Source organism: Rubrivivax rivuli, from assembly GCF_004016505.1.
Lineage (GTDB): Bacteria > Pseudomonadota > Gammaproteobacteria > Burkholderiales > Burkholderiaceae_C > Rubrivivax > Rubrivivax rivuli.
Genome location: NZ_SACR01000007.1, coordinates 113150 through 224875, shown reverse-complemented (window position 1 = coordinate 224875; position 111726 = coordinate 113150). Strand labels below are relative to the sequence as shown.

General features: G+C 68.5%; 108 protein-coding genes, 2 tRNA genes and 2 pseudogenes (2 of these 112 only partly in view). 47 read left to right on the top strand and 65 right to left on the bottom strand.

Annotated elements, in window-relative coordinates; translation table 11 throughout:
• The 8 genes in view from EOE66_RS21060 to EOE66_RS21025 are tightly spaced (at most 45 nt apart) and all read right to left on the bottom strand, a layout consistent with a single transcriptional unit that may run on beyond the window.
• Window positions 1-444, bottom strand: partial view of a DegT/DnrJ/EryC1/StrS family aminotransferase gene (locus EOE66_RS21060; RefSeq protein WP_128230714.1) — the 5' end (the start) only. 744 nt of this gene lie to the left of the window's left edge; 444 of the gene's 1188 nt are visible here — the first part of the coding sequence; its start codon is at window positions 442-444; its stop codon lies off the left edge, out of view.
• 45 nt (window positions 445-489) lie between these two features.
• Window positions 490-1200, bottom strand: coding sequence for a class I SAM-dependent methyltransferase (locus EOE66_RS21055; protein ID WP_128230713.1), 711 nt, complete (start codon window positions 1198-1200; stop codon window positions 490-492).
• Window positions 1197-2417, bottom strand: a complete 1221-nt coding sequence (locus EOE66_RS21050; RefSeq protein WP_128230712.1) for a glycosyltransferase family 4 protein — start codon at window positions 2415-2417, stop codon at window positions 1197-1199. The genes EOE66_RS21055 and EOE66_RS21050 overlap by 4 nt, the downstream gene beginning before the upstream one ends.
• A gap of 16 nt (window positions 2418-2433) precedes the next feature.
• On the bottom strand, window positions 2434-3600 hold the full coding sequence (locus EOE66_RS21045) for a glycosyltransferase (RefSeq protein ID WP_128230711.1): 1167 nt from the start codon (window positions 3598-3600) through the stop codon (window positions 2434-2436).
• Window positions 3597-5588, bottom strand: a complete 1992-nt coding sequence (gene asnB, locus EOE66_RS21040) for an asparagine synthase (glutamine-hydrolyzing) (RefSeq protein ID WP_128230710.1) — start codon at window positions 5586-5588, stop codon at window positions 3597-3599. Before asnB ends, EOE66_RS21045 begins: the two co-directional genes overlap by 4 nt.
• 9 nt (window positions 5589-5597) lie before the next feature.
• The gene (locus EOE66_RS21035; RefSeq protein WP_128230709.1) at window positions 5598-6890 is read right to left on the bottom strand and encodes an oligosaccharide flippase family protein; all 1293 of its coding nucleotides are present in this window, start codon (window positions 6888-6890) and stop codon (window positions 5598-5600) included.
• The gene (locus EOE66_RS21030) at window positions 6887-8122 is read right to left on the bottom strand and encodes a glycosyltransferase (RefSeq protein WP_164885208.1); all 1236 of its coding nucleotides are present in this window, start codon (window positions 8120-8122) and stop codon (window positions 6887-6889) included. Before EOE66_RS21030 ends, EOE66_RS21035 begins: the two co-directional genes overlap by 4 nt.
• Window positions 8123-8159: 37 nt before the next feature.
• Window positions 8160-9056: an FkbM family methyltransferase gene (locus tag EOE66_RS21025; protein WP_164885207.1), complete on the bottom strand. Its 897-nt coding sequence runs from the start codon at window positions 9054-9056 to the stop codon at window positions 8160-8162.
• 308 nt (window positions 9057-9364) lie between these two features.
• Here EOE66_RS21025 and lysS point away from each other — a divergent pair, with 308 nt between their 5' ends.
• Window positions 9365-10858: a lysine--tRNA ligase gene (lysS, locus tag EOE66_RS21020; protein ID WP_128230706.1), complete on the top strand. Its 1494-nt coding sequence runs from the start codon at window positions 9365-9367 to the stop codon at window positions 10856-10858.
• A 10-nt stretch (window positions 10859-10868) separates the two neighbouring features.
• Entirely contained in the window at window positions 10869-11444 is a 576-nt protein-coding gene (locus EOE66_RS21015) for a pyridoxamine 5'-phosphate oxidase family protein (RefSeq protein ID WP_128230705.1), read from the top strand.
• Between the two features lie 68 nt (window positions 11445-11512).
• Here EOE66_RS21015 and EOE66_RS21010 read toward each other — a convergent pair whose 3' ends face one another.
• A complete protein-coding gene (locus EOE66_RS21010; protein WP_128230704.1) occupies window positions 11513-11983 on the bottom strand; it encodes a hypothetical protein in 471 nt (156 codons plus the stop codon).
• Between the two features lie 201 nt (window positions 11984-12184).
• Entirely contained in the window at window positions 12185-12973 is a 789-nt protein-coding gene (locus EOE66_RS21005; protein WP_128230703.1) for an enoyl-CoA hydratase, read from the bottom strand.
• 170 nt (window positions 12974-13143) lie between these two features.
• Between EOE66_RS21005 and EOE66_RS21000 the strand changes: the two genes are divergently transcribed.
• Window positions 13144-13623: a hypothetical protein gene (locus EOE66_RS21000; protein WP_128230702.1), complete on the top strand. Its 480-nt coding sequence runs from the start codon at window positions 13144-13146 to the stop codon at window positions 13621-13623.
• 18 nt (window positions 13624-13641) lie between these two features.
• On the opposite strand, the gene EOE66_RS20995 is transcribed toward EOE66_RS21000, so the two are convergent.
• The 4 genes from EOE66_RS20995 to EOE66_RS20980 are packed head-to-tail and all read right to left on the bottom strand — an operon-like array spanning window position 13642 to window position 17159.
• On the bottom strand, window positions 13642-14805 hold the full coding sequence (locus tag EOE66_RS20995) for a DUF3108 domain-containing protein (RefSeq protein ID WP_128230701.1): 1164 nt from the start codon (window positions 14803-14805) through the stop codon (window positions 13642-13644).
• Complete coding sequence (locus EOE66_RS20990) at window positions 14775-15230, bottom strand: DUF3429 domain-containing protein (protein WP_128230700.1); 456 nt, start codon at window positions 15228-15230, stop codon at window positions 14775-14777. The genes EOE66_RS20995 and EOE66_RS20990 overlap by 31 nt, the downstream gene beginning before the upstream one ends.
• Before the next feature lie 7 nt (window positions 15231-15237).
• Window positions 15238-15981, bottom strand: a complete 744-nt coding sequence (locus tag EOE66_RS20985) for a DsbC family protein (RefSeq protein ID WP_128230699.1) — start codon at window positions 15979-15981, stop codon at window positions 15238-15240.
• Window positions 15982-16025: 44 nt separating this feature from the next.
• Window positions 16026-17159, bottom strand: a complete 1134-nt coding sequence (locus EOE66_RS20980) for an FAD-dependent monooxygenase (RefSeq protein WP_128230698.1) — start codon at window positions 17157-17159, stop codon at window positions 16026-16028.
• Window positions 17160-17233: 74 nt separating this feature from the next.
• On the opposite strand from EOE66_RS20980, the gene EOE66_RS20975 reads away from it, so the two are divergent.
• Complete coding sequence (locus EOE66_RS20975; protein ID WP_128230697.1) at window positions 17234-18094, top strand: MOSC domain-containing protein; 861 nt, start codon at window positions 17234-17236, stop codon at window positions 18092-18094.
• A gap of 12 nt (window positions 18095-18106) precedes the next feature.
• On the opposite strand, the gene EOE66_RS20970 is transcribed toward EOE66_RS20975, so the two are convergent.
• Complete coding sequence (locus EOE66_RS20970; RefSeq protein WP_128230696.1) at window positions 18107-18994, bottom strand: pirin family protein; 888 nt, start codon at window positions 18992-18994, stop codon at window positions 18107-18109.
• 52 nt (window positions 18995-19046) lie between these two features.
• Between EOE66_RS20970 and ychF the strand changes: the two genes are divergently transcribed.
• On the top strand, window positions 19047-20141 hold the full coding sequence (ychF, locus tag EOE66_RS20965) for a redox-regulated ATPase YchF (protein ID WP_128230695.1): 1095 nt from the start codon (window positions 19047-19049) through the stop codon (window positions 20139-20141).
• A gap of 50 nt (window positions 20142-20191) precedes the next feature.
• Window positions 20192-23431 (top strand): ATP-binding protein, encoded by a 3240-nt coding sequence (locus EOE66_RS20960; RefSeq protein ID WP_128230694.1) that lies wholly within the window; start codon window positions 20192-20194, stop codon window positions 23429-23431.
• 22 nt (window positions 23432-23453) lie between these two features.
• Here EOE66_RS20960 and EOE66_RS20955 read toward each other — a convergent pair whose 3' ends face one another.
• On the bottom strand, window positions 23454-23807 hold the full coding sequence (locus EOE66_RS20955; RefSeq protein WP_164885206.1) for a DsrE family protein: 354 nt from the start codon (window positions 23805-23807) through the stop codon (window positions 23454-23456).
• 139 nt (window positions 23808-23946) lie between these two features.
• Here EOE66_RS20955 and EOE66_RS20950 point away from each other — a divergent pair, with 139 nt between their 5' ends.
• From EOE66_RS20950 to nadC, 3 genes are read left to right on the top strand one after another with little or no spacing between them, the layout of a single operon-like run.
• Window positions 23947-24504, top strand: coding sequence for a sigma-70 family RNA polymerase sigma factor (locus tag EOE66_RS20950; RefSeq protein WP_128230692.1), 558 nt, complete (start codon window positions 23947-23949; stop codon window positions 24502-24504).
• Window positions 24501-24728: a zf-HC2 domain-containing protein gene (locus tag EOE66_RS20945; RefSeq protein WP_128230691.1), complete on the top strand. Its 228-nt coding sequence runs from the start codon at window positions 24501-24503 to the stop codon at window positions 24726-24728. The genes EOE66_RS20950 and EOE66_RS20945 overlap by 4 nt, the downstream gene beginning before the upstream one ends.
• 6 nt (window positions 24729-24734) lie before the next feature.
• Entirely contained in the window at window positions 24735-25610 is an 876-nt protein-coding gene (gene nadC, locus EOE66_RS20940; protein WP_128230690.1) for a carboxylating nicotinate-nucleotide diphosphorylase, read from the top strand.
• Window positions 25611-25613: 3 nt separating this feature from the next.
• Here the strand turns inward: nadC and EOE66_RS20935 are convergent, their stop codons facing one another.
• Window positions 25614-26492 (bottom strand): DUF6279 family lipoprotein, encoded by an 879-nt coding sequence (locus EOE66_RS20935; RefSeq protein ID WP_128230689.1) that lies wholly within the window; start codon window positions 26490-26492, stop codon window positions 25614-25616.
• Here EOE66_RS20935 and glmU point away from each other — a divergent pair.
• On the top strand, window positions 26491-27858 hold the full coding sequence (glmU, locus tag EOE66_RS20930; protein ID WP_128230688.1) for a bifunctional UDP-N-acetylglucosamine diphosphorylase/glucosamine-1-phosphate N-acetyltransferase GlmU: 1368 nt from the start codon (window positions 26491-26493) through the stop codon (window positions 27856-27858). The two genes, EOE66_RS20935 and glmU, sit on opposite strands and share 2 nt — an antisense overlap.
• On the opposite strand, the gene EOE66_RS20925 is transcribed toward glmU, so the two are convergent.
• The 15 genes from EOE66_RS20925 to EOE66_RS20855 all read right to left on the bottom strand — a co-directional run bounded on the left by EOE66_RS20925 (window position 27855) and on the right by EOE66_RS20855 (window position 45341).
• Window positions 27855-28661, bottom strand: coding sequence for a uracil-DNA glycosylase (locus tag EOE66_RS20925; RefSeq protein ID WP_128230687.1), 807 nt, complete (start codon window positions 28659-28661; stop codon window positions 27855-27857). The two genes, glmU and EOE66_RS20925, sit on opposite strands and share 4 nt — an antisense overlap.
• A complete protein-coding gene (gene rimI / locus EOE66_RS20920) occupies window positions 28648-29154 on the bottom strand; it encodes a ribosomal protein S18-alanine N-acetyltransferase (RefSeq protein WP_128230686.1) in 507 nt (168 codons plus the stop codon). Before rimI ends, EOE66_RS20925 begins: the two co-directional genes overlap by 14 nt.
• Window positions 29151-29945: a tRNA (adenosine(37)-N6)-threonylcarbamoyltransferase complex dimerization subunit type 1 TsaB gene (gene tsaB / locus EOE66_RS20915; RefSeq protein ID WP_310733116.1), complete on the bottom strand. Its 795-nt coding sequence runs from the start codon at window positions 29943-29945 to the stop codon at window positions 29151-29153. The genes rimI and tsaB overlap by 4 nt, the downstream gene beginning before the upstream one ends.
• A 27-nt stretch (window positions 29946-29972) precedes the next feature.
• Window positions 29973-30938, bottom strand: coding sequence for an SGNH/GDSL hydrolase family protein (locus tag EOE66_RS20910; protein WP_128230685.1), 966 nt, complete (start codon window positions 30936-30938; stop codon window positions 29973-29975).
• A gap of 39 nt (window positions 30939-30977) precedes the next feature.
• Window positions 30978-31967, bottom strand: coding sequence for an L-threonylcarbamoyladenylate synthase (locus tag EOE66_RS20905; RefSeq protein ID WP_128230684.1), 990 nt, complete (start codon window positions 31965-31967; stop codon window positions 30978-30980).
• 17 nt (window positions 31968-31984) lie between these two features.
• On the bottom strand, window positions 31985-33178 hold the full coding sequence (locus EOE66_RS20900) for a 5-(carboxyamino)imidazole ribonucleotide synthase (RefSeq protein WP_128230683.1): 1194 nt from the start codon (window positions 33176-33178) through the stop codon (window positions 31985-31987).
• Window positions 33175-33663 carry a 5-(carboxyamino)imidazole ribonucleotide mutase gene (gene purE / locus EOE66_RS20895; RefSeq protein ID WP_128230682.1) on the bottom strand — a complete coding sequence of 163 codons (489 nt, stop codon included), beginning with the start codon at window positions 33661-33663 and terminating at the stop codon, window positions 33175-33177. The genes EOE66_RS20900 and purE overlap by 4 nt, the downstream gene beginning before the upstream one ends.
• Window positions 33664-33704: 41 nt before the next feature.
• A complete protein-coding gene (locus tag EOE66_RS20890; protein WP_128230681.1) occupies window positions 33705-34832 on the bottom strand; it encodes a hypothetical protein in 1128 nt (375 codons plus the stop codon).
• A 174-nt stretch (window positions 34833-35006) separates the two neighbouring features.
• Complete coding sequence (locus EOE66_RS22235; RefSeq protein WP_128230680.1) at window positions 35007-35459, bottom strand: histone; 453 nt, start codon at window positions 35457-35459, stop codon at window positions 35007-35009.
• Window positions 35460-35721: 262 nt separating this feature from the next.
• Complete coding sequence (locus EOE66_RS20880; RefSeq protein WP_128230679.1) at window positions 35722-37002, bottom strand: ribonucleotide-diphosphate reductase subunit beta; 1281 nt, start codon at window positions 37000-37002, stop codon at window positions 35722-35724.
• Window positions 37003-37154: 152 nt separating this feature from the next.
• Window positions 37155-40046, bottom strand: a complete 2892-nt coding sequence (locus EOE66_RS20875) for a ribonucleoside-diphosphate reductase subunit alpha (protein WP_128230678.1) — start codon at window positions 40044-40046, stop codon at window positions 37155-37157.
• A 641-nt stretch (window positions 40047-40687) separates the two neighbouring features.
• Complete coding sequence (locus EOE66_RS20870) at window positions 40688-42217, bottom strand: sigma-54-dependent transcriptional regulator (protein WP_128230677.1); 1530 nt, start codon at window positions 42215-42217, stop codon at window positions 40688-40690.
• A gap of 63 nt (window positions 42218-42280) precedes the next feature.
• The gene (locus EOE66_RS20865; RefSeq protein WP_128230676.1) at window positions 42281-44206 is read right to left on the bottom strand and encodes a sensor histidine kinase; all 1926 of its coding nucleotides are present in this window, start codon (window positions 44204-44206) and stop codon (window positions 42281-42283) included.
• Window positions 44207-44221: 15 nt separating this feature from the next.
• Window positions 44222-44470, bottom strand: a complete 249-nt coding sequence (locus tag EOE66_RS20860) for a PP0621 family protein (RefSeq protein ID WP_128230675.1) — start codon at window positions 44468-44470, stop codon at window positions 44222-44224.
• 31 nt (window positions 44471-44501) lie between these two features.
• Window positions 44502-45341 carry a cytochrome C assembly family protein gene (locus EOE66_RS20855; protein WP_128230674.1) on the bottom strand — a complete coding sequence of 280 codons (840 nt, stop codon included), beginning with the start codon at window positions 45339-45341 and terminating at the stop codon, window positions 44502-44504.
• A gap of 50 nt (window positions 45342-45391) precedes the next feature.
• Between EOE66_RS20855 and ffh the strand changes: the two genes are divergently transcribed.
• Both ffh and EOE66_RS20845 read left to right on the top strand, forming a co-directional pair.
• Entirely contained in the window at window positions 45392-46771 is a 1380-nt protein-coding gene (gene ffh / locus EOE66_RS20850; RefSeq protein ID WP_128230673.1) for a signal recognition particle protein, read from the top strand.
• A 178-nt stretch (window positions 46772-46949) separates the two neighbouring features.
• Window positions 46950-47666 carry a DUF2726 domain-containing protein gene (locus EOE66_RS20845; RefSeq protein WP_128230672.1) on the top strand — a complete coding sequence of 239 codons (717 nt, stop codon included), beginning with the start codon at window positions 46950-46952 and terminating at the stop codon, window positions 47664-47666.
• Window positions 47667-47689: 23 nt separating this feature from the next.
• Here EOE66_RS20845 and ftsY read toward each other — a convergent pair whose 3' ends face one another.
• Window positions 47690-48745, bottom strand: coding sequence for a signal recognition particle-docking protein FtsY (ftsY, locus tag EOE66_RS20840; RefSeq protein ID WP_128230671.1), 1056 nt, complete (start codon window positions 48743-48745; stop codon window positions 47690-47692).
• A 64-nt stretch (window positions 48746-48809) separates the two neighbouring features.
• On the opposite strand from ftsY, the gene EOE66_RS20835 reads away from it, so the two are divergent.
• From EOE66_RS20835 to EOE66_RS20800, 8 genes and pseudogenes are all read left to right on the top strand, one after another.
• A tRNA-Met gene (locus tag EOE66_RS20835) sits at window positions 48810-48886 on the top strand.
• A gap of 78 nt (window positions 48887-48964) precedes the next feature.
• Entirely contained in the window at window positions 48965-50791 is a 1827-nt protein-coding gene (locus EOE66_RS20830; protein ID WP_128230670.1) for a site-specific integrase, read from the top strand.
• Window positions 50792-50858: 67 nt separating this feature from the next.
• On the top strand, window positions 50859-51854 hold the full coding sequence (locus tag EOE66_RS20825) for a site-specific integrase (RefSeq protein ID WP_128230669.1): 996 nt from the start codon (window positions 50859-50861) through the stop codon (window positions 51852-51854).
• Between the two features lie 106 nt (window positions 51855-51960).
• The gene (locus EOE66_RS20820) at window positions 51961-52605 is read left to right on the top strand and encodes a nucleotide-binding protein (RefSeq protein WP_128230668.1); all 645 of its coding nucleotides are present in this window, start codon (window positions 51961-51963) and stop codon (window positions 52603-52605) included.
• Complete coding sequence (locus tag EOE66_RS20815; protein ID WP_128230667.1) at window positions 52581-52838, top strand: hypothetical protein; 258 nt, start codon at window positions 52581-52583, stop codon at window positions 52836-52838. Before EOE66_RS20820 ends, EOE66_RS20815 begins: the two co-directional genes overlap by 25 nt.
• A gap of 162 nt (window positions 52839-53000) precedes the next feature.
• A complete protein-coding gene (locus EOE66_RS20810) occupies window positions 53001-54260 on the top strand; it encodes a ParB/RepB/Spo0J family partition protein (protein WP_164885205.1) in 1260 nt (419 codons plus the stop codon).
• A gap of 352 nt (window positions 54261-54612) precedes the next feature.
• Window positions 54613-54831: a hypothetical protein gene (locus tag EOE66_RS20805; RefSeq protein ID WP_375137494.1), complete on the top strand. Its 219-nt coding sequence runs from the start codon at window positions 54613-54615 to the stop codon at window positions 54829-54831.
• Window positions 54832-55888, top strand: a pseudogene (locus EOE66_RS20800) (DMT family transporter). It abuts the gene before it with no gap.
• On the opposite strand, the gene EOE66_RS20795 reads toward EOE66_RS20800, so the two are convergent.
• Window positions 55882-56748: a sterol desaturase family protein gene (locus EOE66_RS20795; protein WP_128230665.1), complete on the bottom strand. Its 867-nt coding sequence runs from the start codon at window positions 56746-56748 to the stop codon at window positions 55882-55884. The pseudogene EOE66_RS20800 and the gene EOE66_RS20795 sit on opposite strands and share 7 nt — an antisense overlap.
• Before the next feature lie 161 nt (window positions 56749-56909).
• Between EOE66_RS20795 and EOE66_RS20790 the strand changes: the two genes are divergently transcribed.
• Window positions 56910-57509 (top strand): TetR/AcrR family transcriptional regulator, encoded by a 600-nt coding sequence (locus EOE66_RS20790; RefSeq protein WP_164885204.1) that lies wholly within the window; start codon window positions 56910-56912, stop codon window positions 57507-57509.
• Between the two features lie 17 nt (window positions 57510-57526).
• Here EOE66_RS20790 and EOE66_RS20785 read toward each other — a convergent pair.
• Together EOE66_RS20785 and EOE66_RS20780 are read right to left on the bottom strand one after the other, a co-directional pair.
• A pseudogene (locus EOE66_RS20785) lies at window positions 57527-58558 on the bottom strand (Cj0069 family protein).
• The gene (locus EOE66_RS20780; RefSeq protein ID WP_245479125.1) at window positions 58555-59037 is read right to left on the bottom strand and encodes a Fe-Mn family superoxide dismutase; all 483 of its coding nucleotides are present in this window, start codon (window positions 59035-59037) and stop codon (window positions 58555-58557) included. The pseudogene EOE66_RS20785 and the gene EOE66_RS20780 overlap by 4 nt, the downstream one beginning before the upstream one ends.
• 259 nt (window positions 59038-59296) lie before the next feature.
• On the opposite strand from EOE66_RS20780, the gene EOE66_RS20775 reads away from it, so the two are divergent.
• Genes EOE66_RS20775 through EOE66_RS20765 form a run of 3 tightly spaced genes read left to right on the top strand, consistent with a single transcriptional unit; the run spans window position 59297 to window position 62005 of the window.
• Window positions 59297-59959: an ArsR/SmtB family transcription factor gene (locus tag EOE66_RS20775; RefSeq protein WP_128230750.1), complete on the top strand. Its 663-nt coding sequence runs from the start codon at window positions 59297-59299 to the stop codon at window positions 59957-59959.
• Between the two features lie 4 nt (window positions 59960-59963).
• Window positions 59964-60719: an MBL fold metallo-hydrolase gene (locus tag EOE66_RS20770; RefSeq protein ID WP_128230662.1), complete on the top strand. Its 756-nt coding sequence runs from the start codon at window positions 59964-59966 to the stop codon at window positions 60717-60719.
• Between the two features lie 5 nt (window positions 60720-60724).
• Entirely contained in the window at window positions 60725-62005 is a 1281-nt protein-coding gene (locus EOE66_RS20765; protein WP_128230661.1) for an MFS transporter, read from the top strand.
• Window positions 62006-62047: 42 nt separating this feature from the next.
• On the opposite strand, the gene EOE66_RS20760 is transcribed toward EOE66_RS20765, so the two are convergent.
• Both EOE66_RS20760 and EOE66_RS20755 read right to left on the bottom strand, forming a co-directional pair.
• Complete coding sequence (locus tag EOE66_RS20760) at window positions 62048-62896, bottom strand: hypothetical protein (RefSeq protein ID WP_128230660.1); 849 nt, start codon at window positions 62894-62896, stop codon at window positions 62048-62050.
• Between the two features lie 36 nt (window positions 62897-62932).
• Window positions 62933-63199 (bottom strand): hypothetical protein, encoded by a 267-nt coding sequence (locus EOE66_RS20755; RefSeq protein ID WP_128230659.1) that lies wholly within the window; start codon window positions 63197-63199, stop codon window positions 62933-62935.
• Window positions 63200-63358: 159 nt separating this feature from the next.
• Here EOE66_RS20755 and EOE66_RS20750 point away from each other — a divergent pair, with 159 nt between their 5' ends.
• From EOE66_RS20750 to EOE66_RS20735, 4 genes are all read left to right on the top strand, one after another.
• A complete protein-coding gene (locus tag EOE66_RS20750; RefSeq protein WP_205702781.1) occupies window positions 63359-63610 on the top strand; it encodes a helix-turn-helix domain-containing protein in 252 nt (83 codons plus the stop codon).
• A gap of 206 nt (window positions 63611-63816) precedes the next feature.
• Window positions 63817-65385: a recombinase family protein gene (locus tag EOE66_RS20745; RefSeq protein WP_259376404.1), complete on the top strand. Its 1569-nt coding sequence runs from the start codon at window positions 63817-63819 to the stop codon at window positions 65383-65385.
• A complete protein-coding gene (locus EOE66_RS20740) occupies window positions 65382-66278 on the top strand; it encodes a plasmid partitioning protein RepB C-terminal domain-containing protein (protein ID WP_128230658.1) in 897 nt (298 codons plus the stop codon). Before EOE66_RS20745 ends, EOE66_RS20740 begins: the two co-directional genes overlap by 4 nt.
• Window positions 66275-67177, top strand: coding sequence for a plasmid partitioning protein RepB C-terminal domain-containing protein (locus EOE66_RS20735; RefSeq protein WP_128230657.1), 903 nt, complete (start codon window positions 66275-66277; stop codon window positions 67175-67177). Before EOE66_RS20740 ends, EOE66_RS20735 begins: the two co-directional genes overlap by 4 nt.
• A 17-nt stretch (window positions 67178-67194) precedes the next feature.
• Here EOE66_RS20735 and EOE66_RS20730 read toward each other — a convergent pair whose 3' ends face one another.
• From EOE66_RS20730 to EOE66_RS20670, 13 genes are all read right to left on the bottom strand, one after another.
• Window positions 67195-67947, bottom strand: a complete 753-nt coding sequence (locus EOE66_RS20730) for a M48 family metallopeptidase (protein WP_128230656.1) — start codon at window positions 67945-67947, stop codon at window positions 67195-67197.
• Window positions 67947-71243, bottom strand: a complete 3297-nt coding sequence (locus EOE66_RS20725) for a type I restriction endonuclease subunit R (RefSeq protein ID WP_128230655.1) — start codon at window positions 71241-71243, stop codon at window positions 67947-67949. Before EOE66_RS20725 ends, EOE66_RS20730 begins: the two co-directional genes overlap by 1 nt.
• A gap of 121 nt (window positions 71244-71364) precedes the next feature.
• Window positions 71365-72576: a restriction endonuclease subunit S gene (locus tag EOE66_RS20720; protein ID WP_128230654.1), complete on the bottom strand. Its 1212-nt coding sequence runs from the start codon at window positions 72574-72576 to the stop codon at window positions 71365-71367.
• Window positions 72566-73702, bottom strand: coding sequence for a virulence RhuM family protein (locus EOE66_RS20715; protein ID WP_128230653.1), 1137 nt, complete (start codon window positions 73700-73702; stop codon window positions 72566-72568). Before EOE66_RS20715 ends, EOE66_RS20720 begins: the two co-directional genes overlap by 11 nt.
• Complete coding sequence (locus EOE66_RS20710) at window positions 73695-75230, bottom strand: type I restriction-modification system subunit M (RefSeq protein ID WP_128230652.1); 1536 nt, start codon at window positions 75228-75230, stop codon at window positions 73695-73697. Before EOE66_RS20710 ends, EOE66_RS20715 begins: the two co-directional genes overlap by 8 nt.
• Window positions 75227-75844, bottom strand: a complete 618-nt coding sequence (locus EOE66_RS20705; protein ID WP_205702780.1) for a restriction endonuclease subunit S — start codon at window positions 75842-75844, stop codon at window positions 75227-75229. The genes EOE66_RS20710 and EOE66_RS20705 overlap by 4 nt, the downstream gene beginning before the upstream one ends.
• 132 nt (window positions 75845-75976) lie before the next feature.
• Entirely contained in the window at window positions 75977-77665 is a 1689-nt protein-coding gene (locus EOE66_RS20700) for an amino acid adenylation domain-containing protein (RefSeq protein WP_128230651.1), read from the bottom strand.
• A 226-nt stretch (window positions 77666-77891) separates the two neighbouring features.
• Window positions 77892-78563 (bottom strand): relaxase/mobilization nuclease domain-containing protein, encoded by a 672-nt coding sequence (locus EOE66_RS20695; protein WP_128230650.1) that lies wholly within the window; start codon window positions 78561-78563, stop codon window positions 77892-77894.
• Window positions 78554-78973, bottom strand: coding sequence for a ribbon-helix-helix protein, CopG family (locus EOE66_RS20690; RefSeq protein WP_128230649.1), 420 nt, complete (start codon window positions 78971-78973; stop codon window positions 78554-78556). Before EOE66_RS20690 ends, EOE66_RS20695 begins: the two co-directional genes overlap by 10 nt.
• A gap of 138 nt (window positions 78974-79111) precedes the next feature.
• Window positions 79112-79627 (bottom strand): hypothetical protein, encoded by a 516-nt coding sequence (locus tag EOE66_RS20685; RefSeq protein WP_128230648.1) that lies wholly within the window; start codon window positions 79625-79627, stop codon window positions 79112-79114.
• Window positions 79624-80766 (bottom strand): AAA family ATPase, encoded by a 1143-nt coding sequence (locus EOE66_RS20680; RefSeq protein ID WP_128230647.1) that lies wholly within the window; start codon window positions 80764-80766, stop codon window positions 79624-79626. Before EOE66_RS20680 ends, EOE66_RS20685 begins: the two co-directional genes overlap by 4 nt.
• Before the next feature lie 158 nt (window positions 80767-80924).
• Window positions 80925-81434, bottom strand: coding sequence for a hypothetical protein (locus tag EOE66_RS20675; protein ID WP_128230646.1), 510 nt, complete (start codon window positions 81432-81434; stop codon window positions 80925-80927).
• Window positions 81431-81982, bottom strand: coding sequence for a hypothetical protein (locus tag EOE66_RS20670; protein WP_128230645.1), 552 nt, complete (start codon window positions 81980-81982; stop codon window positions 81431-81433). Before EOE66_RS20670 ends, EOE66_RS20675 begins: the two co-directional genes overlap by 4 nt.
• A gap of 117 nt (window positions 81983-82099) precedes the next feature.
• On the opposite strand from EOE66_RS20670, the gene EOE66_RS20665 reads away from it, so the two are divergent.
• Window positions 82100-82423, top strand: coding sequence for a helix-turn-helix domain-containing protein (locus EOE66_RS20665; RefSeq protein ID WP_128230644.1), 324 nt, complete (start codon window positions 82100-82102; stop codon window positions 82421-82423).
• Window positions 82424-82455: 32 nt separating this feature from the next.
• Here the strand turns inward: EOE66_RS20665 and EOE66_RS20660 are convergent, their stop codons facing one another.
• Both EOE66_RS20660 and EOE66_RS20655 read right to left on the bottom strand, forming a co-directional pair.
• Window positions 82456-83676 carry an XRE family transcriptional regulator gene (locus EOE66_RS20660; protein ID WP_205702779.1) on the bottom strand — a complete coding sequence of 407 codons (1221 nt, stop codon included), beginning with the start codon at window positions 83674-83676 and terminating at the stop codon, window positions 82456-82458.
• Window positions 83663-84340 carry a hypothetical protein gene (locus tag EOE66_RS20655; RefSeq protein WP_128230642.1) on the bottom strand — a complete coding sequence of 226 codons (678 nt, stop codon included), beginning with the start codon at window positions 84338-84340 and terminating at the stop codon, window positions 83663-83665. Before EOE66_RS20655 ends, EOE66_RS20660 begins: the two co-directional genes overlap by 14 nt.
• Before the next feature lie 289 nt (window positions 84341-84629).
• On the opposite strand from EOE66_RS20655, the gene EOE66_RS20650 reads away from it, so the two are divergent.
• Entirely contained in the window at window positions 84630-85097 is a 468-nt protein-coding gene (locus tag EOE66_RS20650) for a helix-turn-helix domain-containing protein (RefSeq protein ID WP_128230641.1), read from the top strand.
• A 94-nt stretch (window positions 85098-85191) separates the two neighbouring features.
• Entirely contained in the window at window positions 85192-85296 is a 105-nt protein-coding gene (locus tag EOE66_RS22535) for a VapC50 family PIN domain-containing toxin (RefSeq protein ID WP_502573844.1), read from the top strand.
• 260 nt (window positions 85297-85556) lie between these two features.
• Here the strand turns inward: EOE66_RS22535 and EOE66_RS20645 are convergent, their stop codons facing one another.
• From EOE66_RS20645 to EOE66_RS20625, 5 genes are read right to left on the bottom strand one after another with little or no spacing between them, the layout of a single operon-like run.
• A complete protein-coding gene (locus EOE66_RS20645) occupies window positions 85557-85979 on the bottom strand; it encodes a response regulator (RefSeq protein WP_128230640.1) in 423 nt (140 codons plus the stop codon).
• Entirely contained in the window at window positions 85976-87322 is a 1347-nt protein-coding gene (nosR, locus tag EOE66_RS20640; protein ID WP_128230639.1) for a response regulator c-di-GMP phosphodiesterase, NosR family, read from the bottom strand. The genes EOE66_RS20645 and nosR overlap by 4 nt, the downstream gene beginning before the upstream one ends.
• Window positions 87319-88248 carry an ATP-binding protein gene (locus EOE66_RS20635; protein WP_128230638.1) on the bottom strand — a complete coding sequence of 310 codons (930 nt, stop codon included), beginning with the start codon at window positions 88246-88248 and terminating at the stop codon, window positions 87319-87321. The genes nosR and EOE66_RS20635 overlap by 4 nt, the downstream gene beginning before the upstream one ends.
• 9 nt (window positions 88249-88257) lie before the next feature.
• Entirely contained in the window at window positions 88258-89286 is a 1029-nt protein-coding gene (locus tag EOE66_RS20630; protein ID WP_128230637.1) for an HDOD domain-containing protein, read from the bottom strand.
• Window positions 89283-91886 (bottom strand): EAL domain-containing protein, encoded by a 2604-nt coding sequence (locus EOE66_RS20625; RefSeq protein ID WP_164885203.1) that lies wholly within the window; start codon window positions 91884-91886, stop codon window positions 89283-89285. The genes EOE66_RS20630 and EOE66_RS20625 overlap by 4 nt, the downstream gene beginning before the upstream one ends.
• A gap of 195 nt (window positions 91887-92081) precedes the next feature.
• Here EOE66_RS20625 and EOE66_RS20620 point away from each other — a divergent pair, with 195 nt between their 5' ends.
• A complete protein-coding gene (locus EOE66_RS20620; protein WP_128230635.1) occupies window positions 92082-92474 on the top strand; it encodes a hypothetical protein in 393 nt (130 codons plus the stop codon).
• A 56-nt stretch (window positions 92475-92530) separates the two neighbouring features.
• Complete coding sequence (gene miaB / locus EOE66_RS20615; protein ID WP_128230746.1) at window positions 92531-93907, top strand: tRNA (N6-isopentenyl adenosine(37)-C2)-methylthiotransferase MiaB; 1377 nt, start codon at window positions 92531-92533, stop codon at window positions 93905-93907.
• On the opposite strand, the gene EOE66_RS20610 is transcribed toward miaB, so the two are convergent.
• Window positions 93867-94148, bottom strand: coding sequence for a hypothetical protein (locus EOE66_RS20610; RefSeq protein ID WP_128230634.1), 282 nt, complete (start codon window positions 94146-94148; stop codon window positions 93867-93869). The genes miaB and EOE66_RS20610 overlap by 41 nt on opposite strands.
• 77 nt (window positions 94149-94225) lie before the next feature.
• On the opposite strand from EOE66_RS20610, the gene hemA reads away from it, so the two are divergent.
• From hemA to grxD, 5 genes are all read left to right on the top strand, one after another.
• A complete protein-coding gene (gene hemA / locus EOE66_RS20605; RefSeq protein ID WP_128230633.1) occupies window positions 94226-95542 on the top strand; it encodes a glutamyl-tRNA reductase in 1317 nt (438 codons plus the stop codon).
• A gap of 74 nt (window positions 95543-95616) precedes the next feature.
• A complete protein-coding gene (gene prfA / locus EOE66_RS20600) occupies window positions 95617-96711 on the top strand; it encodes a peptide chain release factor 1 (RefSeq protein ID WP_128230632.1) in 1095 nt (364 codons plus the stop codon).
• A 26-nt stretch (window positions 96712-96737) separates the two neighbouring features.
• On the top strand, window positions 96738-97577 hold the full coding sequence (gene prmC, locus EOE66_RS20595) for a peptide chain release factor N(5)-glutamine methyltransferase (RefSeq protein WP_128230631.1): 840 nt from the start codon (window positions 96738-96740) through the stop codon (window positions 97575-97577).
• Between the two features lie 163 nt (window positions 97578-97740).
• Complete coding sequence (locus EOE66_RS20590; protein ID WP_128230630.1) at window positions 97741-98307, top strand: hypothetical protein; 567 nt, start codon at window positions 97741-97743, stop codon at window positions 98305-98307.
• Between the two features lie 87 nt (window positions 98308-98394).
• Window positions 98395-98709: a Grx4 family monothiol glutaredoxin gene (grxD, locus tag EOE66_RS20585; protein ID WP_128230629.1), complete on the top strand. Its 315-nt coding sequence runs from the start codon at window positions 98395-98397 to the stop codon at window positions 98707-98709.
• A 19-nt stretch (window positions 98710-98728) separates the two neighbouring features.
• Here grxD and EOE66_RS20580 read toward each other — a convergent pair whose 3' ends face one another.
• Both EOE66_RS20580 and EOE66_RS20575 read right to left on the bottom strand, forming a co-directional pair.
• Window positions 98729-99352, bottom strand: a complete 624-nt coding sequence (locus tag EOE66_RS20580; RefSeq protein WP_128230628.1) for a lytic transglycosylase domain-containing protein — start codon at window positions 99350-99352, stop codon at window positions 98729-98731.
• Window positions 99349-101097 (bottom strand): proline--tRNA ligase, encoded by a 1749-nt coding sequence (locus tag EOE66_RS20575; RefSeq protein ID WP_128230627.1) that lies wholly within the window; start codon window positions 101095-101097, stop codon window positions 99349-99351. Before EOE66_RS20575 ends, EOE66_RS20580 begins: the two co-directional genes overlap by 4 nt.
• Before the next feature lie 149 nt (window positions 101098-101246).
• On the opposite strand from EOE66_RS20575, the gene EOE66_RS20570 reads away from it, so the two are divergent.
• A complete protein-coding gene (locus EOE66_RS20570) occupies window positions 101247-101897 on the top strand; it encodes an RNA pyrophosphohydrolase (RefSeq protein WP_245479124.1) in 651 nt (216 codons plus the stop codon).
• A gap of 30 nt (window positions 101898-101927) precedes the next feature.
• On the opposite strand, the gene proB is transcribed toward EOE66_RS20570, so the two are convergent.
• The 4 genes from proB to rplU all read right to left on the bottom strand — a co-directional run bounded on the left by proB (window position 101928) and on the right by rplU (window position 104804).
• Window positions 101928-103046: a glutamate 5-kinase gene (proB, locus tag EOE66_RS20565; protein WP_128230626.1), complete on the bottom strand. Its 1119-nt coding sequence runs from the start codon at window positions 103044-103046 to the stop codon at window positions 101928-101930.
• Window positions 103039-104124 carry a GTPase ObgE gene (obgE, locus tag EOE66_RS20560; protein WP_128230625.1) on the bottom strand — a complete coding sequence of 362 codons (1086 nt, stop codon included), beginning with the start codon at window positions 104122-104124 and terminating at the stop codon, window positions 103039-103041. The genes proB and obgE overlap by 8 nt, the downstream gene beginning before the upstream one ends.
• Window positions 104125-104216: 92 nt before the next feature.
• Window positions 104217-104480, bottom strand: coding sequence for a 50S ribosomal protein L27 (gene rpmA, locus EOE66_RS20555; protein ID WP_128230624.1), 264 nt, complete (start codon window positions 104478-104480; stop codon window positions 104217-104219).
• 12 nt (window positions 104481-104492) lie between these two features.
• Window positions 104493-104804, bottom strand: a complete 312-nt coding sequence (gene rplU / locus EOE66_RS20550) for a 50S ribosomal protein L21 (RefSeq protein ID WP_128230623.1) — start codon at window positions 104802-104804, stop codon at window positions 104493-104495.
• A 244-nt stretch (window positions 104805-105048) separates the two neighbouring features.
• Here rplU and EOE66_RS20545 point away from each other — a divergent pair, with 244 nt between their 5' ends.
• From EOE66_RS20545 to EOE66_RS20510, 8 genes are all read left to right on the top strand, one after another.
• Complete coding sequence (locus EOE66_RS20545; RefSeq protein ID WP_128230745.1) at window positions 105049-105978, top strand: polyprenyl synthetase family protein; 930 nt, start codon at window positions 105049-105051, stop codon at window positions 105976-105978.
• A gap of 66 nt (window positions 105979-106044) precedes the next feature.
• Window positions 106045-106121 (top strand) — tRNA-Pro (locus EOE66_RS20540).
• 127 nt (window positions 106122-106248) lie between these two features.
• Complete coding sequence (gene pilB, locus EOE66_RS20535; RefSeq protein WP_128230622.1) at window positions 106249-107973, top strand: type IV-A pilus assembly ATPase PilB; 1725 nt, start codon at window positions 106249-106251, stop codon at window positions 107971-107973.
• A gap of 40 nt (window positions 107974-108013) precedes the next feature.
• Window positions 108014-109234 carry a type II secretion system F family protein gene (locus EOE66_RS20530; protein ID WP_128230621.1) on the top strand — a complete coding sequence of 407 codons (1221 nt, stop codon included), beginning with the start codon at window positions 108014-108016 and terminating at the stop codon, window positions 109232-109234.
• Between the two features lie 34 nt (window positions 109235-109268).
• Window positions 109269-110180 carry a prepilin peptidase gene (locus tag EOE66_RS20525; protein ID WP_128230620.1) on the top strand — a complete coding sequence of 304 codons (912 nt, stop codon included), beginning with the start codon at window positions 109269-109271 and terminating at the stop codon, window positions 110178-110180.
• Entirely contained in the window at window positions 110162-110797 is a 636-nt protein-coding gene (coaE, locus tag EOE66_RS20520; RefSeq protein WP_128230619.1) for a dephospho-CoA kinase, read from the top strand. Before EOE66_RS20525 ends, coaE begins: the two co-directional genes overlap by 19 nt.
• A 115-nt stretch (window positions 110798-110912) precedes the next feature.
• Window positions 110913-111668, top strand: coding sequence for a cell division protein ZapD (gene zapD / locus EOE66_RS20515; protein WP_128230618.1), 756 nt, complete (start codon window positions 110913-110915; stop codon window positions 111666-111668).
• A 14-nt stretch (window positions 111669-111682) separates the two neighbouring features.
• On the top strand, window positions 111683-111726 hold the 5' end (the start) of the coding sequence (locus EOE66_RS20510; protein ID WP_128230617.1) for a DNA gyrase inhibitor YacG. 154 nt of this gene lie beyond the right edge of the window; only the first 44 of its 198 coding nucleotides appear in the window; the start codon lies at window positions 111683-111685; its stop codon lies beyond the right edge, outside the window.

The window sequence follows — 111726 nt, the reverse complement described above, 5'->3', positions numbered from 1 at the left end:
GGCCGCCAGGCCCGCGTAGTGCACCGGCATGATCGCTTTGGTGCGCGGCGTGATGGCGGCTTCCACGGCCTTCGGGCAGATGTTCAGCGTGGCCGGGTCGATGTCGACCAGCTTCACGTCGGCACCCAGGTAGCGCACCACCTCGGCGGTGGCGGTGAAGGTGTGGGTGGTGGTGATGACCTCGTCGCCGGGGCCGATACCCAGGGCCTCCAGCGCCAGGTGCAGGCCCGCGGTGGCGCTGTTGACGGCGATGCAGTGCACGCGCCCGCCGCGCGTCTCGTCGCCCAGGAAGGCGGCGAAATCGCCTTCGAACTGGCGTGTCTTGGGGCCGGTGGTCACCCAGCCGCTGCGCAGCGCATCGACGACTTCGGCAATCTCTTCTTCACCGATCTCGGGCAGCGCAAAAGGCAGAAATGGCAGGGCGGGCGAGGTCTCGGCGGGCATGGTGAATTATCAGGGCGGCGCAGGCAGCAGGCGGGCGCAGGCGGCTCAGGGCTTGTGCACCCAGGCCAGCAGGTGTGTGCGCAGCAGCGGCATGCTGTTGAAGAGCGTGTAGAGGGCCGGGTGCCAGCGGCACACCACCCGCGCCAGCGGCGGTGCGAGCGTCACCCGATGCGCTGTAACGCGGCCGTTCGGAAAGAGTTGACGCACGCGGCGCAGGGGCACGCCGCGCACGTCGGGGTTGCGGGGGTTGTTCACGGTGAAGTCGTACCAGAGCACCGCACCGCCAGGCTTGAGCCAGCCCCACATCGTGTCGGCCAGGCGCTGCTGGAAGTTGTCGTCGAGCAGGCTGCTGAAGACGGTGCTCTGCAGCACCACGTCCTGGCTGGCCGGGGCCAGCAAGGTGGCGGGCGCCTGCAGCGCATCACCCAGCCACACGGCGGTGGCCTCGGGCAGCGCGCGGCGCGCGGCGGCATGGCGTTCGGGCAGCAGTTCCAGGCCCGTGAGCCGCGCCGGGTCGGCGCCCAGGCGCAGCAGTTCCAGCAGGTTGCCGCCGCTGCCGCAGCCCACCTCGGTGAAACGCAGCGTGGCCAGGTCGGTGCAGCCACGCGCGGCAAAGCCGCGCAGCATCACGCGCTGGCGTTCCTGCAGACCTTGCCAGACTTCGGGGCGCAAGGGGCTGTAGAGGCCGTTCGCCGCGCGCCGCGCATAGCGTTGCGCCACGGCATCGGGCTCGTTGGGCTGGCGCGGGCCGTTCACGACACAGCCTCGATGAAGCGCCGCGCCAGCACCGGGTAGGTGTGGTGCGCCTGCACGAAGGCACGGCCACGTTCGCCCATCGCCGCGCGTTCCGCCGCGGGCAGCGATGCCAGCCGCTGCAGGCCGGCGGCCACGGCGGCCGGGTCTTGCGGTGGCACCGTCAGCCCGCAGCCGGCTTCGGCCACGGGGTCGTTGCCGGCCTCCACGCTGTGCAGCACCGGGCGCGCGGCCATCATGTAGTCCATCAGCTTGTTCGGCGCGATGCCGAAGCGGTAGAGCGAGACGCGCTGCCAGCCGATGTAGGCGATGTCCACCTGCGCCAGAAAGCTGCGCACCTGGGCCTTGGGAATGGGCGGCAGCAGGGTCACGTTCGTCAGGCCTTCGGCCGCCACGCGCGCGGCCAGCCGGGCCTGCTCGTGCCCGCTGCCCACCAGCACGAAGCGGAAAGGGGCCTCGCGCAGCAGCGCCGCGGCGTCCAGCAGCACGTCCAGCGCGTTGGGCTCGCCCATGCTGCCGGCGTAGCCCACCACGGTGCCTCCTTCCGTGTGCAAGCGTGCGGCGGCCAGGGCCTGCGCTGCGTCGCTGCGCAGCGCCTCGGGCTCGCCTGCCCATTCGTCCAGCGTGATGCCGTTGGGCACGATGTGCAGCTTCTTCAGATCGAGCCCTCGGCTGGCCATGTAGCCGTGCACCTTGGGCAGCATGCTCACCACGACATCGGCATCGCGGTAGGCCGCGTCTTCCGCCGCCTGGCACAGCACGATGAAGGGGTGGCGGCGCGACATGCCCGAGAGCTCGATCGGGCTCAGCGGCCACAGATCGTGCACCTCGTAGACCAGCTTCGCCCCCGCACGCCGCGCGATGCGCCGCGCCACCCAGATGTCCATCGGGTAGGTGCTGCTGGCGATCACCACGTCGGGCCTGGCTTCGGCCAGCAGGCGCGGCGTGTCGGCCCACAGCCGGCGCAGGAAGGCCCAGATGTTCTTCACACGACCCAGGCCGTTGCCCTGGTACGCCGGTGTGGCGTAGTAGCGGTAGCGGATGCCCTCGACCACGCTGTCGCCCGGCGGCGGCTGCACCGCGCGCACGTGCGAGTGGTCGGCCGCGACGATCTGCACGCGGTGGCCGGCGCGCACCCACTCGCGCGCCAGGTAGTAGGGGCGGAACTCCATGCCCAGCGCCGGGCTGCCGGCGTAATGGTTGACGAGCAGGATGTTCACGGCGGGCCCGCGATCTTCAAGGCAGCAGTTGCGCGTACAGCGCGAGCAGTTCGCGCTCGGCCGCGGGCCAGTGGTAGGTGTGCAGCACCGCGCGGCGGCCGGCACGGCCGGCGGCGAACACGCGCGCGGGGTGCTCCACGTAGTCCAGCACCGCGCGGCCGATGGCGCGCGGGTCCGCCGGGTCCACGCACAGGCCGCAGCCGGTGGTTTCGACGATGCCCTGCCACAGCGGGAAATTCGAGGCGATGACGGGCAGCTCGGCCGACATGTACTCGAACATCTTGATGGGCCATGCATCAAGGTAGCTCGGCATCGGCAGCAGCGTCACCAGCCCCGCACTGCAGCGCGCCAGCACGCTGCGCACGGTGGCGCGGTCCACCTGCCCCAGGTACTGCACCTGCGCCCAGCCGGGCTCGGCGCGCATCTCGGCCTCGAAGGCGGCGTCTTCGAAGCGGCCGCACAGCACCAGCGTCACGCCCGGCGCGTGCGGCATGGCGCGCACCATCTGCAGCAGGCCGCGGGTGCGCATCAGGCCGCCCACGTAGCAGACGGCGCGCTCGCGCGGCACCGCCTCGGCCGGCGGCGCCAGCTCGTCCGTGCGCGGGAAGTTGCTCACGTTCACCGCGCGCCGCGCCACGTTCGAGAAGCGCGCGGCGATGTGCGGCGTGGCCGCGGCCACGGCCGACAGGCGCGCCGCCTGCCGGTTCTCGTACCACTCGAAGGCGGCCGAAACCGCACCGCGCAGTGCCCCCGGGATCCACTGCTTGGTGAGGATCTGCCGCGGCACGTCTTCGTGCGCGTCGTACACCACCGGCAAGCCGCGCCGTGCGAGCTGCACGCCCAGCGGCAGCAGTTCGGGGTCGTGGAAGTGCACCAGCGCCGGCTGTGCGTCCAGCACCGCCGCCAGCGCCGCGCGCGGCTGCTGGCGCATGCGTGCCAGGCGGCCGGCCGGCCGCGGGCCGATGTCGACGATGCGCACGCCATCGACCTCGGCATCGCCTTGCCCATCGCCCACCACCTGCGTCACGCGATAGCCGGAGCGCGCCAGCGAAACACACTCCTTGCGGAAGATGCGGATGTCATCGCGCGGGTGCACGGTGGTCACGTGCACCACGTGCTGGCCGCGGCCGCGCGGCGGTGCCGCCTGTTGCTCGAAGTGTTCGGTCACGGCAGGCCCGTTCATGCAGTCACCTGCAAGGGCATGCCGCGGCCCAGCAGGCGGCCGGGGCGGCCCGCTTCCTCGAAGAAGAGGCGGTGCCACACCGCCAGGTTCAGCAGGCGCAGGCGCTGGGGCAGCGGCGCCTGGGCGATCGACAGACCGGCCGAGGCAGCCGCCTGCTGCGCGAAAGCACTGCCTTGCAGTTGCTGCTGCAGCCAGGTCCCCAGCGGCGATGGCGCGCCTTCGAACCACGCCGGCTCGGGCACGGCCCAGCCCATCTTGTCGCGCCGCCAGGCCACATCCCGCGGCAGGCGTGCGTCCAAAGCCTGCCTCGCCAGCCACTTGGTCCAGCCGCCGTGGATCTTGTAGGCCGGCGGCACGGTGGCCAAAAACTCCACCAGCCGCACGTCCATGAAGGGCATGCGCGATTCCACGCTCCAGGCCATGGCGGTCTTGTCGCCGTAGAGCAGCAGGGTCTGCAGGTGGGTGTGGAAGTCCTGCGCCAGCGCCTCGTCCACCGTGCGCGCCGGGTCGCCGCCCATGCGCAGGCGCGCGGCCAGCGCGGCCACCGCGCCGCGCCCGGCCACGCGGCGCAGCAGTTGCCCGCCCAGCCCGATGGCGATGGCACTGCCAAAGCCTTGCAGCTTCATGAATGCACGCACTTCACCCGGCAGCGCGGCCAGCGGTGCGTGCACGAGGCGGTTGCGCACGTAGCGGCTGTAGCCGGCGAGCTGTTCGTCGGCGCCCTGCCCGTCCAGCGTGACGACCACGCCGCGGCGCGCCACCAGCGCGAAGGTGTGCCAGCTGCTCATCAGCGTGCCGGCCGGCGGGGTGTCCAGCGCCCAGACCATGTGTTCGTGGGCGCGCGGCACCTCGCTGGCCACGGGCTCGACGAGGTTGCTGCGCACGCCCAGTTGCTGCACCACGCGCTCGACGAAGGTGCTCTCGTCGGCACTGCGTACCGTCGCGCCGCGGTAGACGCTGGAGAAGGTCTCCTGCTTCTCGTCGCGGCCGGCGGCACGCAGCTGGGTGTTGACCAAGGCCGCGATGCTGCTGCTGTCCAGCCCGCCCGAGAGCGCCGTGCCCAGGCGCACGTCGGCGCGCAGGCGCAAGCGCACGGCGTCTTCCAGCAGCTCGGCATAGCGCCCGCACAGGGCTTGCGCGCGCTGGGGCGAGAAGGGCTCGTCGGTGTTGGCGGCAGGCGGGCGGTGCCAGAAGGCTCGCGGCTGCAGCGCGCCAGGTGCATCGAGTGAGAACTCGGCGAAGTGCCCGGCCGGGAAGCGCGTGATGCCGGCGAACTCGGTCTCTTCACGCCAGGCCTGCGGGCCGCGTTGCAGGTAGGCGGCGCACGCAGCCGTTGATGGCGCACTGCGCACCGCCGGGTGCTGCAGCAGCGCCTTGATCTCGCTGGCCAGCAGCAGCGCCCCGCCCTCCCCGCGCCACACGTACAGCGGCTTGACTCCGAAGCGGTCGCGCGCAATCAGCACCGTGCGGCGCTCGGTGTCCAGCAGCGCGAAGGCCCACATGCCGTTGCAGCGCGCCAGCGCGGCCTGCGGGCCCCAGGTGGCGATGGCGGCCAGCAGCACCTCGGTGTCGCTGTGCGTGAGGAAACGCTGGCCCAGCGCTTCGAGCTCGGCGCGCAGCTCGATGTGGTTGTAGATCTCGCCGTTGTAGACCACGTGCCAGCGCCCGGCCCGCACCATGGGCTGGTGGCCCCAGGGCGAGAGGTCGACGATGGCCAGCCGACGGTGGCCCATGGCCAGCGGCGCGGCAAGGCGCGGCTGTTCTTCGAGCCGGCCTTGCGGCTGCCAGGGCGTGTGGGCCTGCTGCACGGTCGCGGGCGTGTCGGCGCCGGCCAGCAGGCGCGGCGGGCCGAAGGCGGCATCGTGCGGGTGCCAGAGCAGATGGCCTTCGTCATCGGGCCCGCGGTGGCGCAGCGCCCCGGCCATGGCGGCCAGCGTGGCGGCCGTGGTGGGTGCAGCGGGGGTGTAGGCGAAGACGATGCCGCACATGGCGAGAGGCTAGAAGGCAGGCCGGCGCAGGGTGCGCAGGATCAACAGGTTGTACAGCGCGATGGCGACGATCTCGCACAGCCCCCAGAGCAGCAGGCCCAGGGCCAGGCTGCCTTGCTGCGCGCCGATCCACAGCGCCAGCGGGCGGTAGGCCAGCATCGCCACGCCGAACACAGGCGACCACTTCTGCAGCCCCAGCACGATCAAGGCGCCCGAGGTGGGCGAGCTCACGAGCATGGCGCACAGCATCGGCGCCAGCACCGCGGCCAGCGCACCGGCGCCGCTCCACTCGGCACCGAAGGCCCAGGCGAAGAGCGGCTCGCCGAAGGCCAGCAACAGCAGCGCCGGCGGCAGGCCGATGAAGGCAAAAGTTCGCCAGGTGCGCAGCAGCAACGCACGCGCCGCCGCGCGGTCTTGCGCGGCCAGGCGCGCAAAGCGTTCGTAGAACACCGTGCCCGCTGCGCCGGCCACCATCATCACCGGCACGGCCAGCACGCGCCAGGCCAGGCTGAAGGGCCCGGCCTCGGCCGTGCTGAACCAGGCCACGGCCAGCAGCATCGGCAGCTGCTGCGTCACGGCGTCGAGCATCGCCGAAGGCCACAGGTAGCGCGGCGCCTGCGGGTGGCGGCGCGCAGCCTCCAGGGCACCGACGGCAGCGGTGTCAGGCGAGGACTCGCCGCTCGCAGCGCGGCGCCACGGCGCCAGCAGCAAGGCCAGCGCAGCCAGCCCCAGCACGCCGCCGATCAGCTGGGCCAGCAGCAGACCACCGGCCACACCCGCGGCGCCGAAAGCGGTGCCCGCCAACGCAGCCCCCGCCGCCAGCGCGATGCGCGCACCCGTGATGGGCGGGTAGGCGCGGCGCCGGTTGCCCCAGGCCAGCAGCGCGGCAAACGCCGCCGCCAGGGCACCGGCCTGCACCGCCAGCGGCAGCCAGCCCCCCAGCGGCTGCAGACCCAGCGCAGCCTGCCAGGGCACCGGCAAAGCCCATGCGACGAGCGCCAGCAGCCCGCCGCCGCCCAGCGACAGCCCCAGGCAAAGCCGCAGCAGCCCGCGCGCCTCGCCCTCGGTCTTGGCGATGACGATGCAGGTGTCGTAGCGCAGCAGCAGCGCCATGGACACAACGGCCACCACCGAGGCCCACACACCGAACGCCGCGAACTCGGCCGCGCCGAACTGGCGCGACCACAGCGGCATCACGCCCAGCGTGATGAGCTGCGCCGCACCCAGGCCCGAGGCGAGCACGAGCGTGTCGCGTGCGAAACCACGTTCGGCCGGCGCGGCGGCTGGTAATGGCGTGTTCAAGGGCCAGCCCCCAGGCCTTCCAGCAGCGCGGCCACGCGCTCGCCCACTGCGGCGCGGCCGTAGCGGGCCACGGCCCGCTCGCGCAGCGTGGCCGGGGTCTCAATGACCCGTTCGCCCCGCACGAGCGCCTGCATCACTTCGGCCAACGCCGGCGCATCGTCCACCGCCACGAGCGCGCCATCGCCTGGGCCCACGATGTCCGCCGGCCCCCCACAGCGTGTGGCCAGCACCGGGCGCCCGGCCATCAGCGCTTCCACCAGCACGACGCCGAAGCTTTCGTGCCGCGAGGCCAGCACGAAAGCGTGGCACGCGGCCAGCGCTGCGGGCACCGCCGCGGGCGCCAGCGCACCCAGCCAGCGCACGCGCGACTGCAAGCCCAGGCTCGCGGCCAGCGCCTGCAAGGCCTCGCGCTCGGGGCCGTCGCCGCCGATGTGCAGTTGCACCGGCAGCGAAGGCGGCAGCAGGGCCAGCGCCTGCAGCAGCAGGTCCATGCCCTTGGCCGGCACCAGGGTGCCCAGCGTGAGGAAGACGAAGGGATCGGCGGCCGTGCGGGCCGGCGGCGTTGGCACCGCGGCAAAGCGGGTGTCGTCGACGACGTTGGGCACGACGGCATCGCAGCGCAGCCCGTGGGCGTGCAGCGTCTGCGCCAGCGCCTCGCTGACGGCCACCGTCGCGTCGGCCTGCTCGAAAGCCGCGCGCAGCGCCGGCTGCAGACCGCCGGCCGGCCCCCGCAGCGCGGGGAAGGGGAAGGGCCCCATGTGCTCGGTCAGCAGCACGGGCAGGCGCCGGCCCTGGCCGCGGGCCTCGGCGGCGAGGCGTGTGGCGATCCAGCCGGCAGGAAAGCCCACATGCGCATGCAGCACGGCCATGCGCCCGAAACGCGCCTCGGCCGCCCGCAGGTTGGCACGGCTGGCCGAGAGCAGGCCGCGCACACCGCCACCGGCCAGCGCCAGTGTCCAGCTCAGGCGCGGCGTGAGGTGTTCGTGCAGCAGGGCACCGCCCACATCCACGTCGCGCCAGCCCGCACGCGCACGCCAGCGCCAGGCCAGCGCTCTTGCATTCGCACGCAGGTCGCGCAGCGAGAGCGCGCCGTCGAGATGCCCCCAGCCGCCCACCGCCACGCGCCAGCCAGGCCGCACGGCGGCCACGGCTGCCGCCTGGTCGTGCGCGAACAGGCCCGCCATGGGCTGGCGGGCGCTGGGGTACCACGAGGGCAGCACGAAGACGTTCATGCGCATGCGGCTGCAGCGGCGTCGAGCGCAACAGCGCTCAGGCCCCGGCGCCCGGCTCGGGCAGCGCCACCACCATCGAGTGGAAGCCCGGCGCCAGCGAATCACAAGGCACGAACTGCAGCGTCTCGCCGAAACACAGGCGGCGCAGCAGATTGCCGACGCGCGAGCGCCCTGCCGGTGTGTGCACCAGCGTCCAGAAGCGCCGGTAACCGGCCTCGCGCAGCACGTCCAGCGTGGCCGAGCCACCGTCGGTGCGCAACTCGCTGGCCAGCTGTTCGAAAACCACCACCGGGCGCTCGCGCCGCAGCAACTGCAGGCCACCGCGAAGCGCCGCGGCCTCGTGGCCTTCGACGTCGATCTTCACCAGCGCAACACGCTCTTGCACCACGCCGGGCAGATCGTCCAGCCGCTGCAGCGTGCAGGCCACGGCCTGGCCGGCCGCGCCAGGCTGCAGCGTGGCCATGCCGATGTTGTCGGCCGGCACGTGCAGCGTGGCCGTTCCGGGCTCGTCGCTCAAGCCCACCGGGAAGACGCGAACGTTGGGCGCCAGCGCGGCGTTCAGCGCCAGCAAGGCACCGGTGCGCGGGTTGGGCTCGAAGGCCCACACCTCGCGCGCCAGCGGTGCGAAGAAGAGCGCGTGGTTGCCGATGTTGGCGCCGATGTCCAGCACCACACCCGGGTGCGGCCCGGCGGCAGGCCACAGGCCCTCGGCACGCAGGGCTTGCAGCAGCAGTTCCAGTTCGTCGCGCTCGTAGCGGCCCCACACGGCCACCGTGCGGCCCACGTGCTCGAAGCCGAACACGGCCAGCTGCGGCAGCCCCTCGGCATGGAAGCGCTGCGCGCGGCGCGCCAGCCAGCGGCCCACCCAGGCCGCCAGCATGCGGGCTGTGGTGTCGCGGTGGTGCCGCTGGTGCGTGCGGCCGGTCGCAGTCATCCGGCCGTGGCGGGCGCGGCCTGCGCCGAAGGGTCGGTCAACTGCATGGTCATCGTGCGAATGGGCAACCGTTGAAGCAGGGGCGAGTTGGAGGCCGCCTGCACAGCCTGGACGGGCGACGAACCGGCCCGCTGTCGCTGGTTGCGGCAGGCCGGGCTGGGCATCGCCAAGTCCGTGCGCACCACCCAGGCTGCACGGGCAGACAGCAGGGCAGCGCCGCAGCAACGGCGAATCGCGCATTTTACGGGTGCGCCTAAAATTCAAGCGGCACGCCTCCCCCGAGCCCACCCCGAGCAAAGCAGCCTCGCATGTCCGAAGACAACCAACTCATCGCCGAACGGCGCGAAAAGCTGCAGGCGATCCGCGCCCATGCAGCGCAGAACGGCACGGCCGCTTTCCCGAACGATTTCAAGCCGAAACACCACGCCGCGCCGCTGCATCAGCGCCACGGCGAAGTGCCCAACGAAGAGCTCGAAGCCCAGGCCATCGGCGTTTCGGTGGCGGGCCGCATGATGCTCAAGCGCGTGATGGGCAAGGCCTGTTTCGCGACGCTGCAAGACACCAGCGGCCGCATCCAGCTCTACATCACGCAAGACGCGGTGGGCCCGGAACTGCTGGCTTCGTTCAAGCACTGGGACCTGGGCGACATCGTCGGCTGCGAAGGCACGCTCTTCCGCACCAAGACCGGCGAGCTCAGCGTCAAGGCCACCAGCATCCGCCTGCTCACCAAGAGCCTGCGGCCGCTGCCCGACAAGTTCCACGGCATGGCCGACCAGGAGCAGAAGTACCGCCAGCGCTACGTCGACCTCATCACCGACGAGCAAGCGCGCGCCCGCTTCATGGCGCGCAGCAAGGCGGTGTCCAGCATCCGCGGCTACATGGTCGAGCACGGTTTCCTGGAAGTGGAAACGCCGATGCTGCACCCCATCCCCGGCGGCGCGAACGCCAAGCCCTTCGTCACCCACCACAACGCGCTGGACCAGGAGATGTTCCTGCGCATCGCGCCCGAGCTCTACCTGAAGCGGCTGCTGGTGGGCGGCTTCGAGCGTGTGTTCGAGATCAACCGCAACTTCCGCAACGAAGGCATCTCGGTCCGCCACAACCCCGAGTTCACGATGATGGAGTTCTATGCGGCCTACTGGACGCACCATGATCTGATGGACTTCACCGAGAACCTGCTGCGCCACGCCGCGCGTGCGGCCACCGGCAGCGCCGAGATCAGCTACGCCGGCAAGCCCGTGGCGCTGCACGAGCCCTTCGCGCGCCTGAGCGTGCGGCAGTCGCTGATCGAACACGCAGGCCTGAGCGAAGCCGAGGCCGACGACGACGCCGTGTTGCGCGCGCGCATCCAGGCCGCCGGTGAAGACGTGCCGGCGCACTGGGGCCTGGCGCAGCTGCAGTTCGGCCTGTTCGAGGCCGTGGTGGAAGAGAAGCTCTGGCAGCCCACCTTCATCATCGATTACCCGGTGGAGGTGTCGCCGCTGGCGCGTGCTTCCGACAAGAACCCGGCCATCACCGAGCGCTTCGAGCTCTTCATCACCGGCCGCGAGTTCGGCAACGGCTTTTCCGAGCTGAACGACGCCGAAGACCAAGCCGCGCGTTTCCATGCCCAGGTGGCCAACAAGGACGCCGGCGACGAGGAGGCGATGTTCTTCGACGCCGACTTCATCCGCGCGCTGGAGTACGGCATGCCGCCGGCCGGCGGCTGCGGCATCGGCATCGACCGGCTGATGATGCTGATCACCGACAGCCCGAGCATCCGCGACGTGATCTTGTTCCCTGCCCTGCGCCGGGAAGCCTGAAGCCACGGCCTTGGACGACCCACGGCGCCCCACCGAACTCGGCGCCGTGCAGACGGCCCTGTGGCAGGAGCTCACGCGCGCTCCGCACGACAAGCACCACGAGTGGCGCACGCCCGTGCTGGCCACGGTGGACGAGGACGGCCAGGCCGCCGACGCGCGCACCGTCGTGCTGCGCGAAGTGGATGCGGCGGCGTCCACCTTGGTCCTGTTCAGCGACGCCCGCGCGGCCAAGCTGGCGCAGCTGCAGGCGCACCCGGTGGGCACGCTGGTGTTCTGGTCCAAGCGCCTGGGCTGGCAGCTGCGGCTGCGCGTGCGGCTGCAGGCCCAGACGGAAGGCCTGGCCGTCAGCTCGCGCTGGGCGCGGCTGAAGCTGTCGCCCGCCGCGCAGGACTACCTGTCGCCGCTGGCGCCGGGTGCAGCGCTCGACGCGCCGGCGGCACCTTCCAGAGCCCCCGGCGCCGTCGAGCGCGGCCACTTTGCGCTGCTGCTGGCGCAGGTGCAGTCCACCGACTGGCTGGAACTGCACCGCGACGGGCACCGGCGCGCCCGCTTCGACGCCACTGGCGCGCGCTGGCTGGTGCCCTGAGAAGGCCAGCCTGAAAAGCCGCAGCGGGCCCTGGGCCCGCTGCAATGCATCGGCCGAAGCCGAAGGGCTTACTGCTTGCTGCTGGCGCTGCGCTCGGCCACCACCACCACCGGCTGCGCCTTCTCGGCTTCCACCAGGCTGGCGTAGAAGAAGGGGCCGACCGGCTCGCCACCCACGTTGGGCAGGAAGGGCGTGTTGCGGTTGCCGGCACGCACTTCGGCCATCACCTCGGCGCGGGTGCGCAGCGACCGGGCTTGCGCGGCGGGGTTGTAGTCGTTGCTGGCGGTGTCCACCGCGGGCAGGCGCTCGCCACGGATGATCACGGGCTTGAGCAGCTTCACGCCGGCCGGGCGGGCGGCTTCGGCAACCACGGTGGTGGCGGAAGCAGCTTTGCCAGTGACAGCGGCAGGCAGGGCGTGCGTTTGTCCGCTGCTGATGAAGTCGAAGTCCGCGCCTTCGCCGGCGGCGTGCGCGAGGGTGGCCGAAGCGAGGGCGAAGGCGGCGACGGCGGGGTACACGAAGTATTGGAGCTTGCGCATGATCATTCCTTGAAAGCATCCGAAAGGGTTGTGGGACCGGCTTCGGTGGATGCAGTACCGGGGTCGTCCTTGGGAATGAACTGTAGATACTTACCCTAGGAAGACAAACCAGCAGTCTGCGAACGCAACGTTTCAGTAATCGGAATGATCACGCGGCGACAGTGACACGCGAGCGGGGCGCGGGGCCCTGCCGGAGCGGCGTCAGCCGCGCTGGAAGACGGGCGGGCGCTTGGCCATGAAGGCAGCCATGCCCTCGATCTGGTCTGGGGTTCCGAAGAGGCTGTGGAAGACCTGCCGCTCGTAGGCCACGCCGTCGGCCAGGCCGCTCTCGAAAGCGCGGTTGACACAGTCCTTCGCCAGCGCCACGCTGGCCGCGCCGAGGGCACAGATCACCTCGCCTGCGGCCTGCGCCTCGGCCAGCAGCTTGTCTGCCGGCACCACGCGGCTCACGAGCCCGGCGCGCTCGGCCTCGGCGGCGTCCATCATGCGGCCGGTGAGCACCAGGTCCATGGCCTTGCTCTTGCCCACGGCGCGCGGCAGGCGCTGCGTGCCGCCCGCACCCGGGATGGTGCCGAGCTTGATCTCAGGCTGGCCGAACTTGGCCGTCTCGGCCGCGATGATGAAGTCGCACATCATCGCCAGTTCACAGCCACCGCCCAGCGCAAAACCGGCCACGGCGGCGATGACGGGCTTGCGCACGCGGCGGATGGTCTCCCAGTTGCGCGTGACGAACTGCTGGCGCTGCGCCTCGACGAAGGTCTTGGTGGCCATCACGCCGATGTCGGCGCCGGCCGCGAAAGCCTTCTCGTTGCCGGTGATGACGATGCAGCCCACGCCGTCGTCGGCGTCGAAAGCCAGCAAGGCCGCGCCCAGCTGGTCCATCAGTTCGTCGTTGAGGGCGTTGTACTGCTTGGGACGGTTCAGCGTGATCAGGCCGACCCGGCGATCGGCTTCGCCGAGCAGTGAGGTGAGGATCAGGGCGTCTGCCATCTCTGGGCTCCAGGGGTTTGAACAAGACCGAAGGGGGAGGCCGGGTCGCGCGCAACGGAAACTGGGCGCCCGGAGCCCCACATTCTCAGTCGCTTACACGTTGCACTCGTAAGGGCAAGGTAAGCTGCGCGGCTTCACTCCAGCCGTCGCAGGCCTGCCTGCGGCTCCGCATGCCAACACGCTTCCGCAAGACAGCCAAGGGCCTGGCCGAGATCGAGACCCGCGCGCACCGCCTCTCCCCGCGGCTGCGGGCGCTGTTGATCATGGTCGACGGCAAACGCGACCTCGCCGCGCTCGAGGCCCTGATGCCACAGCAGGCCGAGGCCGCGCTGGCCGAACTGACGAGCCAGGGCTTCATCGAAGCCAGCGGCGAATCGGCCGCGGCCGCCCCCACGCCCGCCACCGTGCCGGCGCAGCCCGCACCGCCGCCGCCCTCGCCCGCGGCGGATTTCGAGAAGCTGCGCCGCGAGGCCGTCCGTGCGCTGAACGACCTCGCCGGCCCGGCCGCCGAGACCGTGGCCCTGCGCATGGAGAAGGCCCGCAACACCGACGAACTGCGCCCGCTCATCGCCCAGGCCGCGCAGACCGTGGCCAACATGCGGGGCCGGGCCGCCGCCGAGGCTTACGCCGCGCGCTTCGCGCAGGTCTGAGCCAGCGCCCAGGGCCGCTCAGGAACCCGGGCGCGTTGCGGGCGCTGCCTGCTGCGGCAGGCGTTCCAGCGCCAGGTCGATCCAGTTCTCGCTGTCCTGCCGCACCTTGATGCGAACCGGCAGGTTCTGCAGGCTCGGGGCTACCCACATCTCGGCCGTGAAATCGCCGGGCCGCGCGGGCCGGCGCGGGCGCACGTGCACGGCCTCCAGCACGCCGGCTTCGGTGTACAGCGTCTCGGTGCCCACCACGTCGTAGGTCCACGGCTCCACGCGGCGCGGCAGCGCCAGCGGCATGTCGATGCTGTGGCCCGGCGTCAGCAGGGCCGGCTGCAGCGTGAACAGCCAGGTCATGTGCACGAACTGGCTCACGGCGTCCTGCAACCCGGCAGGCCGCGGCAAGGTCTCGCCAGCGGGCAGACGCACCGTGTCGGCGCCCATCTCGATGCGGGTGCGTCGCGCCGGGCGCAGCACCACCTTCATCTCCATCTCGTAGTGGCGCGGGCTGAGGCCTTCGGGCGTGATTTCGCCCTCGCTGGTTTCGCGGCGCGTCATCAAGGGGGCGAAGGCGGGGCCGACGCTGGCTTCCATCACCACCTGGTAGCGGCTGCCCTGGCGCAGCCACTCCACGCGCGCCTGGCCCTCCACCGGCCCGCGGGCATGGCCGGTGAGGCGGTAGCTCAGCCGTGTGGAAGGTGGCCATTCGAAGGCTGGCTGCGCGGGCGCGGAAGCTGCCGTGGCCACGGGCGTGGGCGCCGATGCCACCGGCCCGATGAAGGCGGCCACGGGAGGCAGTGCCACGATCGACGGTGCAACGATGGCGGGGGCCAGGGGCTCGCCAGCCAGGCTGGGCGCCGGTTCGGGGGCTGCGGGGCTGGCAGGCGCCGAGGCCGCGGCCGCCGGCGCGGAGGCTGCCGCGGCAGGGGCAGGCGCTGGGCGCACCAGCGACCGGGGTTCGGGCGTGGCCGGCCTCGCTGCACCGGCCGGGGGCACAGCGGGCTGCAACTCGTTCACGAAGGCCACTTCGAAACGCGCCAGCCCGCCATCGGCAGCGCCTTCGCCCAGGCGCGAGGGCCCGTACGTGGCCACCAGCCACAGGTGCACGCCCAGCACGGCGGCGCCCAGCGCCACCAGCCGGCCCGCGCGCCGCGCCTTCAGGTGCCGGCCGCGCCGATGAAGCAGCACAGCGCAGCCACGGCGCTGAGGCGGAAGCGCAGCGTGAGCCAGCGCGCCACGCCCTCGGCGGGGTACAGGCGCCGGTCGACCGCGTAACACACCAGCAGCAGGGCGCCGTGGATGACCAGGCCCGACCACGCCGGCATCAGCACCGCCGGCCAGGCCACGAGCGAGGGCACCACACCCCAGACCAGCAGTGCCGTGGGAGGCTGCTCATGGCGAAAGGCCAGGCCCCAGTGGATGCCGCCGAGGAAGCTGAGGATCAGCGCCGCATAGGCCGAGAGCGCCGCGGCGACGAAGCCATGGGCTTCCGGATCACGCACCAGCCACACCAGCAAGGCGCCGACGACGAAGGGAATGAGCCCGGCAGCGCCCAGGCGCCGTGCTTGCACGGGCAGGTCTTGCGGCGCGGGGGCGAGGGTGGCGGCGTTCATGGGGCCTTCACTTCTTCGCCGCGGCGGCGGTGAGCAGGCGCTCCACCGAGTCGGCCGAGATCGCGCCCGGCCGGCGCGTGCCGTCGGTGAAGAACACCGCCGGGGTGCCGTTGACGCGCTGCTTGGTACCGAACTCCAGCGTGCGCTCGATGGCGCTGGTGTCGCAATTCACGGCCTTGGCGGGCAGCACGCCGTCCAGCATCCACGCGCGCCAGGCCACCGCGGGGTCTTTCGCGCAGAGGATGTCGCGCGATTTCGCCATCGAGTCGGCACCCAGGATGGGCAGCAGGAAGGTGTAGATCGTCACGTCCTTCACCGTCGTGAGGTCGCGCTCGAAACGCTTGCAGTAGCCGCAGTTCGGATCGACGAACACGGCCATCTTCCGCGCGCCGGTGCCCTGCTTGATGGCGATGGCGTCCTTCAGCGGCATCTGCGCCCAGTCGATGGCCAGCAGCTTCTCGATGCGCGCCTGCGTCAGGTCGGTGCGCGTCTTGGTGTCCACCAGCGAGCCGTTGGCGAAGACGAAGTCGCCCTTGGCATCGCTGTAGATGATCTCGGTGCCGCCGTAGCGCACCTCCCACAGCCCTTCCACCGGCGAGCGCGTGATCTCGTCGATCTTGGGCAGGTTGGGCAGGCGCTCGCTCAGTGCCTTCCGGATGGTGGCTTGCACGGCGGCGTCGTTCTGCGAGCAGGCCGTGCCCGCCAGGGCGAGCAGCAGGATCGCGAGGAAGGGGCGGAAACGCAGGTTCATGGCGGGGGCTGGGAGGCGGATCAGGGGTGGCGAGCGGCAGGAGTTCAGGCACCCAGCGCGCGGCCGGTGAGCAGGCGCTTGAGCGGCGTGAGGCGGTTGGCGAGCGTGAGGCCCTGGTTGCGCAGCAGCTTGAGCGCGGGCTGCTCGCTCGCGAAGAGGTGCAGCAGGCCGTCGGTGACCTGCGCCATCGCGCGCACCGGCCCCAGGCGGGCGCGGGCATAACGGGCCAGCAGGCGCTCGTCACCCAGCGGCCGCCAGGCCTCGCGAGCGGCCAGCACCTCGGCCAGCGCCAGCACGTCGCCCAGGCCCAGGTTCAGGCCCTGGCCGGCCAGCGGGTGCACCACGTGCGCGGCATCGCCCACCAGCACCCAGCCCGGGCCACTGAACTGCTCGGCCTGCGCCAGCATCAGCGGCCACTGCGCGCGCGGGCCGGCCAGCTGCAGCGTGCCGGCGGCACCGGCCGTGGCGTCGTTGAGCAGCGTGGTGAAGGCGGCATCGTCCAGCGCCATGTGGGCGTCGCTCAGCGCATCGGGCAGCGACCACACCAGGGCCAGGCCGTGGCCGGTGCGGCCTTCGAGCAACGGCCGGTCCATGGGCAGCAGCGCCAGCACGTCAGGGCTGCGGAACCACTGCCGCGCGAGGCCGGCATGCGGCCGGTCGGACAGCAGCCGCGCGGCGATGGCGCGCTGGCCGTAGAGCTGGCGCGGCATCTTCACGCCCAGGGCCGCACGCGCGGCCGAGGCCTTGCCTTCGGCCAGCACCTGCAGCGCGGCCGGCACCTCGGCCGCCACCGGCGTGATGTGCGGGGCGAAGCGCACGGCGGCGCGCAAAGCGCGTTCAAGCTCGGCGGTGTCGACGATCCAGGCCAGCTCGGGCAGCGCCTGCTGCCAGGCCGAGAAATCGATGGCGGCGCCGGGAGCGTCGCCCTGCACGTGCATCTCGTGCACGGCGGTTCGGGCATCGGCCGGCAGGGCGTCCCACACGCGCAGCGTCTGCAGCAGTTGCACCGAGGCGGCGTTCAGCGCGTAGGCGCGCACATCGCCCTCGGCCGGCTCGGCCAATGCGCCCAGCAGCGCCACGCGCAAGCCCTGGCGCGACAAGGCCAGCGCCGTGCACAGGCCCACGGCCCCGGTGCCGCGCACCAGCACGTCGTAGGCGGCTTGCTCCTGCTTTTGCATCCAAGGATTGTAGGCAGCGGCCTGCCGGCACAATGCCGCGCCACCAGAGCCCCTGCCGCCCGCCGAGAACACCCATGAGCACCGACCTGACCGCCCTGCGCATCGCCGCGCTGGCCCTGCACCCGATCAAGAGCTGCGGCGGCATCGCGCTGAACGAAGCCCTGCTGGCCGAAACCGGCCTGGAGTTCGACCGCGCCTGGATGGTGGTGGACGAACACGGCGAGATGCTCACCCAGCGCGAGCTGCCCCGCATGGCGCTGATCCAGCCCACGCTGCGCGGCAGCGACATCGTGCTGCGCGCGCCCGGCATGCTGGCGCTGCACCTGCGCTTCGACACCGTGGAAGCCCCCACCCGCGTGCGCGTGTGGGACGACGTGGTCAAGGCCTACGACATGGGCGGGCTGGCGGCCCAGTGGTTCAGCGATTTCCTCGGCCAGAAGCTGCGCCTGGCGCGCTTCGACCCCGAGGAAAAGCGCCTCTCCGACCCGAAATGGACGGGCGCCCTGCAGGCCGAGAACCAGTTCGCCGACGGCTATCCGCTGCTGGTGGCCAACCAGGCTTCGCTGGACGAGCTGAACGGCCGCCTGCAGGCCCAGGGCCATGCGCCGGTGACGATGCAGCGCTTCCGCCCCAACCTCGTGCTGGCGGGCCTGCAGCCCTGGGACGAAGACCACCTCGACGAGATCGACATCAGCACCGCCGAGGGCGCGGTGACGCTGCGTTTCGTCAAGCCCTGCTCGCGCTGCAGCATCCCCAACGTCGACCCCGCCACGGCCGAGACCGGCACCGAGCCCGGCCGCACGCTGGCCGGCTACCGCAGCGACCCGCGCCTGAACGGCGCCATCACCTTCGGCATGAACGCCGTCATCGTGCAGGGCCTGGAGCACACGCTGCGCGTGGGCCAGGCGGTGAGTGCGCGCTACAAGTTCGACTGAGCGCGCGGGCCCTCAGCCCGGCCGGTGTTCGGGCAGCGGGATGAACTCGGCCTCGCCCGGCACCATCGTCATGCGCCCGGCCGCCCAGTCGTCGGCGGCCTGCACGATGCGCTCTTTGCGCGACGAGACGAAGTTCCACCACATGTGGCGGTGGCCCAGCGGCGCGCCGCCGATCATCACCACACGCGCTTCGCCCTCGGCACCGAGCATGGGCTCTTCGCCCGGGGCCAGCACCAGCAGCCGGCCTGTCGGCAAGACCTCGCCGTCGACGTGCACGCTGCCTTCGATGACGTAGAGCGCACGCTCTTCGGCCAGAGGCAGCGGGAAGGCATCGCCAGCGGACATTTCGATGTCGAGGTAGAGCGTGGGCGAGCGCACCGCCACCGGCGACACGGCCCCGAAAGCCTCGCCCACCAGCACGCGCAGGCGGGCGCCGCCGACCTCCAGCGCCGGGATGTTGGCCGCCGGCGTGTGGGCGAAGGCCGGTGCCATTTCCTCGTCTTCAGCCGGCAGGGCCACCCACAGCTGCAGGCCGTGGCTGCGGCGCGCCACGCCGCGCAGATCCTCGGGCGTGCGCTCGCTGTGCACGATGCCGCGGCCGGCCGTCATCCAGTTGATGGCGCCGGGCTCGATGCGCTGCACCACGCCCAGTGAATCGCGGTGCTGCATCGCACCCTCGAAGAGGTAGGTCACGGTGGCCAGGCCGATGTGCGGGTGGGCGCGCACGTCGTGGTTGTCGTCGGGGCCGGCCTGCACGGGGCCGAAGTGGTCGAAAAACAGGAAGGGGCCCACCGACTGCCGCGCTGCCGCCGGCAGGTAGCGGCGAACGGTGAAACCGCCGCCGAGGTCTTTGCTGTGCGCGGGCAGCGACAGGCGCGTGGAGGCAGGTGGGGTGCTCATCGCCGCAGTGTAGGAAAATCGTCGGTTACCCGCTGATCCAGAAAGCCCCCCCATGAGCCTCAAGTGCGGCATCGTCGGCCTGCCCAACGTCGGCAAGTCGACCCTCTTCAACGCGCTGACGAAAGCCGGCATCGCGGCCGAGAACTACCCCTTCTGCACCATCGAGCCCAACGTCGGCGTGGTGGAACTGCCCGACCCGCGCCTGGCCGCGCTGTCGGCCATCGTCAAGCCCGAGAAGATCGTGCCGGCCATCGTCGAGTTCGTCGACATCGCGGGCCTGGTGGCCGGGGCCAGCAAGGGTGAAGGCCTGGGCAACCAGTTCCTCAGTCACATCCGCGAAACAGATGCCATCGTCAACGTGGTGCGCTGCTTCGAAGACGAGAACGTCATCCACGTGGCCGGCCGCGTGGACCCCATCGCCGACATCGAGGTCATCCAGACCGAGCTCTGCCTGGCCGACCTGTCCACGGTGGAAAAGAGCCTGCACCGCTACTTGAAGGCCGCGCGCAGCGGCAACGACAAGGAAGCCGCCGCGCTGGTGAAGGTGCTGGAGAAGTGCCAGGCCGCGCTGGACCAGGCGCAGCCCGTGCGCAGCATCGCCTTCAGCAAGGAAGAGCTGGTCATCCTGAAGCCCTTGTGCCTGATCACGGCCAAGCCGGCGATGTTCGTGGGCAACGTCAGCGAGACCGGCTTCGAGAACAACCCCTTCCTCGACCGCCTGCGCGAGTTCGCGGCCAAGCAGAACGCGCCCGTGGTGGCCATCTGCGCCAAGACAGAGGCCGAACTCGCCGACATGGAGGACGAAGACCGCGCGCTGTTCCTGCAGGAAATGGGGCAGGACGAGCCCGGCCTGAACCGCCTGATCCGCGCCGCCTTCAAGTTGCTGGGTCTGCAGACCTACTTCACCGCCGGCGTGAAGGAAGTGCGCGCCTGGACCATCCACATCGGCGACACCGCGCCGCAGGCGGCCGGCGTGATCCACACCGACTTCGAGCGCGGCTTCATCCGCGCGCAGACCATCGCCTTCGACGACTTCATCGCCTTCAAGGGCGAGCAGGGCGCCAAGGACGCCGGCAAGATGCGCGCCGAGGGCAAGGAGTACGTCGTCAAGGACGGTGACGTGATGAACTTCCTGTTCAACGTCTGACATCCACGTTGAAGGGACAGGGCCGGCCGCGCCGGCTTAGAGTGGGGCCCATGGCCGACCGCCACCCTGCCCCGCCCGCTGCAGCAGCCCCCGCGACGGCTTCCGTCGCAGCCCCGCTCGAAACTGCGGCCGGCCCGGCCGTGGTGCTGGGCACCTTCATCGCCTATGCCCTGGCCGGCGGGCTGGCGCTGATGCTGGCGGGGCCGCCGAGCTACGCTTCGCCGCTCTACCCTGCCGCCGGCATCGCGCTGGCCGCGGTGCTGATGCATGGCCGCGTGGCGCTGCTGGGTGTGATGCTCGGTGCACTGGCCGTCAATGGCGGCCTGGCCAGCCTGCGTGGTGCCCCGGGTGTGGCCAGCCTGGTGCTGCCGCTGGTGATCTCGGTGGGCGCCACGCTGCAGGCTGCGGCTGCGGCGGCGCTGGTGCGCCGCCACGTCAGCCAGCCCCTGGTGCTGGATGCGCCGCGCGACATCCTGCGCTTCTCGCTGCTGGGCGCACTCGTGGGCAGCTGCGTGAGCGCCAGCATCGCCACCACTGCCCTGGTGCTGCTGGGTGAAATGCCGCTGGCCGCTGCGGCCACGACCTGGGGCACCTGGTGGGTGGGCGATGCCTTCGGGGTGCTGATCGGCGCGCCGCTGGCGCTCACGCTCATCGGTCGCCCGCGCGAAGACTGGCGCCCCCGTGCACGCACCCTGGCCGTGCCGACACTGGCGGCTGTGGCGCTGCTGGCGGCCGCGATGTACGAGCTGTCCGAACTCGACCGCCAGCGGAACCTGGTGGCTTTCGAACGCGATGCCGACCGCCTGGTGGCCACCGCCGAGGCCAGGCTGGCCGTGCCGGTCTACGCGCTGCAGGCCCTGCACAGCGCCGCGCTCGTGCAGGGCAGGCTGGACGATGCCGCACTCACGAACGCCGCAGACTGGTGGATACAGCAGCGCAGTTCGCCCCTGCGTGCGCTGGGCTACAGCGAACGGGTCAAGCTCGCGGACCTGGCCGCCTACGAAATGGCAGCGCGGCGTGACCTGGGCCCCACCTTCCGCGTCTTCGACCGCGACACCGGACAGGCCCGGGCTGCCGACGGCGAGGTGGTGGTGCTGCGGCGCATCGCGCCCCTGGCCAGCAACCGCACCGCGCTGGGCGTGAACGTGCTGTCCATCCCCGCGGCGCGGCAGGCACTGCAGGCCAGCCTGCGGGGCAACGCGCCTGCGGCCACCGGCGGCTTTCGCCTCACGCAGGCCGAGGGCGACGAGACCGGCGTCGTGCTGTACCACGCGCTGTTCCGCGGCCCCAGCGGCAGCGAGGCCGAGCGCCGAGCCAACTTCAGCGGTGTGGTGTTCGTCACCGTCTCCACCGAGCAGGCCATGGCCGGCCTGGCCGCAGCCGCGCGCACGCCACTGCGCTGGTGCCTGGTGGACACCACACCGGGCGTGGCGCGGCCGCGCCTGGCTGGCGCCAGCGGCTGCGAGGCGGCGGTGCCCAGCAGCGACCGGCCGATGACGCGGCGGACGCTGGCGCTCGGCGGGCGCACGCTGGAACTGCAGATCGAACCCGCCCCTGGCGGGTCAGGCTCCGAGCATGCCGCCGCCTGGCTGCTGTCGATGGGCGGCCTGGCCGCGGCCTCGCTGCTGGGGGCCCTGCTGCTCACCGTGACGGGCCACACCCGGCGCACCGAACGTGCGGTGCAGGCCGGCACCTCCGAACTGCGCCGCGAGATCCGTGAACGGGCTGCTGCCGAGGCTGCGCTGCGCGAGAGCGAGGAAAGGCTGCGCAGCATCCTCGACCATGTGCCGCTGGGCGTGATCTTCCTCGACCCGCAGGGACTCGTGATCGAAGGCAACGCGCGCTTCGCGGCGATGGTGGGCCAGCCCCCCGCAGCGATGCGGGGCGTGGCGGTGGCCGCGATGGTGCACGCCGACGACATACCGCGCCTGATCGCGCTGCGGCGCACGCTGTTCGAGGGCCAGAGCTCGCAGGTGGTCGAACCCGTGCGGCTGCAGAAAGCCGGCGGCGGCGAACTGCAGGTGCGCGTGATCGCCAACGCCTTGCGCGGGCCTGACGGTCGCCTGCTGCGCATGGTGGGCGTGGTGGAGGACATCACCGAACACCTGCGCCTGCTGGCCAGCGAGAACGCGCTGCAGCGCGCCGAAGCGGCCAACCGTGCCAAGAGCGAATTCCTCTCGCGCATGAGCCACGAACTGCGCACGCCGCTGAACGCGATGATCGGCTTCGCGCAGCTGCTGGGCCTGGACCGCGAGCACGGCCTGGCCGAACACCAGCGCGAGTGGACGCAGCAGATCCAGCGGGCTGGCTGGCACCTGCTGGAGATGATCAACGAAACGCTGGACCTGGCCCGCATCGAAAGCGGTGCGGTGAAGCTGCAGCTCGCCCCGCTGGCGCTCGAGCCCCTGGTGACGGCCTGCAGCGCGATGGTGGCCACGCCCGCGGCCCAGCGCGGCATCCGCCTCGGCCATGCGCTCGACCCCGGCGCCCGCGCCGTGCTGGCCGACCCGATGCGGCTGCGCCAGGTGCTGACGAACCTGCTGTCCAACGCCGTGAAATACAACGCCGACGGCGGCACCGTCAGCATCACCGCACAGCGCCTGACCTTGCCGGGTGGCGACATGGTGGAGCTGGCCGTCGCCGACACCGGCCTGGGCATGACGGCCGAGCAGCTTGGCGCCCTCTTCCAGCCCTACAACCGCCTCGGGCGTGAAGGCAGCGGCATCGAGGGCACGGGCATCGGCCTGGTGATCAGCCGGCGCCTGGCCGAGCTGATGGGGGGCACCCTGACGGCCAGCAGCGAAGCCGGCCGGGGTTCGGTGTTCACGCTCAGGCTGCCGGCCGCCGATGCCGACGAGACACCGCGCCCTGCCTACAGCGACACCTTGCCCGCGCCCTACCAGCAGCGCCTGGTGCACTACGTCGAAGACAACGAGACCAACATCGAGGTCATGCGCGGGGTGCTGGCGCAGCGCACGCAGATCCGGCTGCAGACCTCGCAGCTGGGCCTGGACGGCCTGGCCGCCATCCGCGCCGAGCAGCCCGACCTGATCCTGCTGGACATGCAGCTGCCCGACATCAGCGGCCAGGAACTGCTGCGCCACCTGAAGCAGGACGACAACGTTGCGCACATCCCGGTGGTGGTGGTGTCGGCCGACGCGACCACGCACGCCGCCGCGCAGGCGCTGACAGCCGGCGCCGCCCATTACGTGACGAAGCCGCTGGACGTGGCGCAGTTCCTGCAGATCGTCGACACCCTGCTGGAGAACGCCGACACCCGCTGGGGATGAGGGCTGGGCGGGCCCCGGTGCCTCAGACGGTGACGATCTGGCGCCCTTCGTTCAGCAGGGCGCGCAGGCTGGCATGGCCGCGATCGTCGCCCAGCAGCGGCAGGGCCGCTGCCTCGATGGCCTCCAGCACGCCGTAGCTCTTGGCGCAGTAGCGGCACACGCCGCGCACCTGCGCGCGCACGCTCTCGAACAGCGGATGCAGCGGATTGCCCGGATCGGCCAACGCCGCTGCGGCCACGCTGCCCGCGCCATCGAAGACGATGCAGACGTCGTCGCCGGCGCGCTGCAGCTCCTGGGCGAACATCATCTGGCGGTAGATGGCCGAGCGGCCACTGCCTTCGAGCTGGCTGTAGATGACGAGGGCGACTTTGTGCATGGAGGTCTCCGGTGGCGGTGGGAGCGGCTTCGTCGCGCAGGTCGCGTCGCCATGTCGGCCTGGGCAGGCAAGTTTTTTTCGCGCTGCCGCTGACAACTTTGGCGGCCTGCGCCGACAGACTTCGATAACACTCCCGCCCATGTCCATCGAATCCGAACTCGCGGCGCTGCACCCCTACCTGCTGCGCTTCGCCCAGATGCAGCTTCGCCACGACAGCCTGGCCGAGGACGTGGTGAGCGAAACCCTGCTGGCCATCCTGGAGAAGCCCGAGAACTTCGAAGGCCGCAGCTCGCTGCGCACCTATGCCACCGGCATCCTCAAGTTCAAGGTCATCGACGTGTTGCGCAAGCGCGGCCGCGAGGTGCACGTGGAAGTGCAGGACGACCAGAGCCTCGATGAAGCCCTGGAAGCGCTGTTCCAGAAGGATGGCCATTGGAAGGACCCGCCGGCCGCCTGGCAGCAGCCCGAGAGCTCGCTGGAGCAGCGGCAGTTCTTCGAGCAGTTGCAGGCCTGCGTGGACAAGCTGCCGCCGCGCACGGGCCGTGTGTTCATGATGCGCGAATGGCTGGAGCAGGAGGTGGACGAGATCTGCCAGGAACTGGGCATCAGTGCCAACAACTGCGGCGTCATCCTCTACCGCGCGCGCATGCAGCTGCGCGATTGTCTCGAGCGGCACTGGTTCGCGGGGCAGCGATGAAACTCAGCTTCGATTGCCACAAGGTCTCGCGCCTGCTGAGTGACGGGCAAGACCGCCACCTGCCCACGACCGACCGCGCCCGCATGCGCCTGCACCTGGTGATGTGCCAGTCTTGCCGCAACGTCGACGAGCAGATGCGCTTCCTGCGCGTGGCGCTGCGCAGCCTGCACGGGCCGGCGGCCACGCGGGGCGATGATCACGCCCCTGACCGAGACCTGCCCTGAACAACGATGTTTGACGAGAACGAAAACCTGGAGCGCGCGCTGGCGCGCAACGTGCGCGATGCGCTGGCCGAAGACATCGGCCGCGGCGACTGGACGGCGATGTTGGTGCCTGCCGGCCGCCGCGCCACCGGCCGCGTGGTGGCCAAAGAGGCCGCGGTGCTCTGCGGCCAGCCCTGGTTCGAAGCCTGCGTGCGCGCGCTGGACGCCAGCGCCCAGCTCACCTGGCACGTGGCCGAAGGCGCCGCGGTGGCCGCCGGCACCGAGGTCTGCCGCATCGAGGCCGACGCGCGCGCACTGCTGAGCGCCGAACGCTCGGCGCTGAACTTCCTGCAGATGCTCTCGGCCGTGGCCAGCAGCACCCGCCAGTACGTGGAGGCCATTGCCGGCCTCAGCCCCAACCCGCGCGGCTGTGCCGTGCTGGACACGCGCAAGACCCAGCCCGGCCTGCGCCAAGCGCAGAAGTACGCGGTGCGCGTGGGTGGTGGCCAGAACCAGCGTCTGGCGCTGTGGGACGGCATCCTCATCAAGGAGAACCACATCGCCGCGGCCGGCGGCATTGCGCCGGCCCTGCAGGCGGCGTTTGCGCTGAACAGCTGCGTGTCGGTGCAGATCGAGGTGGAAAGCCTGGCTGAACTGCGCGAGGCCCTGGCCTGCGGCGCGCAGAACGTGCTGCTGGATGACTTCAGCCTCGCCGACATGCACGCGGCTTACGCGCTGAACGCCGCCAGCCCGCGGCCGGCGGTGCTGGAGGTTTCGGGTGGGGTCGACCTCGACAGCATCCGCGACATCGCGAAGACCGGCGTGGACCGCATCTCCATCGGCAAGCTCACGAAGGACGTGCGCGCGGTCGACCTGTCGCTGCGCATCGACGCCGCGGCTTGAAGCTCAGCCCGACGGTGCGGCCAGCGAACGCAGGTCTTCTTCCCAGCCCTTGATCGTTTCCAGCGCACGCTGGCGCTGCGCTGGCGTGGTGGCGTTGTGCAGCCGCGCCGCGAAGGCGCAGTTGTAGGCCCCCAGGCGCTGCTGGTAGGCGCGGTACAAGGGGTCGGGCGAGGTCTCGGTGTGGGCCAGCAGCGCGCGCATCGCCGCCAGGCGCTGGTCGGCGTCGGCCTTCTCGGCCGCCAGCCGGCGCAAGGTGGCCAGCACCTCGCGCTGGCGGCGTTCCCGCTCCTGCAGCCACAGCGCGGGGTCGAAGGGCGAAGCCGCCACACCCTCGCGGATGACGCGCCGCTGCGGCTCGGCCAGGCGGCCGTACAGGCGTTCGGCGCGTTCGATCGCCCGCTCCACCGACTTTTCCTGCCGCTCGGCCAGGTCGGGCTGCAGGAAGTCGTCGCGCATCTCGTCCATGCCCTTGGCGTAGCGTTCGGCCAGGTGGCGGAACTGCGCCTCGCCCAGGCCGGCGCTCTGCTCGGCAGCCAGGCGCAGCAGGCGCTGCAGCGTCGGTTCCAGCACCTCGCGCCCCTGCGCCTGCCAGCGGCAGGCTTGGTCCGCCGTGGTGGGGGACAGCACCTCGGCCTGCGCGTTGCCGAGCAGCGCCACGAAGCTGGGGAGCTGCGTGCTGCGGTGCCAGGCGAAGAAGTCCTGCAGCCCCTGCTTCACGCGCGGCGCCTGCTCGCGGCTGAAGTCGACATAGCCGTCCACCCACCACCACGCGAGCTGGGCGCCGTTGCCGTAGGCCAGGCGCACGCTGCTGCAACCGCCCAGCAAGCCGAGCAGCAGCACCAGCACACCGATAATCAGCGTTTTGTTGCGAGATGGACGCATGGCACTCAACGTCGTGATCATGGCCGCGGGCAAGGGCACCCGCATGAAGTCGGCCTTGCCCAAGGTGCTGCACCGCCTGGGGGGCACCAGCCTATTGCAGCATGTTCTGAACGCCGCTGCTGGCGTGGGTGCCGATCGGACCGTGGTGGTGACGGGCCACGGCGCCGACGAGGTGGAAACAGCCGTGGCCGCCAGTGGCGCCGTCTTCGTGCGCCAGATGCCGCAACTGGGCACGGGCCACGCGGTGCAGATGGCCGCGCCGGCGCTGGACGACGCGCAGGCCGTCACCCTCATCCTGTACGGCGACGTGCCCTTGATCCGCCCCGATACCGTGCAGGCCCTGGTGCAGGCCTGCGCTGGCGAGCAGTTGGCGCTGCTCAGCTTCCAGCCGCAAGACCCGGCGCGCTACGGGCGCATCGTGCGTGACGCGCGTGGCGGCGTGCAGCGCATCGTCGAATACAAGGACGCCACGCCCGAAGAGCGCGCTATTCGTGAGGTCTACAGCGGCATCATGGCCGCGCCCACCGCCCTGCTGAAGCGCTGGGTGGCCGCGCTGAAGAACGACAACGCCCAGCAGGAGTACTACCTCACCGACGTGGTGGCCATGGCCGTGGCCGAAGGCGTGCCGGTGCAGGCGCAGGTGGTGGCCGACGAGGCCGAGGTGGCCGGCATCAACGACGCGCTGCAGCTCGCCGAGCTGGAGCGTGTGCTGCAGCGCCGCCACGCCCACGCGCTGATGGAGCAAGGCGTGCGCCTGGCCGACCCGGCGCGCCTGGACGTGCGCGGCACGCTGCGCTGCGGGCGCGACGTGCAGATCGACATCAACGCCGTCTTCGAAGGCGAGGTCGAGCTGGGCGACGACGTGCAGATCGGCGCGAACTGCGTGCTGCGCAACGCGCGTATCGGCGCCGGCACCGTGGTGCACCCCTTCAGCCACATCGAAGGCGCGGTGGTGGGCGCGGGCGCACTCATCGGCCCCTTCGCCCGGCTGCGGCCCGGTGCGGAGCTCGCCGACGAGGTGCACATCGGCAACTTCGTCGAGGTGAAAAACAGCACCATGGCGCGCGGCGCCAAGGCCAACCACCTGGCCTACCTGGGTGATGCCACGGTGGGCGAGCGCGTGAACTACGGCGCCGGCGCCATCACCGCCAACTACGACGGCGCGAACAAGCACCGCACCGTGATCGGCAACGACGTGCACGTGGGCAGCAACTGCGTGCTCATCGCGCCGGTGACGCTGGGCGACGGCGCCACCATCGGCGGTGGCAGCACCATCGCGAAGGATGCTCCTGCCGGGCAGCTGACCGTGGCGCGCGCGAAGCAAGCCACCCTGGCCGGCTGGACAAGGCCCACGAAGAAGCGCTAGACGGCGGCGCTGCCCTCGACGGTCTCTGCCGCCAGGCAGAGATCGTCCCAGGCCTTGGCCTTCTCGGGCAGGCTGCGCAGCAGGTAGGCGGGGTGGTAGGTCACCACCAGCGGCACGCCCTGGTAGCGGTGCACACGGCCGCGCAGGCGGCCGATGGGCTCGTCGCTGCGCAGGAGCGTCTGCACCGCGAAGCGGCCCATCGCCAGGATGATGCGGGGCTGCAGCAGCTCGATCTGCCGCACCAGGAAAGGCTCGCACTGCGCCAGTTCTTCCGCGCTGGGGTTGCGGTTGCGCGGCGGACGGCACTTCAGCGTGTTGGCGATGTAGACGCTGCGCTCGGGCGGGCCGTCGGCCGCGCGCGAGAGCTGCAGCGCGGCCAGCATGCGGTCGAGCAACTGGCCGGCTGCGCCGACGAAGGGCTCGCCCTGCAGGTCTTCGTTCTCGCCCGGCGCTTCGCCCACCACCATCCAGTGCGCCTGCGGGTGGCCGACGCCGAAGACCGTTTGCGTGCGGCTGCTGCACAGGCTGCAGGCCTGGCAGCCGGCCACGGCGCTGCGCAAGGCGGGCCAGTCCAGCCCCGCCAGGGCCGACGCCACAGCCGGCGCAGCCGCACGGGCTGGCGGGCTCGACACCGGGCGCGCCCTTGCGGGTGGGGCGGCGGGCACCGGGGCCGCCGGCGGCGCGGGCTCGGATGCAGGAGGCAGCACCGACCCGGCTTCTGCCGCGGGCTCGCGGTCGGGCTCGGCCCAGACCCGCAGCCCCATGGCCTGCAGCAGGGCCTGCTGGCGCTCAGTCCACGGCATGCGGGGCTCCGTCAGCGGCGGGCGGCGAGAGCGCCAGGCTCATCACCACCGCGTCTTCGCGGCGCACGGCGGCCGGGTAGTAGCCGCGCCGCAGGCCCACCTGCGTGTAGCCCAGGCCGCGGTAAAGCGCCTGCGCGCGCAGGTTGCTGGCACGCACTTCGAGCCACAGCGTGGCCGCCCGCTGGGCCAGGGCGTGCGCACGCAGCGAAGCCATCATCCGGCGACCCAGGCCCCGGCCCTGCTGCTCAGGCACGACGGTGATGTTCAGCAGGTGCAGTTCGTCCACACCCGCCATCGCCACCAGGTAGCCCAGCACCTCGCCATCGGCTTCGTCGAACCAGAGCTCGGCCAGGTAGCCGGCGGCGAGCGAATCGGTGAAGTTGCCGCGGCTCCAGGGGTGGCTGTAGGCGCGCTGCTCGATGGCGACCACGGCATCCAGGTCGCGCACCGTCATCGGCCGGCACGCCGGGCGGGGCTGCAGCACGGCGCTCATGGCGATGGCGCCGGCACGCCAGCGGCGGCGCGCACCGCCTCGCGCTCGGCCGTGGTCTGTGCCACCTTGTCTCGCAGGTACAGCGGCAGGGCCTCGGCGGGGTCGCTGCCCTCGCCCCGCGCTGCCGCCTGCACTGCCAGCCGCAGGAGCGCCGCCGCACGGCTGCTCTCGTGCAGCCAGGCGTCGGTGCCCTCGGGGCGGCGCAGGCGCTCGCCGAAGGCCGCCCACGCCGAGCCTGCCACCGCCTGCACCGGCTGCGCCAGGCAAACGGCCTGCCACGCCGGCAAGGTGTAAAGCGCAGGCGCCCGCAGCACCTGCCAGCAGCCAGCCTGCCAGTGGTAGAGCGCGCCGTAGATCTCGTCCATGCGGGCGTCCATGGCCACAGCCACAGCCCAAGATTCATCAGCGACCACGTCGCTCTGCCCACGCGCGTCCTCGGCCACGATGAGCAGGCTGTCGATAGGCAGCAAGCGCAAGTGCAGGCCGTAGGCCAGGCCCTGCGCCACGGCACAGGCTGTGCGCAGCCCTGTGAAGGCCCCGGGGCCCTGGCCGTAGGCGATGTGCTGCAGGCCCTGCCAGCCCAGCCCGGCTTGCGCCAGCAAGCTCTTCACTTGGGGCAGGAGGGTCGCCGAAGCCGCCGCGCCGCCTTCGGCATCGAGATGCCAGGGCCCGCCCGGGGCCTGCAAGGCGACGGCGAGCCGTTCGGTGGCGGTGTCCAGCGCCAGCACGCAGGGCAGCAAGGACGGCGATGCAGGCAGCGGCATGCAATCGGCAGCGGCGGGCGTGATCACGGGCGCAGGGCCTCGCTGCGGCCGGCGCTAGAAGGGGTTGCGCTGCGCCCGGTCCACCGCCAGAGAGGCCAGCTGCGAGTGGCCGCCCGGCGCGAGGTTCAGATCGTCCGACCACAGGTAGGCCCCGGGCACACCGTCGGTGACGAGCGTGGCCGTGGTGCACGTGGGCGGCGGCGCGCTGCAGACCGCGTCGGTCACGTTGCTGAGGTTGAAGGCCGGCGGGAAACGGTCGATGGACTGGAAGCGCAGCTGAGACTGCATCAGACCGACGAAACGGCCGTCCAGCAGCACGTTGGTGCCCAGCTGCTCGTTGAAGGCCGTGGTCAGCCGCGAGAGCAGGGCGGCACGTCCGCTGTTGCCGGCCAGCGCGCTCTGGGCACGTGCGAACGGCGTGACGCCAAGGTCAGGCACATCGGAGACGATGACCTTGGCGCCCAGGTCGACCAGGCGGTTGACCACCTGCGCCAGGCGCTGCCCGCGCGCGCGGGCCTCGGCGACGAGGCTGTCCTCGGCCAGGGCCGGGAAACGTGCGTAGAGCTCGAGGATGTCGTTGCGGCCCGCCAGCACGGTGGCCAGGTCTTTGTCGCGGAAGCCGCCTGCGGCCACCTGCGCCTCGACCTGGGCCACCACGTCGGCGACCTTGGAGCCCGGCACGGCCAGCATGCGCGCTCGGGTGTCGGGCTCGAAGGTCGGGTTGCACTCGGCGAACACGAAGCCGTAGACGCTGGCCAGCTGCTGCACCCAGATCGGGTTGCCGTTGCAATTGGCAGTGCCGTTCTCGCCGAGGGCATTGACGCTGTAGCTGCGTCCGTTGGGGTCGAGGTAGCTGTTCTCGTCACCGAAAACCAGCAGCCGCTTGGGGACGAAGGGGTCGTACTGCGAGGTGCCACCACCACAGGCGGCGAGCAGCCCCAGCGAAAGCGCTGCGGCCATGGCGGCCCAGCGGCCGGCCGATGGGCGCCAGCGTGCGAGGGCCTTGCTGCTGAAGATCATCTTTGCTCCGAAAACGGGTGCCCCGCGAGGGCCGGGGCTTCAGGCGGCAGCGCGCTGCAGGCGGTCGCGAACGCCATCCCAGGCCGGCCCGGGCGGTGGCCGCTCGACCCAGATGGCAGCAACGCCCGCGGTGTCGAACTCGCGCAAGACCGCGAACAATTCATGCGCCACCGCCGCCGCCTGTGCCGGCATGGGCCGGTGCAAGCAAGCGGCCTCCGTCGGCGGGACGGCCCGGGAATATACCCCGAGCCCCCGGCCCTGCCGGGCCAGGGCCTGCCAGGCCGCCGGGTCGGCCCAAGGCGGCTGGCCGGGTTCGAAGAGCCTGACCGGCGCCGCCGGCGCGTAGTGCGAAGCCAAGGTGCCCGAGGCGCGTGGCGAAGCCGCGTCGGGTGCGGCCAGGGGCGCGCCCAGCACGGCCTCGATGCGCGCACGCCCGAGTTGACCCGGCCGCAGCAGCGCCGCCTGCGCGCGCGTGCAATCGATGATGGTGGATTCGATGCCGACATCGCAATCGCCGCCGTCCAGCACGGCCAGGGCGGGCCCGAACTCGTCGACCACATGGCTGGCCCGCGTGGGGCTCACGCGGCCGAAGCGGTTGGCACTGGGCGCGGCCACGCCCGGCACACCCAGGGCGGCGGCTTCACGCAAGAGCGCCAGAGCCACCGGGTGCGCCGGCAGCCGCAGGCCCACGCTGGACTGCCCGCCCGCGGCAGCAGCCGCCACACCGGGCCGGCGCGGCACGATGACCGTCAGCGGCCCCGGCCAGAACGCGGCCATCAGGCGCTGCGCGGCCGGGCTGAGTTCGGCCGCGAAGTGCGCCGCTGCGGCCGCATCGGCCACGTGCACGATCAGCGGGTGGCCGGCAGGCCGGCCCTTGGCGCTGTAGATGGCGCCGACGGCCGCGTCGTCGTCGGCGCGAGCGCCGAGGCCGTAGACGGTTTCGGTGGCGAAGGCGACCAGTTCGCCTGCGGCCAGGCGCGCGGCGGCCTCGCGAACCGCGGCCGGGTCTCGCCCGGGGAGGACAGGCATGGCGGCGCCGCCCGCGTTCAGAAGGCCTGAAGGCCGAGCACCGCCGCGGCCCGCAGCGCGTTGGCCCGGGCCGTGCCGGCATCGGCCGCAGTGAAGGTCAGGTGGCCCATCTTGCGCCCGCGCCTCGCCTCGGCCTTGCCGTACAGGTGCAGGTGCGCGCCTGGCAGCGACAGCACCGCAGCCCAGTCGGGCGTGACGGGAGCGGCGTCGGCCGCGTCCTGCGGGAACCACAGGTCGCCCAGCAGGTTGAGCATCACGGCCGCGGAATGCAGGCGCGGCGCCACCAGGGGCAGGCCGGCCAGTGCGCGCAGTTGCAGGTCGAACTGCGAGACATCGCAGGCGTCGATGCTGTAGTGGCCCGAGTTGTGCGGGCGCGGCGCCATCTCGTTGGCCACCAGGCGGCCGTCTTGCAGCACGAAGAACTCGACGCAGAGCACGCCGACGTAATCCAGCGCCTGCGCCAGACGCCCGGCCAGTGCAATGGCCTGCTCGGCCAGCGCCGGCGGCACATCGGGGGCCGGCACCTGCGTCACTGCCAGGATGCCGCCACGGTGCAGGTTCTGCTGCACAGGCAGGTGCACCACGGCACCATCGGCCCCGCGCGCGACGATGACACTGATCTCCAGCCGCAGCGGCAGGCGCTGCTCCAGCACGCAGGGCACACCGCCCAGCGCCTGCCACGCGGCCGGCAGGTCGGCCAGCGTCATCACTGTGGCCTGGCCCTTGCCGTCGTAGCCGAGGCTGGCCGTCTTGAGGATGCCGGGCAGCAAAGGCGCCAGGGCTGCCGAAGCAGCGGTCTCGGCGCTGTCGATCACGGCATGCGGCGCGCAGGGCACGCCAGCCGCTGCGAACGCGGCCTTCTCGCGTGCGCGGTGCTGGCACACCTGCACCGCATCGGCCGGGGGCGAAACGCGCCGACGGGCGGCGAGCATGCGCAGCGCTTCGGCCGGCACGTTCTCGAACTCGGTGGTGATGGCCACGCAGGCGGCAGCAAGTTCGGACAAGGCCGCAGGCTCGGCATAGGGCGCCCGCAAGTGAGCATCGGCCGCAGCCCCAGCGGGACTGGCCGCATCGGGTTCGAGCACCATCACGCGGTAGCCGTGGGTCTGCGCAGCATGCACGAACATGCGGCCGAGCTGGCCGCCGCCGAGCACGCCGAGCATGCCTTGGCCAGGCAGGGTGGCCGCCTCAGTGGTGGGTGAGGCGCTCAACGCAGTTCCTGCGTCATCGCGCGTGCGGCCTCGGTCTGGCGCGCGCGGAAATCTTGCAGCTTCTGGCGCAGCGCGGCATCCTCGTTGGCCAGCATCGCAATGGCGAAGAGCGCTGCGTTGGCGGCACCCGCTGGCCCGATGGCGAAGGTGGCCACGGGGATGCCCTTGGGCATCTGCACGATGGAATACAGCGAATCGACGCCCTGCAGGTGCTTGCTGGCGACGGGCACGCCGAGCACCGGCACCACGGTCTTGGCGGCGAGCATGCCTGGCAGGTGTGCAGCGCCCCCAGCGCCCGCGATGATGGCCTTCAGGCCCCGCGCGGCAGCCCCCTCGGCGAAGGCGAACATGTCGTCAGGCATGCGGTGGGCCGAGACCACGCACTTTTCATAGGCGACGCCGAAGTCGTCGAGCAGGACTGCTGCGTGCTGGAGGGTTTCCCAGTCGCTGGAGGAGCCCATGGCTAGGGCGAGGGGTGGATTCATGACTTTGATCTTATGGGCTGGCGGCGAGTGCGGCTCTGCTTTCAAGCGCTCTGGCCGGGGCGCATTGGTCGGAACTCTTGCAGCTGGGAGCCAAGTGACTCGCAAACGAGGCTGTGGTCGTGGCAAGCGCGATTCGCTCGCTCGTGCCAAACCTGCGCTTCGTCGGGGGCGCCAGTTAGTGCAAAAGCCAACGCAGCCGACCTTGCCATGACGGCGGCGTCATCCGAAGGAATAGGCAGATCATCAGCCTCCGGAGTCACAAACTGAAGGAGCGCACGATTGGCCTCTGCTGTCTTGCCGACGCTTGCCAAGGCGAGTGCCAGATCCGCCTGCAAAAGACGCCTTTGTGCTGACCTCGAAGTTACCGCTGGGGTACCCAATAAGGCCTCAATCACGGGCAGTGCGTCGGAGTACTTGTGCTGGTACACCAACTGGCTGGCCCTGGTCGTCGCCAACAGGTGCTCCAACGACTTAAGGCGAGCCGCAGACTGGTAGTTGACTGCCGTATCAACGTCTATTCGAAGTAGCGTGCGATCGATCCCGGAATCCAGCCCTGCAACATCTTCAAAGCGAGCCCGTGCCACCCGGAGAGCGGCTCGGTTGTAAGTCATGGCACCCACTCCAGCGTGGTCATTTATCGCAATGGCATCCAATCGCGCCGATTCGTACCACTCTTGCGAAGCCTGAACTCGACCGACGATGAGATTGGCATCGCCCAGCGTCAAGGCAATCCGGCATCGAACTGACTCGACCCCATCGCTGAGTTGAGCTAAGGCTTGAATAGCCGTGTGTAACTCTCTGACCGCTGAATCGAAGCGCGCTTGATTCAGGTCGACATGCGCCAGCCACGCCGAAGTAAGCGCAATCAAATCAAGCGCGTTAAAAGACTTGCTCAGAAGATTGGCTCGCAACAGTCGATCACGCGCTGCCGGATCCAATCTTCCGTAGTAAGCCTGCAAGGCCTCCAGCACCATTACAAGAATCGAGACACGCGGACTTCGAGCGTTCGCAAACTCGTGTCGCAATGCTTGACGCTCTTGCTCAGCGGAGTGTTCCTCTCCGACCCGCGCCCAATAGCATGCAAGCTCGACTCGGAGCAATGCGCGTGCCTCAGGGTCTCGCTCTGTTCCGAGTTTGTCCAGAATTCGTTGCTCAAACGGCGAAGGCATCAGTCTTCTCCCGAAGCAGGAACCCGATTGGGCTGGTCGCAGAAAACACGCGCTCATTGCAATGGCACAACCGCGCCATCGTACTTCCAAAGAAAAAGAGCCTGGCTAGATGCCAGGCTCACAACCTTCACCTCTAATGCCCCGAATGAACGAGGACAACAGAGCAAGTCGCGCTTAGGGCTTGTTGCCGGTCGGGAAAGGCCAAGCAGCAGCAGGATTCAGCGCAGTCTTCGCCGGGGCGGCAGCAGGCGCAGGCGCAGGCGCAGGCGCGGCAGGTGCCGCAGCCTTCTTCGCAGCCTTCTTTGCGGCGGGCTTCTTGGCCGTCGGCTTTTTGGCAGCAGCAGCCTTCGGAGCCGCAGCCTTCTTCGCCGGAGCGGCCTTCTTGGCAGGCGCAGCCTTCTTCGCCGGCGCAGCCTTCTTCGCCGGTGCCGCCTTCTTGGCCGGCGCAGCCTTCTTAGCCGGTGCCGCCTTCTTGGCCGGAGCGGCCTTCTTCGCCGGGGCGGCCTTCTTCGCGGCAGCCTTCTTGGCCGGGGCAGCCTTCTTCGCCGGGGCGGCGGCCTTCTTGGCCGGGGCTGCCTTCTTCGCGGGAGCCTTCTTGGCCGGAGCGGCCTTCTTTGCAGTTGCCATAACGATCTCCTTGATCAAGTTACAAATGGCTCCGCGCTGCTAAGGTCGCAGCGCAGAGATCCACCGCCCGGTGGTCTGCTGGAAGGTTTGCACCCCCAGCGGTTGCCCCAGTGCGGTGAACGGGGAAGCGAGCTCGGCCTTTGTCTGCCGGTCTGTGCCTGCCTGGGCTCGCAATGCTTGATCCTTCATGCACGAACACCGGCCACGTCTGTGCGTGGGCCGGTGCTCGCAGTTTGCGGTGCGTGAAGCATGGGCTCCTGGTTCAGTCCCACGCCAGCGCGCCGCCGGTCTGGTAATCGATGACGCGCGTCTCGAAGAAGTTGCGCTCCTTCTTCAGATCGATCATCTCGCTCATCCACGGGAAGGGGTTCTCCTCGTTGGGGAACAAGGCTTCCAGGCCGATCTGCGTGGCGCGGCGGTTCGCGATGTAGCGCAGGTAGCCCTTGAACATGCTGGCGTTCATGCCGAGCACGCCGCGCGGCATGGTGTCTTCGGCGTAGCGATATTCCAGTTCCACGGCCTTCTCGAACAGCGCCTTGATCTCGGCCTTGAAGGCCGGCGTCCAGAGGTGCGGGTTCTCGAGCTTGATCTGGTTGATGACATCGATGCCGAAGTTGCAGTGCATCGACTCGTCGCGCAGGATGTACTGGTACTGCTCGGCAGCGCCCGTCATCTTGTTCTGGCGGCCGAGCGCGAGGATCTGCGTGAAGCCGACGTAGAAGAACAGGCCTTCCATCAGGCAAGCGAAGACGATCAGGCTCTTCAGCAGCTTCTGGTCGTTCTCGGGCGTGCCGGTGTGGAAGTTGGGGTCCATGATCGCCTCGATGAAGGGGATCAGGAACTCGTCCTTGTCGCGGATCGACTCGACCTCGTGGTAGGCGTTGAAGATCTCGCTCTCGTCCAGGCCCAGGCTCTCGACGATGTACTGGTAGGCGTGCGTGTGGATCGCTTCTTCGAAGGCCTGGCGCAGCAGGAACTGGCGGCACTCAGGCGCCGTGATGTGGCGGTAGCTGCCCAGCACGATGTTATTGGCGGCCAGCGAATCGGCCGTGACGAAGAAGCCCAGATTGCGCTTGACGATGCGGCGCTCGTCTTCGGTCAGGCCGTTGGGGTCTTTCCAAGTCGCGATGTCGCGCGACATGTTCACCTCCTGCGGCATCCAGTGGTTGGCGCAGGTGGCGAGGTACTTCTCCCAAGCCCACTTGTACTTGAACGGCACCAGCTGGTTGACGTCGGTCTGACCATTGATGATGCGCTTGTCAGCGGCGTTCACGCGACGCTGACTCACCACCGCCTTCACGGCCGTACCGATGGCGGGCACGCCAGGCGGCAAGGTGGCGGCCAGTGCTTGCGCCGCCGTGAGAGCCGGCGCGGCTTTGGCAGGGGCGGTGGCAGCGACCACGGCGATGGGTGTTGCCGCTGCAGGCATCACGGCTGGCATGGCCGCGGAAGCGATGGGCTTGGGTTCGAACGCAGGCGTCGGCAGGGCCGCGCTGTGCGCTTGATTCGGTGTGCTCTGAACGTCGTCTTCCCAGACCAGCATGTTGTGTGTGCTTCCAGCTCAATGCGAATTATCGGAGTGTTGTGCGCGAACACCAAGCACTGCTTGACATCGCGCACCTCTCGTTGTTGCAGCAGCGCATCGACCGTGTCGTCATCCACGCTCGATGCGCCCGCCGCGCGTTCGATGCGGGCTTACTGGCAGGCCTCGCAATCGGGGTTGTCGATGGAGCAGAACTTGATGTCGCTCGCGGGTTCTGCAGGCAGCGCTGCGGCTTCAGGCGCAGCCGCGGCCACACCACCGCTGTCGCCCATCGTCACCGCGTTCAGCTTGCCTGCAGCCACCGTGCTCTTCTCGGTGTAGGTGGCGCTGGTGGTGCGCAGGTAGTAGGTGGTCTTGAGGCCCCGCAGCCACGCGAGCTTGTAGGTCTCGTCGAGCTTGCGGCCCGAAGCACCGGCCATGTAGATGTTCAGGCTCTGCGCCTGGTCGATCCACTTCTGGCGGCGCGAGCCGGCTTCCACCAGCCACTGCGGCTCCACTTCAAAGGCCGTGGCGTAGAGGCGCTTCAGCTCTTCCGGTACGCGGTCGATGGGGCGCAGCGAACCATCGAAGTGCTTGAGGTCCATGACCATCACGTCGTCCCACAGACCGAGCTTCTTCAGGTCGCGCACGAGGTACTCGTTGATCACCGTGAACTCGCCCGAGAGGTTGCTCTTCACCGAGAGATTGCCGAAGCTCGGCTCGATGGAGGCGTCCACGCCGATGATGTTGCTGATGGTGGCCGTGGGGGCGATGGCCACGCAGTTGCTGTTGCGCATGCCGTGCTGGGCGATGTGGGCGCGCAGGCTGTCCCAGTCGAGCGTGCTGCTGCTGTCGACTTCCAGGTGCCCACCGCGCGCTTCGCGCAGCAGGGCCAGGCTGTCCTGCGGCAGGATGCCGCGGTCCCACAGGCTGCCGCGGTAGCTGCTGTAGCGGCCGCGCTCGGCAGCCAGTTCGCTGCTGGCGCGGTAGGCGTAGTAGCAGACGGCTTCCATGCTGCGGTCAGCGAACTCCACCGCCTCGGCGCTGGCGTAGGGCAGGCGCAGCTGATACAGGCAGTCCTGGAAGCCCATGATGCCCAGGCCCACCGGGCGGTGCTTCAGGTTGCTGTCGCGCGCCTTCTTCACCGCGTAGTAGTTGATGTCGATCACGTTGTCGAGCATGCGCATCGCGGTGGCGGTGGTGCGCTGCAGCTTTTCTTGATCGATGGCACCGTCCTTCAGGTGCTGCGCCAGGTTCACGCTGCCCAGGTTGCACACCGCGATCTCGGTGTCGGAGGTGTTCAGCGTGATCTCGGTGCAGAGGTTGGAGCTGTGCACCACGCCCACGTGCTGCTGCGGGCTGCGCACGTTGCAGGCGTCCTTGAAGGTGATCCAGGGGTGGCCGGTCTCGAACAGCATCGAGAGCATCTTGCGCCACAGGTCTTTCGCCGGCATGCGCTTGAAGAGCTTGAGCTCGCCGCGGTCGACCTTGGCCTCATAAGCGGTGTAGGCCTCTTCGAACGCCTTGCCGAACTTGTCATGCAGGTCGGGGCAGGTGCTGGGGCTGAACAGCGTCCAGGGGCCGCCTTCCATCACACGGCGCATGAACAGATCGGGGATCCAGTTCGCCGTGTTCATGTCGTGCGTGCGGCGGCGGTCGTCACCGGTGTTCTTGCGCAGTTCCAGGAACTCTTCCAGGTCGAGGTGCCAGGTCTCCAGATAGGCGCAGACCGCGCCCTTGCGCTTGCCCCCCTGGTTCACGGCCACGGCCGTGTCGTTCACCACCTTCAGGAAAGGCACCACACCCTGGCTCTTGCCGTTGGTGCCCTTGATGTAGCTGCCCAGGGCGCGCACGTTGGTCCAGTCGTTGCCCAGGCCGCCGGCGAACTTGCTCAGCAGCGCGTTTTCCTTCAGCGCTTCGTAGATGCCGTCGAGATCATCCGCCACCGTGGTGAGGTAGCAGCTGCTCAGCTGGCTGCGGCGCGTGCCGCTGTTGAACAGCGTGGGCGTGCTGCTCATGAAGTCGAAGCTGGAGAGCACGTTGTAGAACTCGATGGCGCGCGTCTCGCGGTCGATCTCGTTCAGTGCCAGGCCCATGGCCACGCGCATGAAAAAGGCCTGCGGCATCTCGATGCGCACTTCGTCGATGTGCAGGAAATAGCGGTCGTACAGCGTCTGCAGGCCGAGGTAGTCGAACTGCAGGTCGCGGCTGGCGTCGAGCGCGGCGCCCAGCTTGGCGAGGTCGAACTGCAGCAGCTTCTCGTCCAGCAGTTCGGCCTGCACGCCCTTCTTGATGAACTGCGGGAAGTACTCGGCGTAGCGCGTGGCCATCTGGCCCTGCGTGACGTTCTCGCCCAGGATCTCGCGGCGGATGGTGTGCAGCAGCAGGCGCGCGGTGGCGCGGGTGTAGCTCGGCTCCTTCTCGATGAGGGTGCGCGCGGCCATGATGGCGGCCTTGAACACTTCGTCCAGCGGCACGCCGTCGTAGAGGTTGCGGCGCGTCTCGGCCATGATGGGCTCGGCCTTGACGTCGGCGCCCAGGCCGGCACAGGCCGCTTCCACCAGTTCACGCAGCGCGGGCATGTCCAGCGGCACACGCTGACCGCCTTCGGTGACGAAGAGTTCGGGCGCTTGCGCCACCGCCGGTGCACCCTGGCGCGCACGTTCCTGCGCGCGGCGCTCGCGGTAGAGCACGTAGGCCCGCGCCACCTCGTGGTGGCCGCTGCGCATCAGCGCCAGTTCCACGTGGTCTTGCACGTCTTCGATATGGAACGTGCCACCGCCCGGGCGGCTGCGCAGCAGCGCGCGCACCACGCCTTCGGTCAGGCGCTCCACCGTCTCGCGCACGCTGGCCGAGGCGGCACCCTGGGTGCCGTGCACGGCCAGGAAGGCCTTCATCAGCGCCACCGAGATCTTGTCGGGCGCGAAAGAGACCACGGCACCATTGCGCCGGATGATCTGGTAGCCGGCATAGGCGGCACTCGCCGGCGCTGCCTGGCCGGTAGCCACCGGTCGGGTGGCGGTGGTGGTGCTGGGCGGGTTGGCGGTGGTGGTAGCAGCTTGCATGCGATCCCCTCTGGTCTGCGGTTCGTGTTTGTCGGTTCGGCACTGCGCGGTGGCGGCAGCACTGCCCTGCGCGGGCCAGGGCACTGCGCAAGGCGAAAAGAGCTTGGGTGTGCGGGTGTCGGTGTGAAAGTGGGTGCGGGCCCGTGACCCCGGACCCGACGGGCTCAAGGTGGGCAGCAGGCCCAGAACCCAGCCCTGCATGGCCTGCACAAGGCCTTGCAGCAACCTGGCCGAGCCCGGCCGCTCAACAGCCCGACGCGTTCACGAGATTATCACGCGAAGGCACTATATCTGGGGTGCCATGGGCTGCCAAGCCACTACGGCTAGTGTCCCGGACAGTGGTTTCCCGGTGGCGAGAGCTCACACGCCGCGCCCCACTTTCGCACCTGCGACACCCCGCCGCAGCGGCACCTGCGGTGCAGGCCGCGCCGCGGCTGCGCGGGGACCGGAACCCGCAGGATCCATGCGGCCTCGCGCCCGGAAAGGTCCGGAAAGGCGCGCCGCTTCTGGCGGCCGTGCCGTTCGGCGCAGGCCTCTCGGCGCCTCGACGGTGCAGGCCTCCGGACTCCGCAGCGGGTCGCGCCGCCGCCACACTGCGCACACGGGCCCGGGGCCCAGCCTGCCCGCCCGCCGGCCCGCCTTCAGTCGGCGTCGTTGTCGGCGGCTCCGACGCCCAGGCGCGCCATGCGGTAGCGCATCTGTCGCAGCGACAGGCCCAGGCTGGCGCCCGCGGCAGTGCGGTTGTAGCGGTGGCGCTCAAGCGCACGCTCCAGGATGTCGCGCTCGATGCTGTCGAGGTGGGCCGCCAGATCGGTGGGCAGGGCGGGGCCGCCGGCCGGGGCCGGGGCGCGCACCGGGCCCGCCAGTGGCTGCAGCGGTGCAGGCACCGTGTTGCTGTCCGGCTCGACCCCATCGCCCAGCACGGCCTCGGGCAGGCCGAGATCGGCCTGCCCGATGCGTGTGCCGTCGGCCAGGGCCAGTGCGCGGTGCAGGAGGTTTTCGAGCTCTCGCACATTGCCGGGGAAACCGTAGCGCACCAGGTGCTGCAGCGCTTCGGGCGCCAGCGTCGGCACAGGGCTCACGCCCGCATCTCGGGCGATGCGCTGCAGCACGCTGCCGCACAAGGCCGGCAGATCGCCCAGGCGCTCGCGCAAGGGCGGCACGGTGATGCGGATGACATTGAGGCGGTAGAACAGGTCTTGCCGGAAGCGCCCGGCCTGCACCTCGGCCGCCAGGTCCTTGTGGGTGGCACTGACGATGCGCACGTTGAACGGTGTCTCTGCGGTGGCCCCGAGCGGGCGCACCGCGCGCTCCTGTATCACGCGCAGCAGCTTGCTCTGCATGGGCAGCGGCAGGTCGCCGATCTCGTCCAGGAAGAGCGTGCCGCCCTGCGCGGCTTGGAAGAAGCCGTCGCGGTCTTCGTTCGCGCCCGTGAAGGCACCCTTGCGGTAGCCGAAGAATTCGGCCTCCAGCAGGTTCTCGGGGATGGCGCCGCAGTTCACGGCCACGAAAGGCAATGCGCCGCGTGGAGAGACCTCGTGCACCGCACGCGCCACCAGTTCCTTGCCGGTGCCCGACTCGCCGCACACCAGCACCGGTGCCATGCTCTGCGCCACGCGCTCCACCAGGCCGCGCACCTGCTGGATCGACGGCGCCTCGCCCACGATGCGGCGCAACGCCGGATGGAGCGCAGCGGGCATGCCGGCAGGGCCGGTTGCCGACGCCGCCCCCACCGCAGCCGGCGCGCGCGCAGGCGATGCCGGCACGGGCATGCGCCCCAGCGCCGAAGCCACCACGGCACGGAACTGCCGCAGATCCACGGGCTTGGTGAGGTAGTCGTAGGCGCCCGCCTTCAGCGCCTCCACGGCATTCTCGGGTGAGCCATAGGCGGTGATGACGATGGCCTTTTCGCTGCGCCCGGCGTTGTCCAGCCGGCGCAGCAGGTCCAGGCCGTTGCCGTCGGGCAGCCGCATGTCGGTGATGACGAGTTGGTAGTGCCCCGGGCCCTGCTCCTGCAGTCGCAGCCAGGCTTCTTCAACCGAGCCGGCGCTCTCGACGTCGTAACCCTCGCGCACCAGCGTCAGTTCGTAGAGTGTGCGCAGGTCAGGCTCGTCATCGACGACAAGCAGCCGGGCGCTGGGGGCCGAAGCGGCCTGGGCTTGTGGGCTCATGGGCTGGGTTCGCTGCAGGGCTGCTGAGGCGGCGGGGTTGCTGAAACGCGAGCTGTGGGCGGCTCAGCCGGAGCCCAGGGGCAGCGGCTGGCTCGCATCGGGCAGCACGGCCCGGCGCATGTGCACCACGAACTCGTTGCGCAGGCGCTCGGCGGCCGGGCGCGGGCGGTACTCGATGCTGGCGCCGTAACGCTCGCACAGCTCGCGGCAAATGTACAAGCCGAGGCCCGAGCCGCGGCTGCGCGTGCTGAAGAAAGGCTCGAAGAGATGGCGCTCCACCTCCGGCGGTATCGGGGGGCTGTCGCTGAGCACCGAGAGCTGTGCCCAGCCATCCTCACGCGCAGCCAGGCGCAAGAAGACCGCGCCGCGGCCCGCGCTGGCATGCCGGTGCGCGTTGTCCAGCAGGTTCACCAGCACGCGGCGCAGGTGCTCGGGGTCGAAGACCACGCCCAGCGGCACACCGGGCAGTTCGGCGCGCAGCCGGCTGTCGGGAGCCAGCGGCACGCCGGCCGTGCGCGCCCAGTCGGCCGCTGCTGCCGCCACCTCGGCATTGGCATCGATGGTGCGCAGATGAGGCTCGGCCCCGGGCGCCACCTCCATGACGTCGTCTACCAGCCGTTTCAGGCGTTCGACGTTGTCGGCCACCATCTGTGCCAGGCGCTGCTGCGCGGGCGGCAAAGCATCTTCCAGCAGCAGCGCATTGGCCTGCGAGATGGCCGCAAGCGGGTTGCGGATCTCGTGCGCAATGCCCGCCGACACGCGCCCCATCGCGGCCAGCTTCTCCTGCCGGATGCGCGCCTGCAGGGTGCGCAGGTCTTCCAGCAGGAGCACGGCAAAGGGCTCCACCGCGCCCGGCTCCTCGCGGCCCTCGGCCGCCCCGGGCTCGAGCCCGCGGCCGCGCATGAAACGCACCCGCATGCGCAGCGTTCGCGTGTGCCCCTGGCCGAAGCTGAGCATCACATCGCGCCCGGCCTCGGGCCATTCGCCTTCGACCAGGGCCTGGGCCACGGCCTGCATCAGCGCCGCCCAGGCCGGGTTGCGGTCGAGCACGAAGGGCGCGGGCGGGTGCAGGCCCTGGTCGACCAGCAAGGCACGCGCCGCCGGGTTGGCCGCGCGCACACGCAGGCGGCGGTCGACCACCAGCACGCCATCGACCATCTCCTCGATCACCAGCCGGTTCAGCTGTGCCTGCTGGCGGGCCAGTTCCAGGCTGCCGCGCGCAGCGAGTTCCTCCCGCGCCAGGCGACCCGCCAGTTCACCGGCCAGCAGCGCGATGGCAAACATGCCCAGGCCCACCAGCCCCGACTGCAGCATCAGCGGTGCCGTGCCGTCGAGCCCGAAGCCGCCGCGCCAGGCCGCGCCGAGCAGCACCAGCGACACCCCCGCCGCGGTGCCCAGGGCCAGCAGCCTGGAGGTCAGCACGCCCGCCATCAGCACCGGCAGCACCAGCAGCGCGGCGTAGTTCAGCGAGCTGCCCACCTCCAGGAAGTGCAGCACCGAGAAGGCCAGCAGGTCGATGCCGATGGTGGCCAGCCACTGCTGCCGGCGTCGCCCGGCCTGCGGCGGCGCCAGGCGGCCGAAACGGGGCAGCAGCCACCAGGTGATGGCCTGCACGCCATAGAGCAAGGAGACCAGCGTCAGCCACTCGACGGGCCGCAGCCCCATGAGGCTGCCCAGACCCTGCACGCCCACCAGGCCCAGGCCGATGACGGCGCGCGCCGCGGCGTAGGTGCGGTAGACACGTGCCAGGGCATCGTCCTGCGCATGCACGATGCGCCGCGCCTGGCGCAGCAGGAAGCGGCTGTCGGCGCTGGCTTCGCCCGAGGCCAGCCAGCCGGCATCGAAGAAGGAGTCGTCGCTGGTCTGTGAATCGCCGCCCACCGTGCCCAGCAGCGTGTCGTCGCGGCGCCGGCCGCCGCGGCGGCGGTCACCGCTGCGGCGTTCGGTGTCGCGACGGTCGGGGTCCGAGGGCGGGACAGGTGCGGCCATGCCGGCAGCCGGCCTTCAGCGCGGGCCGGCGGCGCGGTGGGCTTCGCCGCAGTAAGGCCGGCCGCTGGCGTCGGTCGTTGCGTCGGACTGCGGCAGGTGCACGCCGCAGTGGGCGCAGGCCACCATCACCAGGGGCTCGGTCGAGGGCGGGCGGGCGGCGGGCTTCGGGGGCGCCGGCGGTGGCTTGCTCGGCGGCTCGGCGCTGCGGCGCTTGAACCACCACAGAGCCAGGGCCGCGACGGCCAGCAGGAGCAGGTACTTCATCGTTGCGGCAGGCCGGAACCAGCGGCTGCGGTCATGCAGCCGCCGGGTTCAAGAGCACCTCGACCACGAAGCGCGAGCCCACGTAGCCCAGCAGCAGCAGCACCGCGCCCACGTAAAGCCAGCGCGTGGCCCGCTTGCCGCGCCAGCCCCGCAGGCGGCGCCCCAGCAAGAGCGCGGCGAACACCGCCCAGGCCAGCAGCGAGAACACCGCCTTGTGGTCGCCCCAGCGCCAGTGCACGGTGTTGACGAAACCCAGCACGAGGGTGGCTGTCAGCACCGCGAAGCCGGCCTCGACGAAGTGGAAGGTCACGCGCTCCAGTTGCAGCAGCGGCATGCCCATGGCCCCCGAGCCGAGCGCCTGCAGCCTGGCCCCGGGGCCGCTGGCGCGCAAGCGGCGCTCGGCGGCGTCCAGCATCAGCGCGTGCAGCACCGCCGCGCCGAAGAGACCGTAGGCGCCGACGCCCAGCACGAAGTGCAGCGGCGCCAGCGCCGAGGTGATGGGTCGAACCTCGCCCGGGAAGGATGCAGTCACGAGCACGGCCAGGGCTCCTGCCAGCGCCAGGCCCCGGCGCACCGCGAGCAGCGGCACGAAGCGGCTTTCGACGGCATAGACCGCGATCACCAGCCACACCGTGACCGACAACACCGGGGCGAACCCCAGCCGGGCACCGGGCGTGGGCAGGCCGATGCCGGCGATGTCGATCAACAGCAGCAGGCCGTGCAGCGCCCAGCCCCCCAGCAGCGCCGCCGCCGAGAAGCGGCTGAAGGCCGCCACCGGCGCGGCCGCCACCGCGTAGAGCAGCAGGGCCACGACCACCAGCAGCAGCCCGCCGCCAGGGGCCAGGGCCGGAGACGCGCTCGATAGAATCATGCAGACAGTGTACTGACCATGCGCCCCTGCCCGGGCGCCACCGAGACGCCATGGCTTCGACCCTCTCAGACCGCCTGTCCAAGCTGGTCAAGACCATGCGCGGGCAGGCCCGCATCACCGAAAGCAACGTGCAGGACATGCTGCGCGAAGTGCGCATGGCCCTGCTGGAAGCCGACGTGGCCCTGCCCGTGGTGCGCGACTTCATCGCCAGGGTCAAGGACAAGGCCCTGGGCACCGAGGTCGCCGGTTCGCTGAACCCCGGCCAGGCGCTGGTGGGCATCGTGCACAAGGAACTCGCCGCCACCATGGGCGAGGGCGTTTCCGACATCAACCTCGCGGCGCAGCCGCCGGCCGTCATCCTGATGGCGGGCCTGCAGGGCGCGGGCAAGACCACCACCACTGCCAAGCTCACCAAGCACCTCATCACCAAGCGCAAGAAGAAGGTGCTCACGGTCTCGGCCGACGTCTACCGGCCGGCGGCCATCGAACAGCTGAAGACCGTCACGGCGCAGGCTGGCGGCGAGTGGTTCCCCTCCGACCCGACGCAGAAGCCGCGCGAGATCGCGCTGGCCGCGCTGGACTACGCCAAGCGCCACTATTTCGACGTGCTGCTGGTCGACACCGCCGGCCGCCTGGGCATCGACGAAGCGCTGATGGCCGAGATCCGCGAGCTGCACGCGGCGCTGAACCCGGTGGAGACGCTCTTCGTCGTCGACGCCATGCAGGGCCAGGACGCGGTGAACACCGCCAAGGCCTTCAAGGACGCGCTGCCGCTGACCGGCGTGGTGCTCACCAAGCTCGACGGCGACAGCCGCGGCGGTGCGGCGCTCAGCGTGCGCCAGATCACCGGCGCGCCCATCAAGTTCGCGGGCGTCAGCGAGAAGATCGACGGCCTGGAGGTCTTCGACGCCGAACGCCACGCCGGCCGCGTGCTGGGCATGGGCGACATCGTCGCGCTCGTCGAAGAAGTGCAGAAGGGCGTCGACATGGACGCCGCACAGAAGTTCGCCGACAAGATGAAGTCGGGCGGCGGCTTCGACCTCAACGATTTCCTCGCCCAGATCAGCCAGATGAAGAAGATGGGCGGCCTGTCCAGCCTGATGGACAAGCTGCCCAGCCAGCTCACCGCCAAGGCCGCCGGCGCCGACATGGACAAGGCCGAGCGCGACGTGCGCCGCATGGAAGGCATCATCAACAGCATGACGCCGCTGGAGCGCCGCAAGCCCGAGCTGCTGAAGGCCAGCCGCAAGCGCCGCATCGCCGCCGGTGCCGGCGTGCATGTGCAAGAGGTCAACCGCCTGCTGAACCAGTTCGACCAGATGCAGGGGATGATGAAGAAGATGAAGGGCGGCGGCCTGATGAAGATGATGAAGCGCATGGGCGGCATGGGCGGCCCGGGTGGGGGCGGCTTCCCCGGCATGCCGCGCTGAGACCCCTGCTGGCCCGCCAGAGACCCGTGCGCCGCGGCAGATGCCGCGTTTCGCCCCGCCATCGGGGGCTGCCGATACGCATTGACACGTCTTTTGTCAGGCATACCGTTGATTGGCAGCCTGCTTCGGCCGATCTTCCGGGTTCGACCCTCACACCACCACGCCCGTGCAGCCACCCATGGACTCCTTGTTCCCGAACGCCTCCCTCGCCTTGCCGGCCACCGTGCTGTTGCTGCTGGCCTGGCTGGCGATGCGGGTGCGGCAGCGCCAGAACCAGCGCGGTCAGAACCGCGAGGCCCTGGATACCGTGGCTTCCTGGCCGCCCGAGGCCGCCCGCGTGCTGACCATCGCCGAGCGCCAGGCCTACGAGTTGCTGCGTCGCGCGATGCCCGGCTTCCTGGTGCTGGCACAGGTGCCGCTGTCGCGCTTCATCCGCGTGCCGGCGCGCCATTCCTACGCCGACTGGCTGCAGCGCGTGGGCTCGCTCAGCGCCGACTTGCTGCTGTGCGATGCCGGCTCGCGTGTGCTGGCCGTCATCGACATCCGCTCGCCCGGCGAGAGCGAGCGCTCGCGCCGCCGCCACGAACGCATGGCTCGCGTGCTGCGCAAGGCCGGCGTGCACGTCATCACCTGGAGCGAAGACGCGCTGCCCACGCTGGCCGAGGTGCGCCACGCGATGACGGCAGTGGTGGGCGGCTCGGCGGTGGCCGCTGCCGCCGCAAAGGCTGCGGCACCCGTCACTTCGCGCCCGATGCCGCTGATCCCGGTGCCCGACATCGCCGAGGTGCTGTCCGAAGGCGACCGCGCGGCCTTCGAGAATCAGTTCGATCCCGCGATGGAGCCCGTGCCCTCGGCCTTCTTCGAAGAGCTCGAACCCGAGCCCGCGCGCCGCTGAGGCGGGCGGCGCAGCCGGGCCGCTCAGCCCAGCAGCGCCTGCGCGAATTCCTGCGCCTTGAAGGTCTGCAGATCTTCCAGCTTTTCCCCGATGCCGACGAAGTAGACGGGCACCGGCCCGCCGGGCCGCTCGCTGCCCCAGCGCGCGATCGCCGCCAGCACACCGCCCTTGGCCGTGCCGTCGAGCTTGGTGACGATCAAGCCCGTGAGGCCGAGCGCGGCGTCGAAGGCCTTCACCTGCGCCAGCGCGTTCTGACCGGTGTTGCCATCCACCACCAGCAGCACTTCGTGCGGCGCACCCTCTTGCGCCTTGCCGATGGTGCGGCGGATCTTCTTCAGTTCTTCCATGAGGTGCGTCTGCGTGGGCAGGCGGCCCGCGGTGTCGGCGATGACGACATCGCAGCCCCGCGCCCGACCCGCGCTCACGGCGTCGAAGCTCACCGCAGCGGGGTCGCCGCCTTCCTGGCTGACGATCTCCACGCGGTTGCGATCGGCCCACACAGAAAGCTGCTCGCGCGCGGCAGCGCGGAAGGTGTCGGCCGCGGCCAGGAGCACCTTGCAGTCGGCCTCGGCGAGGTGGCGCGTGAGCTTGCCGATGCTGGTGGTCTTGCCAGCGCCGTTCACGCCAGTGACCATGATCACCGTGGGCGTGGCCGTGCCGATGCGCAGCTCGCGCTCCAGCGGCTGGAGCAGGTCGGTGATCACCGCGGCCAGCAGTTGCTTCACGGCCGCGGGCTCGGTGGCCTTGGTCTCCTTCACGCGGCGCTTCAGGTCGGCGAGCAGCTGCTCGGTGGCCGCCACGCCCGCGTCGGCCATCAGCAGTGCAGATTCGAGCTCCTCGAACAGCGCGTCGTCGATGCGCGTGCCGGTGAACACCTGCGCGATGCTGCTGCCGGTCTTGCGCAAACCCTGGGCCAGCCGGCCCAGCCAGCCGCCGCGTGCCTCAGGCCCGGGCGCTGCCGCCACCACCGCGGTCTCGGCCACGGCCGGCGCTGCAGCGGCTGGCGCAGGCGAAGCCGCAGCAGCAGCGGGTGCCGCGGGGGTCGGCGCAGGCGGCTTCTTCTTGAAGAAACTGAACATCGTGGGACCGGGAAACCGGCTTTGAAAAGACGCCAGAGCTTTGGCTATAATGCGCGGCTCACAAGGCGCTTTAGCTCAGCTGGTTAGAGCGACGGAATCATAATCCGCAGGTCCGGGGTTCAAATCCCTGAAGCGCCACCAAAATCTAAAATAGCTTCGCAGGTCAAAGACTTGCGAGGCTTTTTTCTTGGCTGGGGTATCCACCTAGGGTATCCACTTTTGGCCGCCAAGCCCGCTCGACTCGCCCGCAACCGACACGGCACCTTCACCTTTCGGTGGATCGTGCCGGTGCCTCTGCGCGAGCGCGTGGGCGCGCGCCGCGAGATCAGGGTCTCCCTTCGCACGAAGGACTGCCGGACAGCACGCATCCTCGCGCTCGAGCTCAACTTAGAACTCGAACGACTGCGCGCCACGATGTCCAAGGACCCAACTGCCGATCTCCGGCATCTGCTCAACCCGCTCACCCTGAAGCTGCCGGGCGGCATCGAAGCCGAGATCCAGAACGACAACGACCTGCGTCTGTTCCAGAGCTTCCTGACCCAGAACGGCGACCTGCGCGACGCGCTGATGCAGGCCATCCGGCGAGGCGAAGACCCGGGCAAAGCGATGGCCGGCCTGGTGCAGGACCTCAAGCAGGCCGCCAGCGGCGCTCACCGCGTCGCTCGCCCGACGCCGGTGGTCGATGCCATCCAGCAGTTCGTTGCTGCCACGAACGCGGGATCGGCGGCCGAGGTAACACGCGGCACCCGCAGCACGCCCGGCGAGAAGCTGCGCACGCTGACCATGCTGCTCGATGATCTGGCTGCGCAAGGCCGCGACCGCAAGGCCGTGTGCGTTCACGAAGTCACCCGGTCCGACGTTAAAGGCTTCGTCGATCGCTACGCCAAGCGTCCGTCGAAGGCCGCCAGGGTGGCCCTCGCAGACCGCAAGCGTGCGGCGACGTCGTCCGAAGACACCGCGGCCGAGCCGACCAAGGCCGAGCTGAAGACCCTCAACGCGCGCACGATCAAGAAAGCTCTTGGCCACCTCCAAGACTTTTTCGTGCAGGCGCTGGCCAACGACTGGATCGCCATCAACCCGATCGACGAGGCCTTCAACCGCGCCACCGCGCAGTACCGTGTGATCTCCAGCAAGGAGAAGAAGTCCAACCACTACGACCTCTTCGATGAAGCGGAGATCCAGGGCATCTTCGAACCGCGGCGCTATCTGCGCAACCTGAACGCGGCGGATGACTTCTGGGTGCCGCTGCTGGCGCTCTTCAGCGGCGCACGCGCGGGAGAACTCGTCGGCCTGCGCGTGGCCGACATCGTGCTCGACGCGCCATCGCAGCTGTGGGTGATCAACATCACAGAGGATCTCAACGACAGCGACGGGCCCAAGACTCAGAACTCCGTCCGCAGGATTCCCATCGCGTCGGCGCTCGTCGAACTCGGCTTCCTGAAGTACGCCGAGAAGCTGCGCCTGGCCGGCGCGCAGGCGCTGTTTCCGCATCGCCCGATGAACAAGACGCGGAAGAACGATCCCTCGAAGCACCTCTCCCGCGTGTATTCGAACCATCTGCGCGACTGCGACCTGAAGACCGCCAAGAAGGTGTTTCATTCGTTCCGGCACACCGCCATCACGCGCATGCACGTGCGCGGGGTGCCGGTCGGCGACGCTGAACTGATCGTCGGCCACGCATCGCAGGACACCGAGCTTCGGCTGCAGGCAGGGCGTGGCGCCGCTGGGAATCGCGGCAACGCGACGCACCTGGATACCTACGTCGATGCGGCGGCCTTTGCCGACAACGACAAGCCGCTGTTGTTGCGGCTGCGTGAGCACGTCGATCGCTGCCTCACCTTCGGCATCGACTTCGCGGGCCTGAAAGAGGCTGCGGCCATCGTCCAAGAACTCACTGTTTTGGAAGGGAAGCAGTGGAAGTCGGGCTGGCACGCCAACAGCCACAAGGTGGCGCAGACGATGACGGAGCGGGTCGCCGGCGCCTGCGGCCGACCGGCCGACGCCGATTCGCCGGCCCCAGCGGAACCCGGCGCCGCAAGGGCCTGATCCCGCATTTCAGCCTGCACGCCCCAGTCGCATTTCAGCACCACCACCACGCCGCATTAACAACCACATGAGCGCGCCTGAAATGCGAACCACACAACTCACACAAACGCGGGAGACGCAGAGCTTCTACAAGCGCGTGGTGGCCCGGCTCGAACGCCACGCCGCCAAGCTGCTGGCAGCGGGAGACATGGCCGAGATCCCGGATCGCAACGTGCGCGTGGCCATCGCCTACGCTTGCCTGGAACCCACCGTGACCGAGGCCACCGCACGCCTGTACCGCGCGGCCATCCTGCACCTGATCGAGTCCGAACCGGGTGAGCGGGACTGGGACGTGCTGAAGATCATCGACCCCGAACCTTCGGCGAGCGAGTCCGACCGCCAGGATGAGCTTCGAGCGCGGCGGGCGCAGAACCTGCAGACACTGCGCGGCGCGCAACAAAAGGCAAAGTGGCTGTCGATGGCTGATTGGACCAGGTTGGGCGAGGCGCTCGGCCGGTCCCGCAGCAACTGGGCCGGCCCGGCGCGCCACTGGATCACCGCCACCCTGCTGTCCGGCCTGCGTCCCTGCGAGTGGCGACGGGCAGAGCTCGACGGCGCGTCGCTGGTCGTCGTCAACGCCAAGGCCACGAACGGGCGCGCGCATTCGGCGACCCGGACCATCGGCCTGGCCAAGTGCGACCGCACTGAACTGGCGGTCGTCGCGTCTTTTCTGGAGTTGGTGCGCAGCTACGGCGAGGACGGCTACAAGTCGCTCTACGACGGCGTGCGCGATCTGATCTGTGACGTTGCCCGCGAGACCTTCCCGGGCCGGGACCGGTATCCGTCGCTGTACACGGCCAGGCATTGCTTCGCTGCGCGTGCCAAGGCGACTTACTCGAAGGTGGAAGTCGCCGCCTTGATGGGCCACGCCAGCACGGCGACGGCAGGCCGCAGCTACGCCCCGGCGCGCCACGCCCGAGGAGGCCGTCCCCTGGAGGCCGAGCCCAGCGCCAACGACATCGACGCCGTGCGCCGCGCCCAGAACGCCAGGAATCTGTTCAGCGAACCCAAAGACATGCCATGAAGCCAAGCTCTCGCGATGACCCGCCGGCCCGGCCCAACCTCGCCAACAACAGTGATGACAGGACGACATGCTGGCATGCCGGCAGTGATGCATCGAGGACGCCGCCATGCTGAAGATCGCCGTCTTCAGCCAGAAGGGCGGCGCCGGCAAGTCAACCCTCGCCGTGCATGTCGCTGTCGCGGCGGCGCGGTCGATGCAGGTGATCCTGATCGACGCCGATCCGCAAGGCACCGTCGTCAGCTGGGCCCAGGACCGCCAGGCCGTGGACCCCTTCGTCGCCCGTGTCGAGCCCTCGTCCATCACCCAGCTTCTGGAAGGCGCCACGTCGGAGGGCTTCGAGCTGGCGGTCATCGACTGCCCGCCGCACGCTGCACCAGGCACAACAGCCCTGCTGCGAGCCGCCGATCACGTCGTGATCCCCTGTCAGCCGACGATGCCCGACCTCTCGGCCACCGCCAGGTCGGTGGCGCTGGCCCGGTCGGCCGGCCGCGGCTATTCCTTCGTCGTGAACCGTGCGCCCGCCCGCGCACCTGAAGTCATGCAGGCCATCGAAGCGCTGGGCGGCGGCGGCCGGGTTGCGCCGATCGTGATCGGCGACCGCAGGGCGTACTCGCGCGCGCTGACCGACGGTCGAGCGGTAACGGAGTTCGCGCCCAGCGGCTCGAAGGCCGCCGACGAGATCAACGGCTACTGGGATTGGTTGTACGAACACGTGAAGGAACAAGCATGGCAAACGCAGCAAGCAGCCTGAAGAAGTTCGCCGTCAAGCCGGCGGACGAGGTGAGCGCCTCGGCAACCCCAGGCATCCTGCCCACGCGCGGAAAGAACAAGCGCGTTGGCATCGCCGTCCGCCTCAGCCCCGCGGACTGGCACCGCGCCGTTGAACTCGCCATGCGCGAACAGACGTCGTTGCAGCGCTTGCTGGTCGCAGGTGTGAGCGAATTGCTGCGCCAGCGCGGCCTTCCACCCCTGGCTGGGGACTGACCAGCGCGAGCGAAGTGATGACGTGGTGACATGCCACCACGTCACCGTGTCACCGTCCGTCGGTACCGTTCAACATCGCAAGCAGCGCGCTGCCTGCGCTCGGCACGACAAACCTCCGAGGTCTCGGCAGACTGCCGCCTTGTCGCAACCCCTGGTCAGTTCATGATCGATCCGCCAGAACCTCTCACCACCGCCGCACCGGCGCACGACGCAGCTCTGCATGCAGGCAGTGGTGCCGGCGCGCATCGCAGCGCTCGGCTTGACCAAGCGGTGCGCGGCGTTGCCCGAGCGGCGATGAAGCGCGGTGAGAAGGTGGTCCAGATCCGGACCACGATCAAGCTCGGCCAGGCCCGGCGCAGCGAGAAGCCGAAGGCGTCAGCGCCGACGGTGCTGCTGCTGGACCCCAGGCAGATCGACGTGTCGCGCTGGTCCAACCGGCACGACGAGAGCTACCGCAGCGACGCATTCCAAAACCTCAAAAGGAGCATTCAGCATGACGGTGAAAACCACGTCCCTGTCCTCGTCCGCGCCCTGCCCTCGGGCCGCAGCGGCATTGCGCAGCCACGCTACGAACTGGTCTACGGCCATCGACGCCGCCAAGCCTGCTTTGAGCTGGGCCTGCCGGTCAGGGCGATCGTCGAGATGCTCGCCGAAAGGGACCTGGTAAGGCGGATGCACGCGGAGAACTGCGAACGCGAGCCCTTGTCCGCCTACGAAGCCGGCCGCTTCTACCAGCAGTTGATGGACGCGCAACTGTATGGCAGCCAACGGCAGATGGCGCAGGCCCTGGGAATCGATCAGGCGGATGCGGGCCGCAAGATCTGGCTCGCCGGCCTGCCGGCTGACCTGATCGGGGTGTTTCGGAATCCGGCGGAAATCAGCTGCGATGACGTGAAACGGCTGCGTGGGGCCTGGACACACGATGCCGAAGGCATGCTGCGCGAGGCACGCCAGCTGTTGGAGGCCGACGGGCCGCTACCGGCCAAGCAAGCCGTCGCCAGGCTGGCGAGCCCGGGCGACCCACGGGGTGATGGAGGCTCCATCACCCGTGCCGAACAGAAGGCCCGGCCCGCCGCCAGCGCCCAAGCCAGGTCGATGGTCGAGATCCAGTCGTCGGGGCCCGATGCGGTGACGCTGCGGGTGAACACGGGCCTGTCCATGGCCGACCGCGAGGCACTGCTGTTGCAGGTCGAGCTGTTTCTATTGCAGCGCCGCGGCGCTCCACACGCGCCGGCCGCTCGCCGAGTCCGGTCGCCGGCACCGGCGCCTTTGCCCAGCGAAGTTCCGCTGCAACCGAATCCCTCCGATAACGAAGAAGGTTTCGTGCAGGCAGTTGATGTCGCCCGCTCCAGCGGCGGTGGCACCGTTGACGAAGCAGCTTCGTGCGCGAGCAGCCTCTTCGTGATCGACGCTCCTTCGTGATCGTTGCTCCTCGACGGCGAGGCCTGCTGCGTGCACGAAGACTTCGAAGACATGGCATCCGGCAGCGCGGCCTCCCACCCCTGACGGGGGACTGATCCGCGCCAGCGTGGTGGTGACGTGGTGACATGTCCGCATGTCACCACGTCATCGTCCGGCGACGCTGGCCGGCATCGCTAGCAGCACGTTGCCTGCGCTCGGCGCGACAAATCTAGGCGACCTCGGCAGACTGCCCACCTGTCGCAACACTTGGTCAGTTCATGATCGATCCGCCTGAACCTCTCATCACTGCCGCGCATGCGCCCGATGCAGCCCAGCATCCAGTGGCTGGTGCCGGCGGGCACCCGACAGCGCCGTGATCTACGTCGAGGACCACGGCAAGCCGATGGCGCCCAATGGCCTGAAGGGCAAGCTGACCGTGCTGACCGGCGCCGAGAAATCGGAAGCCGACCTGGTGGTGGCAGGTGACAAGCTCGAAGCCAAGGGCGTTAAGCTGGCCAAGGGTGCCAAGGTCGTGGCCGCACTGACCACATCGGCTGCCAAGGCGACTACCGTGCGATTCACTGTCAAGTAAATGGCCTTTTCCGCTCTAACCCTACCCGCCCTTCGGGGCGGGCTGCTCGCCCTGCTGGCTGCTGCACTGTTCGGCATTAGCACACCGCTGGTGCAGCAGTCTGGCGCGGGGATGGGCGCATTCAGCACAGCCGCACTGCTCTACGCCGGCGCCGCTGCCGTGGGCCTGCTCTCGCGACGAGGCATTGACCGCGAGGCCCGGCTGCAGGCTGCCGACCTGCCGCGGCTGCTGGCCATGGCAGCCTTTGGTGCGGTGATCGGGCCCGTGGCGCTGGCCTGGGGCCTGCAGCACACCAGCGGCACCAGCGCGTCGCTGATGCTGACGCTGGAAGCGCTCTTCACCGCTGTCCTGGCCTGGCGCCTGTACCGCGAGACCATGGACGGCCGGGTCTGGACGGCGATGGCCTTGCTGCTGGCCGGCGGCATGGTGTTGGTGCTGGACCAAGGTCGCAGCGGGGGGTGCGCAGCTGTGGGGACTGCTGGCCGTGCTGCTGGCCACCGCGGCCTGGGGCGTCGACAACACCTTGTCCCGTGCACTGGCCGAGCGCGACCCCGGGCAGGTGGTGCTGGCCAAGGCGCTGCTCGGCGTCACGGCCACCGTGCTGCTGGCCATGCTCTTCGGCGAGCCCTGGCCGTCGGCCGCTGCCGCGCTGGCCCTGTTCGCCATCGGCGCGACGGGCTACGGCTTGAGCCTGCGCTTCTACCTGCTGGCGCAACGGGCCTTTGGCGCCGCCCGCACGGGGTCGGTCTTCGCCTTCGCGCCCTTCATCGGCGCTGCGTTCGCGGTGGCCCTGGGCGACCGCTCGGCCAGCGGCCTGATGGCGCTGGGCAGCGGGCTGATGCTGGCTGGCGTGGTATTGCACCTGGCTGAGTCACATGGTCACGAGCACGCACACGAAGCGCTGGCGCACGAGCATGCCCATCGCCATGACGATGGACACCACGATCACATGCACGAGCCCATGCCCACGGGCGAGCACAGCCATCCACACCGGCACGAGCCGTTGCGACATGCCCATGCGCATGTGCCGGACGCGCACCACATGCATCCTCATTGACGCCGCAACGGTGCCCACAGCACTCGGCGCCAGTCGGTGTCCCGCGGCAGGTGATCGGGGTCGTCCACGCCCAGGTGCCCGGGGTTCTCGCCGGGCCGGTAGACGAGGGTGCCGAAAAGACGATCCCACACGGACAACACGGCGGCATAGTTGCCCTGCACCCCGACCGCATGATGCCAGCGGTGCAGTTCGGTACCCACCAGCAGGTGGTTGAACCATCCGGCGCGGCTGTCCACGTTGAAGTGCGACACCAGGCCCTGCACCGCAGTCACAACGTTGGCGACATACAAGGCCTCGGGTGAAACACCCAACAGCCAGGGCGGCACCGTCAGCAACAGCCGGACGATGACCGCGTTGATCGGATGGCCGACGACGTGCATCACCACGTAGACCTGCTGCGGCAGATGGTGCGCCATATGCACCCGCCAAAGCCAGGCACCCAGCCAGCCGCGCCCCTCGTGACTGGCCCGGTGCACGGCGTACCACAGGCCATCGGTCACCAGCAGCGTCAGGGCGGCGGCAGGCACGACGGGCAGGTCACGCAGCCAGGTGATCGGCGGTGTAAGACCGTGGTGCCAGATCAGCCAGGCAGCCGCGGCATTGGCGGTTGCAATCGTGGCGGCATTGATCAGCAGGTAGGGCATGTCACGCCGCACCAGCAACGCGCGGGTCATGCCCCAGCGCCGATCCAGCGGCCACAGGACTTCCAGCGACAACAGCACCGCAACCAGCACGACGATGAAGGCGCCATGCTGCCAGGCCGGTGGTGCACCTGCCTGGGACAAGACATGCCCGAGGTAAAGCAGGGTGCCGCCAGCCACGGCGGGGTAGGTCCAACGGCGAACCAGGTGGCGGGTCATGGGCAGGCTTTCGTGATTGGGTCATTCGGAGTTCCTGGACAATGCGTCCAGTTTCAACCGCCATGTCCAGCGGATGACGCCGCAATCTTGCGGGAATGGCGACGTGCCGCCGTGCACGCGGCGCGTCGCCGTGACCCGTACTGGACACCAGAGGAGTGCATGTGCAGAAAGACAAACCTGGGGCCACCCCAACGGCCTCCGGCGCATCGTCCAACGACAGGCGCGTGCGTCGTACCCGCGAAGCTCTGCGGGAGGCATTGCTGTCGCTCCTCGCCGAGGTGGGCTGGGATCAGATCGATGTGGCAACGCTGTGCGAGCGCGCCGATGTTGGCCGCTCGACCTTCTATTTGCACTACACCGACAAGACCGCCCTGTTGCGCGGCGCCTTCGATGACCTGCAGGCCCTCCTGCACCTCACCGCGTCCGACGCGGATCCGACCGCCCCCTATCCGTTCCTGCCAGGCCTGCTGGCGCATGTGCATGAGCAGCGGATCGTCTTCCGATCGCTGCTGGGTCGACGCTCCGGCCAGGTGGTGCGAGACCACTTCAGCGCGCTGTTGATTGACCTGTTCGCCCAGGCACACGACGGCAGCGCCCGACATCACCGCGCCCGACCCGGCGCTGACGACGCCAGGTCACACATGCTGGCGGGCTGCCTGTTCCAGCTGATGGTGTGGTGGATGGGCATGGCGCGGCCGGCACCGCCCCAGGACATCGCGAGCATGTTCCAGACCTTTGCAGTAGCCCGCGCCAGCGCGTGACCACGCGGAGACGAGCGTCAGGCCTGCGTCGAGACGGGCGTGCCGGCGCGGCGCCCCACCGCCTCGACCAGCGGGGCGATCGCCGAGGGCGGAAACGGCGACACGCTGCTGACGTTGATCTCGCACAGCACGAAGCGCTGGGCGCCGTCCGCGCCCGCCTCGCCATGCATGAAGTCGCAGTCCCACAGCAGGGGCAGCTGCTCGTACGCCAGGCCGACCCGTTCGCGCAGCAGGGTGATCCAGCCCGACGCCAGTCGCTGCGTCAGCCCCTGGAACTCGGCCAGATCGGGCCCGTGGTACAGCCGCGGCCCCGGCAGCGGCGCATCGGGATGCAGGGCGTTCACGGCCTGGACGCCAAAGCCCACCACGCGGTCTTCGACCAGGTAGGCGCGCACCATGCCCTCGGCCAAGCGAGGCTGCCAGGCCTGGTCAAGCATGTGGCCACCGGCTTCGCGCGCGAAGTACGGCGCCAACGTTGCCATCAAGCCTGCCAGGTCCAGGCGCTGCGGCGTGTGGCCGCGCTGGGCATGCTGCACGAGTAAATCACCGTCGCCGGACTGCTAGACACGCCACACACCGATGCCGCTGTGGCCACGGTGCTGCTTGAGCACGCGCGCGCCTTGACGCAGGCGCTGCGGCAGCTCGGACGCAAGCTGCGCCAGGCTGTCGACGCGGTGCACGTCGCTGCCGAACGGCAGATCGCGCGTCTCGAACAGAACGTCCTTGGTGCCCAGGCGCAGCACCGCGTCAGGGTGGGCGCTGACCAGCACGCCCGCCTGGGCCACCTCGCGCAACATCGCATCCAGCCGTTCGCGGCGGCGCCCGTCTTCGATGGGGTTGCACCACACCAGCACGGCCTGCACACCGCGCAACTGGGCCGCCACCTCGTCGGCAAAGTCGTCGTGGTAGACGGCGGGCTCGGCGCGCACACCCGCAGCCGCCAGGGCCTCGAAGAGCGCGGCGAAGCGGCTGGCCGCCGGATCGGCGCGGTCGCGCGCTGCCCGGTCTCCGGGGTACAGCAGCGCGACCCTCGGTGCCGGTGTGGTCATGTCGCTGACCCTGCCGCAGGCTTGTCGGCCAACGGCCGCCCTGCGGCCTGCCACGCGTCGATGCCGCCGCGCAGGTAGCGTGCATCCAGCCCCGCCGCGCGCAGGCGCATCGCGGTGACCCGACCGACCTCGTAGCCGTAGACGCAATAGACCACCAGGGCACGATCAGCAGGCACATTGCCAGACCAGTCGGCCACCGCAGACGGATCGCACCAGCGTGCCCCGGGCAGCACCGTGCTCGCCTGGTCGAACACACCGGCCCGGCGCACATCGAGCAGCAGCGCATCGCCAATGTCGTCCTGCGCGACACCAAAGGGCTCGCAGGCCGCGTGCACGGCCTGCTGGTAGCGCCCGTACACGGCGGCCCAGTCGATGTTGGCCATGAAGGCGTCGACGTAGGCGCCCGCAGCCGCGCCGAAGTCCAGGTGGTAGGCGTGTTCGTACATGTCCAGCGCCAGGATGCCCATCGCGGCCAGCACCCCGCTGACGCCAGGAAACGAGGCATGCAGCGTGTTCGGCGCGCAGATCGGGGCGAAGCGTTCCCACCTCGTCGTTGGCGTGCACCACGGACGCCAGCGCCGTGCCCGGGAACAGGGCCAGCCGCAGCGCTGCGGCGGACGTTTGATCGGGTCGGTCATGGCGCGCATCCAGACAGAAAATCCGGTGGTGATATGGATGTGGCCTGGATGTGGCCAGAATCATGCGCCAATCATTCTAACGTTCGTTAGAATGATTGGCATGAACAAGCGTGACCTCAAGGACTTGCTCTACGAGCAGGTCGCCCGTATCGGCAAGGCCCTGTCCAGCCCCAAGCGGCTGGAGATCTTGGAGATGCTGGCCCAGGGAGAGAAGGCCGTCGAGACCGTCGCCGCCGAGGTGGCGATCGACGTCAAGCTCGCCAGCGCGCACCTGAAGGCGCTGAAGGAAGCACGCCTGGTGCAGGCGCGCCGGGAAGGCAAGCGCATGATCTACCGGCTCAGCGGCAGCGATGTCGCCCAGCTCGGCGTGACGTTGCGCCATGTCGCCGAAGAGCATCTGCTCGAACTGCGCTTGGCCTTGCAACAGATGATGGCCGAGCCCGACCGGCTCACCCAGGTCAGCCGCAAGGATCTGCTGGCCCAGGCCAAGCGCGGCGAGGTCGTGGTGCTCGACGTTCGCCCGCCCGAAGAGTTCGACACCGCCCACCTGCCGTTCGCCCGGTCGGTGCCCCTGGCCGAGCTGGCGCACCGACTGGCCGAGCTTCCGCGCGACGTGGAGATCGTCGCCTACTGCCGCGGCCCCTTCTGCCTGATGTCTGACGAAGCCGTGAAGCTGCTGCGCGAGCATGGCTACCGCGCGCGCAAGAGCTTCGATGGCGTGACCGAGTGGCAGGCCGCCGGGCTGTCACTCGCGCGCCGGTGACACCATGTTCTTCCGCCAACGCTCCACGGCCAACGCCACGCTGTCGTACCTCTTCGGTTGCGCCGGCCACCAGGTGGCCATCGCTGTCGATGTGGTCGCCGGAGACGAAGCCTGGTTCGCTGCCGAAGCCGAGAGGGCAGGCGCACGCATCACCCAGGTCATCGACACCCATGTGCACGCCGATCACTACTCCGGCGGTCCCGAGCTCGCCCGGCGCGTTGGAGCCGCGTATGGCTTGCATGCGAGCAACCGAGGCCGCATGGCCTTCGCGTTCACGCCGCTGCACGACGGGCAGCGCATCACGGCCGGCAACGTGATTGTCGATGTCATCCACACGCCCGGGCACACGCCGGACAGCATCTGCCTGCTGGTGCGCGACCTGCGCCGGGGCGATGAGCCGTGGTTCGTGATCACCGGCGACACGCTCTTCGTCGGCGCCGTGGGGCGGCCGGACCTGGCGGGCCGCGAGCGAGAGATGGCCGCACAACTGCACGACACCTTGCACCAGAAACTGCTGTGCCTGCCCGCCGAGCTGGAGATCTACCCCGGCCACCAGGCGGGCAGCGCCTGCGGCGCGGGGCTCTCGGGCAAGCCGGCATCGACGATCGGATTCGAGAAGCGCTTCAACGCCATGCTGGCCATGGACAAGCAAGCCTTCGTCGACGCGTTGACGGCAGAGATCCCACCCGCGCCGACCGACATGGCCGCGATCATCGAAGCGAACCTGCGGGGCGTCACGCCCGGGGCCACACAGGCGTGAGCCCGATGCAGTTCGGCATCCGCGTCAACCTCCCCCAGTTCCTGCAGCAACTGCTGCAGGTGCTGCTGGTGGGCATGACCATCGGCATGATGCGCAACGTCGTACCGGCGCTGGCCGAAGGCGAGTTCGGCGTGCCCAGGGGGTCCTTCCTGCTGCTGGTGGCCTTCGTCGTCGCGTTCGGCTTCGTCAAAGGCTCGATGAATTTCGTGGCCGGGCGGCTGGCCGAACGGATCGGACGCAAGCGCGTGCTGCTGTTGGGCTGGCTGGTGGCGCTGCCGATCCCCGCGCTGATCTACTTTGCGCCGACCTGGTCATGGGTGGTCTTCGCCACGGTGCTGCTGGGCATCAACCAGGGGCTGACCTGGTCGATGACGCAGACGGCCAAGCTCGACTTCACCCGCGCCGACCAGCGCGGCCTGGTGATCGGACTGAACGAGTTCTCCGGCTATGTCGGCGTGGCGCTGGCCGGCGTTGTCACCGGCTACCTGGCGGCCTGGCTGGGCCCGCGGCAAGGCCTGTTGTGGTTCGGCGCGGCGGTCATCGGAATGGCGACGCTGCTGTCGTGGCTGGCCGTCAGCGAGACCTTGCCCTGGGCGCGCGACGAAGTGAAGCGCCACGGCGGCCCCTCGGCGTCGGCGTTGCGTCCGCGCTACCCCACCGGCGTGAGCGCGCACCCGTCCACGCGTGAGATGTTCGCCCTGATGAGCTGGGGCGACCGTCGCATGGCAGCGCTGTGCCAGGCCGGCCTGGTGGAGAAATTCGTCGATGCACTGGTCTGGGCCTTCTGGCCGGTCTATCTGCACCAGCGCGGCGTCGACCTGCCGGGCATCGGCTGGATCGTCGGCATCTACGGTTTCACCTGGGGCGCGGCGCAGTTCTTCACCGGCAAACTGTCGGACCGGCTGGGGCGGCACCTGCTGAACGCCTGGGGCATGTGGATCTGCGGAGCCGGTGTGGCGCTGGTGCCGCTGGGTTCGGGTGCGGTCTGGTGGAGCGTTTCGGCTGCCGTGGCGGGCCTGGGCATGGCGATGCTGTACCCCAATCTCAGCGCGGCGGTGGCCGACATCGCGCACCCGAACTGGCGCGCTTCGGCGATCGGCATCTACCGCTTCTGGCGCGACCTCGGCTACGGCATCGGCGCCCTCGGCCTGGGCGTTGCCGCAGCCCTCGGCGGCAGCCTGGAGACCGCCTTCTGGTTCGTCGCCGTGGCGATGCTGGCCTCGGGCGCGGTGCTGTTGCGCTGGGGTGAGGAGACGCATCCCAGGCTCAATCCTGCCAGCACCTGACTCGTGCAGCGCGGTCTGCCGACCTTCAAGGCGCCAGACGAATCAGAGCTTCGCGTCGCCGGTCTTCGGCCTCTCGCCATGGATGTTGCCCGCGCCAGACGCCATGTACTTCATGAACGAGCGCCCCGCATCGAGATCCACCAGTTGGCCGAATCCGGACGCCAGGATCTTGACCCCGTTCCTGTGCTGGGGCTGGTAGCTGACGCCGAAAGCTTTGCGGCAGGCGGGGTCGAGCCGGATCTTGTCACCGCTGCCGCTGCGGACGAACGGGAAGTCCAGGCACTGCCCTTCGAACAGCTCCGCGCCGTGGATGGCGGGGTCGCCTTGCTGCGGCGCGATGGTTCCGCCGTTCACGATCATGAAGGCGCTCTTGATGGGCGCGGTGTCCGCGTACTTGGCCTGCACGTCGGCCACCATCTTCTCGTAGGCATAGCGGCCGCTCGCGTCATCGCGCCAGACGGCCCAGACCTTCCCTTCGAAGACGAAGATCTTCACGAAATCGAAGTTCGACTTCGTTTCCGGATGCAGGTCGAACCGGATGCCCGCCTTCACCTTGGCACCGGTCGCCGGGCTGGTGAGCTCGTAGTCGGACTGCTTGAGATTGATCGGCCGGTCGTTGGCATCCTTGCTGCCCGGCGGGAAGCGTTTCCGGATGGCAGCCACGGCCTCGGCCTCGCTCATGCCCAACTTCACGCCGAGAAGGTCGTACGAGGTGATCACCCCCTTGGTGTCTTGCGGTTTGTAGATGGATGTGGCGTGCACGGCCCCGACGCTCAGGGCGGCGAGGAGCACGGCAGCGGTGAGGCCGCGATACGGACGGACGGTAGACAGCGTCATGTTGGTTTTATGGAAGAGAAGGATGTGGGCATGCGGCCGCGCGCCGGTCTGCATGCGCAGACCTCGCGGCCTTTGTCCGGGCTGATACGGTCAGCGCTGCGCCACAGCGCTGACCGCTTGCCAAGTCTCTTGAATGGAGCCGTTCAGTTCAGGATCGGAGTCCTTGCGCGCGGCTGTCGCGGCAGCAAGCAGGACCGCATCCGGAATGCCGGTCGCGGCCAGACGCGTATTGCTCCGTTCTGCCGGTCGCGCTTTGCTCTGACTGCGCGCCCCGGTCTCGGATGCATGCGCCTCAACGGCGCTCAACAAGCTCAATGCAACAGCGCCGATGGTTGCCACAAACGGGCGAGTCTTCATGTTCTTGGCCTCCCCAGGCGAAACGTGGAGCCGGTTCAACCGGCTCGATGGCGACCGTCTCGGCGATTGGCATGCGGACATGCGTGAGATCGGTTCAATTTCGCTTTGTACCATATATGCGGGTGCATATATGCGTCTAAATCCTCACCATTTCCGAGGATGCGTAAAGCCCAAGACGAACTGGTATTGCGAGCCGCCGCCGCTGAAATCAAAGCGCGTCGCGGCCGCATTGACATCAGCCAAGAGGAGTTGGCGCACCGCGCGGATGTCCACCGGTCCTTCATCGCGCGCGTGGAAGTGGCGCAGACGCAGCCCTCGCTGGCCGTCTTGGTCAGGATTGCTGACGCGTTGGAGGTGGACGCAGCTGAGCTCGTGCGCGCCATCGTTGAGCGCTGCAAACGCGAGGCATAGAGCAGGAAAGTCTCTGCAGCAGCAGGCGTTCCATATCCCGATCGCGAGGGCACATCTCGCGCCGTGCCATCAAGCCGCCGCTTGCCAGCCTTTCATGCGGGGAGGTACCGAGACAGTGCGTCGGCGCCCGCGTCATGAAGCCGTCACGAACTGACCAGACCATGTAGGCATCACATGCAAGCGTTGCGATCAGGTGAGGCTATCGGGTGCAGGATCAGGCTGGGCAGAGCGATGAAGACGATGCCGAGGACGCCGGGATACCGGTGGCCCAGTACGTTCGCATGTCCACGGAACATCAGAGGTACTCGACTGAAAATCAGTCCGTCACGATCAGCGAGTACGCAGCCCGCCACGGGATGCGCATCGTGCGGACGTACGAGGATTCCGGCAAGAGCGGGCTGAACCTCCGGGGCCGCAGTGGTCTGCAGGCCTTGCTTCACGACGTGAAGCAACCCAATCCGAAGTTCAGTTCCGTGCTGGTTTACGACGTCAGCCGCTGGGGCCGCTTCCCTGACCCCGACGAAGCCGCTGTCTATGAGCACGCGTGCAAGAGCCGCGGCATCCGGGTCATTTACTGCGCCGAGCCCTTCAACAACGACGGCTCATTGCCGTCCACTGTGTTCATCGGCATCAAGCGCAGCATGGCGGCCGAGTACAGCCGTGAGCTGTCAGTGAAGGTGTTCGCCGGCGCCAGCAACATCGTCCGGCACGGCTTTCGCCAAGGTGGCATCGCCGGGTTCGGGCTGCGGCGTCAGTTGGTCGACGAGCAACAGAACGTCAAGGGGCTGCTGTCGCGCGGCGAGAAGAAGAGCATCCAGACCGACCGCGTGGTGCTGGTGCCCGGCCCGCCCGAAGAGGTGGCGGTCGTGCATCGCATCTATCGGCTCTTTCTCGAAGACTGCATGCCGGAGCGCGTGATCGCCTCCGTGCTCAACCGGGAAGGCATCCCGTCGGACACGGGGCGCGCCTGGACGCGCGGCACGGTCCACCAGATCCTGACCAACGAGAAGTACATCGGCAACAACGTCTACAACCGCACGTCGTACAAACTCAAGGTCCGGCATGTGCGCAACCCGCCGGAAGAATGGGTGCGTCGCGACAGTGCGTTCGAAGCCATTGTTCCGATGCACATGTTCGTCCAAGCCCAGGCAATCATCGCCGCGCGCTCCCAGCATCTGGATGACGATCAGTTGCTGGATCTTCTCAGACGGACGCTGCAGAAGCACGGCGCTCTGTCCGGCATCGTCATCGACGAAGACGAGGACGCGCCGTCCAGCTCCACATATCGCAGCAGGTTCGGCTGCCTGCTGCGGGCCTACAGCCTCATCGGCTACACCCCGCGGCGCGACTATGCCTATCTGGAGATCAATCGGGCGCTACGCCGACACCATCCCGAACTGATCGATCAGATGGCGGCCAACCTCGTCAGCACAGGCGGCTGGACGGTGCGTGACCCCTTGACAGACCTGCTCACCGTCAACGGCGAGTTCACCGTGTCGCTGGTGATCGCGAGATCGAAACCGACACCCGCTGGATCACAACGGTGGCGGATCCGCTTCGACGCCAGCCTGCTGCCGGACATCACCGTCGTGGCGCGCATGGACCCCGGAAACCAGCGGGTCTTCGACTACTACGTTTTCCCAGCCATCGACTTCATTCCAGACACGTTGCCGACGCTGGAAGACAACGGCTTCACACTGGATGCCTACCGCACGGATTCGCTCGACTTCTTCTACCAAGTGGCGGGACGTGTTTCTCTGCAGGACGCCGCATGACCCAATCGTCCCCCCACATTGAAATGATCCCGATTGCCGACATCGCGGTGGTCAACCCACGTGTCCGCAACCCGAGGATCCACAAGACCATCACCGAGAGCATTGATCAGGTCGGTCTGAAGAGGCCGATCACCGTGCGGCGCGTACCGCCCGGGCAAGGTGGCGCGCCCTATGCGCTGATCTGCGGCCAAGGGCGTCTGGAGTCCTGCCGGATGCTGGGGCAGACCGAGATCGCCGCCTTGATCGTCGACGTCGACGAAGAGACCGGGCACGTGATGAGCATTGTGGAGAACGTTGCCCGGCGAACGCCCCGCGCCGTGGAGACGCTCGAGCATGTGCGTGTCCTCAAGCAGCGCGGCTACACCGATTCCGAAGTGGCGGCCAAACTCGGCTGCACGCCCTCGTGGGTCAACAACGTGGTGAACTTGCTGGAGCGCGGCGAGAAGCGATTGCTGGCGGCCACCGAAGCAGGCCATATACCGATCAACCTGGCTGTCAGCATCTCCCGCGCGAGCGGTGCCGACGCGCAGCAGCTGCTGATGGACGCCTACGAAAGCGGGGAGCTGACAGGACGAAAAATCACCGTGGTTCGCAAGATCCTTGAGCAACGCGAGCGCAGCGGCAAGAAGGGCACAAATTCGTTTGCCAGGGGGCCGACACGGCGCCAGATGAGCCCCGAGGACCTGGCGAAGCTGTACCAGCGCGACGTCGAGATGCACCGGCGGATCCAGAAGAAGGCCGAGTACACGCAAAAATCGCTGCTGCTGGCCCAGCAGATCTTCAAGGAACTGTTCGCGAGCAAGGAGTTCTGCGCCCTGCTACGTTCCGAGAAGCTGGTGAGCGTGCCGCAACCCTTGGCTGAATTGGTGCCGCGCGGGGGCCTGGTGCGATGAGCCAGAAGCCGCCAAAGTCGGTCCGGCTGGGGTTCGAGCGGAATTGCAAGGAGATCGCGCTCGACCTGCTCCAGCCAGGCATCCCCTTGCCGGCCGGCATCAAAGAGACCGTCAAATATCACCAGATTCGCACATCGGTGCAGGCCATCGGCCTTGTGGAGCCGATCGTGGTGGCGCACAGCCGCGAGACTGCCGGCACGTTCATAGTGCTCGACGGACGCATGCGCCTGGAGGCGCTGCGCGAATTGGCCGCGCAGAACGCACTCTGCCTCATCTCGACGGACGACGAGGCCTACACCTACAACAAGCGCGTCAACCGACTCTCGGTGGTGCAGGAGCACCGCATGATCGTCCGTGCCGCCGAGCGGGGCGTGTCCGTCCAGCAACTCGCCGATGTTCTGGCCGTATCCCCCGGCGCCATACGGCAGCAGTTCAAGCTGCTCGATGGCATCTGCAGCGAGGCGGTGTCACTGCTGGCCGACAAGCCTGCCACCCACGGCATGTTCAAGGTGCTGAAGCAGATGAAGCCGTTCCGGCAGATTGACGTGGCGCAGGCCATGATCAACCTCAACAACTACACCATCAAGTTGGCGCTGGCCATGCTGCAGGCCACACCGCCGGAACAACTGACGGAAGAGGCGACAGCAAAGGGTCAGCGCGCCGGCCCGACGGAGGCACTTCAGCGACTGCAGCGTGAACTGGCCGCCGTGCAGGCCGACACCAAGCTTCTGGAGGAAGGCTACGGGCCGGCCAACCTGCAGTTGGAGATCATCAAGACCTACGTTGGCAAGACGCTGCTCGAAAACGCCGCCGTGGTCCGTTGGCTGGCGAAGACACACGCCGAGTACCTGCAACAGCTTCAGCTGATTGCGGAGATCAAGCAACTGCCGACGCAGTAGCGCTGCAACCCGCCGGTTCAGATTCGGAGCACGTCCTCTGCCATGCCATCCAATCGCTGCTTGACGGCCTTCCAGCCCGGCAGGTGCCGGTCCAGCAGCCGATAGAACCGCGGGCTGTGGTCGTGGCTGGCCAGGTGACACAGCTCGTGCAGCACCACGTAGTCGATGCATTCGCGCGGCGCCCTGACCAGGCCGGGGTGCAAGGTGATGCGCCCAGTGGGGGAGCAACTGCCCCATTGCACGCGCATGGCCCGCAATCGCATCGGCGGCGATGCCTTCACCCAGCGAAGCCCCATCGCAACCGAATCCATCCGCTCACGAAGCACCTCTCGGGCACGTTGCCGATACCAATGGTCAAGCGCCTGCTGCACCGTTGCCGAAGCCGCTTCGCGCACGACCACTTCCAGGCAAGCACCCCGCAGCTTGCACGACGGCGTTGCCACTTCGTCGACGATGACCCGCAAGCGATACCGACGGCCCAGGTAGTGCACCGCCTCACCGCTGACGTATTCACGGGGGCGAACATGGGCCGTGCGCGCACGGGCAGCCTCTACGTGATCGAGGATCCATCGCGACCGTTTCTTCACGGCGACGATGACTGCTTCGTGTCCGACGCCTTCGGGTGCGTCCACGAGCACCCGCCCATCGGGCTCGACGTGGATCGCCACCTTCGATGGCTTTCGATCACGTTGCACCCGCACCGAAAACGAAATGACTTCGTCTCCGTAGCGGATGCTGAAGCGCCCTGCCCGGACCTCGGCACCGGCCATCACACTTTTCCAAGCCCCAGGCGCGTGATCTGCACGATCTGGTCCACGGCCTGTTTCGCGCCGTCCAGGCCCAGGGTCTTGAACAGCAGCGGCAGCAGCCCCTTGCGAATAGCCGCTTCGATGCTCTGCGGGCTCAGCGAGTTTTCGGCCACCGCATCACGCACCACCTGGTCGATGGCCAAGGCCTGCGCCACCACGGCATCGCGTGCAGGGACGTCCATGGCGGCCACGGCGTCATCGCCCATAACCAGGCGCAGCACGCCGAAGTAGGCCCGGGCATGGGGCTGGTCGGCTAGCGCGTCGGGCGTGCCGGGCGCCTGTCGGGCACCCAGCTTGTCCTCGAAGTCCTTGAACAGGGCGTACTGTTTCAGCGGGTGCTCGAACATGGCCTCGGCTTCGGCGATGGCCTGCCGCAGCAGCTCACCGAACACCTTCTGCGCGTACGGGTCTTCTGCCAACTCTTGCTCGATGGTCTTGCGCAGCCGCGTACGGATCAAGTCGGTCTCGTTGCGGGTCTTCTCCTCGGACCATTGCGCCGGGTCTTCGGGCTGGCCGAGCTGATGCACCAGGTACACGCCCTCGGGCTCACGCACTTCCTTGCCGATGACCTGCTTGTCCACCAGGCGGCGGATCTGGTCTTCGTAGACGCTGTAGTCCACCACCTCCATCGCGTCGCGACGTGCGGTCTGACGCAGCTCAGTAAAAAGGCGCAGGTCGGCCTTGTACTGCGCGATCAGACCTTCCGAAAAGCTCTTGTCCTCAAAGAAGCTGCGGCTGGCCAGCGCCGTCTGCAGGCACAAGCCGAAGGCCGTGACGGCCGCATAGAAGTCATCCCGCAGCTTCTGCCGTTCGTCGTACTCATCGCCTTCAGGGGCAGTGACGAACTTCGGCGTCAGCACCTGGCGGTACTGCTCGCGGTCACGCTTGTTGGCCACGCCCTTGAAGAAGGACCAAAGCTTGTCGTGCAGGGCCGGCAAGCGCTTGTACTCGGTGCTGACCTGCTGGTACAGGCCTTCCAGGTCGTTGAGATCGAAGCCGCCCTGCGTGCGTTCTTCCAGGTCCTGGTAAGCGCGGATCGCCGTGTCCAGCTCTTTCAGGATGCCGCGGTAGTCCACCAGCAGGCCGAAGCGCTTGGCATCGTGCAGCCGGTTGACCCGCGCCACGGCCTGGATCAGGTTGTGGCCCTTCAGGGGCTTGTCGATGTAGAGCACCGCGTTGCGCGGCTCGTCAAAGCCCGTCAGCAGCTTGTCGACGACGATCAGCAGGTCGGGCTCGCCATCGCTGCCGAAGTCGGCGATCAGCTGCTTCTCGTAGTCTTCCGGGTCCCGCCCGCTGGCCAGCACGGTCTGCTTCCACCACTTCTGAACCTCGGGCAATGTGTCCTCGTCGACCTCGGCATTGCCCTCGCGGGTGTCGGGCGCCGAGATCACGACGGCGCTGCTGACCAGGCCGGTGTCGTCCAGCGCCTTCTTGTAGCGGATGGCGTCCTGCTTGCTGTCGGTGGCGATCTGACCCTTCAGCCCCGCGCCCAGCTGCTTGAAGTTCTGGTCGAAGTGGCTGGCGATGTCCCAGGCAATCAGCTCGATGCGGCCGGCCGCGCCATAGATCGCCCCCTTCTTGGCGAACTTCTTCTTCAGGTCGGCGCGCTGCGCGTCGCTGAGGCTGGCCGTCAGCTTGTCGAACCAGCGGTTCACCGCCTCTTCGTTGATCGTCAGCTCGGGCACCCGCTCTTCGTACAGCAGCGGCGCCACGGTTTCATCTTCCACCGCCCGCTGCATGGTGTAGGCATGCACGATGGGGCCGAACTTGCTGGCTGTCTTCTCGTTCTTCAGCAACGGCGTGCCGGTGAAGGCCACGTAGGCCGCACGGGGCAGCGCCTGCTTCATGCGCTCGTGCGTCTCGCCACCGTGGCTGCGGTGGCCCTCGTCCACCAGCACGATCAGGTTGGGGGAGTCGTTGCGGCACTCCGGCAACTTGGACGCCGCGTTGAACTTGTGCACCAGCGTGAACGAGATGCGTTCCGTGCCACTACCGATACGCCGTGCCAAGTCACGGCCCGACAGCGCCCGGCACTTTTCACCGTCCTTCACCGAGGCCATGGCCGAACCAAAGGCGCCGCCTGACATGAAGTTGCGCGCCAGCTGGCTTTCCAAATCCACCCGGTCGGTCACCACCACCACGCGACACTCGGCCAGTGCCTCCACGAGCAACAGCGCCTTGGTGAGGAACACCATCGTGAAGCTTTTTCCCGATCCAGTGGTGTGCCAGATCACCCCGCCCTCGCGACCACCATCGGGCCGCAGCTGGCCCAGCCGCTGCAGCAGCGCGCGGATGCCGAAGAACTGCTGGTAGCGGGCGACGATCTTGCCCACCTTGCGGTCGAACAGCACATAGCCGCGCAGGAATTCGAGCAACCGGGCTGGCGTCAGCAGGCCGATCAGGAGCACGTCCTGTTCGGACGTGGCCATGGTCTCGGCCCACAGGCCCTCGAAGTAGGCCCGCAGCGCTGGCGGCTTGCCATCAAACAGGAGGTCGCGCACGTCGGTGGCGAGCGGCGCGTTCTTCAACGCCAGCCAGTGCGGCTCGCTGAATTCTTCGTCGCGCCAACGGGCCCAGAACTTGGCCGCCGTGCCGGTGGTGCCATAGCGGCCCTCGGTCTGGCTGATGGCCAGCAGCAACTGGGCGTAGGCAAACAACTGTGGAATCTCGTCCGGCCGCTGGTTGCGCAGGTGCTGGCTGACGCCCTCGGTCACCATGGACTTCGCAGCGTGCGAGCCCTCGGGCCGCTTGGCCTCGATCACAACCAGGGGCAGGCCGTTGACGTAGCCCACGATGTCGGGTGCGCGGTGGTGCGTGCCCTGGGCCGACAGCACCTGCAGCTCTTCCGTCACATCGAAGCGGTTCGCCGTCGGGTCGGGGTTGCACCAGTCGATGATCGCAATCGTCGGCTGGTGCTTCTTGCCGTCGGGCATGAACTCGGTGACCGTGATGCCCAGGGCCAGCTTGGCGTACAGCCGTTCGTTGGCCGGCAACAAGCCCTCGGCCAAGTTCAGAGCCGACAGCTCGCGCACGATCTGCTCGATGCCGCTGCTGGACAGTGGGTAGCGCTGCCCCTTGTAGTCGTAGCGCCGGGTCTGCAGCACCTCCACTAGGCGGTGCTCGAGGATCACCTCGCGCGTGCCACCGCGCAGCGCCAGCGCCTGGGCGGTAGACAGAAAGTTCCAGCCCAGATTGCACAGCAGGTGCAGCGCGGGGATGTGAGCGCTGTACTGTTCTCGGGGGTTCGGGGTGGTCATCGCGGTGCGCCCCGGCCAGGCAAGAAAAAGCCGCCAAGGTTGCGCATGCGTGGGCAGAGGCGTGGCGGCTGTGTTGACCGGAGTTTAGAAGACGCGAGCATCCGGGGGGCGATTGGATGAATCACGCAGCAACTCCTTCACGCTCCAGATGCACCCGGCGCTTGCCGGTCAGCAGGTCGGCCATCAGGGCGGCCTTCTCCTGAACGAGCCGGTCGACCATCTCTTTGGTGCCGTGAGCTACCTGCATGGCAGCATCAACGATGGCGACGATTCGCTCTTGCTCCGCCATCGGCACCAGTGGAATTGGCAAGGCCTTCAGCTGGGTCGAGTTGATGCTTGCCAAGTTCGTGCTGCGCTTGGCACAGCTGAGAAAGTAGCTGCGCCCGTGGTCGCTGGCGGCGATGGCGGCGATGAAGCCTGGGAGCACGCGGCCAAGCTTGGGACGCACCGCAAAGACATGGTTCTGGTGCAGGCAGGGATCGATCTCGCCCGACCACACCGTCCCGCGGCCGAGCTTGTCGAAGTCGCCGCCCTCGGTCATCAGAACATCTCCGGCCTGCAGCGCGTACCGGCTGACATGCTCGCGAGCCACCTCGATGAGCTTGACCTCTCTCAGGTCGAGCCTGCCGTCCTGGACATTGGCGACGCGGAGATACGGCACTTCGATCACGTCTCGCTGCCCGGTCTTGCCCATGGCCAGGCCTGTGCGCACGTCGGCAACTTCGGCCAGGGGGAAACGGGCGTGCTTCAGCGCAGTACCGATCAGCATCTCGCGGACTAGCCGAGCCTGCTCCATCCGTTTGGCCCAGAGCGCTCCAGCCACAGCAATCGCATCGTCCCAGGTGGCAAGGATGCTGGCGATGCGGCGTTGCTCTTCGAGCGGCGGAACAGGCACCGTCACAGCCTTCAGGATGCCGCCGCTGAGGTTCTGCTGAGTTCCGGCGTTGCCGAGCTCACGAATCGTCGTGTATTGCGAGGACAGGAAGTGAAAGTAGAAGTCCGGGCTGCATCCGTCGTGGAGATGGATCGCAGCACAAGCTTGGTTCGTAGCAGCCTCGATCCCGAGCTTGGCCACCTGCCCTCGAGTCTTGCCCTGTCCATACATCGCCATCAAAAGGGTGCCCGGCGAAAACAGCTTGGCCGATGAATTCTTCAGCCCGGCAGCGGTGATCTTCTCGGCTGTCTCGGTGATGGTGTTGAACTGGATTTCACCAGTGGTGACCCAGGGCACATCGCCACCCCAGTAGCTCGGCTCCGAGCGATCCGGTGTGCCGCCCGACGTGATACGCGCGATCTCGCCCAGCGTGCTACGACGCCATCCCTCAGGCAGCATCGCCAGGCTCCTGCTCTTCCTCGCCCTCTTCAACCCATCGCTGTGCGGCAGTCCCTCCCGCCCCCTGCACCAGCCGGTCAAAGTCACTCTGATAGAGCCGATCCTGCACGACGCGGTACTTCTCGAATTCGCTCTCGGCGTGCGCTCGCGCAATTTCGGCGGTGACCTTGCCCGCGTCCTGCAGCACCTCCCGGTCGGTCGCGACGATGAAGCGGTTCAGGCGCGTCTCCCAGTCCTGCATGGTCATGGGGATGTTGCGCAAGGCCATGTCTTCGGCCACATCGAGGTAAGCCGATACCAGGCGCTGCAGCTGCGCCATTTCGCTCTCGGTCAGGTAGTTCTTGGCCACCACCACGTCGAACTTCTGGATCTTTCCCTCGGGCGCGTCCTTCCACGAGGTCAGGCCCATGCGGTCCTTGCGCGCATCAGCGCGGCTGTGGATCACCTCGGCGGCGGTCTGGCCGTGGATGGCCCAGTGCAGCTTGTTCTGCACGGTGGCAAAAAAGCGCTGGGTGGACTGTGCTTGGCGGTCGTAGTCGATGGCCGTGGCGTAGATGTCGGTGATCTTTTGGTAGAACTTGCGCTCTGACAGGCGGATCTCGCGGACGCGCTGCAGCTGCTCCTCGAAATACTGCTTCGTGAACACCGTGCCGTCGTTCTTCAGCCGCTCGTCATCCATCGCGAAGCCCTTGATGGTGAAGGACTCGACGATGGCGCTGGCCCACTTGCGGAACTGCACCGCGCGCTCGGAATTGACCTTGTAGCCCACCGCGATGATGGCGCTCAGGTTGTAGTGCTGGGTGTCGTAGGTCTTGCCGTCACTGGCAGTTATCCGGAATTTCCGGATAACTGAATCTTCGGCCAGCTCTCGGTCCGAGAAGATCTTCTTGAGGTGCTCGCTGACCGTGCGGACGTTCACGTCATAGAGCTGGCCCATCATCTTTTGGGTCAGCCAGACGTTTTCATCGGCATAGAGGGCTTCCACACCCCCCTGGCCGGCGGCCGCAACAAAGGTCAGGTACTCGGCCGCCGATGAGCGCGTGATGCCGGGCGCCACCGTCAAGGCCCGGCTGCCAGGCTTGCTGCTCGCACCGCCGCCTTTGCCACCTTTGCCCCTTTCACTCATAGCCCAGCTCCTTCAAGTAGGCATCCATCTGGGTTTCCAGCCGCGCCAGGTCGGCCTTGAGTTCCAGGCGTTCGCGGCGCACCGCCATCAGGTCGATGGGAGCCTCTTCCTGAAAGGTGTCGACGTACCTGGGGATGTTCAGGTTGAAGTCGTTCTCAGCGATCTGAGCCTGTGTGGCCAGGTGGGCGTAGCGCGGCACCGCCTGGCGGGCGGCCACCGTGGCCTGGATGCGTTGCAGGTCGGCTTCGCGCAGCACGTTCTGGTTCTTGCCGGCCTCGAAGTCGCGGCTGGCGTCGATGAACAGGACGTGGTCATCGACCTTGTTTTTGCGCAGCAGCAGCACGGCGGCCGGGATGCCGGTGCCGTAAAACAGCTTCTCGGGCAGGCCGATGACCACGTCGAGCAGGTTTTCTTCAATCAGCTGCTGGCGGATGCGCCCCTCGGCCGCGCCGCGGAACAGCACGCCGTGCGGCACCACCACCGCCATGCGGCCAGTGCAGGGCTTCATGGTCTCGACCATGTGCAGGATGAAGGCGTAGTCGCCCTTGGTGCGCGGCGGCACGCCGCGGCGGAAACGGCTGAACTTGTCGGCATCTGCGCCTTCGAAGCCCCATTTCTCCAGGCTGAAGGGCGGGTTGGCCACCACGATGTCGAAGTGCTTCAGGCTGTTGGTGCCGTCCAGCAGCTTGGGGTTGCGGATGGTGTCGCCCCACTCGATGCGGTGGTTGTCCTCGCCGTGCAGGAACATGTTCATCTTGGCCAGGGCCCAGGTGCTGCCGATGGCCTCCTGCCCGTAGAGGGCGTATTTGCGGCTACCGGCGCCTTCGCGGATCAGCCGGCCGCACTTCATCAGCAGCGAGCCAGAGCCGCAGGTGGGGTCGCAGATCTCGTCGCCGGGCTGGGGCGCCATCAGCCGCGCCATCAGGGTGGACACCTCGGGCGGGGTGTAGAACTCGCCGGCCTTCTTGCCGCTGGTGGAGGCGAAGTTCTTGATGAGGAATTCGTAGGCGTTGCCGATCACGTCGAGGTTGCCAACGCGGCCCTCGCGCAAGTTCAGCGCGGGCTTGGCGAAGTCTTCCAGCAGGTGGCGCAGGATGTCGTTCTTCTGCTGCTCGTCGCCCAGCTTGTTGCTGTTGAAGCTGATGTCCTGGAACACGTCGCGCAGCTTCGACAGGTTAGCGTCTTCGATGGCGTGCAAGGCCTTGTCGATGCGCTCACCGTTGCCGGGCGTGTGGCGCAGCGCGTGCAGCGCGTAGAAGCTGGCGCTGGCGGGCAGCACAAAGCGCTCGTTCTTGAGCATTTCTGCGATCAGCTCAGGGTGGTCGCCGTACTGGGCCTTGTAGTTGTCGTAGTGGTCCTGCCAGACGTCGGACACGTATTTCAGGAACAGCATGGTCAGGACATAGTCCTTGTAGATGCTGGGGTCCACCGTGCCACGGAAGGTGTCGCAGGCGGCCCAGACGGCTGCGTTGATGTCGTCCTGGCTGACGGCAGCTTGGGCGAGTTGGGGCGTGGTGAGATCGTTCATGGGCGGGTGGTCTGTTGACTGCGCATGGAGGCCGCCGACAGGGCTTCAGCCAGCGCATGGAGTTGTTGTTCGCGGTTCTGGATGAGGCGGCGCAGCGTGGCCCGCTCAGCGCGGGCGGCGCGGTCCAGTGCAACGATGCGGCGCTGCTGCGGCATGGGAGGCACGGCCAGTGGCAGCGCCTCCAGCACCGGGCGGCGGATGCTGAGCTGGCCGCTGCCCTCGGCGCTCTGCATCAGCAGGCGCTGAAACGGTGGCTGGTTGATCTGCCAAGCCAAAAAGGCCGGCTCCACCGCGACGCCAGGCTGCACGCGCAGATGGAAGAAGGCCGGGCCGCAGACCGAGGGCATGGGCGGCGTATCCACCACTACCGCGTAGAAGCGCGCGCCTTTGGCGACAAAGAGCAGGTCGCCGGGCTGCAACCAGCTCGGCCCCTTGCGGCCAGGCAAGTGCGTGCGCAGCGCGCCCGCCCATGCAATGCCCGACTCGGGATCGACATCCTTCATCTGCAGCGCTATCACGCCGCCGTCTTGGGCACCCTCAATCGTGCCCCGGAACGGATAGCCCGACTGGACGGCAGCAGCCTGACTCAACGAGAAGAAGTTTGCATCAATCACAGTGGAGCATAATACGCGCCATCATGACGAGTGCAAAAACTATTTGCTTCAATTAGATTGGAGCAATCCACCGGAGCTCAGCAGTTCGTCATGAAGCCCGCAACACCCGACCGAGTGTGAGCAAGCAGCGCCTCACACCTTGGCCGGACGACCGTTGTTTGCGGCCGGCGAGCGCAGCAGGCTGGTCACCACCCGGCCAGCGCCCACAATGCGCAGCGGCACGTCGGTGGGGCGGAAGTCGAAGGGCAGCGAGCCGCGCAAGGTCGGCTCCAGGGGTAGGCCGATGCCAGGCGGCGGCAGGACCCGCTTGCCGCTGACGGTCTGTGTCGCCAGGGTTCGCCACGACTCTCGCTGTCGGCCGTCACGCCAGCGCCGGTGGCCGGCGGGCGACCGGTCCAGCGTCGCCTGGACGATGCGCTCCAGTGCGGCGTGCTGGCTGCCCGTCAACGCGCCGGTGATCATGGCCAGCATCGAATCCGCGCTCAGCCACGACCAGGCCCAGAAGTTGGCCAGCGCCTCTTCCAGCCAATCGTCCGTGCCACGCACGGCCGTGCACACCCGGGTTTGGTAGGGCAAGAACTTGGCATGCCCGGCCTGCAGCTCCATCCAGGTGAGCGCGGCTTCCACCTGGGCGTGAAACAGCACGTGCTCATAGACCAAGCCGACGCCGAGCTTGGCCGCCAGGGCATCACTGCCGCGGCCAAAGCCTTCGCGCTGCAGATCCAGTAGCAGACTGCTGATGAAGCCGTCCAGGTTCGCGGCGTCGAAGTAGATGCCCCAGGCGCTCTCGGCATGGGTGTGGTGCGGTTGGTACCAGGCGATGGCCTCGAACCCGACCTGGCCCTGCAGCGCCCGGATCCGATCAGCCGCAGCCTGCGGGTCTGGGAAGTCGAACACCGCTTCGCTGTCGAAGGCGCCGAGCCAGGCGGGGTCGGCGGGATCGAAGGGCCTGGCGTCGCGCACGATGCCGTCGTGACGGCCCACAGGCTGCAACGGTGGATGCGCGCCGGTCTGGCGTGGCGAGGCGAAGGCCCGTGGCAACCGACGCTCGGCCGCCGTACGGACTTCGCCATAAGACGGATCGCCGCGATGGGGCTGCCAGGTGACCACGGCCAGACGCCGGCCTGCGCCCGCGTCCACGATCAACGCCTGGTACTGGCCGTCACGCGGTGGCGGATGCGCAGGATCCGGCGCCGACAGGATGGCCTTGGCGATTGCCCGATCAGCCGAGGCCACCGAGGACTTGTTCAGCCGGACGGCAAAGCCGGGCGGCATCAGTTCCAGCAACGGTGTGATGTCGAGCGCCGGCCGCTCATGCGCCGCGCCCGCGGCACCCGGGCCCGGACTCGCCGAACCATCGATCTCATCGACTGCCCACCGCGCGGCAGCCTGCGCCTCCGCGGCCCGCTCTCGGGTCACGCAGACGATGGCCGCGTCGCGCACCGCCTTCGGCACCGCGCTGTCGCCCGGCACCAGCGATGCCACGACGGAGACCGTCCTGCGCGCGGCATCAACGGCCACCGAGTGGCAGTGGATTCGCAGGCCCTCATCGGTACCCACGGGGAGCGCACGGCGGGCAAGCAAGAGGCCAGTCAGCTGGCCAAGCAATGGTCGTTGCGCAGCCAACATCACCAGCGCAGCCTTTCCATCTCGCCCCTGGCGAGCTGCGACGACGGTGAGTTCACCATCGGCGATGAAGAAGGGCAGATCTGAATCAGAGACCGGAACGACTGCGACCAGCAGATCGGCGCTGGACTCCTGCACAACGGCGACCGTCTGCCAGATGCCCGCGCGAGGCGACTTCGAACCCGTAGACAACAACGCCGCCCCTCCTGATCTCCTGTTGCAAACCCCAGCCATTGTCCGTTCAGCTGGTCAACCGGGACCGCGGCGCCGTGTCACCACATCACCACATCACCACATCACCATGTCATCACGGTGGCACGGTGGCACGGTGGCACGGTGGCACGGTGGCACGGTGGCACGGTGGCACGGTGGCGAATGATCATGTCTTCAGCATGCCACCCCAACACCCGATGTCATCCGATCAGCTGCCCTGCGAAGCCCCTGGCCTCACATCCAGCAGGTGCCCCCACTTCCGGTGATGCGCATGCGCCGCACGCCCAGCGAGTGGAATGCCGTAGGCGCCTGCGCACAGCTTGGCCACTTCGTTCAGGTGCTTGCGAGAGTTCTTCAGCACGTTCCAGTCGTCGTCGTTGAGCACCGGGATCACCGCGACGACGTGCACATGGATGTGGCGCTTGTCGCCGTGCACCACCATCACGGTCGGGCGGTTCGGCGTCCAGCCGAAGAAGTCCAAGGCGTCGCGAGCCAGACGGTAGGCGTTCTGCGCACTCGAGGCCCACTGCGGCACATGGCGGTGCGGGTCTTGAGGCTCTTTCAGCATGCGGGCCGCCGCTGGCGCGAACGAGATGACGATGTGCACGTACCAGACCGGCGGGATCTGCACCCCTGCCTTGGCCGCTCGGCAGTAGCGGTCCATCTGCAGTGTCAACTGAGCTGCCGCTTCGGCAATCTCATCGTCATCGCCCCAGGGCATGGCCGTCAGCGCAAGTTTGTAAAGCTGTGGCGGCCCGAGAAGCCGCACATCCTTGCCGGACAAGGAATGCTGGGGCGAGAACAGGTAGCGAAACAGCCGCCGCAAGTCCGCGCGCCGGCGCGGCTGCTTGCGCCGGTGGTTGATGATCTTCAGGAGCACTGAATATCCTGAAGCAAGTTCGAGAGCCTCTTGCGCGCGTCGGCAACGGTGGCTGCGGCTTCCTGCATCGCCGTCGATGTGCGCTTCTTGCCCGCGTAGAGGACATCGAGCCCCATCACCGCTGCCATCAACACCTGCGACAGGGCGACCAGCTCAGGAGACGGCGACACGGTGTCCGGCTGCTGCAAGGCCGATGGCGACGTGGTTGGCCGCCAGACGCCGTCAGCCAGGCAGCGTTGCAAGCCGAGGACGATCAGCTCGGACCGGCTGCGGTGGTTCTGCTCGGCGGCAGCGTCCAGGGCCAGCAGATCCGCCTCCGACAACCGGAAGTTCACCCTGGCTTTGGCGGCCTTTGAGCGCGGGGCGGTGACGCGCCGCGGGCGAGCGGTCTTCTTGGTCGGACTGGTCATGGTGCGCACACTTGTTGTTCATTCTTGCTTGCGCATTTTGGAGTCATTCCGGTAGTGACCCAACGCGCCCGGTCGAAGGAGACGTTCATCGCCTCCGAAGCTTCGCCACCGTTGCAAGCAACGATCACGACACGTCGTTCAGCATTCGGTCCCAAGGCCTTCCGCGCCGTGCATCGCCGCCATGGCTGCCTCGCGCGCAGCCACGATCCGGGCGACGTCCTGCGCCCACTGCCAGACAGCGGGGCGTGTCCACGGGCGCAGCCGGTCGTCAAGCACGTACTCGCGCGCCCAAGGCGCCTCGTCCTCCAAGGCCCGCAGCGCGCGTGCCTGGTCACCGAGCGCGATGCAGACATCCAGCCGGGCTGCTCCGTGGAGCTGGTTCCCTTCCGCGGAGTCCAGCAAGGCGACCAGGAGGCCATGAGCGCCCACGCTGTGCAGCGCCACGACGGCTTCCTCCAGGCTGCGCTCCCTGTAGACGACAGCGATGCCGCAGGGGCTAAGGCCGAACAGCTGGCCATCGGGGGCCGGGCCCAGTTCGCCGGCCCGCCAGGCTTGGCACTCTTCGTCGTTGAGCGGCCGCCAGTCCTCCAGGTCCAACAGTTCCTGCTCCAGGGTCCGGCCATCCCAGGCCCGGCGAAGCGGCGCCGAGCTCATGCTCGGAACCCCATGGGCGCGCGCTCCACACGGCCGTCGGGCACATCGTCCGCGTGGACGGTCCAGCGCGACGCCTGGGCCGCGTTCCCGCACGCCCGTCGCAGCAGGCCACGCACGGCACGGGGCCCGTGCTGGGCCAGCTTGGCTGCGGCGTCCGAATCCAGATGGAAGCGCGCGAATACGGCCTCGGCCTGTGCGAGCTGTCGCAGCACCGAATGCACCACCTCGACAGCGCCCCCGGGGCCTGGCAGCTGGATGTCGAAGGGGTGCAAACGGCTCAGGATGGCCTCTGGCAACAGGCGGCGCTCATTGGACGTGGCCAGCCACACGATCGACGACGCATCCATCTGCAGCATCGGCACCGAGATGTCGCGGAAGGTTCGCGCCATGGCGGGCTCGAGCAGCGGGTACAGCGGCCCGACGGGCGAGAAGCGCTCGCCTGGATGCAGCATCGCCTTGTCCAGTTCGTCGAGCAGAATCACCGGGTTGGCAAACCGGCCGTTCACCAGCAGCTCGAAGACCTGCCCGGTCTGGCTGTTCGCCCAGGTGGCGGACGACCCGCCGAGCTGGGCGCCGGTTTCTGCAGAGCTCATCTGGATGCGCTGGAATCCGCCGGCCACGATCTTGGCGAGCTGCTCGGCGAAGGTCGATTTCCCGGTGCCTGGCACCCCATCGAGAAGCATCGGGTCGAGCTTGATCACGCCATCGTGCAGTTCCGCGAGCGCTCCCATGGCACGCACATGCCCCAGCACCTCACCGAAGTTGGAAAACGCACGCTCCAGCGCGTCGATGTCGGTTCGCCAGGCGTCTGGCAGGCGCCACAGCCGGCGAAACCGCCCGTCTGTTCGCCGCAGCGTGGCAAGGACGGCTGCGTTTCGTTTCCGAAGGTCTTCGTTACCGATGTCCATCGACACCGCAGCGGCCAGCTCGTCCACGGCTTCCCAGCTGCACAGCATGTGCCGCGGAGATTCGGATGCGCCCTTATCGGCTGCAGCCTCGCCCCCGGTTGGCGCGCAGAGCAGGTCCTCAATGCTTTCGTTGCGGACGACTTTCGAATCTGCGGTACATCTGCGCCGCAATCGGTCAGCTGGGCTCTCAGTTCCGTCTTGCGGTTCAGGGGAGGTGTTGTGGTGCGTCATGCGGCGATCCTGTTGACGGCACGGGCGTGCGCAGCCCTCATGGCGCGCACCGCGTGCAACAAGATCGCGACCGTGGGTCGCCACAGAACGGCTTGGCGTTCAGCTGAAAGTTGTGCTTACTGTATCCAGAACCGCGGTGAGGCGTGCGGGCGTCCCGATCACTTCGTCCTCGGCATCGGCACGTCCGGCACACCGAGCCGCACGTTCTGATGGACCATGAACCACACGATGTTGGCCTTGTAGGCCTGTTCATCGGCGGCGATGCGCTCCTCGGTCACATCCTCCGAACGACGGCGTTGACGCTCGCTGGCACGCGCACAGTTCAGGGCAAACCGCGTGGCGCTGACCTGCTGCAGCTTCTCGTCCAGCTCCCGGATGCGCTGCGTCAGCACCACGGTGTACCGCTCGAACGTGTCCTGGATGCTCTGCTGCCGCGACTGGGCCGTGCGGTAGTCCTGCTGGATCTGGGCCAGGCAGCCGGCCAGCTGCGCATTGCGACGCTCGAGGCTTTTGGCGTAGTCATGCCAGGCCTTCGCCGACGCCCGCGCTTCGTGTGCGTCTTCGAGGGCGTCAGACGCGGCTTGCTCCTGGCGGCGATGGACAAAGCCTTCCACGGCGGCCTCGAACCCGCCGACGGCCAGGTCAGTGAACTGCAGCGCATTGATCACTGCGTCACTCCCTGTGCCGAGGACGCATTGGCCGCCGAGGCCGACGCGAACTGCACCAGGCGCTGCCACGAGCCCAGCTGCGCTGCTGAGACGACGAACACCTCCCGGTACAGCAGGCTGCCGTGTTTGGCCATCGCAAGCGCCATTCGGGCCGCCTCAGTAACGCCGGCGTCAGCGGCTGCAGCGAATGCGCCGAAGGCAGCCTGCCAGTGGCAGCGTTCGTAGGCCTCCCAGGCGCCGGTGAGGTCCGAACCGCCAGCGACGGAAGCCTGAGGCGGCAGGCCGTCCACCAGGCGGCCATTGAGGTTTGGATCGCTGTCCCGCCGTGCGGCAGTCGCCGCATCAGACAGCAGCCCTGCCGACGACGTGCGGGGCACATCACCGACCGCACCTTTGACCGACGGATCCACATCTCGCCGGGCAGCTTCCGCAGCGGCTTGCATCGAATCAGCCGCGGCGGCCGCCGCCCCTTGAGCAGCCGGCCCCACCAGCAGTGCGCACACGAAAGCGGCGACAGCTTGGCCTCGACGGGAACGCGCGAGTTGCATGGTGCTCCTTGACCGTTGTTGGCAACCACCAGATCGGCCACCGGATGCAAGCAACTCTATCCGAAAGGGATTTTTTAACCGTGGTTTTTATGTATACACAATGAAAACCTGAGGTGCATGAATGAAGCCGCCAAACCTCTCAAAGCTGGCCGCCCGGCCGGCGCCACATCAGCAGACCCTGCGGTAGCCCGTGCGTTCGGCGAAGCCGTGGTCAACATGCGGCGGGAAGCCAAGATCTCGCAGGAGAACCTCGCCCTGCTGGCCGGCGTCGACCGCTCCTACATGGGCAAGCTGGAGCGCGGCCAGGGGGCGCCGAACATCGTGGCCGTTGTGCGCATTGCGGCGGCGCTGGGGTGCTCTGCTACCGAGCTGGTGCGGCGGTTTGAAGAGGTACTTCAAGCCGCAATGCGGCCAGCCAGTGAAGCGGCTGGCTTGGACTAAGTCAGTCTTGTGATGCGCCAGCAGAGGCCGGCTTATCTTCGCCGACCCGCCTCAAATGCCAATACTGCTGCAGCTCGCATTGATGGGGCGGATTCGTCGCCTGTCTCAGAGGGCGTACGCGCCGACCTCAGTGTCGCCAACTCAACAACACGCCCAGGTGCCGAGAAGTAGGTGGCCTCCAGCCCGCAGAGCTGAACCACATCATTGGTCGAGAACCCGAGGAACGGGGCAACACGATCAACGGGCAGGACGCTCTCGCGCACCAGCAGGTCCACGGTCCTTTTCAACAGTCGCGGCCTCTCCGGGACCCAGCCGTCATCGCCTGGCTCCGCTTTGGCGCCCCACCGAGCGGAGCGCCGCTTGAACAGCACGAGCTTCTCGTCATCATTGAGAAGCCCCAAGAAGTGCAACCGCATCAGCATCGCGCCAACGGAGGCGCCCCAGCGTTGCTTCAGGCTCAGCAAATTATCGAGATTGATCGGCACGCGAACGTCATTCGCAAACGTCTGTGCTGGGAGCAACAACGCACCAGCGAACTGGTGCGCCTGTCGCTCCATGAGGTTGTAGCGGACCTTGTCGTCAACCCGTTGCTCCACGTGTTTGTGCAGGATCAAGTGCCCGATCTCGTGCGCAAGATCGAATCGGCTGCGAAAACCATTGGCCTTATCAGCGGACAGGTGCACCAGGGGGCGCCCTTCCAGTTCACGACTCCAGCTGGACAAGCCCTCCACGACAGCAACATCGGTCTCCTCGCGGAACACGATGATCCCAGCCCCCTCGGCCGCGAGCATCAAGTCCTGCACCGGAGCACGTCCGAGCTGCCACAGGTCGCGGCACTCCTCGGCCGCCTCCTCTATGTCCGACTTCCGGATTTGATCGGGCTCGGTGAAGCTGCGCTCAGGCAGATTCAAGTCGGGATAGTCCACGTGCTCGGCCAGACGTGTAGCGACCTCCTGGCCCCACTCGGTACGTGCCCCCAACTTCGCCAACCCTGCCTTTAGCGCAGAAGAATTCTTCCTGTACAGCGGCGTCGCGATCGCCTTGAGAACAGGGCGCGTCAACCACTCGGCCTGCAAGTTAAGCACGCTCGCGATGCGCTCGAAGGTCTCCGCTTCGGGCGACTGATCACCCTTGCACCATTTGGTGACGGTAGACGCACTCACTCCCACGAGGCTGGCAAGCTGCCCCTTCGTCAAACTCCTTGCCGCTAGGGCCTGCTCCAACCTTGCAGGCTGGAGGTCACGAATTCCCATTGTCATCTTCAGTGCCAGTGTTTTTCTTTCGCTGCGAACCCTTGAGTTTGGGAACCGCGTTGTCTGCCTGCGAGTTGTTGGATGCACGGTCGTACACCTTCAAGAACTCCGTCATGGTCTTCAGGTATAGCCAGGAGCGCATATCGACGGCTGGAAGCGCCACCATGCACTGCGTAAGCTGAGCCAAGCCATTCGCGTCTTCGCCATCCATTACGCCCAAGACAAACAGCGTAGCCTCAGCAACAGCTCCCGCCTCCGCGAAGAAGTCCCCCTGGACGTACTTGCGTTGAATGTGCTCGTTGAGTTCAGCCAACGCCGCCCTAGTCGAACTGCGACGCAGATTCGTCCACTTGTGACCCGGCACGTTCAGTCGGACGATGTTGAAGATGCCAAGACGCCCGACAACCAGACTGGTCCCTCGAAGGGGAGACGGATTGGCACCGTGGGTCTGCAGTGCCTCGTGGAAGGTCTCGTTGTTGTAGAAGTGCTTGATGGAGCCGGCGGCAGACCGCTTGTGGCCTCGCGCAAATCCGCTGGCCTGAAGGCGCCCCTTCTTGTCTCCATCGAAGTAGGCGTCCTCAAGCGCCATGAACGCGTCGCGAGCGACATGCTGCGCTATGAGATCCTCAAGGGCTATTTGACCTTTGGTTTCAAACGAACTCATGGCGTCCTTTTCGCTCCGTCCAATTGCGTTGGACGAGAATTTACCACCAAAAACTTTCGTGTGAGGCGTTTTTTCAACACGACTTCACCCCTCGATCCACGATCAGTCACGACGGGATGCTGCTACAGCGGTTGACTCGACTCCACCGCTGCTGATGGGCGAGGGGTTTGGTGGCGAGCTGATGCAAGCCGGACCATCTGCCGAGCACTGCCAGGATGCCAGACCCAGACGTTTCGACTGTTGCGATTTTCGTTTGTTTCGAATATAATGGGGGTGTACAGAGATCTCCATGACGCAATCCCACACCTTCGAAGCTTCGCTCCCGCTCGCTCGGGAGGTCGCAGCAGCCAGCCAGGGCCAGCGGGCCTTGGCTGCCTACCTGTCCATGCAGCTCGACACCCAGCAGATCCAAATCTTCGACGAGAAGAACCAAGCCCATGCTGTGGAGTTGCCGACATCGGCCCTACGCCTGCTCGTCGACATCCTGTCCGAGCTGGCCGACGGCAACGCGGTGAAGGTGGTGCCCATCCATGCCGAGCTGACCACCCAGGAAGCCGCCGATCTCATCAATGTTTCGAGGCCGCACTTGGTCAAGCTGCTGGAGGCGGGCGATCTGCCGTTCCACAAGACCGGCAAGCATCGGCGCGTGCGCTTCTCCGACCTGATGGCCTACAAGGCAGCGCAAGAGCGAGCCAGCGCAGTCGCGATGGAGGAGCTCACCGCCCAGGCTCAGGCCCTGCAGTTGGGCTACGAATGAGGAGCTCGCCGTTCACGGCCGTCTTTGATTCGACAACCTGTTCGACCTAGACCAGGCCGCCGTGGTGGCCGCCGCCCAGAAGTAGCGCAGCACGCTGAAGAACCCGCCCATCGACGTGGACTGCTACCTCGCGATCCTGTCGAAGCAAGGCCTGTTGCGAACGGCGCGGAACTTGACTGGGTTCCGATCGGTGCTGTGACGTCGCCGCTGCCTGCCCGCACAGCCAATCAGGCTTGTCGCCAGTACCTGAGCTGCGAAATTCGCCTCGCGTTAACGGCGCCGGAGGCCTGCAGCCACCCGCAGACTGGGGTTACACTTTGGGGTGACGCTTTTGACAACCCTGGCCGAGTGTCGAGGTCGTCGTAAGTCTTTGATTTGCTTCGAAAGAAGCCGAGTATTTTAAGATCTTGGTGGTGGCTCCCTGAAGCGCCACCAGACACCCCAAGCCCGTGCACGCTCTCAAGCTGGCACGGGCTTTTTGCTGGCCGCCGCCTGGCGCGCCTGCTTGACGGCCTCTTCCAGTGCCGCCTGCAGGTGCGCGCGAAGTTCGTGCGCGTTCCAGGGCTTGCACAGGTAGCGGAAGACGCCGGCCTCGTTGATCGCGGCCTGTGCCGTGGCGAAATCGCTCGAGCCCGTGAGCAGCACACGCACCGCCTGCGGCTGCACGGCCGCCATCAGCGTGAGCAAGCCCACGCCGTCGAGATCGGGCATGCGCAGGTCAGACACCACCACGTCGTAGCGACAGCGGCGCGCCTGCGCCAGCGCCAGCAGCGGGTCGCTCAGCGCGTCCACGGCCACGTCGGGCCCGAGGGCGCCGCGCAGCACACGCTGCAGCGCCATCAGCACCGCGGGCTCGTCATCCACCAGCAGCACGCGCTTCATGCGGCCACCTTGGCGCGGGCCGGTGCCTGCACGTGGATGTCGAGGCTTGAACCCTCGCGCGCCTCGAATTCGCGGATGCGGTTGATCAGTGAAGGTGTCAGCACGTGGCCGGCGGTGAGCATGAGCAGTCCTTTCGCGGAGATGAGGTCGCGCGCCAGCACCATGCCGCCCTCGGCGGCTTCGCTCTTGAGCACCAGGGCCGTGGGCGGGGCAGGCTTGCGTTCGGGTTCAGTGATGTGCAGGAAGACGTCGAGCACCTCGGGGTCGAACTGCGTGCCGCGGCCGCGGCGCATCAGCGTGCGCGCTTCCTCGCGCGTGGCCGCGGGCGACACGAGGTGACCGTTGCAGAGCTCGTCGAAGGCGTCGGCCACGGCGAGGATGCGCGCACCCAGCGGGATGGCAGCGCCCGCCAGCTGGTCGGGGAAGCCGCCACCGTCCCAGCGTTCGTGGTGGCCGCGCACCAGCGGCAGCACGGGCAGCATTTCCTCCAGCGCCATCAGCGACTGCTCGCCCGCGGCCGGGTGCTGACGGTAGAGCGCCGCCTCCTCGGGGCTGTAGCGGGGCACCGGCCGCTGCAGCAGCCGGTCACCGGCGCCGATCAGGCCGAGGTCGTGCACCAGGCCGGCCACGAAGATGGGCATGCGCGCTTCTTCGGGCAGGGCCATCGCGGTGGCGATATCGCGCGCCATCTCGGCCACGCGGCGGCCGTGGCCGACGAGCGGCCCACCGCGCAGCTCCAGCAGGTTGGCGAAGACACGGATGCTGTTGAGGTAGCCGCGCTTGAGCTTGTCGTGCGCGGTGGCCAGTTCGGCCGTGCGCGCCTGCACGCGGGCTTCGAGCTCGCTGTTCAAGGCCTGCAGCTCGGCGTTCTGGCGCTGCGTCAGCGCCTGCAGGCGCTCGGTCTCGCGCAGCAGGGCCAGGCGCTCCAGGCCTTCGCGCACGGCGGCCCGCAGTTCCTGTTCGTTCCACGGCTTCTGCAGGTAGCGGAAGATGGCGCCCCGGTTGACGGCCGAGACGGCCGACTGCAGCTCGGCGTGGCCGGTGAGCAGGATGCGCACGGTCTGCGGCCAACGCTGGTGCAGCTGCTCGAGCAGTTGCACGCCGTTCATGCCCGGCATGCGCATGTCGCTGATCACCAGCTCGGCGGGCTGCACCTGCATCAGCGCCAGCGCTTCCTCACCGCCGCTGGCGCTGAGCACCGCCACGGGCAGACCCCGCAGCACCCGCTGCAGCGCGGACAGGATGTTGGGCTCGTCGTCCACGCACAGCACGGTGGGCACGGCAGCGGGCGCGGCACCTGCAAGGGCACCTTGCGCGCCCACGGCGAGCCCGGGGGCGTTCATGACAGCGCCGCGCCTTCCTGCCGCACCGGCAGGCTCACGCGGAAGGTGCTGCCCTGGCCCGGCAGGCTGCGCACCTCGATGTTGCCGTGGTGCTTCTGCACGATGCCGTAGCTCAGCGAGAGCCCCAGCCCCGTGCCTTGCCCCACCGGCTTGGTGGTGAAGAAGGGGTCGAAGATGCGCGGCAGCCGCTCGGGCGGGATGCCGCAGCCATCGTCGCTGATCTCCACCCACACCTGCGCGTCGTCGGTCACGCCGGTGCGGATGGTGATGGTGCCGCGCGCCTGCTCGATGGCGTGCGCCGCGTTCACCAGCAGGTTCATGAAGACCTGGTTGATCTCGGGCGCCAGGCACTGCACCTCGGGCAGCTGGCCGTACTCACGCACCACGTCGGCCTTGTACTTGAGCTCGTTGTTGACGATGTTCAGCGTGCTCTCCAGGCCGCGGTGCAAATCGGCCCATTCCCAATCCTTGCGCGCGTCGACGCGCGAAAAGTCCTTCAGGTCCTGCACGATCTTGCGCACGCGGCGCACGCCTTCCAGCGTCTCCGCCATCAGGTTGGGGATGTCGTCCTTCAGGTAGCCGAGTTCGATGGACTCGCGCAGCTCGGCCACCTCACGCCCGGCCGGCGTGCCGGCGATCTGAGGCTCCGCCGCCTCGTAGGCGGCCAGCATGCGGAAGAGATCGGCCAGGTAGCGCTCCAGCGTGCCGATGTTCGAGAAGATATAGCCCACCGGGTTGTTGATCTCGTGGGCCACGCCCGCAGCCAGCTGGCCGATGCTGGCCAGGCGTTCGGACTGCATCAGCTGCTGCTGCGCCTGCGACAGCTGCCGGCTCAGGTCCGAAGCATCGCCATCGGCCTGCGCCGGGCTGTGCCCCGCCACGACTGCGGCCAGGGTGGAAGGGCGTTCTTGTTGCTGCGTGTGCATGGCGGGGTCTCACAGTCCGAGGGCGGTGCAGGTGTCGGCCACGGCGGCCTCCACCTGCGTGAAGATCTCTTCGAAAGGCAGCCGCTCCAGCCCCACGCGCTGCCAGGCGCCTGGCGTTACGCGGGGCGGCTGCGGCGTCTCGTCGTGGCGGAAGCCCAGCGCATGGGCCAGTGCATCGGCCACGTGGATCACGTCCACCAGCGTGCAGGCCTCTGCCGTCTCGGGGGGGTGGTGGTGGCGGGCGATGACCACCACCACGGGGTTGGGCAGGTGCCAGTGCTCGGCGACGATGGCGCCGATCTCGGCGTGGTCGGTGCCGATCAGCTGCCGCTCGAGCCGCCGGCCGCCGCGGCCGGCAGCGCGGGTGGCCTGCAGCAGCGCGGCGTGTGCCTGCGGAAAGTGCGCCGCCAGCGCCAGCCGGCCCACGTCGTGCAGCAGCCCGGCGGTGTAGGCCATCTCTTCGTCGAGACCACGCGCCGCCGCCAGCGTGCGGGCGGCAAAGGCCGCGGCCACCGTGTGGCGCCAGAACACGCCCAGATCGAAACCACTGCTGCGCGGGCAAGCGAACTGCTGCGTGAGTGCAGCGGTGGCCACCAGCGAGCGCAGCGAACGCAAGCCGATCAGGTTGACGGCGTCATGCACCGAGGCCACACGGCCCGGAACGCCGTAGAAGGCCGAGTTGGCCAGGCGCAGCACGCGTGCGGTGAGGGCCTGGTCGCGCTGCAGCAGTTCGGCCACGTCATCCAGGCGGGCGCTGCCGCTGTCCAAGGTGGCCACCATGGCCAGCACGGCCTCGGGCAGGGGCGGCAACTGGGCGACGCGCGCCTGCAGCGCGGCGGTCGATACCGTCAGCGATGAGGCGGTGGCCGCCTCAGCCGCTGGCGGAACGGGTTCCGCCGGCGCGGGCTCGGTGTCGACCGGCCGCGAGAGCAAGTGCGGGCGGGCGCGCTGCAGCAAGGCGTCAATGGGCGACGGCAGGTGCGCGGCGGCATCGGCCTCCAGGGCCTCAGGCGGCGCGGCCAGCATGAGCGTGTTCACAGGGTCTCCTCGCCCAAGGGCGTCAACATCACGAGGCGGCCACCTTCCAGCCCGCCATGGCGCAGCGGGCGCACGCGCACGACGTGCTCATGGCCCCCCGCGCTGGCGTGGCACACGCCCTCGCCCATCTCGGTGAAGCCCATGCACGGCAGCGTCGCAGCGCTCTGCCCCAGCAGGCTGGCGGCCTCGGGCCAGCTGTGTTCGGCCTTGCGGTTGACGAAGGCCACCAAGCCTTCGGGGTCGATGCCGATCACGGCCGCAGGCAGTTCGTCCAGCACGTCGCGCAGGCTGCCGGCGATGAGGGCCATCAGATCGGCATGCTCGCGCTGCTGCGCGGCCGATTGCGCCAGCCGCGCGTTCACCGCGGCCAGGTCGGCGTTGGCGGTTTCCACCTGGCGCGCCAGGCGGCGGTTCTCGTCGACCATGTCCTTGTGGCGCACGGCCTCGGCCACGTGAGCGCGCAGGTGCTGGTCGTCCCAGGGCTTGGTGAGGAAGCGGTAGATCGCGCCCTCGTTCACCGCATCGATGATCGACTGCAGCTCGGTGTAGCCCGAAAGCACCATGCGCACCGTGTGCGGGTACAGCTCCTTCGCACGGCGCAGGAACTCCACGCCGCTCATGCCCGGCATGCGCTGGTCGGAGACGATGACGTCGACCTCGGTCTCGGCCAGGCGCTGCAGGCCTTCGGCGGCGCTGCTGGCGGTGAGGATGTGGTAGCCGTCGCGGCGCAGCAGTCGCTTGAGGGCCGAGAGGATGTTCTCCTCGTCGTCGACCAGCAGCACGGTGTGCCCGCGGCGCACGCGGGTGACGAAGCGCTCGGGCAGGCGGCGGCCTTCGCGCAGCATGCGCGCCACCTCGTCGGCGCTCACCGGCGGGCTGAACCAGCGGCCCTGGATCAGGTCGCAGGTGTTGGCCCCCAACAGGCTGAGCTGGCTCTCGGTTTCCACCCCCTCGGCCAGCACGCGCAGCTGCAGGCCGTGGGCCATGGTGATGATGGCGCGCGTGACCGAGACGTCGTGCGCAGCGCTGGTCACGTCCTGCACGAAGCTGCGGTCCACCTTCACCAGGTCCAGCGGCAGGCTGCGCAGTGCGCCCAGGCTGGAGTAGCCGGTGCCGAAGTCGTCCAGCGCGATCTCGATGCCTTGCGCGCGCAGCGCGCGCAGGACGGCCGAGGCATGGGACATGTCGGCGATGGCCAGTCCCTCGGTCAGCTCGAGCCCGAGCCCGGACGGGTCGGCGCCCGTGGCGCGCAGGATGCCCTGCACGTGCGCCGCCAGGTCGGGCCGCTGCAACTGGGCCGACGAGAGGTTCACGCACACGCGCACGCGAGGCAGCCCCGCGCGCTGCCAGGCTGCGGCCTGCGCGCAGGCGCGCCGCATCACGAACTCGCCAATGGCGCCGCTCAGCCCGGCACGTTCGGCCACGGGCAGGAACTCGGCCGGCGGCACGTCGCCCAGCACCGGGTCGTGCCAGCGCAGCAGCGCTTCCACGCCGCGGATGCGGCCGTCGCTCAGGTCGACCTGCGGTTGGTAGAGCAGTTGCAATTGGCCACCGGCCTCGGGGTCTTCCACCGCGCGGCGCAGGCCGGCTTCGAGCTGCAGCGCACGCACCACCTGGGCGCTGGATTCGGGCTCGAAGAATCCCAGGGGGGCCGCGGCATTGGTGCCCATGCGTGCGGTCTGCGCGCGTTCCAGCAGCACGGCCGGCTCGTCGGCGTCGTCCGGAAAGCGCGCGATGCCTACGCGGCTGCTGGGGAACACGTCGGTGGCCCCCAGTCGCACCGGTGCGTCCATCTGCAGGCACAGCGCCTCGGCGCGCGCGCGGAGGCTGGCAGGGTCGGGGCGCGCGGCGTGTTCCAGCATCAAGGCGAACTCGCCCTCGCCCAGGTGCGCCACCCACTCACCGGGGCCGCAGGCCGCGGCCAGGCGCGAGGCCAGCGCCATACTCAGGGTGTCGCCGGCACCGAAGCCCATGCTGGCCTTCACCTCGGCGATGCGCGGCACCTCCAGCGCCAGCACGCTGAAGCAGCCGGCGCTCCAACGCGCGGCATGGGCGGCGGCATCCAGGTGGTCGAGCAGCGCGGCGCGGTTCGGCAGGCCCGTGACCTCGTTGTGGTTCATGGCCTGCTGCAAGCGCTGCTCGGCCTCGCGCTGCGCGGTGATGTCCTGCAGCATCCCCACGCCGCGAAGCCGGCCGCTCTTGCCCGGCACCTCGTGCACCACGCCGCGGTGCAGCACCACCAGGCGGCGGCCGTCGGTGCACACGAGACGGTGCTCGAACTCGAAGGGTTCGTCGGGCGTGGCGCTGCGCCAGATCACCGCGACGTAGGCACGTTCGTCGGGCGACACCCACGACAGTGCATTGAGCCCGCCCTCGGGCGTTTGCTCGCCCTGCAGACCCACCAGTTCGCGCAGGCCGGCCGACATCATCAGCCGGCCCGAGGGCAGTTCGATCTCGAAACTGCCCGAGCGGCACAGCTTCTCCGTGCGCTCCAGCATCTGCGCGTTCCACAGCGGCTCCTGCTGCTGAGCCTGCATCGCATGCAACGCGCCGGGCGCGGTGTCGGGCGGAGGGGGCAACGCGGAGTCGGGCGAGGTCATGGGGCTTCCTGCGGCACACCGGGTGCCAAGGCCACCGGCTGCGCCAGCGGTTGAAGCATTTATATCGTTTTTATAACTTGAGAGATGAGCATTTTTGACGTTTAGAGCACTTGAGCGCCTGGAAGGCCCTGCCCCCATAGAATCGCAGCCCTCCCGGTGACGGCGCCGCCGTCCCACAGCCCCTGGATCCACACCATGAACCGCTGTGCTGCCGTGGTGGCCGCCTTGTGCGTGGCCGCCCTCGCCTGTCCTTCTCAGGCCCAAGCCCAAAGCCCCCGCAAGTTCACGGCGCAAACGCTGCGTGGCGAACTGATCGTCACCAACCCGCCCGAGGTGCTGCTGAACCGCCAGCCCGCCCGTCTGGCCCCGGGCGCGCGCATCCGCGGCGCCGACAACCTGCTGGTGCTCTCAGGCGCCCTGGTCGGCCGCAGCGCGGTGGTGCACTACACCTTCGACACGCAGGGCAACCTGCTCGACATCTGGGTGCTGAACGCCGCCGAGCGCAGCAACCACCCCTGGCCCGTGACGCTGCAGCAGGCGGCTGGCTGGGCCTTTAACCCCGACACGCAGACCTGGAGCCGCCCGTGAGCGACCTGACCCCGCCGCAGACCAAGAAGGTCTACATCCGCACCTTCGGCTGCCAGATGAACGAGTACGACTCGGACAAGATGGCCGACGTGCTGGGCGCCGCCCAGGGCTACGAGAAGACCGACGACCCCGAGGCCGCCGACCTCATCCTCTTCAACACCTGCAGCGTGCGCGAGAAGGCGCAGGAGAAGGTCTTCAGCGACCTCGGCCGCGTCAAGCACCTGAAGAAGAAGGGCGTGCTCATTGGCGTGGGCGGCTGCGTGGCCAGCCAGGAAGGTGCGGCCATCATCGAGCGCGCGCCATTCGTCGACCTGGTCTTCGGCCCGCAGACCCTGCACCGCCTGCCGCAGATGATCGAGGCGCGCGCCACCGAGCGCCGCGCGCAGGTGGACATCAGCTTCCCCGAGATCGAGAAGTTCGACCACCTGCCGCCGGCGCGCGTGGAGGGCGCTTCGGCCTTCGTGTCCATCATGGAAGGCTGCAGCAAGTACTGCAGCTACTGCGTGGTGCCCTACACGCGCGGCGAAGAGGTGCACCGCCCGCTGGACGACGTGCTGGCCGAGGTGGCCGGCCTGGCCAGCCAGGGCGTGAAGGAAGTGACGCTGCTGGGGCAGAACGTCAACGCCTACCGCGGCCCGATGGGCGACACCGCCGAGATCTGCGACTTCGCGCTGCTCATCGAGCTGGTGGCCGAGATCCCGGGCATCGAGCGCATCCGCTACACCACCAGCCACCCGAACGAGTTCACGCAGCGGCTGATCGACGTCTACGCGCGCGTGCCCAAGCTCGTGAACCACCTGCACCTGCCGGTGCAGCACGGCAGCGACCGCATCCTGATGGCGATGAAGCGCGGCTACACCGCGATGGAATACAAGAGCACCATCCGCAAGCTGCGCGCGGTGCGGCCCGACATCAGCATGAGCAGCGACTTCATCGTCGGCTTCCCGGGCGAGACCCAGGAAGACTTCGACAAGATGATGAAGCTCATCGAAGACGTGGGCTACGACAGCAGCTTCAGCTTCGTGTTCAGCAAGCGCCCGGGCACGCCCGCCGCCGCGCTGCACGACGACACGCCGCAAGACGTGAAGCTCAAGCGCCTGCAGCACCTGCAGGCCACCATCGAGCAGAACGTGCGACGCATCAGCGCCAGCCGCGTGGGCACGGTGCAGCGCATCCTGGTGGAAGGGCCCTCACGCAACAGCGGCAAGGCCGGCAAGCCGGGCAGCGGCAACACCGAGATGATGGGCCGCACCGAGTGCAACCGCATCGTCAACTTCGACGGCGGCCCGCTGGCTGCGCGCCTGGCGGGGCAGATGCTCGACGTGCGCATCACCGAAGCGCTGCCACACTCGCTGCGCGGCGAGGTGCTGGTGCGTGAAGGCAGCAGCGAGATCAGCGCCGACCCGGCCCGAAGCCCCGCCACCACAGCGTGAGCGCACACGCCAGCACCATGCCGGCGTACGTGGCCATCCTGCCGTCGCGGCCGAAGACCACCAGCCCGGCCAGCGTCACGGCTGCGGCGGCCAGCGCCGCCGGCAGGGCCAGGCGCTTGAAGCTGACAGGCGCGAGTTCCTTCCGCCACAGCAGCTTGGCCAGCGCCGCCGCCAACGCGCCCAGCGCCAGGCCGGGCAGGAAGAGGTTGCCCAGGTGCATCAAGGCGTCCAGCGGTCCCATCTTGCGTTCCCTCAAGTCCGTGCGTGTTCTTCTGCGTGCGGCCGCGGCCCCAGGGGCCCGAAACCTACAATTCTGACGTGAGCGTCTTTGCACTCGGGCTGAACCACACCACCGCGCCGCTGGACGTGCGCGGCAAGCTCGCGTTTTCGCCCGAGCAGATGGCCCCCGCGCTGCACGGCCTGCGTGAACGCCTGGTGCGCGCGGTGCCCGAGGCCGCGCTGGTGAGCACCTGCAACCGCACCGAGCTCTACGTGGCGGCCCCGGCCGAGAAGGCCACCGAACTCGTGCGCCCGGCCATCGACTGGCTGGCGGAACAAGGCGGCATCAGCGGCCAGCAGCTGCTGAGCCACAGCTACGTGATGGAAGACCGCCTGGCCGCGCGCCACGCCTTCCGCGTGGCCGCAGGCCTCGACAGCATGGTGCTGGGCGAGCCGCAGATCCTGGGCCAAATGAAGCAGGCCGTGCGCCTGGCCGACGAAGCCGGCACGCTGGGCACCACGCTGCACCAGCTCTTCCAGCGCAGCTTTGCCGTCGCCAAAGAGGTGCGCACCTCCACCGAGATCGGCGCGCACAGCATCAGCATGGCCGCCGCGGCGGTGCGCCTGGCCGGCCAGATCTTCGAAGACCTGAACAAGATCAAGGTGCTCTTCGTCGGCGCGGGCGAGATGATCGAACTCGTGGCCACACACTTCGAGGCCAAGGGCCCAAAGGCCATCGCGCTGGCCAACCGCACGCTGGAACGTGGTGAACGCCTGGCCAGCCGCTTCGGCGGCGAGGCGCTGCGCCTGTCGGACATCCCGGCGCGGCTGCACGAGTTCGACGCCGTCATCTCCTGCACCGCCAGCACGCTGCCCATCATCGGCCTGGGTGCGGTGGAGCGGGCGCTGAAGGCGCGCAAGCACCGGCCGATGTTCATGGTCGACCTGGCCGTGCCGCGCGACATCGAGCCCGAGGTGGGCGACCTGTCCGACGTCTACCTCTACACGGTGGACGATCTCTCCACGCTGGTGCAGACGGCGGGTGAGAAGCGCCAGGCCGCCGTGCAGCAGGCCGAGGCCATCATCGACGCCGGCGTGCAGAGCTTCGAGCACTGGCTCGACCAGCGCGCCGCAGTGCCCCTGATCCAGGCGCTGAACCGCCAGGCCGACGACTGGGGTGCGCTCGAACTCGCCCGCGCCCGCAAGGCGCTGGCGCGCGGCGAGAACCCCGAGCAGGTGCTGGAAGCGCTGGCACGCGGCATCACCAGCAAGATGCTGCACGGCACGCTGGCCGAACTGCACGCCGCCGACGGCGACGAGCGCGAGCGCCTGGCGCACACGGTGCAGCGGCTCTTCCTGCGCCAGGGTGGGCGGCCCGCCGGGGGTGGCGACCGTGGCAGCGAGCGCGGGCGTTAGCGGCGCAGACCTGCCGCCCTGCCCCGCTGCCGCACCCCGCGGCGCCCCCGTCAGCTCTCCGCCCCGCCCGCCCCATGAACCCGCAGCTGCGTGACCAATTCGAACGCCTGGCCCTGCGCCTGGCCGAACTCGACGCCACCCTGGCCGACCCGGCCGTGGCCGGTGACATCAAGCGCTGGCGCACCCTTTCGCGCGAGCAGGCCGAGGCCAGCGGCATCGTCGGCCGTTACCGGCAGTACCAGCAGCGCGAAGCCGATCTCGCGGCGGCGCGCGAGATGCTGTCAGACGCCGACATGGCCGAGATGGCACGCGAGGAGATCACCGCAGCCGGCGCCGATCTCGAACGCCTGCACGCCGAGCTGCAGACGGCGCTGATCCCGAAAGACCCCGACGACGCGCGCAACGCCTTCCTGGAAATCCGCGCCGGCACCGGCGGCGACGAGAGCGCGCTCTTCGCCGGCGACCTGGCGCGCATGTACCTGCGCCATTGCGAACGCCAGGGCTGGCGCACCGAGGTGATGAGCCAGAGCGAAAGCGAACTCGGCGGCTACAAGGAACTGGTGCTGCGCATCGAGGGTGAGGCGGCGAGCCAGGTGTATGGCCGGCTGCGCTTCGAAAGCGGCGGCCACCGGGTGCAGCGCGTGCCGGCCACCGAGAGCCAGGGCCGCATCCACACCAGCGCCTGCACCGTGGCCGTGATGCCCGAGCCCGACGAGGCCGAGGAGATCACGCTGAACCCGGCCGACCTGCGCATCGACACCTTCCGCGCCAGCGGCGCCGGTGGCCAGCACGTCAACAAGACCGACAGCGCCATCCGCATCACCCACCTGCCCACGGGCCTGGTGGCCGAGTGCCAGGACGACCGCAGCCAGCACCGCAACAAGGCCAAGGCCATGGCCGTGCTGCAGGCCCGCCTGCGCGACAAGGAAACCAGCGAACGCGCCGCGAAGGAAGCCGCCACGCGCAAGGGCCTGATCGGCAGCGGCGACCGCAGCGACCGCATCCGCACCTACAACTTCCCGCAGGGGCGGCTCACCGACCACCGCATCAACCTCACGCTCTACAAGCTGGGCCAGGTGATGGACGGCGACCTCGGCGATGTGCTCGATGCGCTGCAGGCCGCGCGGGCGGCCGAGCAGCTGGCCGCACTCGAAGGCGGCTCGCGCTGAAGGCGCGGCGAGTCCATGCACCCGCGATGAACACGCTGCCCTCGGTGCAAGAAGCGCTGGCGCAAGCCGCCGCTGCCGGCGTGGAGCGCCTGGACGCCCAGCGCCTGCTGCAGCACCTGCTGCAGCAAGGCCGCGCGTGGCTGCTGGCCCACGACGATGCGCTGCTGACCGCGCCCCAGGCTGTCGCCTGGCAAGCCTTGCTGGCCCGCTGCGCAGCCGGTGAACCGCTGGCTTACCTGACCGGCGAGCGTGAGTTCCACGGTCTGCCGCTGCAGGTGAGCCCGGCCGTGCTGGTGCCGCGCCCCGACACCGAAACCATGGTCGACTGGGCACTGGAACTGCTGGCCGGCCCGCTGGCGGCCGTTGAGCAACCCACCGTGGCCGACCTGGGCACCGGCAGCGGCGCCATTGCGCTGGCCGTGAAGCACCGCTGCCCACGCGCGCAGATGCGCGCCAGTGACGCGAGCGCGGCGGCACTCGCCGTGGCGCAGGGCAACGGCGAGCGCCTGGGCCTGGCCATCGGCTGGCACCTGGGCAGCTGGTGGGAACCCTTCGCCGGCCAGCGGCTGGCGCTGGTGCTGTCGAACCCGCCCTACATCGAAAGCGGCGACCCGCACCTGCCCGCGCTGCGCCACGAGCCGCTTTCGGCCCTGGTGCCGCCCGGTGGCGACGGCCTGGCCTCGCTGCGCGAGATCGTTGCCGGCGCCCCACAGCACCTGGCGCCCGGCGGCTGGCTGCTGCTGGAGCACGGCTTCGACCAGGCCGACGCTGTGGCGGGCCTGCTGCGCGAAGCCGGTTTCACCGAGGTGCAGCACCGCACGGACCTGGGCGGCCACCGCCGATGCACCGGCGGGCGCCGGCCCTGATATCGCCCGGTGCGGCCGGACTTGCATCACGCGCCGGGCGAGTCATCCCACAGACTGCTGCTGTTCAGCGGTGACACATCGGCCTAGGATGGGTTCACGAGCAGGCAGACACCGTTCTTCGGCACGCACCTGCACCCCAGCCCGTCCAGCGTAGGAGAGCCCGATGTCCCGCTTCCTGCTTGCCTGTGTTTCCCTGGGTCTGGCCACCGGCGCGGTGGCCCAGGAGGGTCTGAAACTCCCGTCGGAGCCGGTGCTCTCGCAGCGCCTCCAACTGGGTGCGGTGCAGGTGGGCCTGGCCGTCAGCGACCTGGGCCCCGCCCAGCGGGCCCAGTTCTTCGGCGACTACTACCTCACCGGCCCGGGTTTTGGCGATGGCACGGTGGCCGGCGGCCTGCGCCTGACCAGCGGCCTGGCCTTCGGCCCGCGCAACAGCACGCTGGGCCTGGCCCCGGCGCGCCTGGGCGAAGGCCCGCGCATGGCGCCGGGCTTGCGCATGGGCGCCGATGCCGACCCGACCCGGATCGCTCTGCCCTACCTGGGCCTGGGCTACACCAGCTTGTCGGCACGCGAGGGCTGGGGCTTCAGCGCCGACATCGGCCTGGGCGGCCTGCGCCCCGGTGAGCGCGTCAACCTGGGCCGCAGCGGCCCCACGGCAGCGCAGGTGGAGGGCGTGCTCAACAACCTGCGCCTGGCGCCGGTGCTGCAGCTGGGCGTGTCTTACGCCTTCTAGCGCCCGGCCGAGCGGCCCGCTCGGCGCTGGGGGCCGTCAATCGCAGGTACAGTGTCGGCCCTGCTGACAGCGAACCGCGACAACACCATGAGCAACGTGCACGAACGCATCGACCAACTCGTGAAGGGCCACCGTGTGGTGCTCTTCATGAAGGGCACGGCCCAGTTCCCGATGTGTGGCTTCTCCGGCCGCGCCATCCAGGTGCTGAAGGCGGCGGGCGCCCCCGAGCTCACCACCTTCAACGTGCTGGAAGACGAAGAAGTGCGCCAGGGCATCAAGGACTACGCCCAGTGGCCCACCATCCCCCAGCTCTACATCGACGGCGAGTTCGTCGGCGGCTCGGACATCATGATGGAGATGTACCAGTCGGGCGAACTGCAGGCCCTGCTCAACAAGGCCTGAAGCCCCCGCGCGGCGCGGCTCAGCCCGCGCCCTCCACGCGCCACTGGCGCCGCGCGCCGAACACCAGGTTCGGGTACTCCGCCCGGCCGCGGCTGCCGTTGTAGCGGCCCAGCGCGAGGAACAGGTCGCCCTTCTCGCGCTCAAGATAGTGGCGCAGGATGGTGCAGCCGAAACGCAGGTTGGTCTGCAGGTGGAAGAGGCGGCTCGGGTCGCCGTCGCCGATCACACGCGTCCAGAAGGGCATCACCTGCATATAGCCGCGCGCACCCGCGCTGCTGATCGCGTACTTGCGGAAGCCGCTTTCCACCTGCACCAGGCCCAGCACCAAGGCCGTCTCCAGGCCGGCGCGCCGGCTCTCGTACCAGAGCGTTTCCAGGAACTCCACGCGCGTGTGGTGCTCGGCCTTGCGGCGTTTCAGCCGCTCGCTTGCAGCGCCCAGCCAGCGCAGGTAGGCCAGGCGTGCTTCCATCGTGTCGAAGCTGGGCTTGGGTGGCGCACTCTCGGCCACCGCGGCCGAAAGCGCCGTGCGCACCGAATCGGCCAGCGGTTCTTCCACCTGCGCGCCGGCGCGCGCCGGCGGCGGCAGCCACAGCACGGGCGCGCCCGCTGCGCCCAGCAGCAGCGCGCGGCGTGCGAGTGTCATGCGGCGAGATGCCCCTTGACGCGCGCCACCACCTCGGCCATCGGCACGATGTCGGCCGTGGTGGCGCGGCGGCCCTGCATCTCCACCGTGCCGGCCTTCAGGCCGCGGTCGGAGAGCACCACGCGCAGCGGCACGCCGATCAGTTCCCAGTCGGCGAACATCGCGCCGGGTCGCTCGCCGCGGTCGTCGAGCAGCACGTCGATGCCCTCGGCGGCCAGCGCATCGTGCAGCTTGTCGGCCTCGGCCTGCACCTCGGGGCTGCGGTCGTAGCCGATGGGGCAGATCACCACCGCAAACGGCGCGATGGCCACCGGCCAGATCATCCCGCGCTCGTCGTGGTTCTGCTCGATGGCCGCACCCAGGATGCGCGTGACACCAATGCCGTAGCAACCCATCTCGAAGGGCTGGGCCTTGCCGTTCTCGTCGAGGAACTGCGCCTTCATCGGCGTGCTGTACTTCTTGGTGCCGAGGTAGAACACGTGGCCCACCTCGATGCCGCGCTGGATGGCCAGCACGCCCTTGCCGTCGGGGCTGGGGTCGCCGGCCACGACGTTGCGGATATCCGCCACCAGGTCGGGCTCGGGCAGGTCGCGGCCCCAGTTCACGCCCGTGAAGTGGAAGTCGGCCTCGTTGGCGCCGCAGACGAAATCGGCCATGTTCGCGACAGTGCGGTCGGCCACCACCTTCACCGGCTTCTTCAAGCCGATGGGGCCCAGGTAGCCGGGCTTGCAGCCGAAGTGCTCTTCGATCTCGGCCACGGTGGCGAAACGGAAGCCGTCCTTCAGGCCTTCGACCTTGCCGGCCTTGACCTCGTTCAGGTCGTGGTCGCCACGCACCAGCAGCAGCCACACCGTGCTCTTGACGATGTCGCCCTTGGCGTTGAGCTCGTCGGTGGCCAGCACCAGGCTCTTCACCGTCTGCGCCAGTGGCAGCTTCAGCAACTCGGCCACGTCGGCACAGGTGCTCTTGCCGGGCGTGGGCGTCTTGGCCAGCGCCTGCGAGGCCGCAGCGCGCGATGCCAGCAGCGGCAGCGCTTCGGCCAGCTCGATGTTGGCGGCGTACTCGCTGGTGGGGCAGTAGACGATGTCGTCTTCACCGGTGTCGGCGATCACCTGGAACTCGTGCGAGGCATCACCACCGATGGCACCGGTGTCGGCGGCCACCGCGCGGTACTGCAGGCCGAAGCGGTCGAAGATGCGCTTGTACGCATCGAACATGGTCTGGTAGCTCTTCAGCGCGCCGGCTTTGTCGCGGTCGAAGGAGTAGGCGTCCTTCATCGTGAACTCACGGCCGCGCATCACGCCGAAACGCGGGCGGCGCTCGTCGCGGAACTTGGTCTGGATGTGGAAGAAGTTGCGCGGCAGCTGCTTGTAGCTGCGCAGTTCCTGCCGGGCGATGTCGGTGATGACCTCTTCGCTGGTGGGCTGAATCACGAAATCGCGCTCATGGCGGTCTTTCACGCGCATGAGCTCGGGGCCGTAGGCCTGGAAGCGGCCGGTCTCCTGCCACAGCTCGGCCGGCTGCACGACGGGCATCAGCAGTTCCACGGCGCCGGCGCGCACCATCTCTTCGCGGATGATGGCTTCGACCTTGCGGATGACCCGCAGGCCCAGCGGCATGTAGTTGTAGATGCCCGCGCCCAGGCGCTTGATGAAGCCCGCGCGCATCATCAGCTTGTGGCTGACGACCTCGGCGTCGGCGGGCGCCTCTTTCTGCGTGGAGATGAAGGTGGCTGTGGCTTTCATGGGGCTCGGTGTCGGTGCAGATCGGGCACCGTCGCCCATCGAGCCGGGCCTCTGACAGGCCCCACTAGACGCATGCGGGTTAGCGAGAGTTCGCTGGGTGCACAGCGCCGGTGCAATAATGAAATCAGTCTAAGAATCGGGGTCTGATTATGCTCGACCGGGAAGGCTTCAGGCCCAACGTCGGCATCATCCTGCTCAACCCCAGAAACCAGGTTTTCTGGGGCAAGCGACTGCGCACCCACTCGTGGCAGTTCCCGCAAGGGGGCATCAAGCACGGCGAGTCGCCCGAGCAGGCGATGTACCGCGAACTGCATGAAGAAGTGGGCCTGCGCCCCGAGCACGTGCAGATCGTCGCGCGCACCCGCGACTGGCTGCGCTACGAGGTGCCCGAGCACTTCATCCGCAAGGACGCCCGCGGCCACTACCGGGGCCAGAAGCAGATCTGGTTCCTGCTGCGCCTGCTCGGCCACGACAGCGACCTCAACCTGCGCGCCACCGACCACCCCGAGTTCGACGCCTGGCGCTGGAACGAGTACTGGGTGCCGCTGGACCTGGTGATCGAGTTCAAGCGCGGTGTCTACGAGATGGCGCTCACCGAACTGGCGCGCTACCTGCCGCGCATGAACAACCACCACAACCGCTACCTGCGTGCGGGCCTGCGCGCACAGCGGCATGAACACGAGCACGGCCCCGAACACCGCCCGGGCCCCGCAGGGGGCGGCGCCAGCCACCACGGTGAGCACCCCGCCCATGCCACGCCCGGCGCTCCTGGCGAGAACGACGCCTGCGCGCCCAAGTGAAGGGGTGGCGCAGCGCGCCCGCCCACGGCCTCAGATCAGCACGAGGTTCGTGCGGTCGATCAATTCAGGCTCGTTGGCGTAGCCCAGCAGGGCTTCGATCTGGTGCGAGGGCTTGCGCGCGATGAGGCGGGCCTCGGCGGCAGAGTAGTTGGCCAGGCCGCGCGCGATCTCGTGGCCTGCGAGGGTGCGCACCGCGATCACATCGCCACGAGAGAAGTCGCCCTGCACCTCATGCACGCCGATGGGCAACAGGCTCTTGCCGTCGTCGCGCAACTTGGCCACGGCGCCATCGTCCACGGCCACGGCGCCCTTGAGTTGCAGGTGATCAAGCATCCACTGCTTGCGCGCGGCCAGCTTGGGCGTACCGGCCAGCAACGCCGTACCGATGGCTTCGCCACTGGCCAGACGCAGCAGGACATCGGGTTCACGCCCCCAGGCGATGACGGTGCTGGTGCCGCTGCCCGCCGCACGTTTGGCCGCGAGGATCTTCGTGAGCATGCCGCCGCGGCCGATGCTGCTGCCGGCGCCGCCGGCCATGGCCTCTAGCGCGGGGTCGCCGGCGGTGGCCTCGTCGATGAAGCGGGCCTGCGGGTCCTTGCGCGGGTCGGCGCTGTACAGGCCGCGCTGATCGGTGAGGATGACGTAGGCATCGGCATCGACGAGATTGGCCACCAGCGCGCCCAAGGTGTCGTTGTCGCCGAAGCGGATCTCGTCGGTGACGACGGTGTCGTTCTCGTTGATGACCGGGATCACCTTCAGCGCCAGAAGGGTGAGCAGCGTCGAACGTGCATTGAGGTAGCGCTCGCGGTCGGCCAGGTCGGCGTGCGTCAGCAGCACCTGGGCGCTGGCCATGCCGTGCTCGGAAAGCCGACTCTCGTACATCTGCACCAGGCCCATCTGACCCACGGCCGCTGCAGCCTGCAATTCGTGCAGTTCCTTCGGGCGCTGCGCCCAACCCAGGCGCTTCATGCCTTCGGCAATCGCGCCGCTGGAGACCATCACCAGTTCTCGCCCGGTGGCGGCCAGGGCGGCCAGTTGGCGCGACCAGTTGCCGATGGCAGCGGCGTCGACGCCGCGCCCTTCGTTGGTGACGAGGCTGGAGCCGACCTTGACGACGATGCGGCGCGCCCCGGAGAGCACGCTAGGCATCGGTGGCGGCAGGTGGTGCGGGTTCGGTGGGCGTGACGAATCGCAGGTCGGGCAGCGGCTTCTCGCGCTGCTCGGCCGCCACATGCGCGTGGATGGCTTCCAGCAGCGGCTGCAGGCCTTCGCGCGCCAGGGCCGAGATCGAGAAGACGGGGCCTTTCCAGCGCAGGCGGCGCACGTACTCTTTCACGCGCTTCTCGCGCTCTTCTTCGGGCACCATGTCGAGCTTGTTGAAGACCAGCCAGCGCGTCTTCGCGTGCAGCTTGGGGTCGTACTTCTTCAGCTCGGCAACGATGGCCTTGGCCTGCTGGACGGGGTCGACACCCTCGTCGAAAGGCGCTGCGTCGACGATGTGCAGCAGCAGCCGCGTGCGCTGCAGATGGCGCAGGAACTGGTGGCCCAGGCCGGCGCCTTCGGAGGCGCCTTCGATCAGGCCCGGGATGTCGGCCACCACGAAGCTGCGCTCGGGGCCGACGCGCACCACCCCCAGGTTCGGGTGCAGCGTGGTGAAGGGGTAATCGGCGATCTTCGGCCGTGCGTTGGAGACCGCGGCGATGAAAGTGCTCTTGCCCGCGTTCGGCATGCCCAGCAGGCCCACATCGGCCAGCACGCGGAGCTCCAGCTTGAGCTTCTTGGCTTCGCCGGGCCAGCCGGGTGTCTTCTGGCGCGGGCTGCGGTTGGTACTGGTCTTGAAGTGCAGGTTGCCGAAGCCGCCGTCACCGCCCTTGACCAGCAGCGCGCGTTGCCCGTGCTCCAGCAACTCGACCAACAGCTCGCCGGTTTCGGCGTCACTGATCATGGTGCCCACGGGCATGCGCAGCTCAATGTCGGGCGAAGCCGCGCCGAACTGGTCGGAGCCCCGGCCCGGCTCACCGTTGCGGGCCTCGTGGCGGCGCGCGTAGCGGTAATCGATGAGCGTGTTGATGTTGCGGTCGGCAATGGCCCACACGCTGCCGCCACGACCGCCATCGCCCCCGTTCGGCCCGCCGAAGGGGATGAACTTCTCGCGGCGAAAGCTCACGCAGCCCGCGCCGCCGTGGCCGGCGGACACGTCGATGGTGGCTTCGTCGACGAATTTCATGATCTGTTGATGGTAACGGGGGCTGTCAAAGAAAAAGCCCCGGCAAGCCGGGGCTTCGCTGCGGGCGCATGGAGCGCCTGCTCAGGCGGCCATCAGGCCGCAGCGGGGGTGACGAAAACCGTCTGGCGGTTCAGCGACCCCTTGGTGTCGAAGGACACCGAGCCGTCGACCAGCGCGAACAGCGTGTGGTCACGGCCCATGCCCACGCCGACGCCCGGGTGGAACTTGGTGCCGCGCTGGCGCACGATGATCGAGCCTGCCAGCACCTGCTGGCCGCCGAAGACCTTGACGCCGAGCATCTTCGGCTTCGAATCGCGGCCGTTGCGGGTTGAGCCGCCGCCCTTTTTCTGTGCCATGGTGCTTGCCCCTTAGCCGTTGATCGAGCTGATCTGCAGCTCGGTGAAGGTTTGGCGGTGGCCGCCGTGCTTCTGATAGTGCTTGCGGCGACGCATCTTGAAGATGCGCACCTTGTCGTGCTTGCCTTGGGCCAGAACCTTGGCCGTGACAGAGGCACCCGCGACCCAGGGAGCACCGACCTTCAGGTCCGCGCCGCTACCGACGGCGAGCACCTGTTCGATCACAACTTCCTGGCCTACGTCCGCAGCAATCTGTTCTACCTTGATCTTTTCGCCGGCAGCAACCCTGTATTGCTTGCCACCGGTTTTTATGACCGCGTACATGTGGAGACCTTTCAAAGAACCCTGCGCCACCGTGTGCCCATGCTTGTGCAGGCCAGGCTTCGCACCCACCCCGACGGATCGCCCCAAAAGGCACCCATGCACACTACGCAGAGCCTTTGAGTATAGCATGCAGCAACGGAGCGCAAGTGCTGGCTCAGGTGCGCGCCGCACGCTTCCTATAATTCCTACCGCCGTGCTCGAAACCTCCACGCCCCCCACCGCCGCCGAAGCGTCAGCACAGGCGATGCTGCGCGTGGATGCCGTCATTCGTGAGCGTCTGAGTTCAAGGGTGGCGCTGATCGATCAGATCGCCGCTTACATCATCGGCGCGGGCGGCAAGCGCATCCGCCCGCGGCTCGTGCTGCTCTTCGCGGAGGCACTCGGCTTCGAGGGACCCGAACGTTACGAGCTGGCCGCCATTGTCGAGTTCATCCACACCGCCACGCTGCTGCACGACGACGTGGTCGATGAATCGGCACTGCGCCGGGGCCGCGCCACGGCCAATGCGATGTTCGGCAACGCGGCCAGCGTGCTTGTGGGCGATTTCCTCTATTCGCGCGCCTTCCAGATGATGGTGTCGGTGAACCGCATGCGCGTGCTGGACGTGCTGGCCGACGCCACCAACGTCATCGCCGAGGGGGAAGTGCTGCAGTTGATGAACATGCACGACCCCGACCTGGCGGTGAAGGACTACCTCGAGGTCATCCGCTTCAAGACCGCCAAGCTCTTCGAGGCCAGCGCGCGCCTGGGTGCCGTGCTGGCCCATGCGAGCCCGGCGGTGGAAGAGGCCTGCGCCAGCTACGGGCGCTCGCTTGGCACGGCCTTCCAACTCGTCGACGATCTGCTCGACTACGAAGGCAACAGCGACGAGCTGGGCAAGAACGTTGGCGACGACCTCCGTGAAGGCAAGCCCACGCTGCCGCTGCTGGTGGCCATGGAGCGAGCCTCGGCCGAAGAACGCACCCTGATTCGCCACGCCATCGAGCACGGTGAGCTTGAAAAGCTGCCCGACATCTTGGCCATCGTGCGACGCACGGGTGCGCTGGACGCCACGCGAGAGAGCGCCCGAGCGGAAGCGGAACGCGCTCAGGAGGCCCTGTCCGTGCTGCCCGCAACGCCGGCCCGCGCGGCTCTGCTAGACTTATGTGCTCGATCGGTGCACAGGTCGTCTTGAGGACGACTTGAAGCTTCAACAAGACGCCGCGCGCCCCGCGCAGATGTCGAAGCAGATCACACACATCGGGGTGTAGCTTAGCCTGGTAGAGCGCTACGTTCGGGACGTAGAGGCCGGAGGTTCGAATCCTCTCACCCCGACCAGTCATCTGGTCACATTCGCATCCGTCGGTGAACCCTGGCGCGTCAAGTCGTTGCGGGCGCTGCGTTTACACCCCCTGGCACTTCGGCGATGATCCAGCGGATATGCAGTCCTTGAGCTGACCCCACGATGGCCGTCGAGACCCAGATTGAACCGCCGCCGTCCTCCCTGTCGGGTGTGGCCCGGGTGTTGGTCAATGCCGGCAAGCTGACGGCCAAGACGGCCGAAGAACTGACGAAGAGCGCGCGCGAGCGAAAGGCGAGTTTCATCTCGGCCCTCATTGCCGCTGGCGCCGTGAAGTCCGAAGAGCTGGCGCACACACTCTCATCGTCGCTGGCGCTGCCGTTGGTCGACCTGAACGCTCTCGACCTGCAGAAGCTGCCCCGCAACATCGTCGACCCGAAGATAGCCAGCCAGTACCAACTGATGGTGCTGGGCAAGCGCGGCAACCGGCTCTTCATCGGTGCGGCCGACCCGACCGATCAGGAAGCCGCCGAACGCATCAAGTTTGCGACCCAACTCACGCCCGAGTGGGTGATCGTCGAGTACGACAAGCTCGCGAAACAGCTGGAGACCCAAGGCGCCAGTGCCAACGAGCAGCTGGAAACGCTGGCCAGCGCCGATTTCGACTTCGACGTCACCGATGAAGACCCGGCCGCCGTCGAGACGGCCGAAGTCGCGACGGATGTCGAAGACGCGCCTGTGGTGCGCTTCCTGCAGAAGATGCTGATCGACGCCATCAACATGCGCGCGTCCGACCTGCACTTCGAGCCCTACGAGTACACCTACCGCGTGCGCTTCCGCATCGACGGCGAGCTGCGCGAGATCACACAGCCGCCGGTGGCGATCAAGGACAAGCTGGCCTCGCGCATCAAGGTCATCTCGCGCATGGATATCGCCGAGAAGCGGGTGCCGCAAGACGGCCGCATGAAGCTGAAGTTCGGCAGCAAGGCGATCGACTTCCGCGTCAGCACCCTGCCCACGCTGTTCGGCGAAAAGGTGGTGATCCGTATCCTCGACCCGTCCAGCGCCAAGCTCGGCATCGAGGCGCTGGGCTACGAAAAGGCCGAGAAGGACCGGCTGCTGGCCTGCATCAGCCGCCCCTATGGCATGGTGCTCGTCACCGGCCCCACCGGCAGCGGCAAGACCGTGTCGCTCTACACCTGCCTGAACATCCTGAACCAGCCGGGCGTGAACATCGCCACGGTGGAAGACCCTGCGGAAATCAACCTGCCCGGCATCAACCAGGTCAACGTGAACGACCGCGCGGGCCTGACCTTCGCGGCGGCGCTGAAGTCCTTCCTGCGCCAGGATCCGGACATCATCATGGTTGGCGAAATTCGCGACCTGGAAACCGCTGATATCGCCATCAAGGCCGCACAGACCGGCCACATGGTGATGAGCACTCTGCACACGAACGACGCGCCTACCACCTTGACGCGCCTGCTGAACATGGGCGTGGCGCCTTTCAACATCGCTTCCAGTGTGCTGCTCATCACGGCGCAGCGCCTGGCGCGCAAGCTGTGTGAAAACTGCAAGAAGCCGGCAGACTACCCGCGCGAGTCGCTGCTCAAGGCGGGGTTCAAACCCGAAGACCTGGACGGCAACTGGAAGCCCTACCGCGCCGTTGGCTGCTCTTCCTGCAACAACGGTTACAAAGGGCGGGTGGGCATCTACCAGGTGATGCCGATAACCGAAGCGATACAGCGCATCATCCTGTCGGAAGGAACGGCGCTCGACATCGCCAAGCAGGCCGAATCGGAAGGCGTGCGGGATCTGCGGCAGTCAGGGCTGCTGAAGGTGCGTGTCGGGGTGACCACGCTCGAAGAGGTCATCACCGTCACCAACGAGTGAAGCCGTCCCACCCCACCATCTGAGACCCAGCCCAGCACACATGGCCACAGCAGCAGCCGCCAAGGCACCCAAGGAAGTCATCTTCGAGTGGGAAGGCAAAGACCGCAACGGCAAGATCGTGCGCGGTGAGATGCGGGCCGGCGGCGAATCTGTCGTCAACGCCAGCCTGCGGCGCCAGGGCATTCTCGTCAGCAAGGTCAAGCAGCGCCGCACGAGCGGCGGCAAGGCCATCAAGCAGAAGGACATCGCCATCTTCACGCGCCAACTGGCGACGATGATGAAGGCCGGCGTGCCGCTGCTGCAGAGCTTCGACATCGTCGCGCGCGGCAGCACGAACCCGCGCATGACCAAGCTGCTCAACGAGATCCGCTCCGATGTCGAGACCGGTACCAGTCTGAGTTCGGCTTTCCGCAAGCATCCGCTGTACTTCGACGCGCTGTACTGCAACCTGGTCGAGGCCGGTGAAGCCGGCGGTATCCTGGAAGCGCTGCTCGATCGCCTGGCGATCTACCAAGAAAAGACGATGGCCATCAAGTCGAAGATCAAGTCGGCGCTGATGTACCCCATCGCGGTGATCGTGGTGGCCTTCGTCGTGCTGACGGTGATCATGATCTTCGTGATCCCGGCCTTCGAAGACGTCTTCAAGTCCTTCGGTGGCGAACTCCCTGCGCCCACGCTGGTGGTCATCGCGATGTCGAAGTTCTTCGTGAAGTGGTGGTGGGCCATCTTCGGCCTGCTGGGCGGCGGCCTCTACTTCTTCTTCGAGAGTTGGAAACGCTCCGAGAAGATGCAGATGAGCATGGACCGCCTGCTGCTGCGCGTGCCCATCTTCGGCGACCTGATCAACAAGTCGGTGATCGCGCGCTGGACACGCACACTGTCCACCATGTTCGCCGCCGGTGTTCCGTTGGTGGAGGCGCTCGATTCGGTGGGTGGCGCCTCTGGCAATGCGGTCTATGCGCTGGCCACCGAGCAGATCCAGAAGGACGTATCCACTGGCTCTGCACTGACCACCGCCATGACCACCACCGGCGTCTTCCCCACCATGGTGCTGCAGATGGCAGCCATTGGCGAGGAGTCGGGCTCGCTCGACCACATGCTCAGCAAAGCGGCGGAGTTCTACGAGGACGAGGTCGACGAGATGGTCAAGGGGCTGTCCAGCCTGATGGAGCCTTTCATCATCGTGATCCTGGGCACCTTGATCGGCGGCATCGTGGTCTCGATGTACCTGCCGATCTTCAAGCTGGGCGCGGTGGTCTAGCGTGCCGGGTTGGCTCGCAGGCCTGCCGCTTGAGATGCTGCTCTCGCCCGCCGCGCTGGCGGTGCTGGGGCTCATCGTCGGCAGCTTTCTCAACGTGGTGGTGCACCGCCTGCCGCTGATGCTGGAGCGTCAGTGGTGGGGCGATGTGGCCGCCCAGCTCGGCGACGCCGACTCGCACCGCCGGGTCTTCCAACACCCCGCCCCCGAGCGCCTGGCGCAAGCGGCCAGCCTGCTGGACAAGGCGCTGGAGGGCCTGGCCGCCTTGGGCCTGGCCCGTCCGGCCTCGCGTTGCCCGGCCTGCGGCCACCGCATCCGCTGGCACGAGAACATCCCCGTCGTGAGCTGGTTGGCGCTGCGCGGCAAGTGCTCGGCCTGCGGCACGCGCATATCGATGCGCTATCCGATGGTGGAGGTGGGGACGGCAGCGCTGTTCGCTGCTGCCGCCTGGCGCTTCGGCGCCCAGCCCGCGACCCTGATGTGGTGTGCCGTGCTGGCAGTGCTGCTGGCACTGGCGCTGATCGACTGGGACACCACGGTACTGCCCGACAACCTCACGCTGCCGCTTCTGTGGGCCGGGCTCATCGCGGCGGCCCTGGGTTGGCTGCCTGAACTCTCGATCACCACCTCGGTGTGGGGCGCGGTGGCCGGCTACCTGTCGCTCTACCTCGTTTACCTCTTCTTCAAGCTGGTCACCGGCAAGGAAGGCATGGGCTTCGGCGATTTCAAGCTGCTGGCCGCACTGGGCGCCTGGCTCGGCTGGCAGGCCATCCTGCCCATCGTGCTGATGGCCTCGGTGCTGGGCGCTGCGGTGGGCCTGGTGATGAAGGCGACCGGCTCCCTGCGCGAAGGGCGCTTCGTGCCTTTCGGCCCCTTCCTGGCAGGCGGCGGCGTGGTGGTGATGCTGGTCGGCCTGCCGACGGTACTGGGGTGGATAGGCCAGGCCTGACCCCGCCGCTGCGTGCCATCGGTCTGACAGGGGGCATCGGCAGCGGCAAGAGCACGGTGGCGCAAGCCCTGGTGGGGCTCGGGGCCCTCCTGGTGGACACCGATGCCATCGCAAGGGCGCTCACCTTGCCAGGCGGTGCAGCGATGCCCGCGATCGCTGAGGCTTTCGGGCCCGGCGCGCTGACGACCGAGGGCGCCCTCGATCGTGAACAGATGCGCCGTCTGGCCTTCAACGACGCGGGCGCCAAGCGCCGCCTGGAGGCCATCCTGCACCCCTTGATCGGCCTGGAGGCGCAGCGCCAGGCCGCAGCAGCAGGGCACCGGCCGGTGGTGTTCGACGTGCCCCTGCTCACCGAATCGAGTCACTGGCGCGCCCGCGTGCAACGCGTGCTGGTTGTCGATTGCCGTGAAGACACCCAGGCAGCCCGGGTGGCGCAGCGGCCAGGCTGGGACGAGGCCGCGGCGCGCCGCGTGATCAGCCAGCAGGCCACCCGCAGCGCAAGGCGTGCGATTGCAGACGCCGTGATCTTCAACGACGACATCGGCCTGGTGGCCCTGCAAGCCGAGGTTGCGGCCGTGTGGACGGCTTGGTGCGGCAGCGCTGCCCCAGGCGCCTGAACCCAGCGCACTGCGCGCATCAGCAAGCCCTGGCAGCGGCTGGCCGGGCAAGGCCTGTGGAACAATCCACGCGCCGTCGCCTCCCCCACGCCCTGCCGCCTGCCCCGAGCCCGCCTTGGTCCTGTACGAGTACCCGTTCAACGAAGGCATACGCACGATGCTGCGGCTCGAACACCTGTTCGACCGCCTCGGCCAGCTGGTGGCGCGCGACGCCGCGGTGGACCACCACTTCGCGCTGGCCACCATCTTCGAGATCATGGACGTGGCCTCGCGCGCCGATCTGAAGAGCGACGTGCTGAAGGAGATGGACCGGCACCGCGCCCAGTTGCAGGGCTTCCGCGGCCACCCGGGCATCAGCGAAGCAGCGCTCGACGGCGTCATCGGCCGCATCGAACACGCCTACAACGGGCTCAACCAACTGCAGGGCAAAGCCGGCCAGGCCCTGGCCGCCAACGACTGGCTGATGAGCGTGCGCAGCCGCATCAACATCCCCGGCGGCACCTGCGAATTCGACCTGCCGGCCTACTACGCCTGGCAGCAACTCAGCGCTGAGCGCCGCCGCGCCGACCTGAACGGCTGGATGACCACGCTCACGCCGCTGGCCGAAGCCCTGCAGGTGCTGCTGGGCCTGCTGCGCGACAGCGGCACGCCGCAGCGCATGGTGGCCCCGGCTGGGCAGTACCAGCAGAGCCTGCCGCAGGGCAAGACCTACCAGTTGCTGCGCGTGCGCATCCCGCCCGACACCGGCCTGGTGCCGGAGATCAGCGGCCACCGGCTGATGGTGTCGATCCGCTTCATGCGGCCTGATGCCGAAGGGCGGCTGCGCTCCTGCGGCGAAGACACGGCCTTCGAGCTCAGCCTGTGCCTGTGAGGGCGCGCACACCGATGGACCGGCCTGCCGTTCGCACCGTCACCTGCCCCAGTTGCAA

Excerpts from the sequence above, each read along its gene's own strand:
- EOE66_RS21045 (WP_128230711.1), bottom strand. The coding sequence starts at position 3,600 with ATGAACGGGCCTGCCGTGACCGAACACTTCGAGCAACAGGCGGCACCG.
- asnB (WP_128230710.1), bottom strand. The coding sequence starts at position 5,588 with ATGTGCGGCATCGTCTTCGCCTACACCCCCGCTGCACCCACCACGGCC.
- EOE66_RS21030 (WP_164885208.1), bottom strand. The coding sequence starts at position 8,122 with ATGAACGTCTTCGTGCTGCCCTCGTGGTACCCCAGCGCCCGCCAGCCC.
- EOE66_RS21025 (WP_164885207.1), bottom strand. The coding sequence starts at position 9,056 with ATGACTGCGACCGGCCGCACGCACCAGCGGCACCACCGCGACACCACA.
- lysS (WP_128230706.1), top strand. The coding sequence starts at position 9,365 with ATGTCCGAAGACAACCAACTCATCGCCGAACGGCGCGAAAAGCTGCAG.
- EOE66_RS21010 (WP_128230704.1), bottom strand. The coding sequence starts at position 11,983 with ATGCGCAAGCTCCAATACTTCGTGTACCCCGCCGTCGCCGCCTTCGCC.
- EOE66_RS21005 (WP_128230703.1), bottom strand. The coding sequence starts at position 12,973 with ATGGCAGACGCCCTGATCCTCACCTCACTGCTCGGCGAAGCCGATCGC.
- EOE66_RS21000 (WP_128230702.1), top strand. The coding sequence starts at position 13,144 with ATGCCAACACGCTTCCGCAAGACAGCCAAGGGCCTGGCCGAGATCGAG.
- EOE66_RS20990 (WP_128230700.1), bottom strand. The coding sequence starts at position 15,230 with ATGAACGCCGCCACCCTCGCCCCCGCGCCGCAAGACCTGCCCGTGCAA.
- EOE66_RS20985 (WP_128230699.1), bottom strand. The coding sequence starts at position 15,981 with ATGAACCTGCGTTTCCGCCCCTTCCTCGCGATCCTGCTGCTCGCCCTG.
- EOE66_RS20980 (WP_128230698.1), bottom strand. The coding sequence starts at position 17,159 with ATGCAAAAGCAGGAGCAAGCCGCCTACGACGTGCTGGTGCGCGGCACC.
- EOE66_RS20975 (WP_128230697.1), top strand. The coding sequence starts at position 17,234 with ATGAGCACCGACCTGACCGCCCTGCGCATCGCCGCGCTGGCCCTGCAC.
- EOE66_RS20970 (WP_128230696.1), bottom strand. The coding sequence starts at position 18,994 with ATGAGCACCCCACCTGCCTCCACGCGCCTGTCGCTGCCCGCGCACAGC.
- ychF (WP_128230695.1), top strand. The coding sequence starts at position 19,047 with ATGAGCCTCAAGTGCGGCATCGTCGGCCTGCCCAACGTCGGCAAGTCG.
- EOE66_RS20960 (WP_128230694.1), top strand. The coding sequence starts at position 20,192 with ATGGCCGACCGCCACCCTGCCCCGCCCGCTGCAGCAGCCCCCGCGACG.
- EOE66_RS20955 (WP_164885206.1), bottom strand. The coding sequence starts at position 23,807 with ATGCACAAAGTCGCCCTCGTCATCTACAGCCAGCTCGAAGGCAGTGGC.
- EOE66_RS20950 (WP_128230692.1), top strand. The coding sequence starts at position 23,947 with ATGTCCATCGAATCCGAACTCGCGGCGCTGCACCCCTACCTGCTGCGC.
- EOE66_RS20945 (WP_128230691.1), top strand. The coding sequence starts at position 24,501 with ATGAAACTCAGCTTCGATTGCCACAAGGTCTCGCGCCTGCTGAGTGAC.
- nadC (WP_128230690.1), top strand. The coding sequence starts at position 24,735 with ATGTTTGACGAGAACGAAAACCTGGAGCGCGCGCTGGCGCGCAACGTG.
- glmU (WP_128230688.1), top strand. The coding sequence starts at position 26,491 with ATGGCACTCAACGTCGTGATCATGGCCGCGGGCAAGGGCACCCGCATG.
- EOE66_RS20935 (WP_128230689.1), bottom strand. The coding sequence starts at position 26,492 with ATGCGTCCATCTCGCAACAAAACGCTGATTATCGGTGTGCTGGTGCTG.
- EOE66_RS20925 (WP_128230687.1), bottom strand. The coding sequence starts at position 28,661 with ATGCCGTGGACTGAGCGCCAGCAGGCCCTGCTGCAGGCCATGGGGCTG.
- rimI (WP_128230686.1), bottom strand. The coding sequence starts at position 29,154 with ATGAGCGCCGTGCTGCAGCCCCGCCCGGCGTGCCGGCCGATGACGGTG.
- EOE66_RS20910 (WP_128230685.1), bottom strand. The coding sequence starts at position 30,938 with ATGATCTTCAGCAGCAAGGCCCTCGCACGCTGGCGCCCATCGGCCGGC.
- EOE66_RS20905 (WP_128230684.1), bottom strand. The coding sequence starts at position 31,967 with ATGCCTGTCCTCCCCGGGCGAGACCCGGCCGCGGTTCGCGAGGCCGCC.
- purE (WP_128230682.1), bottom strand. The coding sequence starts at position 33,663 with ATGAATCCACCCCTCGCCCTAGCCATGGGCTCCTCCAGCGACTGGGAA.
- EOE66_RS20890 (WP_128230681.1), bottom strand. The coding sequence starts at position 34,832 with ATGCCTTCGCCGTTTGAGCAACGAATTCTGGACAAACTCGGAACAGAG.
- EOE66_RS22235 (WP_128230680.1), bottom strand. The coding sequence starts at position 35,459 with ATGGCAACTGCAAAGAAGGCCGCTCCGGCCAAGAAGGCTCCCGCGAAG.
- EOE66_RS20880 (WP_128230679.1), bottom strand. The coding sequence starts at position 37,002 with ATGCTGGTCTGGGAAGACGACGTTCAGAGCACACCGAATCAAGCGCAC.
- EOE66_RS20875 (WP_128230678.1), bottom strand. The coding sequence starts at position 40,046 with ATGCAAGCTGCTACCACCACCGCCAACCCGCCCAGCACCACCACCGCC.
- EOE66_RS20870 (WP_128230677.1), bottom strand. The coding sequence starts at position 42,217 with ATGAGCCCACAAGCCCAGGCCGCTTCGGCCCCCAGCGCCCGGCTGCTT.
- EOE66_RS20865 (WP_128230676.1), bottom strand. The coding sequence starts at position 44,206 with ATGGCCGCACCTGTCCCGCCCTCGGACCCCGACCGTCGCGACACCGAA.
- EOE66_RS20860 (WP_128230675.1), bottom strand. The coding sequence starts at position 44,470 with ATGAAGTACCTGCTCCTGCTGGCCGTCGCGGCCCTGGCTCTGTGGTGG.
- EOE66_RS20855 (WP_128230674.1), bottom strand. The coding sequence starts at position 45,341 with ATGATTCTATCGAGCGCGTCTCCGGCCCTGGCCCCTGGCGGCGGGCTG.
- ffh (WP_128230673.1), top strand. The coding sequence starts at position 45,392 with ATGGCTTCGACCCTCTCAGACCGCCTGTCCAAGCTGGTCAAGACCATG.
- EOE66_RS20845 (WP_128230672.1), top strand. The coding sequence starts at position 46,950 with ATGGACTCCTTGTTCCCGAACGCCTCCCTCGCCTTGCCGGCCACCGTG.
- ftsY (WP_128230671.1), bottom strand. The coding sequence starts at position 48,745 with ATGTTCAGTTTCTTCAAGAAGAAGCCGCCTGCGCCGACCCCCGCGGCA.
- EOE66_RS20825 (WP_128230669.1), top strand. The coding sequence starts at position 50,859 with ATGAGCGCGCCTGAAATGCGAACCACACAACTCACACAAACGCGGGAG.
- EOE66_RS20820 (WP_128230668.1), top strand. The coding sequence starts at position 51,961 with ATGCTGAAGATCGCCGTCTTCAGCCAGAAGGGCGGCGCCGGCAAGTCA.
- EOE66_RS20815 (WP_128230667.1), top strand. The coding sequence starts at position 52,581 with ATGGCAAACGCAGCAAGCAGCCTGAAGAAGTTCGCCGTCAAGCCGGCG.
- EOE66_RS20810 (WP_164885205.1), top strand. The coding sequence starts at position 53,001 with ATGATCGATCCGCCAGAACCTCTCACCACCGCCGCACCGGCGCACGAC.
- EOE66_RS20795 (WP_128230665.1), bottom strand. The coding sequence starts at position 56,748 with ATGACCCGCCACCTGGTTCGCCGTTGGACCTACCCCGCCGTGGCTGGC.
- EOE66_RS20775 (WP_128230750.1), top strand. The coding sequence starts at position 59,297 with ATGAACAAGCGTGACCTCAAGGACTTGCTCTACGAGCAGGTCGCCCGT.
- EOE66_RS20770 (WP_128230662.1), top strand. The coding sequence starts at position 59,964 with ATGTTCTTCCGCCAACGCTCCACGGCCAACGCCACGCTGTCGTACCTC.
- EOE66_RS20765 (WP_128230661.1), top strand. The coding sequence starts at position 60,725 with ATGCAGTTCGGCATCCGCGTCAACCTCCCCCAGTTCCTGCAGCAACTG.
- EOE66_RS20760 (WP_128230660.1), bottom strand. The coding sequence starts at position 62,896 with ATGCAGACCGGCGCGCGGCCGCATGCCCACATCCTTCTCTTCCATAAA.
- EOE66_RS20755 (WP_128230659.1), bottom strand. The coding sequence starts at position 63,199 with ATGAAGACTCGCCCGTTTGTGGCAACCATCGGCGCTGTTGCATTGAGC.
- EOE66_RS20750 (WP_205702781.1), top strand. The coding sequence starts at position 63,359 with ATGCGTAAAGCCCAAGACGAACTGGTATTGCGAGCCGCCGCCGCTGAA.
- EOE66_RS20740 (WP_128230658.1), top strand. The coding sequence starts at position 65,382 with ATGACCCAATCGTCCCCCCACATTGAAATGATCCCGATTGCCGACATC.
- EOE66_RS20735 (WP_128230657.1), top strand. The coding sequence starts at position 66,275 with ATGAGCCAGAAGCCGCCAAAGTCGGTCCGGCTGGGGTTCGAGCGGAAT.
- EOE66_RS20730 (WP_128230656.1), bottom strand. The coding sequence starts at position 67,947 with ATGGCCGGTGCCGAGGTCCGGGCAGGGCGCTTCAGCATCCGCTACGGA.
- EOE66_RS20725 (WP_128230655.1), bottom strand. The coding sequence starts at position 71,243 with ATGACCACCCCGAACCCCCGAGAACAGTACAGCGCTCACATCCCCGCG.
- EOE66_RS20720 (WP_128230654.1), bottom strand. The coding sequence starts at position 72,576 with ATGCTGCCTGAGGGATGGCGTCGTAGCACGCTGGGCGAGATCGCGCGT.
- EOE66_RS20715 (WP_128230653.1), bottom strand. The coding sequence starts at position 73,702 with ATGAGTGAAAGGGGCAAAGGTGGCAAAGGCGGCGGTGCGAGCAGCAAG.
- EOE66_RS20710 (WP_128230652.1), bottom strand. The coding sequence starts at position 75,230 with ATGAACGATCTCACCACGCCCCAACTCGCCCAAGCTGCCGTCAGCCAG.
- EOE66_RS20690 (WP_128230649.1), bottom strand. The coding sequence starts at position 78,973 with ATGACCAGTCCGACCAAGAAGACCGCTCGCCCGCGGCGCGTCACCGCC.
- EOE66_RS20685 (WP_128230648.1), bottom strand. The coding sequence starts at position 79,627 with ATGAGCTCGGCGCCGCTTCGCCGGGCCTGGGATGGCCGGACCCTGGAG.
- EOE66_RS20680 (WP_128230647.1), bottom strand. The coding sequence starts at position 80,766 with ATGACGCACCACAACACCTCCCCTGAACCGCAAGACGGAACTGAGAGC.
- EOE66_RS20670 (WP_128230645.1), bottom strand. The coding sequence starts at position 81,982 with ATGCAACTCGCGCGTTCCCGTCGAGGCCAAGCTGTCGCCGCTTTCGTG.
- EOE66_RS20665 (WP_128230644.1), top strand. The coding sequence starts at position 82,100 with ATGAATGAAGCCGCCAAACCTCTCAAAGCTGGCCGCCCGGCCGGCGCC.
- EOE66_RS20660 (WP_205702779.1), bottom strand. The coding sequence starts at position 83,676 with ATGGGAATTCGTGACCTCCAGCCTGCAAGGTTGGAGCAGGCCCTAGCG.
- EOE66_RS20655 (WP_128230642.1), bottom strand. The coding sequence starts at position 84,340 with ATGAGTTCGTTTGAAACCAAAGGTCAAATAGCCCTTGAGGATCTCATA.
- EOE66_RS20650 (WP_128230641.1), top strand. The coding sequence starts at position 84,630 with ATGACGCAATCCCACACCTTCGAAGCTTCGCTCCCGCTCGCTCGGGAG.
- EOE66_RS20645 (WP_128230640.1), bottom strand. The coding sequence starts at position 85,979 with ATGAAGCGCGTGCTGCTGGTGGATGACGAGCCCGCGGTGCTGATGGCG.
- nosR (WP_128230639.1), bottom strand. The coding sequence starts at position 87,322 with ATGAACGCCCCCGGGCTCGCCGTGGGCGCGCAAGGTGCCCTTGCAGGT.
- EOE66_RS20635 (WP_128230638.1), bottom strand. The coding sequence starts at position 88,248 with ATGCACACGCAGCAACAAGAACGCCCTTCCACCCTGGCCGCAGTCGTG.
- EOE66_RS20625 (WP_164885203.1), bottom strand. The coding sequence starts at position 91,886 with ATGACCTCGCCCGACTCCGCGTTGCCCCCTCCGCCCGACACCGCGCCC.
- EOE66_RS20620 (WP_128230635.1), top strand. The coding sequence starts at position 92,082 with ATGAACCGCTGTGCTGCCGTGGTGGCCGCCTTGTGCGTGGCCGCCCTC.
- miaB (WP_128230746.1), top strand. The coding sequence starts at position 92,531 with ATGAACGAGTACGACTCGGACAAGATGGCCGACGTGCTGGGCGCCGCC.
- EOE66_RS20610 (WP_128230634.1), bottom strand. The coding sequence starts at position 94,148 with ATGGGACCGCTGGACGCCTTGATGCACCTGGGCAACCTCTTCCTGCCC.
- prfA (WP_128230632.1), top strand. The coding sequence starts at position 95,617 with ATGAACCCGCAGCTGCGTGACCAATTCGAACGCCTGGCCCTGCGCCTG.
- prmC (WP_128230631.1), top strand. The coding sequence starts at position 96,738 with ATGAACACGCTGCCCTCGGTGCAAGAAGCGCTGGCGCAAGCCGCCGCT.
- EOE66_RS20590 (WP_128230630.1), top strand. The coding sequence starts at position 97,741 with ATGTCCCGCTTCCTGCTTGCCTGTGTTTCCCTGGGTCTGGCCACCGGC.
- grxD (WP_128230629.1), top strand. The coding sequence starts at position 98,395 with ATGAGCAACGTGCACGAACGCATCGACCAACTCGTGAAGGGCCACCGT.
- EOE66_RS20580 (WP_128230628.1), bottom strand. The coding sequence starts at position 99,352 with ATGACACTCGCACGCCGCGCGCTGCTGCTGGGCGCAGCGGGCGCGCCC.
- EOE66_RS20575 (WP_128230627.1), bottom strand. The coding sequence starts at position 101,097 with ATGAAAGCCACAGCCACCTTCATCTCCACGCAGAAAGAGGCGCCCGCC.
- EOE66_RS20570 (WP_245479124.1), top strand. The coding sequence starts at position 101,247 with ATGCTCGACCGGGAAGGCTTCAGGCCCAACGTCGGCATCATCCTGCTC.
- proB (WP_128230626.1), bottom strand. The coding sequence starts at position 103,046 with ATGCCTAGCGTGCTCTCCGGGGCGCGCCGCATCGTCGTCAAGGTCGGC.
- obgE (WP_128230625.1), bottom strand. The coding sequence starts at position 104,124 with ATGAAATTCGTCGACGAAGCCACCATCGACGTGTCCGCCGGCCACGGC.
- rpmA (WP_128230624.1), bottom strand. The coding sequence starts at position 104,480 with ATGGCACAGAAAAAGGGCGGCGGCTCAACCCGCAACGGCCGCGATTCG.
- rplU (WP_128230623.1), bottom strand. The coding sequence starts at position 104,804 with ATGTACGCGGTCATAAAAACCGGTGGCAAGCAATACAGGGTTGCTGCC.
- EOE66_RS20545 (WP_128230745.1), top strand. The coding sequence starts at position 105,049 with ATGCTGCGCGTGGATGCCGTCATTCGTGAGCGTCTGAGTTCAAGGGTG.
- pilB (WP_128230622.1), top strand. The coding sequence starts at position 106,249 with ATGGCCGTCGAGACCCAGATTGAACCGCCGCCGTCCTCCCTGTCGGGT.
- EOE66_RS20530 (WP_128230621.1), top strand. The coding sequence starts at position 108,014 with ATGGCCACAGCAGCAGCCGCCAAGGCACCCAAGGAAGTCATCTTCGAG.
- EOE66_RS20525 (WP_128230620.1), top strand. The coding sequence starts at position 109,269 with ATGCTGCTCTCGCCCGCCGCGCTGGCGGTGCTGGGGCTCATCGTCGGC.